This is a genomic window from Phycicoccus sp. CSK15P-2 (assembly GCF_016888005.1).
Taxonomy (GTDB): Bacteria; Actinomycetota; Actinomycetes; order Actinomycetales; family Dermatophilaceae; genus Phycicoccus.
This window is the reverse complement of record NZ_JAFDVE010000012.1, coordinates 56,130-149,229: the sequence shown is the minus strand read 5'-3', so window position 1 is coordinate 149,229 and position 93,100 is coordinate 56,130. Positions and strand designations below refer to the sequence as shown.

The 93,100-nt window shown below is 73.8% G+C and carries 77 protein-coding genes, 2 tRNA genes and 2 riboswitches (1 of these 81 running past the window's edge); of the genes, 43 read left to right on the top strand and 36 right to left on the bottom strand.

What is annotated here, in order from left to right; translation table 11 throughout:
• Positions 1 to 224: 224 nt before the first annotated feature.
• Together JQN72_RS08520 and JQN72_RS18355 are read right to left on the bottom strand one after the other, a co-directional pair.
• Entirely contained in the window at positions 225 to 869 is a 645-nt protein-coding gene (locus JQN72_RS08520) for a response regulator transcription factor (RefSeq protein WP_204134747.1), read from the bottom strand.
• A complete protein-coding gene (locus JQN72_RS18355) occupies positions 866 to 1,933 on the bottom strand; it encodes a sensor histidine kinase (protein ID WP_204134746.1) in 1,068 nt (355 codons plus the stop codon). Before JQN72_RS18355 ends, JQN72_RS08520 begins: the two co-directional genes overlap by 4 nt.
• A 125-nt stretch (positions 1,934 to 2,058) precedes the next feature.
• Here JQN72_RS18355 and JQN72_RS08510 point away from each other — a divergent pair, with 125 nt between their 5' ends.
• The 4 genes from JQN72_RS08510 (at position 2,059) to JQN72_RS08495 (ending at position 6,523) form a co-directional block, all read left to right on the top strand.
• Positions 2,059 to 2,670 carry a CDP-alcohol phosphatidyltransferase family protein gene (locus JQN72_RS08510; protein WP_204134745.1) on the top strand — a complete coding sequence of 204 codons (612 nt, stop codon included), beginning with the start codon at positions 2,059 to 2,061 and terminating at the stop codon, positions 2,668 to 2,670.
• Positions 2,671 to 2,672: 2 nt separating this feature from the next.
• Positions 2,673 to 3,113, top strand: a complete 441-nt coding sequence (locus tag JQN72_RS08505) for a hypothetical protein (protein WP_204134744.1) — start codon at positions 2,673 to 2,675, stop codon at positions 3,111 to 3,113.
• A gap of 92 nt (positions 3,114 to 3,205) precedes the next feature.
• A complete protein-coding gene (locus tag JQN72_RS08500; RefSeq protein WP_204134743.1) occupies positions 3,206 to 3,838 on the top strand; it encodes a LysE family translocator in 633 nt (210 codons plus the stop codon).
• A gap of 147 nt (positions 3,839 to 3,985) precedes the next feature.
• Complete coding sequence (locus JQN72_RS08495; RefSeq protein ID WP_307812536.1) at positions 3,986 to 6,523, top strand: carboxylate--amine ligase/circularly permuted type 2 ATP-grasp protein; 2,538 nt, start codon at positions 3,986 to 3,988, stop codon at positions 6,521 to 6,523.
• Here the strand turns inward: JQN72_RS08495 and thpR are convergent.
• Positions 6,520 to 7,071, bottom strand: coding sequence for an RNA 2',3'-cyclic phosphodiesterase (gene thpR / locus JQN72_RS08490; protein ID WP_204134741.1), 552 nt, complete (start codon positions 7,069 to 7,071; stop codon positions 6,520 to 6,522). The two genes, JQN72_RS08495 and thpR, sit on opposite strands and share 4 nt — an antisense overlap.
• Positions 7,072 to 7,137: 66 nt before the next feature.
• On the opposite strand from thpR, the gene JQN72_RS08485 reads away from it, so the two are divergent.
• From JQN72_RS08485 to JQN72_RS08460, 6 genes are all read left to right on the top strand, one after another.
• Positions 7,138 to 8,844, top strand: coding sequence for an ABC transporter (locus JQN72_RS08485; RefSeq protein WP_307812535.1), 1,707 nt, complete (start codon positions 7,138 to 7,140; stop codon positions 8,842 to 8,844).
• Positions 8,841 to 10,505 (top strand): YfjP family GTPase, encoded by a 1,665-nt coding sequence (locus JQN72_RS08480; protein ID WP_307812533.1) that lies wholly within the window; start codon positions 8,841 to 8,843, stop codon positions 10,503 to 10,505. Before JQN72_RS08485 ends, JQN72_RS08480 begins: the two co-directional genes overlap by 4 nt.
• Before the next feature lie 155 nt (positions 10,506 to 10,660).
• A complete protein-coding gene (locus tag JQN72_RS08475; protein WP_204134739.1) occupies positions 10,661 to 11,203 on the top strand; it encodes a single-stranded DNA-binding protein in 543 nt (180 codons plus the stop codon).
• 68 nt (positions 11,204 to 11,271) lie between these two features.
• A complete protein-coding gene (gene ettA, locus JQN72_RS08470; RefSeq protein ID WP_204134738.1) occupies positions 11,272 to 12,954 on the top strand; it encodes an energy-dependent translational throttle protein EttA in 1,683 nt (560 codons plus the stop codon).
• 26 nt (positions 12,955 to 12,980) lie between these two features.
• Positions 12,981 to 13,982 (top strand): glycosyltransferase family 2 protein, encoded by a 1,002-nt coding sequence (locus tag JQN72_RS08465; protein WP_307812531.1) that lies wholly within the window; start codon positions 12,981 to 12,983, stop codon positions 13,980 to 13,982.
• On the top strand, positions 13,979 to 14,935 hold the full coding sequence (locus tag JQN72_RS08460; protein ID WP_204134736.1) for an NAD(P)-dependent oxidoreductase: 957 nt from the start codon (positions 13,979 to 13,981) through the stop codon (positions 14,933 to 14,935). Before JQN72_RS08465 ends, JQN72_RS08460 begins: the two co-directional genes overlap by 4 nt.
• A 3-nt stretch (positions 14,936 to 14,938) precedes the next feature.
• Here the strand turns inward: JQN72_RS08460 and JQN72_RS08455 are convergent, their stop codons facing one another.
• From JQN72_RS08455 to JQN72_RS08440, 4 genes are all read right to left on the bottom strand, one after another.
• Positions 14,939 to 15,664 (bottom strand): class I SAM-dependent methyltransferase, encoded by a 726-nt coding sequence (locus JQN72_RS08455; protein WP_204134735.1) that lies wholly within the window; start codon positions 15,662 to 15,664, stop codon positions 14,939 to 14,941.
• Complete coding sequence (locus JQN72_RS08450; protein WP_204134734.1) at positions 15,661 to 16,752, bottom strand: acyltransferase; 1,092 nt, start codon at positions 16,750 to 16,752, stop codon at positions 15,661 to 15,663. Before JQN72_RS08450 ends, JQN72_RS08455 begins: the two co-directional genes overlap by 4 nt.
• Entirely contained in the window at positions 16,749 to 18,017 is a 1,269-nt protein-coding gene (locus JQN72_RS08445; RefSeq protein ID WP_204134733.1) for an ABC transporter permease, read from the bottom strand. The genes JQN72_RS08450 and JQN72_RS08445 overlap by 4 nt, the downstream gene beginning before the upstream one ends.
• Positions 18,018 to 18,107: 90 nt before the next feature.
• Entirely contained in the window at positions 18,108 to 18,743 is a 636-nt protein-coding gene (locus JQN72_RS08440; RefSeq protein WP_239100341.1) for a TetR/AcrR family transcriptional regulator, read from the bottom strand.
• 102 nt (positions 18,744 to 18,845) lie between these two features.
• Between JQN72_RS08440 and JQN72_RS08435 the strand changes: the two genes are divergently transcribed.
• Positions 18,846 to 19,991: an acyl-CoA dehydrogenase family protein gene (locus JQN72_RS08435; protein ID WP_204134732.1), complete on the top strand. Its 1,146-nt coding sequence runs from the start codon at positions 18,846 to 18,848 to the stop codon at positions 19,989 to 19,991.
• A gap of 72 nt (positions 19,992 to 20,063) precedes the next feature.
• On the opposite strand, the gene JQN72_RS08430 is transcribed toward JQN72_RS08435, so the two are convergent.
• Both JQN72_RS08430 and JQN72_RS08425 read right to left on the bottom strand, forming a co-directional pair.
• Complete coding sequence (locus JQN72_RS08430) at positions 20,064 to 21,164, bottom strand: hypothetical protein (protein WP_204134731.1); 1,101 nt, start codon at positions 21,162 to 21,164, stop codon at positions 20,064 to 20,066.
• 66 nt (positions 21,165 to 21,230) lie between these two features.
• Complete coding sequence (locus tag JQN72_RS08425; protein ID WP_204134730.1) at positions 21,231 to 22,184, bottom strand: pyridoxal-phosphate dependent enzyme; 954 nt, start codon at positions 22,182 to 22,184, stop codon at positions 21,231 to 21,233.
• 102 nt (positions 22,185 to 22,286) lie between these two features.
• Between JQN72_RS08425 and JQN72_RS08420 the strand changes: the two genes are divergently transcribed.
• From JQN72_RS08420 to treZ, 4 genes are all read left to right on the top strand, one after another.
• Positions 22,287 to 22,829: an XRE family transcriptional regulator gene (locus JQN72_RS08420; RefSeq protein WP_239100340.1), complete on the top strand. Its 543-nt coding sequence runs from the start codon at positions 22,287 to 22,289 to the stop codon at positions 22,827 to 22,829.
• Positions 22,830 to 22,966: 137 nt separating this feature from the next.
• Entirely contained in the window at positions 22,967 to 25,117 is a 2,151-nt protein-coding gene (glgX, locus tag JQN72_RS08415; protein ID WP_204134728.1) for a glycogen debranching protein GlgX, read from the top strand.
• A 5-nt stretch (positions 25,118 to 25,122) separates the two neighbouring features.
• Positions 25,123 to 27,615, top strand: coding sequence for a malto-oligosyltrehalose synthase (treY, locus tag JQN72_RS08410; protein ID WP_204134727.1), 2,493 nt, complete (start codon positions 25,123 to 25,125; stop codon positions 27,613 to 27,615).
• On the top strand, positions 27,612 to 29,453 hold the full coding sequence (treZ, locus tag JQN72_RS08405) for a malto-oligosyltrehalose trehalohydrolase (protein ID WP_204134726.1): 1,842 nt from the start codon (positions 27,612 to 27,614) through the stop codon (positions 29,451 to 29,453). Before treY ends, treZ begins: the two co-directional genes overlap by 4 nt.
• A gap of 37 nt (positions 29,454 to 29,490) precedes the next feature.
• Here the strand turns inward: treZ and JQN72_RS08400 are convergent, their stop codons facing one another.
• Together JQN72_RS08400 and JQN72_RS08395 are read right to left on the bottom strand one after the other, a co-directional pair.
• Positions 29,491 to 30,471: an acyl-CoA thioesterase II gene (locus JQN72_RS08400; protein WP_204134725.1), complete on the bottom strand. Its 981-nt coding sequence runs from the start codon at positions 30,469 to 30,471 to the stop codon at positions 29,491 to 29,493.
• Between the two features lie 21 nt (positions 30,472 to 30,492).
• Positions 30,493 to 31,965, bottom strand: a complete 1,473-nt coding sequence (locus JQN72_RS08395; RefSeq protein ID WP_204134724.1) for a PLP-dependent aminotransferase family protein — start codon at positions 31,963 to 31,965, stop codon at positions 30,493 to 30,495.
• A 61-nt stretch (positions 31,966 to 32,026) separates the two neighbouring features.
• Here JQN72_RS08395 and JQN72_RS08390 point away from each other — a divergent pair, with 61 nt between their 5' ends.
• Entirely contained in the window at positions 32,027 to 32,749 is a 723-nt protein-coding gene (locus JQN72_RS08390) for a YitT family protein (RefSeq protein ID WP_204134723.1), read from the top strand.
• Here the strand turns inward: JQN72_RS08390 and JQN72_RS08385 are convergent.
• Complete coding sequence (locus JQN72_RS08385; protein ID WP_307812529.1) at positions 32,727 to 34,193, bottom strand: MFS transporter; 1,467 nt, start codon at positions 34,191 to 34,193, stop codon at positions 32,727 to 32,729. The two genes, JQN72_RS08390 and JQN72_RS08385, sit on opposite strands and share 23 nt — an antisense overlap.
• A 271-nt stretch (positions 34,194 to 34,464) precedes the next feature.
• On the opposite strand from JQN72_RS08385, the gene JQN72_RS08380 reads away from it, so the two are divergent.
• Complete coding sequence (locus tag JQN72_RS08380; RefSeq protein ID WP_204134722.1) at positions 34,465 to 35,580, top strand: branched-chain amino acid ABC transporter substrate-binding protein; 1,116 nt, start codon at positions 34,465 to 34,467, stop codon at positions 35,578 to 35,580.
• Between the two features lie 17 nt (positions 35,581 to 35,597).
• On the opposite strand, the gene JQN72_RS08375 is transcribed toward JQN72_RS08380, so the two are convergent.
• Both JQN72_RS08375 and JQN72_RS08370 read right to left on the bottom strand, forming a co-directional pair.
• Complete coding sequence (locus JQN72_RS08375) at positions 35,598 to 37,730, bottom strand: ATP-dependent DNA helicase RecQ (RefSeq protein ID WP_204134721.1); 2,133 nt, start codon at positions 37,728 to 37,730, stop codon at positions 35,598 to 35,600.
• A 37-nt stretch (positions 37,731 to 37,767) separates the two neighbouring features.
• Positions 37,768 to 39,123, bottom strand: a complete 1,356-nt coding sequence (locus JQN72_RS08370; protein ID WP_204134720.1) for a serine hydrolase — start codon at positions 39,121 to 39,123, stop codon at positions 37,768 to 37,770.
• A gap of 49 nt (positions 39,124 to 39,172) precedes the next feature.
• On the opposite strand from JQN72_RS08370, the gene JQN72_RS08365 reads away from it, so the two are divergent.
• A complete protein-coding gene (locus JQN72_RS08365) occupies positions 39,173 to 39,619 on the top strand; it encodes a thioesterase family protein (RefSeq protein WP_204134719.1) in 447 nt (148 codons plus the stop codon).
• Complete coding sequence (locus JQN72_RS08360) at positions 39,616 to 40,236, top strand: hypothetical protein (protein ID WP_204134718.1); 621 nt, start codon at positions 39,616 to 39,618, stop codon at positions 40,234 to 40,236. The genes JQN72_RS08365 and JQN72_RS08360 overlap by 4 nt, the downstream gene beginning before the upstream one ends.
• Here the strand turns inward: JQN72_RS08360 and JQN72_RS08355 are convergent.
• The 3 genes from JQN72_RS08355 to JQN72_RS08345 are packed head-to-tail and all read right to left on the bottom strand — an operon-like array spanning position 40,218 to position 44,227.
• Positions 40,218 to 41,606 (bottom strand): MFS transporter, encoded by a 1,389-nt coding sequence (locus tag JQN72_RS08355; RefSeq protein ID WP_204134717.1) that lies wholly within the window; start codon positions 41,604 to 41,606, stop codon positions 40,218 to 40,220. The two genes, JQN72_RS08360 and JQN72_RS08355, sit on opposite strands and share 19 nt — an antisense overlap.
• A 10-nt stretch (positions 41,607 to 41,616) precedes the next feature.
• A complete protein-coding gene (locus JQN72_RS08350; RefSeq protein WP_204134716.1) occupies positions 41,617 to 42,435 on the bottom strand; it encodes a glycerophosphodiester phosphodiesterase family protein in 819 nt (272 codons plus the stop codon).
• 1 nt (position 42,436) lies between these two features.
• Positions 42,437 to 44,227, bottom strand: a complete 1,791-nt coding sequence (locus JQN72_RS08345) for a glycoside hydrolase family 13 protein (RefSeq protein WP_204134715.1) — start codon at positions 44,225 to 44,227, stop codon at positions 42,437 to 42,439.
• Positions 44,228 to 44,299: 72 nt separating this feature from the next.
• Between JQN72_RS08345 and JQN72_RS08340 the strand changes: the two genes are divergently transcribed.
• A complete protein-coding gene (locus JQN72_RS08340) occupies positions 44,300 to 44,665 on the top strand; it encodes a hypothetical protein (protein WP_204134714.1) in 366 nt (121 codons plus the stop codon).
• Positions 44,666 to 44,747: 82 nt separating this feature from the next.
• On the opposite strand, the gene JQN72_RS08335 is transcribed toward JQN72_RS08340, so the two are convergent.
• Genes JQN72_RS08335 through pepN form a run of 3 tightly spaced genes read right to left on the bottom strand, consistent with a single transcriptional unit; the run spans position 44,748 to position 48,647 of the window.
• Positions 44,748 to 45,146 (bottom strand): globin, encoded by a 399-nt coding sequence (locus JQN72_RS08335; protein WP_204134713.1) that lies wholly within the window; start codon positions 45,144 to 45,146, stop codon positions 44,748 to 44,750.
• Positions 45,143 to 46,108, bottom strand: coding sequence for a mechanosensitive ion channel family protein (locus tag JQN72_RS08330; RefSeq protein WP_204134712.1), 966 nt, complete (start codon positions 46,106 to 46,108; stop codon positions 45,143 to 45,145). The genes JQN72_RS08335 and JQN72_RS08330 overlap by 4 nt, the downstream gene beginning before the upstream one ends.
• Positions 46,095 to 48,647, bottom strand: coding sequence for an aminopeptidase N (gene pepN, locus JQN72_RS08325; RefSeq protein WP_204134711.1), 2,553 nt, complete (start codon positions 48,645 to 48,647; stop codon positions 46,095 to 46,097). Before pepN ends, JQN72_RS08330 begins: the two co-directional genes overlap by 14 nt.
• Positions 48,648 to 48,761: 114 nt before the next feature.
• On the opposite strand from pepN, the gene JQN72_RS08320 reads away from it, so the two are divergent.
• From JQN72_RS08320 to JQN72_RS08305, 4 genes are read left to right on the top strand one after another with little or no spacing between them, the layout of a single operon-like run.
• The gene (locus JQN72_RS08320) at positions 48,762 to 49,382 is read left to right on the top strand and encodes a DsbA family protein (protein WP_204134710.1); all 621 of its coding nucleotides are present in this window, start codon (positions 48,762 to 48,764) and stop codon (positions 49,380 to 49,382) included.
• Positions 49,383 to 49,389: 7 nt separating this feature from the next.
• Positions 49,390 to 49,860, top strand: coding sequence for a ribose-5-phosphate isomerase (locus JQN72_RS08315; RefSeq protein ID WP_204134709.1), 471 nt, complete (start codon positions 49,390 to 49,392; stop codon positions 49,858 to 49,860).
• A gap of 7 nt (positions 49,861 to 49,867) precedes the next feature.
• The gene (locus JQN72_RS08310) at positions 49,868 to 50,977 is read left to right on the top strand and encodes a PP2C family protein-serine/threonine phosphatase (RefSeq protein ID WP_204134708.1); all 1,110 of its coding nucleotides are present in this window, start codon (positions 49,868 to 49,870) and stop codon (positions 50,975 to 50,977) included.
• Between the two features lie 43 nt (positions 50,978 to 51,020).
• On the top strand, positions 51,021 to 51,704 hold the full coding sequence (locus JQN72_RS08305) for a tRNA (guanine(46)-N(7))-methyltransferase TrmB (RefSeq protein WP_307812526.1): 684 nt from the start codon (positions 51,021 to 51,023) through the stop codon (positions 51,702 to 51,704).
• 219 nt (positions 51,705 to 51,923) lie between these two features.
• On the opposite strand, the gene JQN72_RS08300 is transcribed toward JQN72_RS08305, so the two are convergent.
• Positions 51,924 to 51,997 (bottom strand) — tRNA-Pro (locus JQN72_RS08300).
• A gap of 95 nt (positions 51,998 to 52,092) precedes the next feature.
• On the opposite strand from JQN72_RS08300, the gene JQN72_RS08295 reads away from it, so the two are divergent.
• The 3 genes from JQN72_RS08295 to JQN72_RS08285 all read left to right on the top strand — a co-directional run bounded on the left by JQN72_RS08295 (position 52,093) and on the right by JQN72_RS08285 (position 55,286).
• Positions 52,093 to 52,166 (top strand) — tRNA-Gly (locus tag JQN72_RS08295).
• A 205-nt stretch (positions 52,167 to 52,371) separates the two neighbouring features.
• The gene (gene tig / locus JQN72_RS08290; protein ID WP_204134706.1) at positions 52,372 to 53,709 is read left to right on the top strand and encodes a trigger factor; all 1,338 of its coding nucleotides are present in this window, start codon (positions 52,372 to 52,374) and stop codon (positions 53,707 to 53,709) included.
• A gap of 188 nt (positions 53,710 to 53,897) precedes the next feature.
• Positions 53,898 to 55,286 (top strand): hypothetical protein, encoded by a 1,389-nt coding sequence (locus tag JQN72_RS08285; RefSeq protein WP_204134705.1) that lies wholly within the window; start codon positions 53,898 to 53,900, stop codon positions 55,284 to 55,286.
• 37 nt (positions 55,287 to 55,323) lie between these two features.
• Here JQN72_RS08285 and JQN72_RS08280 read toward each other — a convergent pair whose 3' ends face one another.
• A complete protein-coding gene (locus tag JQN72_RS08280; protein WP_204134704.1) occupies positions 55,324 to 56,388 on the bottom strand; it encodes a LacI family DNA-binding transcriptional regulator in 1,065 nt (354 codons plus the stop codon).
• Between the two features lie 90 nt (positions 56,389 to 56,478).
• Here JQN72_RS08280 and JQN72_RS08275 point away from each other — a divergent pair, with 90 nt between their 5' ends.
• From JQN72_RS08275 to JQN72_RS08255, 5 genes are all read left to right on the top strand, one after another.
• Positions 56,479 to 57,702, top strand: coding sequence for an MFS transporter (locus tag JQN72_RS08275; protein ID WP_239100339.1), 1,224 nt, complete (start codon positions 56,479 to 56,481; stop codon positions 57,700 to 57,702).
• A 124-nt stretch (positions 57,703 to 57,826) separates the two neighbouring features.
• The gene (locus tag JQN72_RS08270) at positions 57,827 to 58,453 is read left to right on the top strand and encodes an ATP-dependent Clp protease proteolytic subunit (protein ID WP_307812524.1); all 627 of its coding nucleotides are present in this window, start codon (positions 57,827 to 57,829) and stop codon (positions 58,451 to 58,453) included.
• Positions 58,454 to 58,482: 29 nt separating this feature from the next.
• Positions 58,483 to 59,127: an ATP-dependent Clp protease proteolytic subunit gene (locus JQN72_RS08265; protein WP_204134703.1), complete on the top strand. Its 645-nt coding sequence runs from the start codon at positions 58,483 to 58,485 to the stop codon at positions 59,125 to 59,127.
• A gap of 601 nt (positions 59,128 to 59,728) precedes the next feature.
• Entirely contained in the window at positions 59,729 to 61,015 is a 1,287-nt protein-coding gene (gene clpX / locus JQN72_RS08260; protein WP_204134702.1) for an ATP-dependent Clp protease ATP-binding subunit ClpX, read from the top strand.
• 134 nt (positions 61,016 to 61,149) lie between these two features.
• Positions 61,150 to 61,821 (top strand): hypothetical protein, encoded by a 672-nt coding sequence (locus JQN72_RS08255; protein WP_239100359.1) that lies wholly within the window; start codon positions 61,150 to 61,152, stop codon positions 61,819 to 61,821.
• An 80-nt stretch (positions 61,822 to 61,901) separates the two neighbouring features.
• Here JQN72_RS08255 and valS read toward each other — a convergent pair whose 3' ends face one another.
• Genes valS through JQN72_RS08235 form a run of 4 tightly spaced genes read right to left on the bottom strand, consistent with a single transcriptional unit; the run spans position 61,902 to position 68,523 of the window.
• Complete coding sequence (valS, locus tag JQN72_RS08250) at positions 61,902 to 64,577, bottom strand: valine--tRNA ligase (RefSeq protein ID WP_204134701.1); 2,676 nt, start codon at positions 64,575 to 64,577, stop codon at positions 61,902 to 61,904.
• A 43-nt stretch (positions 64,578 to 64,620) separates the two neighbouring features.
• On the bottom strand, positions 64,621 to 65,862 hold the full coding sequence (locus JQN72_RS08245) for a S8 family serine peptidase (RefSeq protein ID WP_204134700.1): 1,242 nt from the start codon (positions 65,860 to 65,862) through the stop codon (positions 64,621 to 64,623).
• On the bottom strand, positions 65,859 to 67,190 hold the full coding sequence (gene eccB, locus JQN72_RS08240; protein WP_204134699.1) for a type VII secretion protein EccB: 1,332 nt from the start codon (positions 67,188 to 67,190) through the stop codon (positions 65,859 to 65,861). Before eccB ends, JQN72_RS08245 begins: the two co-directional genes overlap by 4 nt.
• 1 nt (position 67,191) lies before the next feature.
• Entirely contained in the window at positions 67,192 to 68,523 is a 1,332-nt protein-coding gene (locus JQN72_RS08235; protein ID WP_204134698.1) for an EsaB/YukD family protein, read from the bottom strand.
• Positions 68,524 to 68,731: 208 nt separating this feature from the next.
• Between JQN72_RS08235 and JQN72_RS08230 the strand changes: the two genes are divergently transcribed.
• The 5 genes from JQN72_RS08230 (at position 68,732) to JQN72_RS08210 (ending at position 72,951) form a co-directional block, all read left to right on the top strand.
• Complete coding sequence (locus tag JQN72_RS08230; RefSeq protein ID WP_204134697.1) at positions 68,732 to 69,046, top strand: WXG100 family type VII secretion target; 315 nt, start codon at positions 68,732 to 68,734, stop codon at positions 69,044 to 69,046.
• Between the two features lie 21 nt (positions 69,047 to 69,067).
• Entirely contained in the window at positions 69,068 to 69,358 is a 291-nt protein-coding gene (locus JQN72_RS08225; protein WP_204134696.1) for a WXG100 family type VII secretion target, read from the top strand.
• Positions 69,359 to 69,472: 114 nt separating this feature from the next.
• Positions 69,473 to 70,009, top strand: coding sequence for a hypothetical protein (locus JQN72_RS08220; RefSeq protein ID WP_204134695.1), 537 nt, complete (start codon positions 69,473 to 69,475; stop codon positions 70,007 to 70,009).
• Positions 70,002 to 71,510 carry a S8 family serine peptidase gene (locus JQN72_RS08215; protein ID WP_204134694.1) on the top strand — a complete coding sequence of 503 codons (1,509 nt, stop codon included), beginning with the start codon at positions 70,002 to 70,004 and terminating at the stop codon, positions 71,508 to 71,510. The genes JQN72_RS08220 and JQN72_RS08215 overlap by 8 nt, the downstream gene beginning before the upstream one ends.
• Positions 71,497 to 72,951, top strand: a complete 1,455-nt coding sequence (locus tag JQN72_RS08210; protein WP_204134693.1) for a WXG100 family type VII secretion target — start codon at positions 71,497 to 71,499, stop codon at positions 72,949 to 72,951. The genes JQN72_RS08215 and JQN72_RS08210 overlap by 14 nt, the downstream gene beginning before the upstream one ends.
• 6 nt (positions 72,952 to 72,957) lie before the next feature.
• On the opposite strand, the gene JQN72_RS08205 is transcribed toward JQN72_RS08210, so the two are convergent.
• The gene (locus JQN72_RS08205) at positions 72,958 to 74,529 is read right to left on the bottom strand and encodes a hypothetical protein (protein ID WP_204134692.1); all 1,572 of its coding nucleotides are present in this window, start codon (positions 74,527 to 74,529) and stop codon (positions 72,958 to 72,960) included.
• Between the two features lie 110 nt (positions 74,530 to 74,639).
• Here JQN72_RS08205 and eccCa point away from each other — a divergent pair, with 110 nt between their 5' ends.
• On the top strand, positions 74,640 to 78,623 hold the full coding sequence (gene eccCa, locus JQN72_RS08200) for a type VII secretion protein EccCa (protein ID WP_204134691.1): 3,984 nt from the start codon (positions 74,640 to 74,642) through the stop codon (positions 78,621 to 78,623).
• A 47-nt stretch (positions 78,624 to 78,670) separates the two neighbouring features.
• A complete protein-coding gene (locus JQN72_RS08195) occupies positions 78,671 to 79,423 on the top strand; it encodes a 1-acyl-sn-glycerol-3-phosphate acyltransferase (protein WP_204134690.1) in 753 nt (250 codons plus the stop codon).
• Between the two features lie 31 nt (positions 79,424 to 79,454).
• Here JQN72_RS08195 and JQN72_RS08190 read toward each other — a convergent pair whose 3' ends face one another.
• Both JQN72_RS08190 and JQN72_RS08185 read right to left on the bottom strand, forming a co-directional pair.
• Complete coding sequence (locus JQN72_RS08190) at positions 79,455 to 80,507, bottom strand: Fic family protein (protein WP_204134689.1); 1,053 nt, start codon at positions 80,505 to 80,507, stop codon at positions 79,455 to 79,457.
• A gap of 394 nt (positions 80,508 to 80,901) precedes the next feature.
• Positions 80,902 to 81,441, bottom strand: a complete 540-nt coding sequence (locus JQN72_RS08185; protein WP_204134688.1) for an NUDIX hydrolase family protein — start codon at positions 81,439 to 81,441, stop codon at positions 80,902 to 80,904.
• Positions 81,442 to 81,485: 44 nt separating this feature from the next.
• Here JQN72_RS08185 and JQN72_RS08180 point away from each other — a divergent pair, with 44 nt between their 5' ends.
• Positions 81,486 to 82,238 carry a cobalt-precorrin-6A reductase gene (locus JQN72_RS08180; RefSeq protein ID WP_204134687.1) on the top strand — a complete coding sequence of 251 codons (753 nt, stop codon included), beginning with the start codon at positions 81,486 to 81,488 and terminating at the stop codon, positions 82,236 to 82,238.
• On the opposite strand, the gene cbiB is transcribed toward JQN72_RS08180, so the two are convergent.
• Genes cbiB through JQN72_RS08145 form a run of 7 tightly spaced genes read right to left on the bottom strand, consistent with a single transcriptional unit; the run spans position 82,228 to position 90,630 of the window.
• Positions 82,228 to 83,175, bottom strand: coding sequence for an adenosylcobinamide-phosphate synthase CbiB (cbiB, locus tag JQN72_RS08175; RefSeq protein WP_204134686.1), 948 nt, complete (start codon positions 83,173 to 83,175; stop codon positions 82,228 to 82,230). The genes JQN72_RS08180 and cbiB overlap by 11 nt on opposite strands.
• Entirely contained in the window at positions 83,172 to 83,702 is a 531-nt protein-coding gene (locus JQN72_RS08170) for a bifunctional adenosylcobinamide kinase/adenosylcobinamide-phosphate guanylyltransferase (protein ID WP_204134685.1), read from the bottom strand. Before JQN72_RS08170 ends, cbiB begins: the two co-directional genes overlap by 4 nt.
• On the bottom strand, positions 83,699 to 84,484 hold the full coding sequence (locus tag JQN72_RS08165; RefSeq protein ID WP_307812523.1) for an adenosylcobinamide-GDP ribazoletransferase: 786 nt from the start codon (positions 84,482 to 84,484) through the stop codon (positions 83,699 to 83,701). The genes JQN72_RS08170 and JQN72_RS08165 overlap by 4 nt, the downstream gene beginning before the upstream one ends.
• Positions 84,481 to 85,494 (bottom strand): uroporphyrinogen-III C-methyltransferase, encoded by a 1,014-nt coding sequence (cobA, locus tag JQN72_RS08160; protein ID WP_204134684.1) that lies wholly within the window; start codon positions 85,492 to 85,494, stop codon positions 84,481 to 84,483. Before cobA ends, JQN72_RS08165 begins: the two co-directional genes overlap by 4 nt.
• The gene (locus JQN72_RS18875; protein WP_307812521.1) at positions 85,491 to 87,950 is read right to left on the bottom strand and encodes a cobyrinate a,c-diamide synthase; all 2,460 of its coding nucleotides are present in this window, start codon (positions 87,948 to 87,950) and stop codon (positions 85,491 to 85,493) included. The genes cobA and JQN72_RS18875 overlap by 4 nt, the downstream gene beginning before the upstream one ends.
• Positions 87,947 to 88,561, bottom strand: a complete 615-nt coding sequence (gene cobO, locus JQN72_RS08150; RefSeq protein WP_204134682.1) for a cob(I)yrinic acid a,c-diamide adenosyltransferase — start codon at positions 88,559 to 88,561, stop codon at positions 87,947 to 87,949. Before cobO ends, JQN72_RS18875 begins: the two co-directional genes overlap by 4 nt.
• On the bottom strand, positions 88,561 to 90,630 hold the full coding sequence (locus JQN72_RS08145; RefSeq protein WP_204134681.1) for a VWA domain-containing protein: 2,070 nt from the start codon (positions 90,628 to 90,630) through the stop codon (positions 88,561 to 88,563). Before JQN72_RS08145 ends, cobO begins: the two co-directional genes overlap by 1 nt.
• Before the next feature lie 88 nt (positions 90,631 to 90,718).
• Positions 90,719 to 90,779: riboswitch (cobalamin riboswitch) on the bottom strand.
• A gap of 78 nt (positions 90,780 to 90,857) precedes the next feature.
• Here JQN72_RS08145 and cbiE point away from each other — a divergent pair.
• The 3 genes from cbiE to JQN72_RS08130 form a co-directional block, all read left to right on the top strand.
• Positions 90,858 to 92,060: a precorrin-6y C5,15-methyltransferase (decarboxylating) subunit CbiE gene (gene cbiE, locus JQN72_RS08140; protein WP_204134680.1), complete on the top strand. Its 1,203-nt coding sequence runs from the start codon at positions 90,858 to 90,860 to the stop codon at positions 92,058 to 92,060.
• Entirely contained in the window at positions 92,057 to 92,839 is a 783-nt protein-coding gene (locus tag JQN72_RS08135; RefSeq protein ID WP_204134679.1) for a cobalt-precorrin-4/precorrin-4 C(11)-methyltransferase, read from the top strand. Before cbiE ends, JQN72_RS08135 begins: the two co-directional genes overlap by 4 nt.
• 25 nt (positions 92,840 to 92,864) lie before the next feature.
• A riboswitch (cobalamin riboswitch) is annotated at positions 92,865 to 92,931 on the top strand.
• Positions 92,932 to 92,983: 52 nt separating this feature from the next.
• On the top strand, positions 92,984 to 93,100 hold the start of the coding sequence (locus tag JQN72_RS08130; RefSeq protein ID WP_204134678.1) for an energy-coupling factor ABC transporter permease. It continues 570 nt past the right edge of the window; only the first 117 of its 687 coding nucleotides appear in the window; it begins with the start codon at positions 92,984 to 92,986; its stop codon lies off the right edge, out of view.

Genomic DNA, 93,100 nt, shown 5'->3' with positions numbered 1-93,100 from the left:
CGTCCGGCCGGGGGCGCGCGCGCCCTGGCGCGCAGCGCATCGCGTGAGCGCCCCCGGCAGAAGTCACAGGTGCTCGAACGGAGTGAGAGCGCCGGCGGGGGCGCCGGACCGCGAGCCGCAGCGGAGCAAGGCTGCGGGCGAGCCCGGCAGAAGCAACAGGCGCTCGACCGGCGCACGCCTGTGGACCGACCTCGAGCTCCGGCGTCCGGGCAAGAACATGCGGCTTAACGAGAGGCGGAGCGCACGGCGAGCAGGACTGCCTGGACGCGGTCTCGGCTGCCGGTCTTGGCCAGGACGTTGCTGACGTGCGTCTTCACAGAGCTCATCGACAGGTGGAGTCGTCCTGCGATCTCTGCGTTGGTCAGCCCACGACCCACCAGGCGGAGAACCTCGGTCTCTCGCGGAGTCAGGCCGAAGGGGGAGAGGTCGACCGGTGTGGGGGTGCCCGTCGCGCGGATGCGGTCCAGGACGGCCGATGTCACCTCGGGGCTGAGGATCGACGCGCCGCTGGCGACCTGGCGTACCGCGTCGATGAGATCGGTGGCGGATACACGCTTGAGGAGGAATCCCTGTGCACCTGCTGCGACCGCGTCGAGGACGAGGGCGTCGTCGTCGAAGGTCGTCACGACGATGACGACGGGAGCGTGAGGGACGGCTTCCAGGGCCCTCGTCGCGGCGATGCCGTCGAGCACTGGCATTCGAATGTCGACGAGGGCGACGTCGATCCGGGGGTCGGAGCGTACGGCGTCGACGAAGGCCAGTCCGTCCGACACCGATACGGCGACCTCGATGTCGGGCTGAGATCCCAGGATGGTCGCGAAGCCGTCGCGGACGACCTCCTGGTCGTCGACGATCGCCACCCGGATCATCGCGGAAGAACCGGGATGGAGACGTCCAGCAGCGCTCCACCTCCGTGCCGTGCTGTCAGCTCGGCCCGGCCTCCGTGGGCGAGGGCCCTCTCGCGTATCCCCAGCAGTCCAGAACCACCCGAGACGGTGGACGGTGGTCCGAGCCCGTCGTCCCGGATCTCGAGGGCGACGTGGTCGCCGTGACGATCCAGCTCGACCCAGACGTGCCCGGCGCGCGCATGCCGAGCGACGTTGGTCAGTCCTTCCTGGGCGATCCGATAGAGGGTGCGCACGACGTCGTCACTCAACACCAGTCCCTCCGCGAGACGGACGTGGACCTGTGTCCCGCTGGCGCGGAGGGGGACCGCAAGCACGGTGTCGATGTCGGCGAGCCTCGGGAGAGGTCCGGACGGCGCGTCGTCACCAGGGCGCCTCAGGTGGACGACCAGGGAGTCCAGCTCGTGCAGAGCCGTGCGACCCGACTCGGCGATGCGGGCGAGTGCCACGTGCGGCGCGTCGCCCAGCCGGCCTGCCTCTGCCTGGACCACCATCGCCGTGACGTGATGGCCGACCACGTCGTGGAGCTCGCGGGCGAGAGCGGTGCGTGTCTCGAGCCAGGCGGTCTGCCCGCGTAGAACCTCGGTCTCCCTCCGCAGCTGCGTGCTGCGCTCCCACACTCGCAGCAGCACCGCGCCTCCACCCCCCAGAACGGTCACGACGAACGCCGCCTGGATGGCGTACGTGCTGCCGGTCATCAGCGTGCCGACCCCGCCCCCCAGGACGCCTCCGGCCACACCGACCCACGGCGGCCACCGTGGGTCCTCGGCGGTGGAGAGGAACACCAGGGCCAGCACCGTGGCACCGGCCCAGTCCGTCTGCACGACGAACGCCGCGGCAAGGGCGCCGCCGGCGGCCAGGACGACTGCCCGGTGCCGCGGAAGCCAGTACGCCAAAGGCAGGGTGAGCGCGCCGGCGAGCTGGACGTAGAAGCCGGCTCCGACGACAGGCGTCACCGCCGCACCCACGAGGACCAGCGCCACCGCGACGACATAAAGCAGCCGACGAGACGTCAAGGCACCGAACACGGTGTCAGTCTGGTGGATGCCCGACCCGCGAGCGCCACCCGCGTCCCGCAGTCGGTACCGGGGTACCGCACGCTCGGCACCGGCGACCGACGCAGGCCGTGGTGGGCGCCGACGAGGCTGGGTGCATGACGACAGCACTCCGTGACGCCGCCCCGTCCATCGCGCCACCGACTCCGATCGGCCCGGTGCGCACGGTCCCCAACGCGATCACGCTCGTGCGCACCGTCGCGGCCGTCCTCATCGGCGTCATCGCCGTGGCCGAGGACGACCTCGTCCTGCTCGTCACCGCGTACGCGGTCTACTGGGTGGGGGACGTGCTGGACGGGTGGTCCGCCCGCCGCCTCGGGCAGCAGACGCGGCTCGGTGCGGTCTTCGACATCGTCGGTGACCGCGCCTGCACGGCGGTCCTGTGCGTCGGGCTCGTCGCCCACGTGGGCCTCCTGCCGGGCCACGTCGCCGTGGGGGTGGTCTTCCTCCTGTCGTTCATGGTGCTCGACGGCATGCTGTCCCTGGCTTTCCTGTGCTGGCCGTTGATGAGCCCGAACGACTTCCATCTCGTCGACCGCCAGGTGTGGCGGATGAACTGGTCCACACCCGCCAAGGCGGTCAACACTGCCGGGCCGATCTGCGCACTCGAGCTCGGACACCCGTGGCTGGCTGTGGGAGTCGCCTCGGGCGTGGTCGCCGTCAAGGCGTGGTCCTCCGCGCGGGTGCTGCGTCGGCTGGGAGCGCTGTGAGCATGATCTCCACACTTCTGGCACTGCTGTTCGGCGCCGCGTCGGCCGTCGTCCCGTTCCTCAACTCCGAGCTCTACGCGGCAGCAGCCGCCCGCTCCCAGTCCACGGGGTCTGTGTTGGCGGTGGTCGCCGCCCTGGCCGTCGGTCAGACGGCGGGGAAACTCGTGCTGTTCGAGGCTGCCCGGCGCGGCTCGGAGCGCTTCGCCCGCAAGCGTGCGGCGCCGCGCTGGGCCGAGAGGCTGGCGTCGTGGATGACCCGCCGTCGCACGGCCGTGCCGCTCGTCCTCGTCTCCGCCGGTGTGGGGCTCCCGCCGCTCGCCGGGACCACGCTCGCCGCGGGTGCCGCCGGGCAGCGTCGGAAGGAGTTCGCGCTGCTGTGCCTCCTCGGTCGTACGGCGCGCTTCCTCGCGCTCGCGACGTCTGTCGGCTGGGTGTTGTCCTGACGTCGCACCACCGCGCCCGTGAAGCGGGCCGACCGGGTCTCGGCATCAGGTCCCTCGCCCGGCGTGACGGGCGTGAGCAGTAGGGTCTTCTGGTGCCCACCGCAGCCCAGTGGCTGGCGTTCTGCGCCGCCTCCTTGCTCTTCCTGCAGATCCCCGGTCCCAGCCTGATGTTCACGCTCGGGCGGGCGCTCACGGTCGACCGTCGCGACGCGCTGCTCTCCGTGGTCGGCGGCGAGCTCGGCGTCCTGGTCCAGGCCTTGTTCGTCGCGGTCGGCCTCGGCGCGCTCGTCGCCGCCAGCACGACGCTCTACGTCGGGGTCAAGCTCGTGGGCGCCGGGTACGTCGTGTGGCTCGGCCTGCAGGCCATCCGGCACCGGCGTGACGCACGGGAGGCTCTCGAGGCAGGCAGCCCGGCAGCCGCCGGGAGGCCGGGCTACGCGCTGCGCACCGGGTTCGTCGTGGGTCTGACCAACCCGAAGACGGTCGTGTTCTTCCTCGCCTTCCTGCCGCAGTTCGTCGACCACACGGCTCCTCCCGGCCCCCAGGTCGCCCTGCTCGGCCTCGCCTACTTCGCCCTGGCCCTGGTCTCCTCGAGCCTCTGGGTCGCCGCCGCCGGGCGGGTCCGGCAGTGGTTCCGCACGCGGCCCCGGCGCCTGGACTGGCTCGGTGCCGCCGGGGGCACCGTCATGGTCGGTGTGGGCGTGCGGATGGCGACGAGCGAGTAGCCGTGCTCACCCCGGGCCCTCGGAGCGAGGTCGTCGGCAGGCGCCCTCACGTGGCGCGTGGGTCGGCTGCGGCTGGTGCGGCGAACGGGAGGCGGGTGCCGAGAGGCGAGGGGCCTCCGACCTGCGCAGATGCCCTATGGTCGCCGGGTGACGGACCTGACGCTTGGCGTGGAAGAAGAGCTCCATCTCGTCGACCTGTCGAGCAGGAGGCTGACCTCACAGGCACCGGCCCTGCTCGAGAGGCTGCCCGCTGAGTCGTTCTCCTCGGAGCTGCAACGCACCACGGTCGAGACGAACACCGGGGTCGTCACGACGCTCGACGGGCTGCGCGACGAGGTGCTCGGGCTGCGTCGCCGGCTCGTCGAGGTCGCCGGCCCGCGCAACATCGGTATCGCGGCCGCGGCCACGCTGCCCATGACCGACCCGGGGGACTCGGGGCTGACGAGCTCGGGGCGCTTCGCCCGGATGCAGGATGACTACCGCCTGCTGGTCGACGAGCAGCTGATCTGCGGCACGCAGTTCCACGTCGGCGTCGAGGACCGTGACCTCGCCATCCGGGTCATCCACCGAGTCACGCCCGACATCCCGACCCTCCTGGCGCTGTCGGCCAGCTCCCCGATGTGGCGGGGCGCCGACACCGGGTACGCGAGCATCCGCACCCTCCTCTGGCAGCGCTGGCCCACGTCCGGCAGCTTCGGGCGGGTGTTCACGGCAGGGGAGTACGACGCGCTGCTCGAGGACCTCATCCGCTCCGGCGTGGTCAGCGACTCGGGGATGGCGTACTTCGACCTGCGACCGTCGAGCCACCTGCCGACCATCGAGCTGCGGATCTGCGACGCCCTCCCGCTCGTCGACGACGCGATGCTCGTCGCCGGGCTCTTCCGGGCCTCCGTCGCCGCGGCGCTCGAGGCCGAGGAGAACGGTGCGGAGCTCGTCCCGCGGCCGGTGCCCCTGCACCGGGCGGCGGTCTGGCGGGCCGCGCGGAGCGGCATGACGGGGTCGTTGCTCGACGGTCACCCGTCGCCGGAGCCGGCCCCGGCCCCGGACGTCGCTCGCGGTCTCCTGGCGCGGCTCCGCCCGCACCTGGAGGCGAGCGGCGACTGGGACACCGTCTCCGAGCTGCTGCACCAGCTCCTCTCCCGCGGCACGTCGTCGGAGCGGCAGCGGGTCGCCTTCGCCCGGCGCGGCCGCCTCGAGGACGTCGTCGAGCAGGTCGTGAAGGAGACCCAGCACGAGTGGACCGCACCCCAGCCGGCGCCGCACCCCGTGGGCTACCCCGAGTCCAACGCCGACGAGGCGTTCACCCCGAGCTCGGCGGTCCGCGAGGCGTACGAGGACGTCGTCGACCACGTCACCGGTCTCGACACCGCAGACCTCGCACAGCGGATGGAGCGCCGGGACGCCTGGCTCACCGACGTCGGCATGACGTTCGGCGTCGATGACGAGCAGCGTCCCTTCGAGGTCGACCTCCTCCCACGCCTCGTCCCGCCGCAGGAGTGGACGATGCTGTCCCGCGGCCTGGCCCAGCGGGCCCGTGCCATCGAGATGTTCCTCCAGGACGTGTACGGAGACGCCCGGGTCGTCAAGGACGGCGTCGTCCCCGAGTCGGTCGTCACCGGTTCACCGGGATGGCGGGACGTCGCGCGGAGGCTGCCGTACGGCGTCGTCCGTGCCGCGATCCAGGGCTTCGACCTCGTGCGGGACGACAACGTCGGCTGGCGGGTGCTCGAGGACAACGTCCGGATGCCGTCCGGGGCGGGCTACGCGCTCGCGGTCCGCCGCCTGATGGACGAGGTGATGGACGACCTGCCTCGGCCCGACGGTCTGCTGAGCCCCGAGTCCGGGCCCGGCGTGCTGCGCGACACGCTGCGCTCGCTGAGCGACGCCGACGACCCCTGCGTCGTCCTCCTCACCGACGGTCCGTCCAACTCCGCCTACTTCGAGCAGAAGCTGCTCGCCGACGAGGCAGGGCTGCGCCTGGCGGTGCCGGACGACATCGGCACCGACGACGGGCGGGTCACCGTCGACGGCGTGCCGGTCGATGTCGTCTACCTGCGTACCGACCTCGACGTCGCCGAGCTGCGGTCCTCCGACGACCGGCCCGTGGGGGAGTGGCTGCTCGACGCCGCGGTCGCCCGCACCATCGCCCTCGTCAACGCCCCCGGCAACGGGGTGGCCGACGACAAGGAGATGTACGTCCACGTCCCCGACCTCATCGCGTACTACCTCGACGAGCGCCCGATCATCGAGCCGGTGCCGACGTACCGCTGCGAGGACCCCGAGGAGCGTGCCGTCGTGCTCGAGCGGCTCGACCAGATCGTCACCAAGCCGGTCGACGGGCACGGCGGCGGCGGCGTGCTCGTCGGCCCGGATGCCGACGAGGAGGAGCTGCGCGCGCGGGCCGAGGAGATCCGCGCGGACCCGGAGCGGTACATCGCCCAGGAGACGGTCGTCCTCTCCACGCTGCCGACCCTCGACGGTGGCGGCCTCGCGCCGAGGCACGTCGACCTGCGGGCTTTCGTCTACCTCACCGGCACCGGGCCGCACGACGCGCGGGTCGCGGACCTCGCCCTGACCCGCACCGCCCCGGCGGGCAGCATGGTCGTCAACTCCTCGCAGGGCGGGGGTGCCAAGGACACCTGGATCCTCGGTGACGAGGGCGACGCGATGGGCCAGCGGCGCTAGCCGAGGGGCAGCCGGGCCAGCACCTCGTAGCGCGAGGGGTGTCCATGGTCGTGGGACAGGTGCGACTCGACGACGACGACCTCGGACGCCGTCCACGCGGGGCCGGCGTAGGTCTCGAGGACCCGCACCCATCGGGTGGCCTCGACGGGCTGGCTGAACCGTCCGATCGTCACGTGCGGGGTGAACCGGCCACCCTCGGGCGCCGCGCCCGCCACCGAGCACGCAGCCCGGACTCCGTGCGCGAGGGAGGACAGCGCCTCCGCACCGCGGACCCCTGTGTAGAGGACGCGTGCGCGGGTGACGTCCGGGAAGCACCCGCCACCGCCGAGCGCGAGCAGGACCGGCTGGGCCCTGGCCGTCACCTCCCCGACGGCTTCCACCAGCCGTTCCGCGACACGTTCGGGCGCGGCCCCGGCGAAGGCCAGCGTCACGTGCCACTGTTCCCGACGTGACCATCGGGGCCCTTCCGCGTCACGACGGGGCAGGAGGAACCTCTCGAGGTCGTCGAGTGCCTCCGACGACGGAACGACGGCGACGAAAAACCGCATGAGGACATCATGGGCCCCCGACGTGGCATGCGGCGAGGCGCAGCGCGTATGACTAGGCTCGGGACCGTGGGCGCGGCGAGGAACTCGGAGGCACTGGTCGCCGCTGTCGAGCGCCTGCGCCAGGAGGTCGGTGACGCCCGGCTCCCGCTCGACGTCCCGGGCCGGGACGACGCGGAGACCGCCCGCCGCCAGCTCATCGCCCAGCTCGACGACTACGTGCTGCCGCGCCTGCGCTCCATCGACGCGCCACTCCTCGCCGTCGTCGGCGGGTCCACCGGGGCCGGGAAGTCAACGCTCGTGAACTCGGTCGTGGGTGCCGCCGTCAGCCGCCCCGGCGTGCTGCGGCCGACGACCACCTCGCCGGTGCTCGTGCACCACCCCGACGACCTGCGCTGGTTCGAGGGTGACCGCATCCTCCCGGGCCTGGCCCGGGTGACCGGTCGCGACACGGGGGAGGAACAGCCGGGGACGGTCCGGCTCGCGGTGTCCACCGCCCTCCCCGCGGGGCTGGCGCTGCTCGACGCCCCGGACATCGACTCCGTCGTGTCCGCCAACCGCGAGCTCGCCGGGCAGCTGCTCTCGGCGGCCGACCTCTGGCTGTTCGTCACGACGGCGGCGCGCTACGCCGACGCCGTCCCGTGGGACCTGCTGCGCACCGCGGCCGAGCGGGGGACGGCCGTCGCCATCGTCCTGGACCGCGTGCCGAGGGAGGCGGTCGACGAGATCCGCCCGCACCTCGCGTCGATGCTGCGGGAGCAGGGCCTGCCCACGGCGCCGATCTTCACCGTCCCCGAGATCGACCTCGACGACGGGCGGCTGCCCGAGTGGACGATCGCGCGGCTGCGGTCCTGGCTCGAGGCGCTCGCCGGGGACGCCCGGGCCCGCGACATCGTCGTGTCCCAGACGCTGCGCGGCGCGGTGGGGTCGCTCTCCGAGCGCACCGCGCGGCTGGCCACGGCGAGCCGTGCGCAGCGTGACGCCGAGGAGGCGCTGACGGCGGCGGCCACGGAGTGCTTCGAGGTCGCCGAGCGGCGGGTCGCCGACGGCATGACCGACGGCACGCTCCTGCGGGGAGAGGTGCTCGCGCGGTGGCAGGAGTTCGTCGGCACCGGCGAGTTCTTCCGGCAGATGGAGTCGACGATCGCCCGGTGGCGCGACCGCATCACGGCGGCGATCAAGGGCACGCCCGCCCCCCAGGACAGCCTGGGCGAGGCGCTGCAGACGGGCGTGGCCGCGCTCGTCCTCGCCAACCTCGAGGCGGCGACGTCCGAGACCGTCCGCTCCTGGCGCCGACACTCCGGCGGTGCCGCGGTGCTCGGCAGCGAACCGGGGCTCGGCACCGTCCCCGAGGAGTCGACCACCGCGGTCGAGCGGCTCGTGCGCGCCTGGCAAGGAGAGGTGTTCGACCTCGTCCGCACCGAGGGACAGGGGCGCCGGACCAACGCCCGGATCGCCGCCTACGGCGTCAACGCCATCGGGCTCTTCCTCATGCTCGTCGCGTTCGCGCAGACCGGCGGCCTCGTCGGGGCCGAGGTGGGCATCGCGGGCGGCACGGCGGTGCTCGCCCAGCGGGTGCTCGAGGCCATCTTCGGTGACCAGGCCGTCCGCGACATGGCGGCCAAGGCCCGCGCCCGGCTGCTCGAGATGGTCGACGAGCTGTACGGGCAGGAGCGCGGGCGTTTCGTCCGGGCGCTCGCGGCCCAGGCCGCGCCCGTCGACCAGGCCGACCGGCTCGAGGACGCCGTCTCCCGCATCTCGGCGGTTCCGCGGTGAGCCCCCTGCGGATGGGGACGGCCCACGGCGCGGTCGTCTCCCCGGACGCTCTGACCGCAGCGGCGGAGTCCCTCGAGGCCGGGGTGCGGGCGGGCGGTACCCAGCTGCCCCCCGCCGGGCGGGAGCGGGCGTTGGAGATCGTCGAGAAGGTCGACCGGCGGACCTCCCTCGTGGGTGGTCACACCGTGGCTGCCCTGGCCGGGGCCACGGGCAGCGGAAAGTCCTCGCTGTTCAACGCGCTCGTCGGTGCCGATGTCGCGACCGTGGGTGTGCGCCGGCCCACGACCTCCACTCCGACCGCCGCGGTGTGGGGTGACGAGCCGTCCGGGGAGCTCCTCGACTGGCTCGGGGTCGGGGCCCGGCACCACGTCGACGAGGCCACGCCCGGCGAGCAGGTGGGCACCCTCGAGGGGCTGGTGCTCCTCGACCTGCCGGACGTCGACAGCCGCGAGGTCGCGAACCGCGTGGAGGCCGAGCGGGTGCTCGAGCTCGTCGACCTCTTCGTGTGGGTCGTCGACCCGCAGAAGTACGCGGACTCCCGGGTGCACGACGACCACGTGGCGCTGCTGTCGGCGCACGAGGCCGTGACGATGGCGCTGCTCAACCAGATCGACCGGCTGCGCCCGGACGACGTCGACACCTGTGTCACCGACCTCCGTCGCCTCATGGAGCGTGACGGCCTCCCGCACGCCACCGTCATCGCCACGTCGGCGCGCACCGGGGCGGGGGTGGACGAGCTGCGGCAGCGGCTCGCGAACGCCGTGGCGGGGCGCACCGCGGCCCGCGCCCGGCTGGCCGGTGACCTGCGGACGGTCGCCGGGGCGCTCTCGGAGCACGTCGCGGACGGCGAGCACGGCGTGGACGACGCGACGCGGGCCGACCTGCTCGACGCTCTGGCCCGCAGCGCGGGGGTCCCGATCGTCGTCGACGCCGTGGCCCGCGACTACCGCATGGAGGCGGGGACCCGCACGGGCTGGCCGTTCACCCGCTGGGTCGCAGGTCTCCGGTCGCGTCCGCTGCGCCGGCTGCGGCTGGACGGCCGCGACGTGCGGGTCACCGAGTCCGACGTCCGGTCGGTGCTGGGCCGTTCCTCCTTGCCACCGCCCTCACCCGCGGCCCGGGCGGCCGTCGAGCTCGCCACCCGGCGGGTCGCCGACCGCGCGGCGGCCGAGCTACCCGTGCCGTGGGCGGAGGCCGTGGAGCGTGCTGCCGCCCCACCCGGGCCCACCCTCGGGGACGCGCTCGACCAGGCCGTCGTGGGCACGTCGCTGCGCGCCAGGAAGCCGGTCTGGTGGGGGGTCGTGGGCGCGGTGCAGGTGCTGCTCGCGATCACCGCCGTGGTGGGCTTCCTGTGGCTCGCGGCGTACGCGGTGGCCTCCTGGCTGCAGCTCGACTCGCTGCTGCCGGGGCCTCCGAGGCTCGGGGTGCTCACCCTGCCGCTCGTCCTCCTGGTCGGCGGCCTGCTGCTCGGGCCGCTGCTCGCGGTTCTGTCCGCCTGGCTCGCGCGGTTCGGGGGACGGCGCCGGGCGGCCGTCATGGATGCCCGGCTGCGCGCCTCCATCACGACCGTCGCCGACATCGAGATCCTCGGGCCGGTGCGCCGCGTGCTCGACCGGCACGCCGCCACCCGCGAGGCGCTGTACCGCGCAGGCCATCTCTGAAGGCCCGGTCCGGGGTCGTCGGGTCCGGTCGTCCACAGGGCGGCCGGTCGGTGCGGTCGTCCACAGGTGGGGGTGGGTCGCTTCTCCCGGACCACGACGCCGGGGCAGCGTGGGGCACACCGGGCCGACGGTCGGCCTGCGGGAGGAGCAGCACGATGTACGAGACCTACACGACCGTCCAGGGCCGCCTCGTCGCGGACCCGGCCGTCAAGGAGGGCAGGTTCGGGTCGTTCACGACCTTCCGGGTCGCCCAGTCCGAGCGCCGGCCCGACCGGGGCGAACCGGGCCGCTGGGTCGAGTCCGAACCGAGCTTCTACGACGTCTCCGTCTCCAAGGCCTCGGGCGAGAACGCCGCACGGTGCCTGCGGAAGGGCCAGCCGGTCCTCGTGTACGGGAAGCTCAAGGTCCGCCAGTTCCGGCGTGACGACGGGTCCTACGGCGCGAGCACCGAGCTCGAGGCCTACGCGCTGGGGCACGACCTGCGCTGGGGTGTCACCGCGTTCACCCGCAACGCCGACCTCGAGCCCGGCACGGGAGGCGACGTGCGGGCGGGGGAGGGCCCTGGGCTCGGTGACCCGGAGCGCGACCCCTACGTCATGGCGGACGGTCCCGGTGCCGAGGTCACGGCGGCGGAGGCCGGTGCGCTCGGGGCGGAGGCGCATGACACCGGCCCGCTCGTCGCACCGGACGCCGCCTGAGCGGAGCGCTCGGAGGCCGAGACGCCGCGGATTCGGGCCGGGGCCCTGCCGTGGATACGCTGGGCCCCATGCCCGAGTTCATCTATGTCATGTCGCGTGCCCGCAAGGCACACGGGGACAAGGTCATCCTCGACGACGTCACCCTGTCGTTCCTCCCCGGCGCCAAGATCGGTGTCGTGGGCCCGAACGGCGCCGGCAAGTCCTCCGTCCTGAAGATCATGGCGGGCCTGGACCAGCCGTCCAACGGGGAGGCGCGGCTGACGCCTGGCTACTCGGTCGGCATCCTCATGCAAGAGCCCGAGCTCAACGACGACAAGACGGTCCTCGGGAACGTCGAGGAGGGCGCGGGGGAGATCAAGGCCAAGCTCGACCGCTACAACGAGATCTCCGCCGAGATGGCCGAGCCGGACGCCGACTTCGACGCGCTGATGGCCGAGATGGGCCGGCTCCAGGAGGCGATCGACGCCGCCGACGCCTGGGACCTCGACTCCCAGCTCGAGCAGGCGATGGACGCCCTGCGCTGCCCCCCGCCGGACGCCGACGTCACGGTGCTCTCCGGCGGTGAGCGACGCCGGGTCGCGCTGTGCAAGCTCCTGTTGCAGAAGCCGGACCTCCTGCTCCTCGACGAGCCGACCAACCACCTGGACGCCGAGTCCGTGCTGTGGCTCGAGCAGCACCTCGCGAGCTACCCCGGCGCCGTCGTCGCCGTCACGCACGACCGGTACTTCATGGACAACGTCGCCGGGTGGATCCTCGAGCTCGACCGCGGCCGGGCGTACCCCTACGAGGGCAACTACTCGACGTACCTCGAGAAGAAGCAGGCCCGTCTCGAGGTCCAGGGCAAGAAGGACGCCAAGCTCGCCAAGCGCCTCGCCGAGGAGCTCGAGTGGGTGCGCAGCAACGCGAAGGCCAAGCAGACCAAGTCCAAGGCCCGCCTCCAGCGGTACGAGGAGATGGCGGCGGAGGCCGAGCGCACGCGCAAGCTCGACTTCGAGGAGATCCAGATCCCGCCCGGCCCGCGCCTCGGCAGCAAGGTCATCGAGGTCAAGGACCTCACGAAGGGCTTCGGCGACCGGCTTCTCATCGACGGCCTGTCCTTCACGCTGCCGCGCAACGGCATCGTCGGGGTCATCGGTCCGAACGGGGTCGGCAAGACGACCCTGTTCAAGACGATCGTCGGGATCGAGGAGGCCGACGGCGGCACCGTCGACGTCGGCGAGACCGTGAAGATCTCGTACGTCGACCAGAGCCGTGGCGGGCTCGACCCGAACAAGAACCTCTGGGAGACCGTGTCCGGCGGACACGACTACATCCAGGTCGGCAGCGTCGAGATCCCGAGCCGCGCGTACGTCAGCCAGTTCGGCTTCAAGGGCCCGGACCAGCAGAAGAAGGCCGGCGTGCTCTCCGGCGGCGAGCGCAACCGGCTCAACCTCGCCCTGACCCTCAAGGAGGGCGGCAACCTGCTCCTGCTCGACGAGCCGACGAACGACCTCGACGTCGAGACCCTCGGGTCCCTCGAGAACGCGCTGCTCGACTTCCCGGGCTGCGCCGTGGTCATCAGCCACGACCGGTGGTTCCTCGACCGTGTCGCGACCCACATCCTCGCCTACGAGGGCACGGAGGATAGCCCGGCGGCCTGGTACTGGTTCGAGGGCAACTTCGAGGCCTACGAGAAGAACAAGGTCGAGCGGCTCGGCGAGGAGGCCGCCCGGCCGCACCGGGTCACCTACCGCAAGCTCACCCGTGACTGAGCCGCTCCGCCGCTAGGGTGGCCGCCGTGGATCCCACGACCGCCGGGCCGGCGCCGCATCTGGTCTCGGTGGTCATCCCCGTGTACCAGGGGTCGCGCACGCTGCCCGGTCTCGTCGCGGAGCTCGCGGAGTCCACGACGGTGCGGACCTCGCCCGGGGGCCGCCGCTACCGGGTCGAGGAGGTCCTGCTCGTCGACGACTGCGGGCCCGACGACTCCGACGAGGTCATCCGCCGGCTCGCCGCCGAGCACGACTGTGTCCGGGCGGTCTGGCTGAGCCGCAACTTCGGCCAGCACGCGGCGACGCTCGCCGGGATCTCCGCCTCCGGGGGCGAGTGGGTCGTGACGATGGACGAGGACGGCCAGCACGACCCCGAGCAGATCGGGGTGCTCGTCGACGCGGCGATGGACGAGCAGGCCGACGTCGTCTATGCCGCGCCGTCGAACGAGCCGCCGCACGGCGTCCTGCGCAACCTGGCCTCTCGGACCGCCAAGCGCCTCGTCATGGCGGTGTCCAAGGGCGCGAGCGCCGCGGACTTCAACAGCTTCCGCCTCGTCCTCGGTGAGGTCGCCCGGTCGGTGGCGGCGTACGCGGGTCCCGGCATCTATCTCGACGTCGCGATCTCCTGGGTCGCGCGCCGCGTCACGACCGCACCGGTCCCGATGCGCTCGGAGGGAGACCGGCCCTCCGGTTACGACCTGCGCCGCCTCGTCTCGCACTTCTGGCGTCTCGTGCTCTCGAGCGGCACCACACCGCTGCGGTGGGTCAGTGTCACGGGGGCGACCGCCGTCGTCCTCGCGCCGGTCGTGGCGGTCATCCTCGTCATCGGGCGCGCGTCGGGCCAATGGGAGGTCCCCGGCTGGACCTCGACGATGATCCTGCTCATGGTCGCCACCGGGGCCATCCTCTTCGCCCTGGGCGTCATCGCCGAGTACGTCGGGATGGCCGTCGACATGGCGATGGGCAAGCCGCTCTACCTGCCGGTGCGTGACCGCCGGGACGGCCCGCTGGGCCGGGACGACGGGTGAGCCCGGAACCGCGGCCCGTGGCCTGGGTCGTCGGCGCGGGTGGTCTCGTCGGCCGCCACGTGGCCGGCGAGCTCCGGCGCACCGGCTACGAGGTCATGACCCGGACGGTGCCCTGGACCGACGAGCAGGCCGCAGTCGACGCGCTGGTACGCGGAGCGGCCGACCTGCGCCGGCTCGCGGCGGGTCGGCCCTGGGCTCTCGCGTGGTGCGCCGGCGCCGGCGTGGTGGCCACCGGGGAGCAGGAGCTCTCCGCCGAGCTCCGGGTCTTCGCGCAGGTCCTCGGACTGCTGGAGACACGACTGCCCGACGCGAGCGCGGGTGTGGTGTTCCTCGCCTCGTCGGCGGGCGGGGTGTACGCGGGCTCGTCCGGTCCGCCCTTCACCGAGCTGTCCGAGCCGGTGGCCCTCGTCCCGTACGGCCGCACCAAGCTGGCCATGGAGCGGGCGGTCGAACGTCTCGGCCGGCGTGCCGGAGTGCGGGTCGTCGTGGGCCGGCTCGCCAACGTCTACGGCCCGGGGCAACGGCTCGGGAAGCCACAGGGGCTCCTGTCGCAGCTGTGCCTCGCGGACGCCACCCAGCGGCCGCTGCCGGTCTACGTCTCGCTCGACACGATCCGCGACTACCTCTACGTGGTCGACCTCGCGCGGATGGTGGTCAGGTGTCTCCGGCTGGCTCGTGCCGAGCCGCCGGGTGCCGTCGTCACGAAGGTGCTCGCCTCCGGGCGCCCGGTCACCGTGGGTCATCTGGTGGCCGAGGCGCGGCGGGTGTTCCACCGGCCGCTGCGCACCATGGACGTCCCGGGAGGGGCCGGCCAGGTGCTCGACCTGCGGCTCGCGTCCACCCGGTGGCCCGAGGTGGACACCGACGCGCGGACGCCGTTGGCCGCGGGGCTCGCGGCGACCGCGGCGGACGTGCGGGCCCGGGTGGTGCGCGGCGCGGCGCTGGACGGCTGACGCTCAGGGTCGGGTAGCGGCGAGGAACACCGACGAACCGAACGGCAGGTCGCCGCGTGAGAGCGCGAACCGGTCGGCGCGAGCCACCGCCGTGAGGGCCCGGTTGGCCAGCGGCGAGACCTGCGGCAGCTGCACGATGTCGACGGGCCCGTCGGCCCGGAGTCGACGCAGCTTGCGGAGGGCCCGCTCGGCGGCGAAGAGCGGGAACACGCTCGCGAAGGCGTAGGTGCACCGCTGGACCCGGAACCCGGCCCGCTCGACGGCGGTCACGGCCCGTGTCCGCGTGTACCGGCGGTGATGGCCGTTCGCGATGTCGAAGTCGGTCCAGGCCCAGGTGTACGCGGGGACCGACATGACGAAGGCGCCTCCCGGGCGCAGGACGCGGAAGACCTCCGCGAGCGCGTCGTGCTCGGGGTCGCAGTGCTCGATGACGTCGAACGCCGCGACGACGTCGAACGTCTCGTCCTCGAAGGGGAGGGCGAGCGCCGAGCCGCACACGCCGTCGGACCCGAGGCCGCGCGGGTCGACGTCGAGGGAGACCGTGCGGTGGACCGCATCACGCAGCCAGGATGCGCTCGGACCGTCGGCGCTGCCGAGGTCGAGCGCCAGAGCGGCTTCTTCGGTCCGGTCGCGCAGCGTGACCTCGAGGAGCTCGGCACGGGCGACGTACCACCAGTAGTTGGGTGCGCCGATGGACGCGGATCCGGCTCGGGGCGTGGTGGACGTCACGGGGTCAGGGTACGGGTGGGCCGACGAGCGACGACGGACCTGGTGGCGGACAGGCGGCGTCTCATCGCGCGAGTCCCGCGGACCTCGCCGAGCGAGTGGAGGAGCCGGGCGACCCCGAGGACGACGACGAGTGCCGCCACCATCGCCAGCTCCCGCCCGACAGGCCCGAGCAGTGTGGCGGTGACGAGGTCACCGAGTGCCGTGTGGCAGACGTAGAGCGAGTAGCTGACGAGCCCGAGCCACTGCAGCGGGCGCGCGGTGAGCAGCGGCGTGGACGGTCGTCGGGCCACGCCGAGGAACAGGGCACAGACCACGGCGACCGCGACGGCCGCCCCGCCGTCGCGCAGCATCGCCGCCATGAGGACCGCCAGCGCGGCGAACCCGACGGGCCAGCGCCAGCGCAGCTCACCGTGTCGCGCGAGGAAGGCGAGGCATCCGGCGCTGAAGAGGGGACCGAACTCCGCGAGGGTCAGGTTGAGGAGGACCTTGTACGGCGTCGCGACGAGCTGCGGGTCGATGCCGCGGCTGTGCGGCGCGGCGACGAGTCCCACGGCGAGCGACACCCCACCCCAGAGCAGGGCGGTCACGAGCACCACACGGGCACCCAGCCGATGCCGCGTCACGACGAGGAGACCGAGGACGAGCAGGTAGAACTGCATCTCGACGGCCAGCGTCCAGTACACGGGGTCGACGTTCTCGACGAGGAACCATCGCTGGACCATCGTGAGGTTGGCGAGCACGGTCGCCACGCTGGGTCGGGGCCATACGCTCCAAGTGAGCGCGACGACCGTCGTGACGGCCAGCGCCAGCCAGTACGCCGGGTACAGGCGGGACGCGCGGGCGATCACGAAGTCGCTCGGACGGGTGACCCGACGGGCCGTGAGCAGGATGACGAAGCCGCTGACGAGGAAGAAGAGCTGCACGCCGTACATCCCCCAGGGCACGCGGACGACGGACGCGGGGGCGGTCGGAACGACGTCGTCGAAGGCGACGGTGAGGTGGTAGACGACGACGCCGAGAGCCGCCAGTCCACGGAGGCCGTCGAGCTCGCGGAACCGCTGCGCGCCGCCGTCCGGGACAGCACTCATGCCTCGCCGTCCCGCAGGACGCGGGGCGACCACGTGCCCGGACGCTGCTCCCCGGCGGCCGAGGTGGCCAGGTGCGCCAGGACGCCGGTGGCGAGGACGATCGTCGCCGCGGTTGCGCCGAAGACCTCGCCGAGGCGCAGCGCGCAGATCAGGACGGCGACGTTCGCCGCCTCCGCCGCACCCACCCACGGGGCGTCGACCCGCGTGGTCCGGAGGAGGCCGACCCCCACCAGCACCGTGACCGCGATGTATGCCAGGGCGAGGGGCCAGCCGCCCTCCACGAGCGCTGCCCAGTAGGAGTTGTGGAAGAGGTACTGGCCCGTCTCCAGCTGGACCCACGACTCGCCCAGGCCTCGCCCGTACCAGGGGCTGGCGTCGAGCTTCACCTGCGAGGCCTCGTCGATCCTGGCCCTGAACCAGTCGGTGCCCTCGCGGTCGGCGAAGACGCCCACCCGGGCGAAGTCGGTCTCGAGGACGCGGACGACGACGGCCACCACGGTCGCCAGCAGGATGCGACCGGTCACCTCGAGCCTCGGGCGGAGGACGAACCAGGCCACCCCGCACGCGAAGGCCGCGAGCGAGGTCCGGGACCCGGTGAGCCAGACGAGCCCTCCGGCGACGGCGACCACGGCGACCTGTCGGGAACGCGACTCCGCCAGACCGATGGCGAGCAGGCCGATGACGGCGTAGGCCAGCCCCGCCTGGTTCTTGTCGAGCAGGAAGCCCGAGAGGAAGCTGCCGTAGTTCGCCGGCGCCACGCCGGCGTAGAACAGCACGGTGTTGGCCCCCAGGCCGGCGATGACGCCGCGCAGGAGGGAGGGGAGGTGGATCCGGCCGGATACGAGCGCGACGAAGAAGACCATGACGAGCACGAGCCGGACGGCCCGGCGGTCCCATCCGTACAGCGACTCGTCCGGGGTGATGATGCTGACGACGGCGAGGTACCCGACGAGGAGGACGAGGGTCGGCAGCAGCCACCCCAGGCGTGAGCGGACCTCGGTGGACCACCGCGGTCGCCGGAGCATCGCGAGGCCGGCGAGTGCGGCGACGGCAAGGAGGCCCACCGAGAACGACGGCGGTACCCCGGGGGGCGCCCAGGCGAAGAGCACGCCGAGGCCGAGGACGGCGTCCACGAAGCGGGTGGGCTCGCGGAAGTGAGCGGCCCAGTCGGTGCGGTCCTCGCGGCGGTCCCAGGGGGCGGCTCGTCCCGGCAGGTCCGGGGGTGCGGCCGGGACCCGGCGCACGGCACCGGCACGGGTGTCCATCGAGGTCCTCGCAGGGGGGTGGGAACGGCGAGCGCCATCGTATTCGCGGGCCCGCCTCGACGTCCGGGCCTCGCGGCCGGGATCGGCCGATCAGCCCCGTCGGACGAGGCGGACGGCCAGGTCGCCGTAGGACCGCTCGATGGACTCCGGCGTGCGCCGCAGCCCCGGCTGGTACCAGCGGGCGACGTCGATGGCCATGGAGAGGAGGGCGAGGGCCGTCGTGCGGACGTCGTCGACCTCGAACTCGCCGGCCTCGACGCCGGCGCGCAGGATGTCCGCGACGACGGTGTCGATCTCCTTGCGGAGGTCGAGCACCTCGGCCCGGTGCTCGGGGCTGAGGTGCCGGAACTCGAACTGGACGATGCGCCCGAGCTGGTGGTGGTCCGCGTGCCAGCGCGAGAAGCCGCCGATGATGTCGCGCAGCGCGTCGGTGGGGCTCGCGGCCTCGCGGGCGGAGGCGACGAGGGTGTCGCGGGCACGCATGTGGCCGCGGCGGCTCAGCTCGAAGAGGAGGACCTCCTTGGACGAGAAGTGCACGTAGACACCTGCGGGGGAGAGGCCGGCACGGGAGGCGATGTCGCGCGTCGTGGTGGCGCTGAAGCCGTGCTCGGCGAACGCGTCGGCCGCCGCGATCATGATCCGCACCGAGGTGTCGGCGACCTCGGGGGCGCCCATGGGCCGCCCTCCGACGGGCGCCAGGGCGTCGAGAACGGCGCTCTCGCTCATGGGTGGGGTGCTCGGCACGGTTGACAGCATGCCGCACGGAGGTCACACTAAGCAAGCGCTTAGTCATGATGGCGCGTCCGCCACCCAGAGCCGAGGAGCCCCATGCCCCGCAACCTGTACGAGGCCGAGCACGAGGACTTCCGCGCCTCGGTCCAGGAGTTCGTGTCGCGCACGCTCGAGCCCCGCGCCGAGCAGATGCTCGAGGTCAAGTCCGTCGAGCGGGACATCTGGAAGGAGGCCGGGGCGGTCGGCCTCTTCGGCCTCGACATCCCCGAGGAGTTCGGGGGGATGGGCGCCGAGGACTACCGGTTCAACGCGATCGCGGCCGAGGTCATCGCCGGGTTCAACTTCGCGGTGTCGTCCTGCTTCGGCATCCACTCCGACGTCTGCCCGCCGTACATCGTCGACCTCGGCACCCAGGAGCAGAAGGAGCGATGGCTGCCCGGGATGGCCAACGGCGAGCTCATCGCCGCCATCGGGATGACCGAGCCGTCGGGCGGCTCCGACCTCGCCGCGCTGAAGACGACCGCGGTCCGGGACGGGGACGACTGGGTGCTGAACGGCAGCAAGACCTTCATCACGAACGGCTACCAGGCCGACCTCGTGATCGTCGCTGCCCGCACCGACCCCTCGAAGGGGGCCAAGGGCATCACCCTGCTCGTCGTCGAGGAGGGGATGGAGGGCTTCACCCGCGGCGGCAAGCTCGACAAGGTCGGTCAGGAGGAGGCCGACACCTCCGAGCTGTTCTTCGAGGACGTGCGTGTGCCCGACGCCAACCGGCTGGGTGAGGAGGGCATGGGCTTCGTCGCGATGATGCAGCGCCTGCCCCAGGAGCGCATCGGCGCGGCCGTCGCGAACACCGCGCACGCCTTCCAGATCTTCCGGGAGACGGTCGAGTACACCAAGGAGCGCAAGGCGTTCGGCCAGCCGGTCGGCACCTTCCAGCACAACAAGTTCAAGATGGCCGAGCTGCTCACCGAGCTCGAGGTCATCCAGGCCTACGTCGACGACTGCGTCGCGGCGCACACCAAGGGCGAGCTCACGCCGGTGGACGCGGCCAAGGCGAAGTGGTTCAGCGCCCAGGTGCAGAACAAGGTCCTCGACGAGTGCGTCCAGCTGCACGGCGGGTACGGCTTCATGAACGAGTACCGCGTGGCGCGCGCCTGGCGGGACGCCCGGGTCTCGAAGATCTGGGCCGGCTCGAACGAGATCATGAAGGAGCTCATCGGCCGCGACCTCGGCCTCTGAAGCGGCTTCGCCGCGACGACGGCGCTCCCGGGACCCACGGTTCCGGGAGCGCCGTCGTCACGGGCGCGGGTGTCAGGCGTGGCGCACGGCCTCGGTGCCCGCCTGGACGAGCCCGGCGGCACAGGCGTCGGCCGGTACGACCAGCCGTGTCCACTCCCGGCCCAGGATGACGACCGCCGAGCCCAGAGCGCGCACGCTGCGACACTCACGCCACGGGATCTGCGTGCTGCGTCCGTGGCTCTCGAGGACGAAGCCGTCCGAGGCCGGCGTGAGGACGACGGGGTAGGGGTCCGCGCCGCGGGGGAGGAGCTCCTGCCGCACCCGTCGCCGCACGAGGAACGGTCCGGCCCAGCGGACGGCCACGGTGACGACGAAGGTCGCGCTCACGAGGTACGGCGCGGCGCGCTGGACGCCGGGCAGCGCGACGACGAGCAGGGCGAGCAGAGGTGCTGCGACGAAGAGCGGCCTGCGACGGCGCGAGATGAGGTGTGCGGCATCGGCGGACACGCGGTCCGCCAGGTCGGCGTCGACGAGCACGCGTCGTAGTAGCACGGGCTCTTCCGGAGGTGCGTCACGGGCTGGGACCTCGGTCGGGGCCGTCACGTGCTCGGTGACGCCGGCCGATGACGCGGGCGGGCGGGCGGCCTCCATCGACCCCTTCTCGCGTGGAGCGAGGACGGTGTCCGCGAGACGGGAGCGGACGAGGTCCAGGTCGCCGGGCTCCAGCAGGGCCGCCGGGATGCAGACCGGCTCGTCGCCCCCGTCGCTCATCGTGACGAGCAGGTGCCCGCTCGCGTCGTCCAGCCTACGCATCTGTTCGAAAAGGAGGGGGACCTCGCGGCCGGCCGGGCCGAAGCGCAGGCCGTCCTCCTCCAGCTGGAGCGTGACCCGGTCGCCGACGCGCAGGGCTCGCCCGGTGTCCCGTCCACGCAGCATCGTGAACACCAGGGCGACGAGAGGAGAGGCCAGCGCACCCACCAGGAACGCCAGGCGCGTCGGGAGGTCGAGCCCCACGGAGAGGAGGAGGCCGAGGAGCAGGGGTCCGATGACGACGGCGAACACGATGGCGGCCACGCGGCCCTGGCGACGGACCGCGCGCACGCACGACCGCCGGAGGGTGCCGTCCACGACGACCTCTCGGGCTGGTCTGTTCGTCGTCTCCCCCGATGTCACGCCGAGGAGTGTAGGCACATCCGCCGTCTCGTCGCAGGGAGTCGCGGTCGCGTGGCGCTACCGCCGCTACCGCTCGGGGCGGAGCCGCGGCGCGGTCGGGACGTTGGCCCCGGAGAGCACGACGACGGGGTCGGCAGGGGAGAGCCCCGCGACGACCGCGGCCAGCGCCGTCGCCCCACCCGGCTCCACGGCGAGGCGGAGCGTGCTCCACAGCCGGTTCTGCGCCTCGGCGATGTCGTCGTCCCCGACGAGCAGCGTGGTGGAGTCGAGCCGTCGGGCGACCTCGACCGCGATGCCCCCGGCGCGTCGCGCGCCGAGGCTGTCGACCGCGATGCCGCCGACCTCGACGTCCACGGCGCGCCCCGCGTCGAGCGCACGGGTCAGGCTGGGAGCGGTGGCCGGCTCGACCGCGACGACGGGGTTACGCCCCGCGAGCGCGAGGCTCACGCCCGAGAAGAGGCCGCCGCCGCCGCACCCGACGAGGACGGGCCTGCCGGGCTCCACCTGCTCGGCGAGCTCCCGCCCCAGGGTGCTCTGGCCGGCGACGACCGCCGGCGCGTCGTAGGCGTCCACGTGGTGGGCGCCGTGCCGGTCCGCGTGGGCCAGGCTGGCCGCCAGCGCGTCGGCGTAGAACCCGTCGACGCGGTGCAGCGTCGCCCCGTACTCCTCGACGAGCCGGGCCTTGGCCTCGGGGACGGACGCGGGGACGAACACATGCGCCGGGAGGCCCGCCTGCGCGGCCGCCCACGCCACGGCCGCGCCGTGGTTGCCCCCGGAGGCGGCGCTGACCGACGTGGTGCCGACCGGCGCCGTGAGCACGGCGTTCAGCGCACCACGCGCCTTGAACGACCCGGTGTGCTGGAGGGTCTCGACCTTGAGCGCCACTGCGGACTCGCAGAGCTCACCCCCGGGCAGCGCCAGGATCGGCGTCCACCGCACCCGGCCGGCCAGCCGTTCGGTGGCCGCGGTGAGCTCGGCGGGCTCCGGGACCACGGGGGCCGCGTCCGTCGTGGGCTTCATGGCATGTCCTTCCGGACCGGACTCGCATCGTCGGGGACGACAGTGGTTCGATATAGTGAACGAATGTTTGACATAGCAAACGATAGCCCGACGGGCGCCTCGTTGTCAGCCGCCATCGCCGCCCAGGTCCGGGTGCGGCGTACGCAGCGCGGGCTGAGCGCGGCCGAGCTCGCCCGTCAGGCAGGGCTCAGCAAGGCGACCGTCTCCGCCCTCGAGGCGGGGCGGGCCAACCCCACGGTGGACACCCTCGACGCCGTCGCGCTGGCGCTGCGCATCCCACTGACCGACCTCCTGACCCGCGGCACGGACCCCGGGCCGGTCCTGCTGCGGGGCACCGCCATGCCCGACGAAGGGCCGGCGCGCGAGATGCTGCGCCGCATCGGCGGTGGGCGCAGCGTCGAGCTCTGGCGGCTGCGGCTCCCGCCGCGCACGCAGGTGGACGGCGTCGCCCACTCGCCCGGGACCACGGAGATCCTCCTCGTCGCCGACGGCTCCGTGACGGCCGGCCCGGCGGCCGAGCCGGCCGAGCTCTCCGCCGGTGATCTCCTCGCCTTCGCGGGGGACCAGGCGCACCTCTACCGCAGCGGCGGTGACCCGGCGGAGGTCGCCATGCTCATCGCCTCCCCGGTGCCCGGCACGTCCTGACCGGCCGAACGGACCGACCCGCCGCCCGCGGGCAAGGTCGTGACACCCCGGGCGGGTAGGTTGGGGGCCGCGCGCGGCCATCCCCGCGCCGCCGGCAGCGTCGCTGGCCAGCAGCGATACCCCATGGAAGGCGAGCAGTGGAGATCTGGCCCGGCACGGCGTACCCCCTCGGTGCCACCTATGACGGCAGCGGCGTCAACTTCGCCCTGTTCAGCGAAGTCGCCGAGCGGGTCGAGCTGTGCCTCGTCGACGACGAGGGCGTCGAGACCCGGGTCGAGCTCCCCGAGGTCGACGGCTTCGTCTGGCACGGGTACGTCCCCGGGATGCAGCCCGGACAGCGGTACGGCTACCGCGTCCACGGGCCGTACGACCCGCGGAACGGGCACCGGTGCGACCCGAGCAAGCTCCTCCTCGACCCCTACGCCAAGGCGGTCGAGGGGCAGGTGAGCAACGACCAGGCCCTGTTCAGCTACCAGTTCTCCAACCCGAGGAAGCGCAACACCCAGGACAGCCTCGGGAAGACGATGCTCGGCGTCGTGACGAACCCGTACTTCGACTGGGGCCACGACCGCCCGCCGCGTCACGAGTACCACGAGAGCGTCATCTACGAGGCCCACGTCAAGGGGCTGACGATGACCCACCCGGAGATCCCGGAGGACATCCGCGGCACGTACGCGGCCATCGGCCACCCCGCGGTCATCGAGCACCTCGGCGAGCTCGGCGTCACGGCCCTCGAGCTCATGCCGGTGCACCAGTACGTCCAGGACACCTCGCTGCAGGCCAAGGGCCTGACCAACTACTGGGGCTACAACACGATCGGTTTCCTCGCCCCGCACAACGGCTACGCGCGCTCCGACGGCGGCGAGCAGGTCACCGAGTTCAAGGCGATGGTCAAGGCGCTGCACGAGGCGAACATCGAGGTCATCCTCGACGTCGTCTACAACCACACCGCCGAGGGCAACGAGCTCGGCCCCACCATCTGCTTCCGCGGCATCGACAACGCGGCGTACTACCGCCTCGTCGACGACGCCAAGGAGCACTACTACGACACGACGGGCACGGGCAACAGCCTCCTCATGCGCAACCCGCACGTCCTGCAGCTCATCATGGACTCGCTGCGCTACTGGGTCACCGAGATGCACGTCGACGGCTTCCGCTTCGACCTCGCGGCCACCCTGGCCCGCCAGTTCCACGAGGTCGACAAGCTCTCCGCCTTCTTCGACCTCATCCAGCAGGACCCCGTGATCTCGCAGGTCAAGCTCATCGCCGAGCCCTGGGACGTCGGCGACGGCGGCTACCAGGTCGGTGGCTTCCCCCCGCTGTGGACCGAGTGGAACGGCCAGTACCGCGACACCGTGCGCGACTTCTGGCGGGGCGAGCCGAGCACCCTCGGGGAGTTCGCCTCGCGGCTCACGGGGTCCAGCGACCTCTACGAGCACAGCGGGCGCAAGCCGATCGCCTCGATCAACTTCGTCACGGCCCACGACGGCTTCACACTGCGCGACCTGGTGTCGTACAACGAGAAGCACAACGAGGCCAACGGCGAGGACGGTCGGGACGGCGAGAGCCACAACCGCTCGTGGAACTGCGGGGTCGAGGGGGCCACCGACGACCTCGACGTCCTCGCGCTCCGCGCGCGCCAGCAGCGCAACTTCCTCACGACGCTCCTGCTCAGCCAGGGGGTGCCGATGCTCGCGCACGGCGACGAGATCGGCCGGAGCCAGGGCGGCAACAACAACGTCTACTGCCAGGACAACGAGACGGCGTGGATGGACTGGGACCTCACCGAGGAGCAGCGAGACCTCTACGCGTTCACCGCCGCGGTCGCGCGGCTGCGGCACGAGCACCCCGTCTTCCGTCGCCGACGGTTCTTCGCCGGGAGCGCCGACCACGGGGGCCAGTCCGACATGGGGGACATCGCCTGGCTCCACCCGAGCGGCGAGGCGATGACCGAGGAGGACTGGTCCGACGGAGCGGCCCGCGCGATGACCGTCTTCCTCAACGGCGAGGGCATCCCCGGCCCGGACACCCGCGGCCGGCGGGTCCTCGACGACGACTTCCTCGTCCTGTTCAACGCCGACCACGAGGAGCACCACTTCGTCCTGCCACCCGTCGAGTGGGGCGAGCGGTGGTGCACCGAGATCGACACCGCGGCCGCCACCGTCGGGCCCGAGTGGCACGAGGCCGGGAAGACCGTCCACGTGGCCGGTCGGTCGGTCATCGTCCTGCGTAACCCGCGGGAGATCCTGACCCCCGCGTCGGGAGCGGCCGGCGCGACCCGGAGCTGACGAGGATGGAGACCCACCGCCCCGACCCCGCCCGGGTCGTCCCGACGGCCACCTACCGCCTGCAGATCCACGGCGGCTTCGACTTCGACGCCGCGGCCGAGCAGGTGCCCTACCTCGCCGACCTCGGCGTCTCGCACGTCTACCTCTCGCCGGTGCTCCAGCCCGCCCCGGGCTCCACGCACGGCTACGACGTCCTCGACCACACCCGGATCAACGTCGAGGCCGGCGGTCGCGGCGCCTTCGAACGACTGGTCGAGGCCTGCCGCGAGCACGGCCTCGGCATCGTCGTGGACGTCGTCCCCAACCACATGGCGGTGCCGTCCCCCGAGCACCTCAACGCGCCCTTCTGGTCCCTGCTGCGCGAGGGCGCCCGCTCGCCGTACGCGGGCTGGTTCGACGTCGACTGGCTCGCCGAGGACGACCGCCTCCTCATGCCGGTGCTCGGCGGGACCGTCGAGCAGGTGCTCGGGCGGGGCGAGCTGACCCTCGCCGAGGACGGCGGCCCGAGCGGCACCGACGTCGTGCTGCGCTACTACGACCACGAGTTCCCCGTGGCGCCCGGCACCGAGGGGCTGCCGCTCCCCGAGCTCGTCGACGCCCAGGCGTACCGGCTGTCCAGCTGGCGCGAGGGCGACGCCCTCAACTACCGACGCTTCTTCGACGTCACCTCGCTCGTCGCGGTGCGGGTCGAGGACCCCGTCGTGTTCACGGCGACGCACGCGCTGCTGCTCGCCCTGCACGGGCACGGCGAGGTCGACGGCTTCCGCATCGACCACCCGGACGGCCTCGCCGACCCCGGCGGCTACCTCGAGCGGCTCGCCGACTCCACGGGCGACGCGTGGGTCGTCGTCGAGAAGATCCTCGAGGGCGAGGAGCGGCTGCCCGAGTCGTGGCGCTGCTCGGGCACGACCGGGTACGACGCGCTGCTGCGGGTCCAGCAGGTGCTCACCCCGCCGGACGCCACGGGGACGCTCGACCGGCTGTGGGCGGACGTCGCCCCGGGGATGACCGACCTCGGCACGGTCGTCACCGAGAGCAAGCGGCTCGTCGTCGACGACGTCCAGGCCGCCGAGGTCGACCGGCTCATGCGGCTGGCGCACCGGGTGCTACCGGGCGAGGACGCCGCGGCGCTGCGCCGTGGCCTTGAGGCGCTGCTCGTCTCGATGGACCGCTACCGGGCGTACGTCGTCCCGGGGCGTGGTGTCGACCCCGAGCAGGCCGAGGTCGTCGACGCCGCCGCGGAGCGGGCGCGCGGCATCCTCGCCCCGAGCGACCACGACGCGCTCGAGGTCGTCGTCCGGCTCGTCCTGGACCGTGAGCTCCCCGAGGCGGTCGTCGACTCCGGCCGAGTGGCGGACGAGCTCCGGGTCCGCTTCCAGCAGACGTGCGGCCCGGTCATGGCCAAGGGCATCGAGGACACCGCCTTCTACCGCTGGTTCCGGCTCGCCGGGGCGAACGAGGTCGGCGGGCACCCCGAGGACCTGTCGATCGACGCCGACGCCTTCCACGCGTGGTGCTCGCGCCAGCAGAGCGAGTGGCCGACGTCGATGACGACGCTCACGACGCACGACGCGAAGCGCTCGGAGGACACCCGGGCCCGGCTCATGGTGCTCGCCGAGGACGCACCCGGATGGGAGCGCTGGCTCGCCCGGGCGCGTGAGCTCGCCGACCCCTATCGCACCGCGCGCGTCGACGGCCCCACCGAGTACCTCGTGTGGCAGACGCTCGTCGGGACCTGGCCGGTGTCCGGCGCGCGGCTCGAGGAGTACCTGCTCAAGGCCGTGCGCGAGGCCAAGGTGCACACCGCATGGGTGGACGGCGACTCCGCCTACGAGGACGAGGTCGTCACGTTCGCCCGGTCGGTCGGTCGCGACCTCGCGGTGCACGAGCACCTCGACGCCTGGACCGAGCCGCACGAGCCGGCGGTGCGGGCGAACATCCTCGGGCAGAAGCTGCTCCAGCTGACGATGCCGGGGGTCCCGGACGTCTACCAGGGATGCGAGATCGGCCTCCTCGCCCTGGTCGACCCCGACAACCGTCGCCCCGTCGACTGGGCCGACCGTGCCGAGCGGCTCCACCGCGTGCTCGACGACGAGCCGTGCTTCGATCTCGACGACGACAAGATGCGGGTCACTGCGCTCGCCCTCCGGCTGCGGCGCGAGCACCCGGAGTGGTTCGTCGGTCCCGAGGCGGGCTACCTCCCGCTCGGGACGGACAGCCCGCACGCGCTCGCGTTCGCCCGCGGCGACGCGTCCGGCCCGGCGGTCGTCACGGTCGCCACCCGGGGGGCCGGTCGGCTCGCGCAGGCCGGTGGCTTCGGAGAGGCCCGGGTGGCCGTTCCCGAAGGCCGGTGGCTCGACCTCCTCGGCTCGCGCCCGGTGGCCTCGGGCGCGGACGGTGTCGCGTTGGCCGACCTCCTGGCCGACCGGCCCGTCGCGCTGCTCGTGCGGGCGGACAGCTCGGCGTCCGACGAGACGGGGCAGGGGCATCCGTCGTGAGCACACGGACGATCGAGGTCTGGGCGCCGATCCCGGAGCGGCTCGAGATCGAGTGGTCCCGGGTGCAGGGCCCGACGCCGTCGTCGGACGACGCCCGGCGCGAGCCGATGACACCGGTCGGGGACGGATGGTGGCGCTGGGACGTGCCGGACGGGGTCGACGAGGTCGACTACGCCTTCGTCCTCGACGGTGCCGACCCGCCCCTGCCGGACCCGCGCAGCGCGTGGCAGCCGGGCAGCGTGCACGGTCCCAGCCGCACCATCGACACCGACGCCTTCCGCTGGACCGACGACGCCTGGCGCGGGCCTCGTGACGGCGCGGGAGTGCTGGGCGCCTTGCTCTACGAGCTCCACGTCGGCACCTTCACCCCGGAGGGCACCTTCGACGCCGCGGCCGAGCGCCTCGACCACCTCGTCGACCTCGGCGTCGACGTCGTCGAGGTGATGCCGGTCGCCGCGTTCCCCACCGACCGCGGCTGGGGGTACGACGGCGTCGGCCTCTACGCCGTCCAGGACTCGTACGGCGGTCCGGCGGCGTTCGCGCGGTTCGTCGACGCCTGCCACGCGCGGGGCATCGGCGTCTGCCTCGACGTCGTGCACAACCACCTCGGGGCGAGCGGGAACTACCTGGCGCGCTACGGCCCGTACTTCACGCAGGCCCACGAGACGCCCTGGGGCGCGGCGGTCAACCTCGACCACGACGGCGCCGGGCCGGTTCGGGAGTTCCTCGTCGGGAACGTCCTGCGGTGGTTCCGGGACTTCCACGTCGACGCCCTGCGTCTCGACGCCGTGCACGAGCTCAAGGACGACTCGCCCCGGCACTACCTCGCCGAGCTCTCGGACGCCGTCGCCGACCTCGCCGAGGAGCTGGGCCGGCCGCTCGCGCTCGTCGCCGAGTCCGACCTCAACGACACCTCGATGGTGACGCCCACGGCGGAGGGCGGCCGGGGCATGACGGCGCAGTGGGACGACGACATCCACCACGCCCTGCACGTGACGCTCACCGGGGAGACCCAGGGCTACTACACGGACTTCGCCGGCACGGAGGGCACGCCCGAGTCCGGGCCGCTCGCCGTCCTCGCCAAGGTGCTGACGCACGGGTTCCTCCACGACGGCTCGTGGTCCAGCTTCCGCGACCGCACCTGGGGTGCCCCCGTCGACCGTCCTGGCCTCGACGCCCGCCGTCTCCTGGGGTACCTCCAGACCCACGACCAGGTGGGCAACCGCGCGACGGGAGAGCGCATCTCGGCGCTCGTCGCCGACCCCGCCCTCCAGGCCGCCGGCGCCGCGCTGTACCTCCTCGCCCCGACGACGCCGATGCTCTTCATGGGCGAGGAGTGGGCCGCCTCCACGCCGTGGCAGTTCTTCACGAGCTTCGCCGAGGACTGGCTCGCCGAGGCCGTCCGGGAGGGCCGCAGGGCCGAGTTCGGCTCGCACGGCTGGTCCGCCGAGGACGTCCCGGACCCCCAGGACCCGGAGACCCGCCACCGCTCCGTCCTCGACTGGGCCGAGCCGGACGTGCCGGCCCATGCACGGATGCTGGCCTGGTACCGCGACCTCGTCGCGCTGCGGCGCCGGCTCGTCGGCCCCGGCCCGACGCGGCTCACCGACGTCGACGTCCGCGTCGACGAGCACGCCCGGTGGGTCGTCGTCCGGCACACGCCCCGCGAGGGGACGCCGTTCGCGGTCGTCGCGACCCTGGACGCCGGAGCCGAGGTTCCCGTGGAGGGCGTCGGGGACCTCCTCCTCGCCTGGGACCCGGACGACACCCGGTCCGGCGACGGGGTCGTCGCACACCGTGACCGATCCGTGTCCGTCGTCACCCTGGTGCTCGACTGAACGACGGCGAGGTGGTCACGGCCGGCGCGGCGGGGGGTCAGTCCTGACGGACGGGGCCGCCGGAGACCTCGGGCGGGACCCGGACCATCCCCTCCTGGGCGACGGTCGCGAGCAGGACGCCGTCGGCGGAGAACATCCGGCCCAGGCCGAGGCCCCGTCCGCTCTGCCCCGACGGCGACTCCTGCGCGTAGAGCACCCACTCGTCCGCCCGCGCGGAGCGGTGGAACCACATCGCATGGTCGAGGCTGGCCATCTTCAGCCCCGGCGTGGTCCAGGGCAGGTCGTGCCGGCGGAGGATCGGCTCGAGCAGGCTGTAGTCGGACGCGTAGGCGAGGACGGCGTCGTGGACGAGCGGGTCGTCGGGGAGGCGCCCCACGGCGCGTAGCCACACGTGCTGGCGCGCGACTGCCTCGGCCGGAGGCCCGACGTAGAGGTTGCCCTCCACGTGGCGGAGCTCGATCGCGCGCCGTGACAGGTGCCGGGCCCGCGGGTCGTCGACCCCCTCGAACGCCTCGGCCAGGGACGGCACGGTCTCGGGCCCGGGGACCTCGGGTGCGGTGTCCTGGTGGTCGAGCCCGCCGTCCGGGACCTGGAACGAGGCACTCATCGACAGGATCGGCTTGCCGCGCTGGATGGCGTGGACCCGGCGGGTGGAGAACGAGCGCCCGTCGCGCATCCGCTCGACGCTGAAGGTGATGGGCTGGGTGTCGTCCCCGGGGCGCATGAAATACGCGTGGATCGAGTGCAGCCGCCGGCTGTCGTCGACGGTGCGCCCCGACGCGACGACGCCCTGGGCGAGCACCTGGCCGCCGAACACGCGCCCGTGTGGCTGCTTCTGGCTCTGGCCGCGGAAGAGCGTGATGTCCTCGGCGAAGGTCTCGGGCAGCGGGACGCCGGGTGCCTCCGCGCCGGCCCGCGGCTGGACGGTGACGTGCGCCGACCCGAGCTCCTCGAGGTCGAGCGTGTGCAGCAGGTCGTCCAGGGGGTCGGGTCGGTCGGCAGTCACGGGCGCAACCATAGTCACGGCCCGTGTGGGACCTCAGGCGACGATCGGACACCGCTCCGAAGCAGCCGCTCGTCCGGCGCGCGGGCCCGGCCGGTCGGTGCCGCGGACCCGCGCCGCCGCCCGGGCCAGGCGGACCACGGCCTCGGTCATCTCGGCGGGTGGGAGCACGTACGGCAGCCGGAGCCAGCCGTCGAGCCCGCCGTGCACCGCGAACCTCGGGCCGGCGGCGACGACCAGCCCTTCGTCCGCGGCCGCGTGGGCGAGCGCGGAGCCGCTGAGGTCGTCCGGGAGGCGGCACCAGAGTGTCAGGCCACCGCGCGGGACGCGGACCACCAGGTCGGGCAGGTGCGTGCCCAGCGCAGCGACGAGGGCGTCCCGTGACGCGCGCAGGTCGTCCCGGTGCTCGGGCGTGGGGCCCGGGGACACCCGCAGCAGCTCGGCGAGGACCAGCTGCTCGAGCACGGGGGCGCCGAGGTCGCTCAGCACCTTGGCGTCGACGAACCGTGCGCTCTCGCCCGGGGGGACGCGCAGCCACCCGACGCGCAGGCCGCCCCAGTGCGACTTGGAGGCGCCGCCGACCGTCACGGCCCGCGGGGCGTGGGCGGCGAACGGCAGAGGGAGCGCGCCCGGCCCGCCGAGGTCCATCTCGGCGATGGTCTCGTCGACGACCGTCACGGTCCCGCTCCGCACGAGCGCGGACGCCAGGCGGCGCCGCCCGTCGTCGTCGAGCAGCGCGCCCGTCGGGTTGTGGAAGTCCGGGATGAGGAACGCCGCGCGAGCCCCGGTCCGGGCGACCGTGGCCGTGGCCTCGTCGAGGTCCCACCCGTCGCGCGGGTCCACCGGCACCGTCGTGAGCCGGGCGCCGGCGTCGCGCAGCATCGTGACCGTGTTCGGGTACGAGGGCTCCTCGACGAGCACCCGGTCGCCGCGCCCCACGAGCGTCCGGACGGCGATGCCGAGCGCGGTGAGCGACCCCGAGGTGACGATGACCTGGTCGGGCGTCGTCGGCGCACCCCGCTCCGTGTAGCGACGGGCGACCAGCTCGCGCAGCTCGGGTACTCCCACGGTCAGGTACCCCGGCCCGGCCAGGTAGCCGGGTAGCCGTTCGAGGGCGCGCTCGTAGGCGTCGAGGGCGCCGGCCGGGGCACGGGTGGCGGCGCAGGTGAGGTCGATCGCGCCCTCGGGGACCATCGCGTGGAAGATCGGGCCGCCCGCCCGGTGGTGCGTTCCGTGGGGGAGGGCCGCCAGCGTTCCGCTACCGCGCCGTGAGTCGAGGTACCCGGCCTCACGCAGGACGTCGTAGGCGCGAGAGACGGTGGTCCGGCTCAGCCCGAGGGCGGTGGTGAGGTCCCGCTCGCTGGGGAGCCGGGCTCCGACGGGGACCCGACCGTCGGCGATGGCGCGCCGGAGCGAGTCGGCGAGCGTCCGGTAGGCGGGCCGCTCCTGCGAGAGGTCACCGACGAGACGGGCGAGCCGGGGGGCGCCGACCAGCTGGGTGGCGGACATGGGGCCACTGTCCCAGAAGTGGCCCTCGATTTCCAGACCACTTCTGTCGGACGATGAGGCCATGACACCGCTCGATCTCGTCCGGCGAGGCGCCGGACGTCGTGTGCCGCTCGTCCCGATGACCCCGCGCCAGCAGCTGCGCGCCGGCCGCCTGCCGCGCCGCGTCGGGCAGCTGCTCGTGGGGCTCGTGCTGTTCGGGGCGACGATGGCTCTCCTCGTCCGGGCGGTCCTCGGCCTCGAGCCCTGGGGCGTGCTCACCTACGGGCTGACCCTGCACATCCCCATGAGCTACGGGCAGATGGTCGTCGCGTCGTCGTTCGTCATCCTGCTCCTCTGGGTCCCGTTGCGGCAGTGGCCCGGGCTCGGGACGGTGCTCAACGCGGTCGTCGTCGGGCTCGCGACGGACGCGACCCTCGCGCTCGTCCCACCGGTCGACTCCCTCGGGTGGCGGGTCGGGCTGCTGGTCGTCGGGGTCGTCGGCAACGGGATCGCGGGGGCGCTGTACATCGGCGCGCAGCTCGGACCCGGTCCCCGGGATGGCCTCATGACCGGGCTGGCGCACCGCACGGGCCGCTCGATCCGGCTGGTGCGGACCTCGCTGGAGGTGACGGTCGTCGTGGTCGGCTGGACGATCGGTGGTGTCGTCGGTCTCGGCACGCTGGCGTACGCGCTGCTCATCGGCCCCGTGGTGCAGGCCTTCCTCCCCGTGCTCACCGTGCCCGTCGACCCGCCTGCCCGACCCGCCGGGCCGGCCGGCGCGGTCAGTGGGTGCCCGACGCCGTGAGGGTCTCGGGCTCGTGGCGCCAGGACCACACGGCGGCGCACAGAGCACTGCCCAGGAGGACGAGCGAGACCCCGAGCGCCCAGCGCAGCGCCGTCCCCGGGTCATCGGTGGCCGAGACCGCGACCTGGTAGGCCGTCATCAGGACAGCCGCCCCGATCGCTGCGCCGATCCGCTGGCCCATCTGCAGCGCGCCTCCGGCGGCCCCGCCCATCCGCGTCGGGACCTGGTCGAGGGACAACGTGATGTTGGGTGACACGACGGCACCGCCGCCGAGGCCGGCGACGAGAAGAGGGACGGACAGGAGGAGCCACAGGTGCGGGCTGCGCTCCGCGGCGGGGACGACGAGTGCGACGGCGAGCACGCCGAGCATCATCACGGCGAGGGAGGCCACCGTGAGCCGCCGGCCGACCCGGCTGACGAGCCGGCCGGCCAACGGGGACGCCACCGCGGACCCCACGGCGAACGGCGTGAGCAGCAGCCCCGCGACGAGGGGCGACCGGCCGATGCCGTCCTGGAGGTAGACGCTGAGCACGAGGAAGACGCCCGTGAAGCCGGTGAAGTAGAGGCTCCCCACGAGGATGCCGCTCGCGTACCCCGGAGTCCCGCGCAGGAGCCCGAGGTCGAGCAGTGGCGCGCCGTGGGAGCGCACGACGTGCCGTTCCCACCGGACGAACGCCAGGCCCAGCACCGGGACGAGGACGAGGAGTGCCAGCGGCAGGCGCTGACCCGACTCGAGCGCGACGACCGGGTAGAGGAGGGTGAGCACGGCCAGACCGAGCAGGACCGCGCCGACGAGGTCGAGCCGGCTGTCCGGTGGCCCGTCGGACGGCTGTCGGCCCGGGACGAGGCGCGCGATCGCCACGAGCAGCACCGCGCCGATGGGGACGTTGACGAGGAAGATCCAGCGCCAGCCGCGGTCCTCGCCGAACGCGGCGATGAGCGCTCCTCCCAGGACCGGCCCGATGGCCGACGACACCGAGACGGTGAGACCGAAGAGCCCGAACGCGACCCCGCGCTCCGGACCGCGGAACAGCGACTGGATGAGCCCGGAGCTCTGCGGGGTGAGCAGCCCGGCGGACAGCCCCTGCACGAGCCGGGCGGCGACGAGGACGACGACGCTCGGGGCGAGTCCGGCCGCGGCGGAGGACAGCACGAACCCCGCGAGGCCGATCAGCATCATCCGGCGCCGTCCGTGGGCGTCACCGAGCCGTCCACCCGTGACGAGCATGAGCCCGAGGGCGAGGGCGTAGCCCGAGACCACCCACTGGATGGCTCCGGCGCCGGTGCCGAGGCCCTCGCGCATCGAAGGGATGGCGACGTTGACGATGGTGACGTCGAGCAGCACCATGAAGCCGACCGTCAGGGTGACCCCGAGGACACGCCACCGGTCGGGGTCGGGGCGTTCCTCCTCACGCTCGGCGCGTTGCTCGGTCTCCTGGGTCACCCGGTCACGCTACGTGGTCCGTCGTGCCCGTTGACCTGCGGCTCCCCGCTGACGAGGCGCTCGTCCCGGGTGTGCGGGACGTCGCGGAACCGACGGATGGCGTCGGCGGGTCGTCATTCGGGTCGGTGATGTGCCAAATGGCCCTGGACGCGGCGGTCCATCGGTTAGGTTCCGGCCGACCCATCGGTGCGCGCGACGTCGCGCGACCGACCCGTCTCTCGCATCACTCGGAGGGCAGTTGAACCCCACCACTCGTACCCGTCGCCTCGCCATGACAACGTTGTCAGCCGGCCTCGTCCTCGCGGGATGTGGCACCGGCACCGACGACACGGTCGCCCCGGCCGCCACGGAGGTCGGCGTCTGCACCGAGCAGAACCTCGCCTTCCTCGGTGCCCTCTCGGGGGACGCCGGTGTGCTCGGCGACAACATGGCGAACGGTGTCCAGCTCGCGATCGACGAGTACAACGAGACCGCCACCTGCAAGGTCGGCCTCAAGAAGTTCGACAGCCAGGGCGACCCGGAGAAGGCCCCGGACCTCGCGGCCCAGATCGTCTTCGACTCGACGATCGTCGGCCTCGTCGGTCCCGGCTTCTCGGGTGAGTCGCTCGCGACCGGAGCGGTGCTGTTCGAGGCCGGCCTGCCGTCGATCTCACCCTCGGCGACCAACGTGACCATCACCCAGCAGGGCTGGACCACGTGGCACCGGGTCATCGGCAACGACTTCGCGCAGGGCAAGGCGGATGCCGTGTACCTCACGCAGATGGTCGGCGCCGAGCGGGTGTACATCGTCGACGACGGTCAGGACTACAGCAAGGGCCTGGCCACGGTGGTCGAGAACTCGGTCGGTAATGCCGGCGTCGGGCACGGCGAGATCGAGCCCGAGCAGAAGGACATGTCCGACGTCGTCGAGGCGGTCACGGATGCCGAGGCCGACGCCGTGTTCTACGGCGGGTACTACACCGAGGCCGGACGGCTCGTGAAGCAGCTGCGCGAGGCCGGATGGAAGGGCGCCTTCATGTCCGGTGACGGCGCCGAGGACCCCGCGTTCGTGGAGATCGCGGGCGAGGCCGGTGAGGGCGCCGTGCTCTCGGCCCCTGCGGCCCCCGCGCCGAAGCACTTCGCCGAGAAGTTCGAGCAGGCGACGGGCATCGAGGCGGGGCTTTACACGACCCAGGCGTACGACGCGGCGAACATCTTCCTCGCCGCGCTGGCGGCCGGGAAGAGCGAGCCCGCGGACATCAACATGTTCATCGGCGCGTACCAGGGTGATGGCGTGAGCGGCCCGATCTCCTTCGACGCGGCCGGTGACATCGCCTCGTCACTGATCTACGCGTACCACGTCAGGGACGGCGAGCTCGACACGGAGAACCCCGACCCCATCAAGTGACCGTCCTGCCCTTCGGACTAGCCGTCGACCGCGAGTCCGAAGGGCAGGACCGCCGGGGCCCCGGCCAGGCGCAGGGCGCGGCCGGCGACGGTCATCGTCCAGCGTGACGACACGACGTCGTCGACGAGCAGCACCGGGCCGGGGCAGCCGGCGAGCGCGGCTGCGAGGTCGGGGCCGACGACGAGGCGCTCCCACACGCCGGCGAGCCGGTAGGCGCTGTTGCCGCCCATGCCGCCGGAGGGACCGCCATGGGCGAGGTCGAGGGTGCCGAGGAACCGGAGCCGGCCGATCTCGGCCAAACCGGCGGCGAGGGACACGACGAGCTGCGGCCGGGCGCGCGACGGCATCCCGACGACGCCGACCGGGCGCTCGGCCCAGCCCCACTCCGCGAGGACCGGGACGCACGCCCGGAGCAGCTCGGACGAGGCTGGGGCGTCCTCGCGGAGCACCTCGCGCAGCCGCTGCCCCCACCCGAGGTCGGAGAGCCGGGCCAGGGCGCGCCCGGCCTGCACCTGCTCCTCGGCGGCGATCCGCCCCTTGACGGGAACGCCGACGCGGTCCATCCCGGTGGGCCACTGGGCACGCGGGTCGACGGCGACCCCCACCCGCTGCAGGCGCTCCCGGGCGGCGCCGACGACCTGGTCCGGGACGTCGGTGGGATACCACGGCCCCGCGCAGCCGTCGCAGCGTCCGCACGGAGCGGCGGTGTCGTCGTCGAGGCACTCCTGGAGGAAGGCCATCCGGCAGTCGTCGGTGCGCTCGTAGTCGACCATGAGCTGCTGCTCGGCGGTGCGGGCAGTGGCGACCCGGTCGTAGCGCTCGGCGTCGTACTCCCAGGGGACCCCCGTGGAGGTCCACCCGCCGGAGACGCGCCGGATCGCACCGTCGACGTCGAGGACCTTGAGAAGGAGCTCGAGGCGGGTGCGGCGGACGTCGACGGTGGTCTCCAGCGCGGCCGTGGAGAGGGGCCGGCCCGCCTCGGCGAGCGCGCGCAGCACGGCGTCCGCCTGCTCCTCCCGCGGCATGGAGACCGAGGCGAAGTACCGCCAGATGTCGCGGTCCTCCGGGCCGGGCAGGAGGAGGACGTCGGCCCGCTCGGTGGCGCGCCCGGCGCGCCCCACCTGCTGGTAGTACGCGACCGGACTGCTCGGTGCCCCGAGGTGGACGACGAACCCGAGGTCGGGCTTGTCGAAACCCATCCCGAGCGCCGAGGTGGCGACGAGCGCCTTGACCTCGTTGTCACGCAGCTGCTGCTCCAGCCGCTCGCGGTCGGCGGGGTCGGTGCGGCCGGTGTACGCGGCGACGGCATGGCCGGCCTCGGCGAGGCTCGCGGCGACGTCCTCGGCGGCCGAGACCGTCAGCGCGTAGACGATGCCCGAGCCGGGCAGCTCCCCGAGGTGCGCGAGCAGCCAGCCGAGCCGCTGCTCGGGCGACATCGAGCGGAGCACCCCGAGACGCAGCGAGTCACGGGCCAGGCCGCCACGCACGGTGAGGACCGGTCGGCCACCGGCCCCCAGCTGCTCCTCGACGTCGTGGACGACCCGGGCGTTGGCCGTGGCCGTCGTGGCGAGCACGGGCACGTCGGCCGGCAGGCCCACGAGGAGGTCGCGGATGCGACGGTAGTCGGGCCGGAAGTCGTGCCCCCAGTCGCTCACGCAGTGGGCCTCGTCGACGACGAGCAGCCCGCAGCGCCGCGCGAGGTCGGGCAGCTGCTCCTCCCGGAACCTCGGGTTGTTGAGCCGCTCCGGGCTGACGAGGAGGACGTCGACGGCGTCCTCGGCGAGCGCGGCGCGGACCTCGTCCCAGTCCTGGGCGTTGGCCGAGTTCATCGTGACCGCGCGGATGCCTGCCCGCCCGGCTGCGGCGATCTGGTCACGCATGAGGGCGAGCAAGGGACTGATGATGACGGTGGGGCCGGCGCCCTCGGCGCGACGCAGCGCGGTGGAGACGAAGTAGACCGCCGACTTGCCCCACCCGGTGCGTTGCACGACGAGGACCCGGGAGCGGTCGGCGACCAGCGCGGAGACGGCCTCGAGCTGCCCGTCGCGGAAGTCGGCGTCGTCGCGGCCGACGAGCCGGCGCAGCGTGGAGCGGGCGCGCTCGGTGAGCTCGAGGGACGGGGGAGTGGGGGCGTGGGGTGTCGTCGTCATCGCCACCCCACCGTAGGGCCCCGGGGCGACAGCGCCCTCAGTGCCAGCCGAGCTCGTCGACGCCTCCCGGGACGTCGGCCTCCGGGTCGTACGGCGTCCGGGCGAACCTGAAGGACGCGACGTCCAGGTGCGACACGCTGCCGTCCGTGCGGCGCACCACCGTCAGGGGCTCACCGGTGAGGTAGCCGTCGAGTCCCACCCAGGCGTCCTCGCCGGTCCTCGCGAAGCGGGAGGCCCGCGCGGTCCCGGGGTCGCCGAGGACCAGGTGCTCCCCCTTCGTCCGGGCGGTCGTCGTCCCGGCACCCCAGTGCCAGGTCCCGACGAGCTCGAGCAGCGCGGGGTCCCCGGAGGCCGACCACGGCGTCACCGGGCGCAGGACCTCGTCGTCGAGCACCTGGAGGAGGGCCTTGGCGAAGGGCTGCATCGCGGTGGACGACGTCGTGTTCGTCATCGTCACGACCCCGTCACCGTCTTCCAGCCGGACCCGGAGCCCCGCGAGGAACCCTGGCATGGAGCCTCCGTGGCCGGCCCACCGGACGCCCTCGAGGTTCCAGACCTGCCAGCCGAGGCCGTGCGCGCCGGTCCACGGCTGGCCGCGGTCGTCGACGACGTGGTGCGGCTCGCACATCTCGGCGAGGGTGTCGGGTGCGAGGAGGCCGGCGGTGTCGCCACCGAGGAACGTCGCCCATCGGGCGAGGTCGCGCACCGTGGTCCAGAGCTGGCCCGCGGGAGCCATCGCGCCGGCGTCGTGCTCGGGCTCGCGCAGCAGGACGTCGGCGAACGGGTGGACGGCCAGGCCCTGCGCCGCGCACCCTGCGGGCCGGGTGGTGGTCCGGGACATGCCGAGCGGCTCGAGCAGGTCGGTGCGCACGACCTCCGCCCACCCGGCGCCGTGGTGCACCTCGAGCAGCCGGCCGAGGGCCGCGTACCCCACGTTGGAGTAGTGGAAGCGTCGGCCGGAGCGGAAGCGCCGGTCCACCGGCGCACCGGCCAGCGCGTCCCAGTCGCCACCGGGGGTCCGCTCCCACCACGGGCCGTTCGTCTCGGCCTGGGCGCCGGAGGCGTGGGTGAGCAGCTGCTCGACGGTCGCCGCGCCGAGCCGGGACCCCGGCACATGGTCCTCGAGGCGGTCGGCGAGGTCGAGCCGGCCCGCGTCCCGCAGCCGCAGCACGCAGACGGCGACGAGGGTCTTGGTGATCGAGCCCATCCGGTACTGGGTGTCGTCGTCGGCCGGTCTGCCGTCCGCGCGTCCGTCGAGCGTCCCGGCCGCGCCGTGCCAGACCAGGGCGCCGTCCCGGACGACGCCGGCGACGACCGAGGGCAGCCGCGCGTCCCGCTGGGTCGTGGCGAGGACATGGTCGAGACGGGCGGTGGCGCGGGGGTGGAGAGGCACGCGCTCACCCTAGGTCGGGCCGCTGTGCGTGTGCTGCGAGGATGACCGCATGGCCGAGCCCTACGCCGCCCTGGTGCCTCTGCGCTGGTCCGACATGGACGCCTACGGGCACGTGAACAACGTCCAGTACCTCCGGCTCCTCGAGGACGCCCGCGTCATCGGGCTGCGCGAGTTCGTCCCGGACTGGTCGGCGATGCTCGACGAGGGCATCGTCGTCACCCGGCACGCCATCGAGTACCACCAGCCGCTGACGTACCGTCACGCGCCGGTGCAGGTCACGATGTGGGTCACCCGGGTGCACGGCGCCGGTTTCGACCTCGGCTACGTCGTCCGCGACCCGGCCGAGGTGGGTGACCGGGTGTACGCCCTCGCGGAGACCGGGCTGGCGCTCTACGACTTCGCCGCCGAGACACCACGGCGGTTGCCCCCGGACGCGAGGCGGGCCCTCGCCGAGTCCGTGGGCGACCCCGTGGCCTTCCGCCGGCCCGCCCGGTGAGCGCCGTCCTGCGTCTCGCCGACGCCGCCTCGGTCGGGGACCTCGGCCGCTTCGCCGCGCGGGCCCGGGCGGTCGACGACGAGGGCGCCATGCGCCTCCAGGCGGATGGCGAGGTGCTCGCGGCATGGGTCGGGGTGCTGCAGGGCAGCGGCATCCTCGCCGAGGGCACGGTGCTCGGGCTACGGACCTTCGCGCTCGCCGAGCCCGCGGAGTGCGACGCCGTCGTCCCGCTCGGCGCGGTCACCGACCGCACGGCCCGCGCCGACGGCAGCGGCTCCTTCGACCTCCCGCCGACCCGTGCGCTGGCCGCGTGGTCCGCGGTCACGCCACCGCGCTCCGGCTGGGAGCGCGCGGGCGAGGTCTCGGCGGACGTCCTCGCCGACGCGGCCCGCAGCGGCCTGGAACAGGTGTCCGCCGCCGTGCGCGAGAGGGGGGCCGCGGCCGGCTTCGTCCGCGACCGGGTCTGGGGCGAGGAGGCCGTCCCAGGGGTCCGGGCCGGCGGGGCCTTCGCGGCGTTCTCGCTCGGCTTCCTCCGGCCGGGCAGCGTCGTGTCGGTGTGGCGGTCGAACCGGTGGACCCGGGTCACCGCCACCGGAGGTCACGTCCTGATGCGCTGACCGGCGGGGACCACGACGGCAGCGACGGCCGCCAGGCCGAGGAAGATCGCGCCGAACAGCGGGTTGTCCCGGCCGGGGTCGTGCCCCGCCGCGAACGCCGCCGTGGCCCCGGCGATGCCGAGGACGCTGCCGAGGACGTCCGCGAGCTGCAGCGACGAGGACGTCTCGCCGTGCTCGTGCACGGGGCTGAGCTCGAGGGCCACGATCGTGGTCGTCGTGACCCCCGTGCCCATCGCGAGGCCCGCGAGCACCATGGCGACGACGGTCAGCCAGGCGGGCAGGTCGACCCACGCCACGAGCGAGAGCCATCCGAGGCCGGCGGCGAGGAGGACGCCCCCGAGCTCGATGAGCCGGTACCGGGGCAGGTGCAGGGCGTCGTGGCCCTGGTACCAGGCGCCGGCGGCCCACCCGACGGCTCCCACGGCGAGGGTGAGCCCGGCCATCTTCAGGGTCGCCCCGCGCTGGTCGACGAGGAACAGCGGGACGTACGTGATGCCTCCGTAGAAGGCGGCGCACAGCAGCGCCCGGGCGAGGACCACGCTCGGCAGCCCGTGGCCCATGACCCAGGTCGCGCGGGGGAGCAGGACCGGGGCGACGGCGGCGACACCGGCCAGCCCGAGGACGGCCACGACGGTCTTCGGTGACCACTCGAGGCTGAGCTCGTGGGTGCCGTACTGGATGGCGCCCGCGGCGGCCGCGACGGCCAGCCCGGCCCACGCGGTGCGCACGTGCGTGCGGTGGTCCCGGTTGCTCACGGCCTCGCGCAGGTGGGTGGTGTCGACCCGGGACTGGGCCCGCCACAGTGCTCCCATCGTCGCGACGACGGGTGCGACGACCCCGAGGAACACCCACCGCCACGAGAGGTGGTCGGTGACCCATGCCGCGACCGGAGGACCGGCGAGGGCCGGCAGCACCCATGCGGCGGAGATGTACGTGAAGAGCCGGGGACGGACCGCCTCGGGGTACACCCGGCCGGCGATGACGTAGAGCATGACGACGAGCAGTCCGCCACCCAGCCCGGTGAGCGCCCGCCCCGCGAGGAAGACGTCGAGCCGCGAGCTCAGGCCGCAGGTGGCGGCTCCGAGACCGACGAGCACCTGACCGGCGAACGCCCCCGGCAGCGGTCCGGACCGGTCCGTCCACACTCCGGCGAGCACGATCCCCAGAAGCTGCGCCGTGAGCATCACCGAGAACGCGAACCCGTAGGACCGCACCGCCTGCAGCTCCCGGGCCACGGCCGGCATCGCGGTGGACACCGCCATCGACTCGAACGCGACGATCGTCACGAGGGCGAGGACCGCCAGGGTGATCTCGAGGTAGGGGCGGCTCAGAGGTCCTCCGGGGGACTTCCCCGCTGCCGCGGCACGCATCCCGACCACCCTAGACGGGGAAGGGGGGCGTGAGGGGCAGGCCACGTTCCCGGAACACCTGCGCGAGCACGTCGATCCGGTCGGCGACGATGCCGTCCACGCCGAGGTCGAGCAGCCGGCGGTACTCCGCGGCGTCCTCCGTGGACCACGGGTGGAACCACACGTGGACGTGCTTGCCCGTGGCGTGCGCGCGGTGCAGGAGCCCGGGGGTGACGAGGGTGACGGTCCGTCCCGCGACGCGGTGCCTCGCCGGGATCTGCAGCACCGGGGCGGAGGTGTGCAGTACCCCGGAGACCACCCGGGGAGTGAAGCGCAGGAGCGCCGTGCCGAGCTCGCCGGCGGCCGTCGCGACGTGCGGGCCGAGGGCGCGCCGCAGGCGCCACAGGCGGCGCTGGTCGAACGAGCCGAGGCAGACGCGGTCGAGCGCGTCGTGGCGGCGCAGCACCTCGATGGTGGGGTCGAGCGCGGCGTCGGCCTTGACGTCGATGTTGACCCGGGCCGAGGGCAGCGCCCCGAGCAGCTCGGTGAGCAGCGGGACGGGTTCGGCGCCGCCGACCCGGGCCCGTCGGACCTCGGACCAGGGCAGCTCGGCGATGCGGCCCGCACCGTCGGTGACGCGGTCGAGCACGTCGTCGTGGAAGGCGACGACCTCGCCGTCAGCGGTGGCGTGGACGTCGGTCTCCAGGTACCCGTACCCGAGGTCGACCGCGCGGTGGAAGGCGGCCATCGTGTTCTCCAGCCCGACGTTCTCCGGCAGCTCGGCCCCGCCGCGGTGGGCGAGGGCGAGCGGCGTCCGGGCGGCGAGGTAGGAGAAGTCCGCCGCGCGCATCTCAGGCGTCCGTGGACCGCAGCCAGACCGTCGTGTCGGTGGGCAGCCGGCCGTCGTCGAGCGGTCCGGACGTGACGAGCACCTCGGCCGCGGGCAGGGTGAGCGCGTCGGGACCCAGGTTGGTCACGACGAGGACGGAGGAGCCGTCGTCGGCGGTGGCGCGGAACGCGACGACCGAGTCCGAGCAGCGCTCGTCCCAGGCCAGCACCGACCTGCCGAGACGATGCCGGCGGCGCAGCGCGAGCAGGCTCCGGTAGAGCTCGAGGGTCGACCCGGGGACGCCGTCCTGCTGGTCGACGGCGAGGTCGCCGTAGGCCTGCGGCTGTGGCAGCCAGGGCGTCCCGCCGGGGCCGAACCCGAAGGACGGGGAGTCCTTGGTCCACGGCATCGGGACCCGGCAGCCGTCCCGTCCGGCGACCTCGCCGTTCGTGTGGTGGAAGGTGGGGTCCTGGCGGAACTCGTCCGGCATCGTCGTGTGCTCCGGCAGGCCGAGCTCCTCACCCTGGTAGAGGTAGGCGCCACCGGGAAGCGCGAGCATGAGCGCGGTGGCGGCCCGGGCCCGGCGCAGACCGAGCCCGGCATCCGGCTGGGGGTCCTCGGCCGTGATGCCGTTGGGGCGGGGGAGGGACTGGTCCAGGCCGAGCCGGGAGGCGTGCCGGACGACGTCGTGGTTGGACAGCACCCACGTCGTCGGCGCGCCGACCCCGTCGTTGACCCGCACGGACGACTCGACGACGGCCCGCAGCGCGGCCGCGTCCCACGGGCTCTCGAGGAAGTCGAAGTTGAACGCCTGGTGCATCTCGTCGGGGCGGACGTAGAGGGCCAGGCGGCTCTCCGGCTTCACCCAGGCCTCGGCGCACAGGATGCGGTCGGGCTCGCCGTAGGAGTCCAGGACGGCGCGCCACTCCCGGTAGATCTGGTGGACGCCGTCCTGGTCCCACATCGGGGAGCTGGAGGTGGCCGTGTGGTCGAGCACGTCCGTGTCCGTGCCCGGTGCGTCCCCGTCCTCCGGGCCCTCCTCGGTGACGACCTCGTCGTACAGGCCGACTCGGCCGTGCCAGTCGGGGAGGCCCTCGCGCTTGACCAGACCGTGCGCGACGTCGACCCGGAAGCCGTCGACGCCGCGGTCGCACCAGAAGCGCAGGACGGACTCGAACTCCGCCCGAACCTCCGGGTTGTCCCAGTTGAGGTCCGGCTGGGTCACGTCGAAGAGGTGCAGGTACCACTGACCCGGTGTGCCGTCGGCCTCGGTGACCCGGCTCCAGCCCCGACCGCCGAACACCGACGGCCAGTTGTTCGGGGGCCGCTCGCCGTTCGGTCCCCGGCCCTCGCGGAAGAGGTAGCGGTCCCGCTCGGGGCTGCCGGGGGGCGACGCGAGGGCCTCGCGGAACCACGCGTGCTCGCTGCTCGTGTGGTTCGGCACGATGTCGACGAGGACCTTGAGGCCGAGCCCGTGGGCGGTCTCCACCATGGCGTCGGCGTCCGCCAGGGTGCCGAACCGGGGGTCGATGTCGCGGTAGTCGGCGACGTCGTAGCCCGCGTCGTTCATCGGGGACACGTAGAACGGGCTGAGCCAGATCGCGTCGACGCCGAGGTCGCGCAGGTAGGGCAGCCGGGCCGTGATGCCGGGCAGGTCACCCATCCCGTCCCCGTCGGCGTCCGCCCACGAGCGTGGGTACACCTGGTAGATGACGGCGTGACGCCACCACGGGGCATCGGGGGCGTCGGCCGGGTGGACGGTGCTGCCGGGGGCGGTCGGGGACTGCGTCGTCGCGTCGCTCACCCGCCCCATCGTTGCCTATCCACCGCGCCGTTCCCAACCCGGTCGCCGTCCTGCGGCCCCGCTCCGTGCGACCCTCGTCGCGTGCAGCACGAGGTCCGGAAGGCTCCCGCGCGGCCACGGCCGGCCGTGGCTGTCGCTCTCGTGCTCGCGGCGCTCGGCACAGGGGCGCTCGTCGTGCTGTCGGTGCCGGCCGCGCTCCTGCTGTGGGTCGGGGTCGCCGTCGCCGTCGGGCGTGGTGACCCCACGTGGAACGACGGCGAGGAGTGGTGGGGGACCGGCGTCGGGCTGGTGCTCGTCGTGCTCCTCGCCGCGGTCCATGGGGCGATGCTCGCCGCCGTCGCCGACCGGACCGGACGTCGCGTGGGCCGGGTCGTGGCCGGGCTCTCCGTGGCCGCGGTGCTCCTCGTGCACGCGCTCGCTGCAGCTGCGTTCGTCGGCGGCGTCTGACGGCCTTCCCGGTCGACGGGCCTCAGACGGCCTCGGCGGTCCGGAGGTCGGGGCGCACGGCGTCCTCCTCGGCAGTGGGACGTCAGGGCATGAGAGGCGGGTGTCCGTGCCCGTCGTCGGTGTTGACGAGCATGTGCGCGGCACGCAGGAAGTAGTCGCGCATCTGCTCGGCCTGCGGCTCGGGGATCTCGGCGGCCTCGACCGCGGCGAGCATGTGCCGCATCCACCGGTCGCGCATGTCGAGCGTCACCGGGAACGGGGCGTGGCGCATCCGCAGCCGGGGGTGGCCGCGCTCCTCGCTGTAGGTCGTCGGCCCACCGAAGTACTGGGTGAGGAACATCCGCAGCCGGCGCTCGGCCGGCGCGAGGTCCTCCTCGGGGTAGAGCGCCCGCAGCGGCGGGTCGGCGGCCACGCCCTCGTAGAACGCGTGGACGAGCCGTTCGAAGGTGGGTGCCCCGCCGACGTCCTCGTAGAGGCTCATCGGGGGCCGCCCGGGGAGAGCGGCATGAGCGGCGGTGCCTGGACCTCGTGGGCGTCGAACGCTGCCTTGATCCGGGCCCGTAGCTCGCGCTGCACCGGGAAGTTCTCGCCGGCGAGGGTCTTCGCGAGGACCTTGACGGTGACGGTCTGGCCGGAGATCGAGTCGACGCCGAGGACGGTGGGCGGCTCGATGAGCTTGGCCTCCCAGTCCGGGTCGGCGGCGAAGGTCTCGCAGACCTCGCGGACGATGCCGAGCACCTTGGTGACGTCCTCGCGGTACGAGAACGGCATGTCGACCCACGCGGCGCCGTTGCCCTGCGACCGGTTGCCGATCCGGACGATCTCGCCGTTGCGCACGTACCAGACGACCCCGTCGAAGTCGCGCAGCCGGGTGATCCGCAGCGAGACCTCCTCGATGGTCCCGATCGCCTCGCCGGTGTCGACGATGTCGCCGACGCCGTACTGGTCCTCGAAGATCATGAAGATCCCGGAGAGGAAGTCCTTGACCAGGCTCTGCGCGCCGAAGCCGATCGCGACACCGCCGACGCCCGCCGACGCCAGGAGCGGTCCGAGCGGAAGCCCGACGAGCGACATCACCGTGAGGGCCGCGACGAGGCCGACGACGAAGGTGGAGATGCTCCGCAGCAACGACCCGACGGTCGTGACCCGGGCCCGGTGGCGTTCGCCCGCGTGACCGGTGGTCGTCGCGAGCAGGCCACTGCGCGCGTCCCGCTCGCTGTTGCGCTCCGAGGAGCGGGCGGTCATCGAGGTGACGGTGCGGTCGATGAGGCGGTGCAGCGCCCAGCGGGCGACGACGGCGATGAGGACGGTCACGAGGACCCGGACCCCGCCGGTGAGCATCCAGTGCTGGGCGTCCTCGACGACGCCGACGACGGCCTGGGCGTCGAGGTCGGCGAGGTCGGGGAAGCGGGTGAGAGCGGTCACGGCGTCAGTCACGGGCATCACGCTCCTGGGCGGTGAGGGCGCGGGCCACGGCGTCCCGGTTCTCGGTGACGAGGCGGCGTAGCGCGGCGGGTAGGGACGGGTTCTCGTCGAGCCAACGCTGCGTGGCGTCGAACAGTGCCGCGTCGACGAGGGGTGCGGGGTAGAAGCCGAGGACGAGGGACTCGACGACGGCGTGCGAGCCGTGTGACTCCACGGCACCCAGCATCGCGTGGTAGCGGTCGACGAAGGGACGGAGCAGCTCGGACGGGGTCCCGGCGCGGGCGAAACCCAGCCCGGTGGCCTCGACGATGGCGTTGGGTCGGCCGGTCTCGTCGACGACCTCCCGCCAGGCGGTCTCCTTGGCCTCGGCGGTGGGGATCGCCGCGCGGGTGCGGGCGGCCCGCTCACGCGCGGTCGCGGTGTCCTCGCGGGCCAGCTCGGCCTCGATCTCCGCGCCGTCGACGTCCCCGGCGGCGGCGAGCGCCGTGAGCAGCGTCCACCGCATCTCGAAGTCGACCTCGAGCCCCGGGACGCGGTCGTCGCCGTCCAGGAGCCCTCGCGCCGCGCTGGGGTCGTCCCCGGCGCTCGTCAGCGCGGCGGCCGCGGTGACGAGCTGCAGCTGGGCGTCGCTGCCCGGCTCGGCCTGCGTGGCCATGGACCACAGGGCGTCCCGGGTCGTGGCGCGGGTGGCCTCCCGGTGCGCGGGTGCCGTGTACGAGTACACGGCGGTCCGCAGCTGGATGACGAGGGTGCGCAGGAGCGTGGAGTCGGTCTCGCCGGGGAGGCTCGCGAGGACGAGGTCGACGAACGCGCGCGCCCCCATCTCGCCGTCCCGGGTCATGTCCCACGCGGAGGCGAGGACGAGGGCGCGCGGCAGCGACTCGACGAACCCGCGCGGATGGGCCAGGGCGGTGGCGAGGGAGCGCTCGTCGAGCCGGATCTTCGCGTAGGCGAGGTCGTCGTCGTTCACGAGGAGCAGGTCGGGCTGCTGACGCCCCACGAGGGACGGGAGGTCGGTGCGCTCGCCCGCGACGTCGACGTCGAGCAGGTCGGTCCGCACGAGCGCGCCGTCGCGCACCTCGTACAGCCCGACGCCCAGCCGGTGCGGCCGCAGCGTCGGGAGGTCCGCCGGGGCCGTCTGCTCGATGGCCACCGAGACGTACCGGCCGGCGTCGTCGACCTCGACGAGTGGCCGGAGGGTGTTGACACCGGCGGTCTCGAGCCAGAGGTCCGACCAGCTCCGCAGGTCACGACCGGACGTGGCCTCGAGCTCGGAGAGGAGGTCGTCGAGGGTCGTGTTGCCCCACGCGTGCGTGCGGAAGTAGGTGCGCAGCCCGTCGCGGAAGTCCTCACGCCCGACGTAGGCGACCAGCTGCTTGAGGACGGAGGCCCCCTTGGCGTACGTGATGCCGTCGAAGTTGACCTCGACGTCCCGGAGGTCGCGGATCTCGGCGACGATCGGGTGGGTGGTCGAGAGCTGGTCCTGGTCGTAGGCCCAGTCCTTCTCGTAGGTGCCGAACGTCGTCCAGGCGTCGGTCCACCTCGTGGCCTCCGCCTGGCAGGTCGTGGAGGCCCACTCGGCGAAGGACTCGTTGAGCCAGAGGTCGTTCCACCAGCGCATCGTCACGAGGTCGCCGAACCACATGTGCGCGAGCTCGTGGAGGACGGTGAGGGCGCGCCGCTCGCGGATGGCCTCGGTGACCTTGGAGCGGAAGAGGTAGATCTCGCTGACGGTCACGCAACCCGCGTTCTCCATCGCCCCCATGTTGTACTCCGGCGCGAAGAGCTGGTCGTACTTCGCGAACGGGTACGCGCAGTCGAACTCGTCCTCGAAGAAGGCGAAGCCGCGCTTCGTGACGTCGAGGAGCTCGTCGGCGTCGAGGTAGGGGGTCAGGCTGCGGCGGCAGAAGATCCCGAGCGGGACCTCGCCGCCCCGGCCGGTGACGGAGTCCCGGACCACGTCGTAGGGCCCGGCGACGAGCGCGGTGACGTAGCTCGACATCCGAGGGGTGCGCTCGAAGCGCCAGGTGGCGACGCCGTCGCGGACCGGCTCGGCCTGCGGGGTGGGGGAGTTCGAGACGACCTGCCAGTGCGCCGGGGCGGTGACGGTGAACGCGAACTCCGCCTTGAGGTCGGGCTGCTCGAAGACGGGGTACATCCGGCGGCTGTCCGGGACCTCGAACTGGCTGTAGAGGTAGACCTCGTCGTCGACCGGGTCGACGAACCGGTGGAGACCCTCGCCGGTGTTCGTGTAGAGCCCGGTGGCCCGCACGACGAGCTCGTTCTCGGCCGCGAGCCCGGGGAGCCGCACCCTGCTGTCGGCGTAGTGCCGGGTGGGGTCGAGCGCCACGCCGTTGAGGAGGACCTCCTCGACCGACGCACCGACGAAGTCGACGAACGTCTCTGCGCCGGGCTCGGCGCACGTGAACCGGACGGTGCTCGTGGTCGAGAAGCGCTCGGGCCCGGTCGTGAGGTCCACCTCGACGTCGTGCGTCGAGACGGCCACGAGGGACGCGCGGGTGACGGCCTCCTCGCGGGTGAGGTTGGTGCCGGGCACGGGGTCTCCTAGCGGTGGTGGTGCGGGGTCGGCGCGGGTCGACAGCGCGTCCGCCAATCCTGTCACGCCGGACGGAGCCCGCCGATGTCCGGTGGCGGTGGCAGGATGACCGGCATGACGACTACCGCCCGCGCGGCTGCAGAGTTCTGGTTCGACCCCTTGTGCCCCTGGGCGTGGATGACGTCCCGCTGGATGGGTGAGGTACAGGAGGTCCGCGACGTTCACGTCACGTGGTCGGTCATGAGCCTCGCGGTGCTCAACGAGGGCCGAGACCTGCCGGAGGAGTACGCGGCCCTCATGGAGCAGGGGTGGGGGCCGGTCCGGGTGGTCGTGGCGGCCCGCCGCGAGCACGGCGACGACATCGTCAAGCCGCTCTACGACGCACTCGGGACGCGCATCCACCACGAGCAGCAGGAGTACCCGGCCGCCATCGCCGGCGCGCTCGAGGAGCTCGGCCTCCCGGCGGAGCTCGCCGACGCCGCCACGTCGGACACCTACGACGAGGAGCTGCGGGCCAGCCACCAGCGCGCCATCGACCTCGTCGGCGACGACGTCGGCACGCCGGTCGTCGCCGTCGACGGCGTCGCCTTCTTCGGCCCGGTCGTCACCCCCGCCCCGAAGGGTGAGGCGGCCGGGCTGCTGTGGGACGGCTGCGTCCTCGTGGCCCGCACCCCCGGGTTCTACGAGCTCAAGCGCTCCCGGACACAGGGTCCGATCTTCGACACGGAGGACTGACTCCACCATGACGCGCGTGCACATCGCAGGGGACCACGCCGCGTTCGAGATGCTCGGCGACCTCGTCTCGATGCTCGAGGCCGACGGGCACGACGTGACCCACCACGGCCCGCACGAGTACGACCCGCTCGACGACTACCCGGTCTTCGTACTGCGGGCGGCCGAGGCCGTGGCCGACGACCCCGACGCGCTCGGTGTCGTCCTCGGTGGGTCCGGCAACGGCGAACAGATCGCGGCGAACAAGGTGCGTGGTGTCCGGGCCGCGCTCTGCTCCGACGAGGAGCTCGCTCGCCTCGCGCGCGAGCACAACGACGCGCGGGTCATCTCCGTCGGTGCCCGGGTGACCGACCCGGAGACCGCCCGCGCCATGGTGCGTACGTTCCTGTCCACCCCGTTCTCCGGGGAGGAGCGGCACGCCCGGCGCATCGCGATGCTCGACACCTACGAGGCCGACGGCAGCATGCCGGAGCACGGCTGACGCCACCATGGCAGCACGATCCGAGCTCGGCGCAACGGGGCGCGAGACACCGGACGATCGGCGTCGGCGGGTCGTCGCGCCCCGGCTGGCCGCGCTCGACGACCGGTGGTACCCGGTCGCCATCGTCGTCGCGCTCGTCCTCATCGGGATCGGCATCGTGCTCGTGCCCGAGTACGTCCCCATCTCACTCGTGTTCCCGGTGCTCGTCGTCGCCGGCGTGCTCCTCGAGCCGCGTCGTCTCGGCCTGGTGCTGGCCGCCACCGGGCTGGTCGTCGCCTTCTGGGTGCCCCGTTCCCTGCTGTCGCCGGCGCGGGTCGTCGGCGTCATCGTCGCCGTCGCCGTCGTCATGGGGCTGGTCGTCGTCATCGCCCGCTCCCGGGACCGGGTCGGGGTCCGCGGCTTCAGCGGGGACCGGATGTTCGCCGACCTGCGGGACCGGATCGCGTCGGTCGGGCAGATCCCCGCGCTCCCCGACGGCTGGTCGGCCACGTCGTCCATCCTCTCGGCGCACGGCGACCGCTTCTCGGGGGACTTCGTCGTCGCCCACCTCGACGCCTCCGGGGACCGGCTCGAGCTCGCCCTGGTCGACGTGAGCGGCAAGGGGACGGGGGCAGGCACCCGCTCGCTGCTGCTGTCCGGAGCCCTCGGTGGCCTGCTCGGTGCCGTCCCCTCGACCGACTTCCTCAGTGCCGCCAACGACTACCTCGTGCGTCAGGGGTGGGAGGAGGGCTTCGCCACGGCCGTCCACGTCGAGCTCGACCTGCGCACGGGGGCGTACTCGATCGCCAACGCGGGGCATCCCTCACCGGCACGCTACGTCTCGGGGCGGGCCCGCTGGACGGTCCTCGACGCCGGCCGTGGCCCGCTGCTCGGCGTCATCCCCGGGATCGGCTTCCCGCGGCAGACCGGCACCCTCGACCGCGGTGACGGGCTGCTCATCTACTCCGACGGTGTGGTCGAGGCCCGCGACCGTGACCTCACCGACGGCATCGACCGCATGCTAGGCGTCGCGGCGATGTCGGTGCTCCGCGACGGTGACGTCGCCCGCGATGTGTGCGAGTCGGCGCGTTCGGGGGAGGATGACGACCGGGCGGCCCTCTCGGTGCGCCGCCTCTGACGTCCGCCGGCACCGTCGGTCCCCGTTCGAAAGGCACAGTCCCGTGGCGTCCCGCCCGGTCCTCGACCACACCCCGCGCGAGAGCGTTCGCACCTTCACGCCGCGTTGGCGCAACAGTCCGCTGACCGACGAGCGGATGGCCACGCTGCTGCCCGGGCGCGCGCTCCCCGAGGGGTCGCTCGTCCCGGCCGAGGCGTTCGGCCGCGGTGGGCCGGTCGTGCTCGAGATCGGGTCGGGACACGGGGCCGCCGCCATCGCGTACGCCGCGGCGCACCCGGGGGCCGACGTCATCGCCGTCGACGTGCACGTGCCCGGGGTGGCCCGGATGCTCGCCGCTGCCGACGACGCCGGGGTGCCCAACCTGTGGGCGCATGTCGGCGACGCGCTTCCACTGCTCACCGACCGGGTCGCACCCGGCACGCTCGCCGCCGTCCACCTGTTCTTCCCCGACCCCTGGCCGAAGAAGCGGCACGCCAAGCGCCGGTTCGTCCAGCAGTACTCGCTGACGCTCCTCGCGTCCCGCCTCGCGCCCGGTGGCGTGCTGCGCATCGCGACGGACATCGACTCCTATGCCGAGCACTGCCGCGAGCAGCTCGCCGCGCACGGCGGCTACGACGTCGTCGAGGGGGAGCGGCCGACGTGGCGCCCGGACGACGGGTTCGAGGCCAAGGGGCTACGGCACGGGCGCACTGTCTCGGAGTTCGCCTGCACCCTGCGCTCCACCTGACGATTTGGCGGATGTGTCATGTCGTCAGCGCGGGTCCGCTGTCGGGGTAGCCGGACGCCGCCGTCACACCGTCCGCTCCTGCACCGCGCGGCTCGCGGCACCCGGGGTAGCCGGACGCCGCGGGTCGAGCCACCTCCTCCGTCGGTGCCTCGACCTCGCTCCCGTCATCCCGCGACCCCGCCGGACACCGACGGCTCCTTCGTCGCCGTCCGGTGTCCGTCGGGGTAGCCGGATTTGAACCGGCGGCCTTCCGCTCCCAAAGCGGACGCGCTACCAACCTGCGCCATACCCCGTGATGCGCGCGGCCGCCGACACGTGGAGTGATTTCGGATCCCGCGAGCGCGGCCCTAGGCTAGCGCTGCCCTCGCGGTGCACGCCGACGAGGTGCGCGGGCGTAGCTCAATGGTAGAGCCCCAGTCTTCCAAACTGGCTACGCGGGTTCGATTCCCGTCGCCCGCTCCACACCGGCCCCGCCGTCGGCGCCACTCCGGACGAGAGCACCGGCCCCTCCTCGGTGCGCTGATTCGGTCCGCTCCGGCATCGCCGCTAGCATGGACCCTTGGCGTCGTCCCGGGCGTAGCGCCGCTGCGCGCACCCGGACGGTCCCGGCCACCGGTCGGCCCACGACGCGCGACCGAGACCCCGAACCCCCTGTGGAGTGCCCGAAGTGAAGAGTGCCGTCGAGACCCTGAGCCCGACCCGGGTCAAGCTGATCGTCGAGGTCCCCTTCGACGAGCTCAAGCCGATGCTCGACAAGGCCTACCAGACCATCGGGTCCCAGGTGCAGGTGCCCGGCTTCCGCAAGGGCAAGGTCCCGAGCCGGATCATCGACCAGCGCGTCGGCCGCGGTGCGGTCGTCCAGGAGGCCGTCAACGAGGCACTCCCGCAGTTCTACGCGCAGGCGGCCGAGCAGGCGGACGTCCGCGCCATCGGGCAGCCGGAGGTCGACGTCACGGCCGTGCCGCTCGAGGACGGCCAGGACCTCGAGTTCACCGTCGAGACCGACGTCCGCCCCTCGATCGAGCTGCCCGACCTCGCCGGCATCGCGGTGACCGTCGACGACGTCGAGATCACCGAGGCCGACACCGAGGAGCGGCTGACCTCCCTACGCGAGCGCTTCGGCACCCTCGTCGGCGTCGACCGCGTGGTCGAGACCGGCGACCACGTCTCCATCGACCTCTCCGCAGAGATCGGCGGCGATCAGGTCGACTCGGTCGAGGGCGTCTCGTACGAGGTCGGTTCGGGGAACATGCTCGAGGGCATGGACGACGCGCTCGTCGGCATGGCGGCGGGGGAGACCAAGACCTTCACCGCGCCGCTCGCCGGGGGCGACAACGAGGGCGAGGACGCCGAGTGCACGGTCACCGTGCAGTCGGTCAAGGTCCGCGAGCTGCCCGAGCTCGACGACGAGTTCGCCCAGCTGGCCTCCGAGTTCGACACGCTCGACGAGCTGCGCGCCGACGTCGAGAAGCAGGCCGAGCAGGGCAAGCGATACGAGCAGGGCATCCAGGCCCGCGACAAGGTGCTCGAGCACCTGCTCGAGACCGTCGAGGTCCCGGTGCCCGACGGCATCGTCGAGGCCGAGGTGAACCAGCACCTCGAGGGCGAGAACCGGCTCGACGACGACGAGCACCGCGCCGAGGTCGACGAGTCGACCCGCAAGGCGCTCAAGGCACAGTTCCTCCTCGACGCCGTCGCGGAGAAGCTCGAGGTCAAGGTCGAGCAGCCCGAGCTCATCGAGTATCTCGTGATGAGCGCCCAGCAGTACGGCATGGACCCCAACCAGTTCGCCCAGGCCGTCGACCAGCAGGGCCAGGTGCCCGCGATGGTCCAGGAGGTCGCCCGCCGCAAGGCGCTCGCGGCCGTCCTGGACGACGCGGTCGTCACCGACGCCTCCGGCAACGCCGTCGACCTCGACGCGCTCACCCCCGACGCCGAGGAGCCCGAGGCCGTGGAGGCCGAGACCACCGAGCAGGTGGAGGACACCGAGAACGCCCCTGCCTGAGCACTGCGTCGTCGGCGCCGTTCCCCCGCAGCGGGGGCGGCGCCCACGCACGTCCGCGCAGGTGGTCCGTCGGCCGGGATCGTCCGGATGGCCCTTTCCCGGCGTGTGGCTGGAAGCGGGCCAAATCAGCACCTGAGGTGAGCGCGGCCCCCGTGACCTGGGTCTACCTCTGGAAAGGCTCGATCTCGATGACGCGTTCCCTTCTCGCCGCCGTGCTCGTCGCACCGGCGCTGCTCCTCGCCGCCCCGGCGACGGCCGCCCCCTCGGCCGTCCCTGCAGCCCCCGTGGCCGCGGCGGAGGACGCGACCGGCACCTACTACAAGCTGGGCCAGCCGACGCGGTTCCTCGACACCCGGACGACCAACACGCCCGGGAAGGCCAGGACCCCGCTGAAGCGCAACTCGCCGACCGCGCTCAAGGTGACCGGCCGCGCCGGCGTCCCGACGAGCGGCGTCTCGGCCGTCGTCGTCAACCTCACCGCCGTGAACACGACCTCGCAGGGCTACTTCACGCTGTACCCCTCGGATATGAGCCGTCCCACCGCATCGACGATCAACTTCCCCAAGGGGTGGATCGGCGCGAACATGGCCACCGTGCCCGTCGGAACGGACGGGAAGATCAAGGTCTGGAACTACGGCGGGGACAGCCACGCGGTGCTCGACGTCCTCGGCTGGTACGCCGCCGACGACACCGGCCGGGACACCACCGAGGCGATGGGTGCACAGTTCTACCCGGTCGAACCGACCCGGCTCTACGACAGCCGGGCGGAGAACGACCCGTTCTACAGCGGTGACGCGGTGTCCATCGAGGTCGACTGGACCGACGATGAAACGCCTGGGGACGAGAACGACCAGGTGACGGCGTACGTCGTCAACATCACCGCCGTCGACGCCACGCGGGAGGGTGTCTTCACCGCGTGGAGCGGTGCGGGCAGCAAGCCCACCGCCTCGAACGTCAACTACGAGCCGGGCATCATCGCCCCGAACATGGCCGTCGTGCCGGTCCAGCGGACGGAGAACGGTGCCACCATCCGGGTCGACAACGTGTCGAGCGGGCGGGTCCACATGGTCGTCGACATCGTGGGTGTCTACGCGACGGACAGGGTGACCGGGATGCGCTACCGCAAGACCCCGGACGCCCCCGTCCGGATCCTCGACACCCGCTCGGGCAAGGGGCTGAACGGTGCCTTCGGGCACCGCGCCCAGCGGCTTCTCCAGGCGCCGGCGTCCGTCCTCGGCAGCGACTCGGCCTTGCTCGTCGCGAACATCACCGGGGTGGAGCCGACCAGGCGCACCTACCTCACGGTCTGGGACGGCGTCGAGACCCGCCCCTCGACGAGCAACCTCAACGTTCACCCGGGCCTCGTCCGGGCGGCGTCCACCTACGCCCCGCTCGACCTCTCCAACCGGACGAAGATCTACAACGACGCCGGTTCGATGCACGTCGTCATGGACGTCGTCGGCACCTTCGAGGTGTACGACGGCGGCACGGCGGCCCTCCGCGGCAGCTCCGAGAAGGCGGTCCAGCCGCAGCAGTTCGAGGCCGGCTCGACGGACGTCACCGCGACGCGCGACTGACGACTGTCCCACCGCCCCGGGGCCGAGCGGTCCTCGCTCAGCCCCGGGGCGGGGCGGTCGTGGTCCCCACCCGGAGCGACACCGGGAACGGCTCGTCGGCCACGACCTCGCCGTCGAGCCGGCGACGCACCATCCGGCCGAGCGCCCGGCCCTTGTCGACACCCGGCTGGAGCACGGTCGTCAGGGTGGCGTCCGACCACGGCAGGTCCACCCCGTCGAAGCCGGTGACCGACAGGTCACCGGGGACGTTCAGGCCGAGCGCCGCGGCGGCGCGGAGCACCCCGGCGGCGAGGAGGTCGGCCTGGCAGACGACCGCGGTCGGGCGCTCGGCCGCCGGGACGTCGAGGAGCATCCGGCCGGCCGCCTCGCCGGCGCCCACCGTGAGCTCGGCCGTCTGGACCACCGGGCTTCCGGGCGCGAGCTCGAGGAAGCCGCGCGCCCGGCCGCTGGCGTCCGGGTACATGCCGGCCGCGACGTCCTCCGGCGTGACCTGCGCCGTCCTCGCGCCGGGGCTCAGCTGCATCGAGACGTGCGCGAGCCGGGAGTGCCCGAGCCCGAGCACGTGCCGGGTGGTCAGGCCGATGGCCACCTCCTCGTCGGTGCGCACGTGGACGACCCCGGGGTCGAGCGGTGACCCGCTGCCCACCAGGGGCACGCCGCGGGCCGTGAGGTGCGCGACGAGAGGGTTGTCGCCGACGCCGCAGAGCGGGAAGACGGCGGCGTCCACGGCCTGGGTCGCCAGCTGGTCCACAGCGCGGGCGGGGTCCTCGGGCTGCTGGGCGACGAGGAGCATGCTCCGGCCGGTGGCGTCGAGCTCCTCGGACAGCCCGTCGAGGACGGCGAGGGCGAAGGGGTCGCGGAAGGCGGACCGCAACGGGGCCTCGACGACGACCGCGACGGTGCCGACGCGGCCGTGCCGCAAGGAGGAGGCGAGCGGGTCCGGCCCCGAGAAGCCGAGGTCGGTGGCGGCGGTGCGGACCCGCCGGGCGGTGGCCTCGGCCACCGGGCCCTTGCCGCTGAACACGAGCGACGCGGTGGAGGTCGAGACGCCGGCGCGCTCGGCGACGTCGCGCAGCGTGGCCCGTCGTACGGCCCGGGTCACGGGTCGACCGCCTCGGGGTCCGGGCCGGTTTGACGCACGCCGTTCACGGGAGCACAATATCGAATCGATTCGATCGAATCGATTCGACACGTGAAGGACACCGTGACGGCCCCTCCTGCAGCCCCGCCCGCCCCGCCGATCGCCGACGCCCGGCGCGCGCGCGTCGCCGTCCTCGTCGTGTTCGCCCTCGCCGGGGTCGCGTTCGCCTCGTGGGCCTCGCGGATCGCCGACCTCAAGACGACACTCGGCCTCACCGCCGGGCAGCTCGGTCTCGTCCTGCTGGCGGTGAGCCTCGGCTCGGTCACCGGGCTGCCCCTCGCCGGGCGGCTGAGCGACCGGGTGGGGGCAGACCGGGCGGTCGCGTCAGGGATGCTCGTCTCGCTCCTCGGGCTCGTCGGGGCCGGGGCCGCCGTGACGCTCGACGCGCACCGGCTCGTCCTCGCGCTCTTCCTCTACCCCGTGGGCCTCGGCATCGGCTTCTGGGACGTCGCGATGAACCTCGAGGGTGCGGGCGTCGAACGACGCCTCGGCCGCTCTGTCATGCCGCACTTCCACGCGGCCTTCTCGGGGGGCACCGTCGTCGCCGCGCTCGTGGGGGCGGGGATGTCCTGGGCGCAGGTCCCGCTCCTCGCGCACTTCCTCGGCGCCGCGCTGCTCATCGCCGGGGCGGCCGTCTGGTCCCTGCCGCGCTTCCTGCCGGAGTCGGCGGTGCCGTCCTCGGACGAGGGCGGGATGCCCGTGCGCGGCCGGCAGCGCTCGGCCTGGCTCGAGCCGCGCACGCTGCTCATCGGGGTCGTGGTCCTCGCCGCCGCGGCCACCGAGGGCACGGCCAACGACTGGCTCGCCGTCGCCCTCGTCGACGGCTACGACCAGCCCGAGTGGGTCGGAGTCCTCGGCTTCGCCGCCTTCCTCACCTTCATGACGCTCGGTCGCCTCGCGGGGACCCGCGCCCTGGACGCGTACGGCAGGCTCCCCGTGCTCCGGGTCAGCTTCGCGATGGCGGTCCTGGGTGCGCTGCTCGTGGTCCTCGGCGGGCCGTGGCTCGCGTTCGTCGGTGCCGCGGTCTGGGGCGCGGGCGCCGCGCTCGGGTTCCCCGTGGGGATGAGCGCGTCCGCCGACGACCCCGAGCGGGCCGCGGCCCGGATGTCCGTCGTCGCGACGATCGGCTACGTGGCGTTCCTCGCGGGCCCGCCCCTGCTCGGCTTCCTCGGCGACCACGTCGGGGTGCTGCGCGCGCTGCTCGTCGTCGGCGCGCTGGCCGTCCTCGCCCTGTCCGTCGTCACCGCGGTCCGCGAGCCCGACGACGCCCCGTAGGCCACGGTGCGCGCCCGCCTACGCTCACGGCGAACACGGGGCGGACGGGGGAGTGGAGCGTGGGAGGCGGGCGTTAGGGTCACTGAAAGGTACGAATCCGACGAACCGAGGGAGCGACCCCAGCGTGACCAGCAGCGAGATCGTCGCCCAGGGCGAGGGCCAGAAGGCCGGCCTCGACGACCACATCTACAACCGTCTCCTCAAGGAGCGGATCATCTTCCTCGGGTCCGACGTCCGCGACGACAACGCGAACGCGATCTGCGCCCAGATGCTGCTCCTCGCCGCGGAGGACCCCACGAAGGACATCTGGCTCTACATCAACAGCCCGGGTGGCTCGGTCACCGCGGGCATGGCGATCTTCGACACCATGCAGTGGGTCCCCAACGACGTCGCCACGGTGGCGATGGGGATGGCCGCCTCGATGGGGCAGTTCCTGCTCTCCGCCGGCACGCCGGGCAAGCGCTACGCCACGCCGCACGCCCGCGTGATGATGCACCAGCCCTCGGGCGGCATCGGTGGAACGGCCTCGGACATCAAGATCCAGGCGGAGCAGCTCATCCACATCAAGAGGCAGATGGCCCAGCTCATCGCCGAGCACACCGGCCAGACGGAGGAGCAGATCGAGGCCGACTCCGACCGCGACCGCTGGTTCACCGCGGCCGAGGCCAAGGAGTACGGCTTCGTCGACCACGTCATCACCAAGGCAGACATGGCGGGCCGGCACAGCGACAACCCGGTGACCTCCGACTGAGCCCGGCCGAGACGACGCGAGAGAGAGACATGAACCCAGACATCACCGGCCGCCTCCACGTGCCGGCTCCGAGCAGCCGCTACATCATGCCGCAGTTCGAGGAGCGCACCTCGTACGGCATGAAGCGCCTCGACCCGTACACGAAGCTCTTCGAGGACCGCATCATCTTCCTCGGCGTGCAGGTCGACGACGCGTCCGCCGACGACGTCATCGCCCAGCTCATCGTGCTCGAGTCGCAGGACCCGGACCGCGACATCCTCATGTACATCAACAGCCCCGGTGGCTCGTTCACGGCGATGACCGCCATCTACGACACCATGCAGTACGTACGTCCGGACATCCAGACGTACTGCATCGGGCAGGCCGCCTCGGCCGCTGCCGTCCTGCTCGGCGCCGGCGCTGCGGGCAAGCGGTTCGCGCTGCCGAACGCGCGGGTGCTCATCCACCAGCCGGCCATCGAGGGCACCGGAGGGATGGCCTCCGACCTCGAGATCCACGCCAACGAGATCATCCGGATGCGGGAGTGGCTCGAGGAGACCATCGCCAAGCACTCGAACAAGCCGGTCGACGAGGTGCGCAAGGACATCGAGCGCGACAAGATCCTCTCGGCCGAGGGTGCCAAGGAGTACGGCCTCGTCGACGAGGTCCTCGCCTCCCGCAAGGCCAACGCCTGAGGGGCGCCTTTCCCCACGCAGCGCGAGGACGCCGCCCGGTCACGACGACCGGGCGGCGTCCGTATGACGTCACGTCCGGCGGCGTCCGTATGACGTCACGTCCGGCGGCGTCCGTATGACGTCACGTCCGGAGGTGGGCTCCCCTGCCGGCTGGCGATCGATGAAGCCCGGCCTCCGCACGTAGTGACACACGGAACCCGGGCTTCACGGCTCGTGTCATCCGGAACGCGGGCGCATCGGGCGTCATCGATGGAGCCGCGTCCGTCGGCCACCGAACGCGGTGACGTCGCGACCCGCGCCGGTCGCCTCGTCCTGGCCTTGGAGCTCTGGTCGGTGGACACGCGGGTGGAGCCGGCCGAAGCCGCCGACCCAGGTGGCGCCGTCGAGCTCGACGCGGCCGAGGTCCGGCTCGCCGACCGGTGGCGCGGGCGGCGTCCGGGCCGGCGGACGGTCCCGACCGCCAGGACCCGCTCGGGTGGGGTTGCGCTGACAGCGAACCCGCGCGACTCGCCGGGGTGCGCGACGGTTCAATGGGTGCACCGGCGCGCCGTGACGGGGTAGCGTCGGGGCCGTTGTCGGAGCCGAGGGAAGGACGCCTTACGTGGCACGCGTCGGAGAGACCAGCGACCTGCTGAAGTGCTCCTTCTGTGGCAAGTCGCAGAAGCAGGTCAAGAAGCTCATCGCCGGTCCCGGCGTGTACATCTGCGACGAGTGCATCGACCTCTGCAACGAGATCATCGAGGAGGAGCTCGCCGAGTCGGGTGAGCTGAGCCTCGACGAGCTGCCCAAGCCGCGCGAGATCTTCGAGTTCCTCCAGAACTACGTCGTCGGCCAGGACGTCGCGAAGAAGGCCCTCGCCGTCGCCGTCTACAACCACTACAAGCGGATCCAGGCGGGCGAGTCCTCGAGCGGCAAGAAGGACGCCGAGCACGTCGACATCGCGAAGTCGAACATCCTGCTCATCGGGCCCACGGGCTGTGGCAAGACCTACCTGGCGCAGACTCTCGCGAAGATGCTCAACGTCCCGTTCGCCATCGCGGACGCCACGGCGCTCACCGAGGCCGGCTACGTCGGCGAGGACGTCGAGAACATCCTCCTCAAGCTCATCCAGGCCGCCGACTACGACGTCAAGAAGGCCGAGACGGGCATCATCTACATCGACGAGGTCGACAAGATCGCCCGTAAGAGCGAGAACCCGTCGATCACCCGCGACGTCTCCGGCGAGGGCGTCCAGCAGGCGCTGCTCAAGATCCTCGAGGGCACGACCGCCTCGGTCCCGCCGCAGGGCGGCCGCAAGCACCCCCACCAGGAGTTCATCCAGATCGACACGACGAACGTGCTGTTCATCGTCGGTGGGGCGTTCGCCGGGCTCGAGAAGCTCATCGAGGCGCGCAACGGCAAGAAGGGCCTCGGCTTCGGCTCCGAGCTGCACACCCCCAAGGACCTCGCCGAGAGCATTCACGAGGTACTGCCCGAGGACCTCATGAAGTTCGGCCTCATCCCCGAGTTCATCGGCCGCCTGCCGGTCATCACCACGGTCTCGCCGCTCGACGTCGCCGCCCTCGTGCGCATCCTCACCGAGCCGCGCAACGCGCTCGTCAAGCAGTACCAGAAGATGTTCGAGATCGACGGCGTCACCCTCGAGTTCAGCGACGACGCGATCGAGGCCGTCGCCGAGCAGGCCCTCGCCCGCGGGACCGGCGCGCGCGGTCTGCGCGCCATCATGGAGGAGGTCCTTCTCCCCGTGATGTTCGACGTCCCGAGCGACGACGAGATCGCCAAGGTCGTCGTGACCCGCGAGGTCGTCCTCGAGAACGTCAACCCGACGATCGTCCGGCACGACGCCGAGGGCGGGCGCAAGCGCACGCAGCGCAAGCGCTCGGCCTGACCCGGGCCGAGCGGGGCCACGACGGTCCTCCCGTGCAGCCGGGCACTCCCGGCAGTCCGACCTGGCGCAGGACACACCCGACCACGGAGATGCTGGCGCGCGACCCGCGAGGCGGCGACGATTGGCCCGTGGCGATGACCTACCGACTGCGCGCGGGTGACACCGGGCCGGTCCAGCAGTCCCCGCGCACCTGTGGCTCGGCCTGCCTCACGGTGGCCCGCATGCTCGTCGACCCCGTCTTCGCGTCATGGGTCCGCACCGGTGAGCCCCAGCCGCCCGGGTCACCGACCGGCGCCACCGAGGCGGAGCGGTTCGCCGCCTACGAACGGATCGTCATGCGCCGCACGAACGGCGTCGTCGCCGGCGGCGGACGTCTCAACGGGCCGTGGCCGCGGGCGCTCGGCACGCCGCCGTGGGGTGCGCTGCGCGAGCTCGAGTACGGGGCCTCCCGACTCGGGACGCAGTACACGGTCGATGTGCTGCGCGGCCAGGACGAGTACGCGCTCGTCGACTCCTTCGACCATCTCGTCGACGTCGTCGGCGACGGCGAGCCCGGGCTGCTCTACATCGGCAACGCCCTGCTGCCGCGGCACGTCGTCCTCATCCTCCCCGGGGACGGCGACCGGATGCTCGACGTCTACGACCCGGGCACCGGACGGGTCGACCACCTGCGCCGGGACACCGTCGTCCAGCACCGGCTACGGCTCTCCGGATGGGACGTGCCGTGGCTGGCCGTGCGGCCCACCGGGCTGCGCCAGGTCAAGGACCGGGCCTACGTCCCGGCCCCCGGGACCGCCCCCGCCTGAGCCGCGAGCTTCGGGTCGAGGTGGAACCCGACCTCGAGATGGTCGAACATCACCTCAACCGAGCGGGCGGCGACGGACGCTCAGCGGGCGAGCTTGGCCACGGGGACGAGCTCGACGTCGCGGGTCGCGACCTCCTCGCCCTCGGCGTACTCGAGCGACCCGGTGAGCCGGCCGGCGGCCCGCAGGTCGGCCTCGCCCGTGCGGACGTGCTCGAGCGCTGCGCCCGGCCCGACGAGCGTCACCGTCGGCACCTCGGCGCGCATCCCGACCTTGGCCTCCGACTTGGCCTTCCGGATGACCGCGAGCGCGGAGCCCACCGCGGCGAGCACCGCCGGGTCACCGCCCTCGGGCAGCTCGCCGGCGGACGGCCAGGCGGCGCGGTGCACCGAGCCCTCGGCGTGCGTCCAGCTCCAGACCTCCTCGGTCACGTAGGGGAGCACCGGCGCGAAGAGCCGTAGGACGACGTCGAGAGCGAGCCGCAGGGTCGCTCGCGCGGACACGGCACCGGCGTCACCGCGGGTGCCGTACGCGCGGTCCTTGACGAGCTCGAGGTAGTCGTCGCAGAACGTCCAGAAGAAGGACTCGGTGGCCTCGAGCGCCCGGGTGTAGTCCCAGGCCTCGAAGCCCGCGGTGGCCTTCTCGACGACCTCGCGGAGCATCGCGAGCACCGAGCGGTCGAGCGGGTCGGTGACCTGCGCGGCGAGCTCGCCCGCCCCGGTGACCGGCCGGCTCGCCGCACCGTCACCAGAGGTCCGGACGTCGCCGAAGGACAGCGCGAACTTGCTCGCGTTGAGGATCTTGATGGCCAGCCGCCGGCCGACCTTGATCTGCCCGACGTCGTACGCGGCGTCGGTGCCGAGCCGGCCGCTGCCGGCCCAGTAGCGCACGGCGTCCGCGGAGTGCTCGCGCAGGAGGTCCTCCGGGGTGACGACGTTCCCGCGGGACTTGCTCATCTTCTTGCGGTCGGGGTCGAGGATCCACCCGGAGATCGCGGCGTTGGTCCACGGCACCGTGTCGTGCTCGAAGTGCGCGCGCACGACCGTGGCGAACAGCCAGGTGCGGATGATGTCGTGCCCCTGCGGGCGGACGTCCATCGGGAAGACCTTCTCGAACAGCGGGTCCGGCTCGGGGCCGTCCGTGCCGCGCCATCCGCCGGCGATCTGCGGGGAGAGCGACGACGTCGCCCAGGTGTCGAGGATGTCGGGGTCGCCGACGAAGCCTCCCGGCACGCCGCGCTGGTCCTCGGTGTAGCCCGCGGGCGGGTTGGCCGCGGGGTCGACCGGCAGCTCGGACTCGTCGGGGAGGATCGGGTGGTCGTGGTCCGGCTCTCCGTCGGCGTCCACCGGGTACCAGACCGGGATCGGCACCCCGAAGAAGCGCTGCCGCGAGATGAGCCAGTCGCCGTTGAGGCCCCGCACCCAGTTGGCGTACCGCGAGCGCATGAACGCCGGGTGGAAGTCGACCTCCTCGCCGCGGGCGATGAGCGCCGCGTTGAGGTCGGACTCGCGGCCGCCGTTGCGGATGTACCACTGCCGCGTGGTCACGATCTCGAGGGGCTTCTCACCACGCTCGTAGAAGTTGGCCTTGCGCTGGGTGGGGGTCGGCTCGCCGTCGAGGTCGCCGGAGTCACGCAGTGCGCCGACGACTGCCTCGCGGGCTCCGAAGGCGGTCTTCCCGCCGAGCTGCTCGGCGTAGAAGGACTCCCCGGGGGAGCCCTGCAGCCACTCCGGGGTCTCGGTCTGGAGGCGGCCGCTGCGGGTGACCACCGAACGCGTCGGCAGCTGCAGCTCGCGCCACCACGTGACGTCGGTGAGGTCGCCGAAGGTGCAGCACATGGCGATGCCGGCACCCTTGTCCGTCTCCGCGGCCGGGTGGGCGAGGACGGGGACCTCGACGTCGAAGAGCGGTGTGCGCACGGTGCGGCCGAACAGCGGCTGGTACCGCTCGTCGTCCGGGTGCGCGATGAGGGCCACGCAGCTCGGGATGAGCTCGGGGCGGGTGGTCTCGATGAACACGGGCCCGTCGGTGCCGTGGAACGCGACGCGGTGGTAGGCCCCGGGGTAGTCGCGGGCCTCGAGCTCGGCCTGGGCGACGGCGGTCTGGAACGTCACGTCCCACAGACCCGGCGCCTCGGACTGGTAGGCCTCGCCACGGCGCACGTTGCGCAGGAAGGCCTGCTGCGAGGTGGCGCGGGAGTGGTCGTCGATCGTCCGGTAGCCGATCGACCAGTCGTAGCTGTGCCCGATCCGGCGGAAGAGCGACTCGAAGGCCTCTTCGTCCTTGACGGTGAGCTCGTCGCAGAGCTCGATGAAGTTCTGCCGCGAGATGGGGGTCTCGTCGGCGGCCTTCGTGCTCTTGGCGTTGCCCCGGAACGGCGGCTCGAAGTCGGGGTCGTGGTGCAGGGAGGCGTCACCGCGCACGCCGTAGTAGTTCTGCACGCGCTTCTCGGTGGGCAGGCCGTTGTCGTCCCAGCCGATCGGGTAGAAGACGTTGAACCCCCGCATCCGCTTGTACCGGGCCATGCAGTCGGTGTGCGTGTAGCTGAAGACGTGACCCATGTGCAGCGACCCGCTGGCCGTCGGCGGGGGCGTGTCGACGGAGAACACCTGGCTGCGGTCGCCGGCGAGGGCGGCCTCGCGGTCGAAGGCGTACGTGCCCTGCTCCTGCCATACCGCGCCCCACTTCTCCTCCAGGCCGTCCAGGGAGGGCCGGTCCGGGATGGAGGCAGCGTCGGATGGGGAGAGGTGCTCGGTCATGGGTGTCATCATCCCAGAACGACGCGGCCGGGATCACCCGGGTTCAGGCGCCGGCCCGCCTCCGCCCGACGCGGCGCAGCGCGAGTCCGAGCAGGAGGCTCGTGCCCGCGACGACGAGCCACAGCACGGTGCGCCGGTCGCCGGCCAGGGGGTCGGCGACCGGTTCGACGGTGAGCCGCCGTACGGGCGCGGCCTCGGTCTCCCGGGGTGCGGCCCCGGGCAGGAGCGGGCCGGCCACGGAGTCGTCGAGCACGGCGGTGAGCGCCTCGACGGGCTGGACGACGCCCCAGCCGACGGCGTCGTCGCGCGCGTCGCGCCGGTCCCGCGCGGCCGTGGCGGTGAGCCGGTGCGCCCAGGCCTCGGGCCCGGACCGCGGGAAGCGCTGTGCGACGAGCGCGGCGGCGGCGGAGACGTACGCCGCCGCGTAGCTCGTCGCGCCCTCCGCGCCGAGGTAGCAGTCGCCCCACGCCCCGTAGGTCGTCAGGACGTCGACCCCCGGGGCCGCGAGGTCGACGTGCTCGCCCCTGAGCGACACGTCCGAGACGCGGTCGTCGCCGTCGGTCGCTGCCACTCCCAGGACGCCGGGGTAGGCGGCGGGGTAGCGCACGCCGCCCTCGGGGTCGTCGTCGGAGGCGCGGTTCCCGGCCGCGGCGACGACGAGCGAGCCCTTGCCCAGGGCGTACTCGGTGGCCTTGCGCAGCCGGGCGTCGTCGCGGGGCGTGCTGAGCGAGACGTTGACGACGAGGGCCCCTTCGTCGGCGGCCCAGCGGATGCCCTCCGCGAGCACCCCGGGGTCGGCGTCACCCGTCCCCTCCTCACGGCTCTCGTCCGGGACCACCTTGACCGGCAGGATCCGCGCTCCCCTGGCGAGGCCCTGGACGCCGGAGCGCGACCCGAGCGGTCGCGCCGCGATGATGCCGGCGACGGCGGTCCCGTGCAGGCGGCGGTCGGCCCGGGCGGACCCGCCGACCAGGCTGCGCCCCTCGAGGACGGTGCCCCCGGGGAAGTGGTCGTTGCGGGCGTCGACGCCGCTGTCGACGACCGCGACGGTGACGCCCGCACCTGTGGCGAGCGGCCAGGCGCGGGTGGCCCCGAGGCGGAGCAGCCCCGGCGGGGTGTCCGGCACGTACTGGGTGCGGCCCTCCTCGCAGCTGCCGGCTGCCATGGGTGTGGTGGTGCCCACGGCCGGGGGAGGGGTGGCGGCCACGGGCGCGGCGACGAGCGGGCCGGTGAGGAACGCCGCCGGCACCGTGGCCGCGACGAGGCGGACGAGCACCGGCCTCATGACGTGCCGGAGACCACCGTGCGGGCGGCCTCGACGCCGAGCGAGGGACCGGACCGGAAGAGCTCGGTCCATGCCTGGGGTACCGGGACGACGTCCTCGGGTGTGTAGCCGAGGCGTGCGAGGACCTCCTGGTCGACGCCGTCGACGGCGTAGGCGGTCCCCGTCTGGTCGACCGCGAGGACCGGCCCCTTGCCGAGAACCTGCCCGCTCACGGCCCGCACGAGGGCGCCGTCGCCGGTGTCGACGGTGGTGCGTCCACGCTCGGCCGTGGGCGGGTCCTCGGTGACGGTCGTGAGCCGGACCTCGGGCGGCGAGCCGGTGGCGGCCGTCAGCGTGGCGCAGGGGGTGGTCTCGAGCCCTGTCGGGAGGTCTCGCGGCCAGTCGCTCGGCGCGAGGCGCGGCTGCTGGACCGTGAGCCGCGCGATCTGCGCGGCCTGCACGGGCACCTCCTTGGCCGAGGCGCCCGACCCGAGGCGGTACATGGCGAGCGCGACGTCCGGGAGCAGCTCGAGGGTGCCCTGGGGCGTGACGACGTAGTGCCGGCCGTCGGAGTCGAGCCGGAGCACCGAGCCGACCGTCGACCCGGCCGGGAGGCCGGGCAGGGGCTTGCCGAGGTCGTCGACGGTCAGCGGGCCGAGCGCCGGGCCCTGGGGGAAGAGGTTCAGCCAGGCGGCGGGGGCGGCGATCGGCGGCCGCCCGTCGAGGCGCAGGGCGACCGACACCGCGGAGACGTCGCGGTCCGCGACCGGGTAGCGCATCCCGCCGTCCAGGACGAAGGTTCGGTCCGAGGAGCGGGCGAGGACGGCGGACCCGTCGGCCGACCCCGCGCGGCGCTGCGAGCCGATGACGGTCGTCACCTGCTCGCCTGCCCCGAGGCAGGAGACCCATCCGGTGTTGACGAGGCGGTCGGACGGGGCGAGGGAGTCCGGGGCACCCTGGATGCCGAGGGTCGGCCCCCGCCTGATGTCGGCGAGCTCGTCGTCGGGCACGGCGACGACCGTGAACCGGTCCGCGGGGATGAGCAGCCGGGCGCTCGTCGTGTTGACGACGGGGTGCAGCGTGCTCTGGATCGAGACGTACCGCGCGCCGCTGTCCTCGGCGATGACGAGGCGGTCGTTCTTCCAGTCGTCCGGGAGGGCCGAGCGCAGCCAGCCGAAGGCCATGCTGCCCAGCACGAGCACGACGGTGAGCGCGACGCCGCCGACGACGGCCCGCAGCGGACGGTCGGGCTCGACCTCCCGGCCTCCTGGAGCGCCACTGACGAACGCGGTGGTGAGGCGCCGCTTGCTGAACGACTGGGCCTCGACGAGGTCCTTCTTCGTCGCCACGTCAGACCAGCCCGGCGGTCGCCGCCGCGAGGGGGACGAGCGCCACGAGCGCGACGCCGTCGAGGGCGTCCGCGACCCGGCCGAGCCGTACGCGGGTCCGGGGGGCCAGGACGGCGAGCGCGACGACGACGGCGCCGACCGTCCCGAGCACCACCGCGAGGGCCGGCCGCCACGCCGGGTGGGCGACCGCGGCCACGACCGCGGTCAGCGCCAGCCCGAGGACACCGGTGCCCATCGCGAGGACGACCGCGGTGCGCGTCCGGCTGTGCCGGGTGCGCAGGAGGGTGGCGACACAGCCCGCGACGACGAGCGCGGTCCCGGCCTTGCCCGCCGTGACGAGCTGCGGGGTGGCGAGCAGGGCCACCCCACCGGTGGCGACGGAGGTGGCGACCATGACGTCGTGGCCGCGCAGGACCTGCTCGTGCACCCGGCCACGGTCGACCTCGGGGACATCGGCCTCGATCTCGGCCTCGGTGCGCGGTGCGCGCGACGACAGGCGGCTCGACGACAGGCCGACCCACGGGAGGACGTTGCCGAGGACGATGGCGACGACGAACACGACGGCGCAGGCCGTCGTGGGTTCGACGCCGGCCATGCCTGCCGCGACCCCGATGGCGGTGGCCGCGAGACCGACGACGGACCCGGCGGCGAGGACGAGCCGGTGGGTCGCCACGGCGAGCGCGCCGAGCAGGCCGGCTAGCGCGACGGCGATCCCGACCCAGGTGAGGCCGCGGCCCCACAGCGGGTCGCTCGGGGCGACGGCCGCACCGGAGGTCGCGGCGAAGGCGAGCGAGGTCAGGGCGAGGGCGAGGGCACCGCTCGGCTGGTTCCGCGCGTGCAGCACGGCGGCGGAGCCGACGAGGAGGACGGAGACCGCGCCGGCGACGGCGGTCACGAGCAGCCCGGACTCCCGGGCGGTGAAGAGGGCCCATGCGGCGCAGAGGAAGAAGACGGTGGCGGCCCCGACGGCGGTGCCGGCGCTGTGCCGTGCGCTCCAGGGGGCGAACTGGGTCTCGACGACGTCGGCGACGGCCTCGACGACGTCGTCGTAGACCTTGTCGGTGCTCGGGTCGACGACCTCGAGGGAGAGCATCGTGCCGTCCGCGATGCCCTGCGCGGCGAGGCTGCGGTCGGGGTCGACCACCGTGCCGCCGCCGGCGACGAGCCGGAAACCGTGCGAGGCGTGCTCGGTGTCGAGGACCCCGAGCTCGCGGGCGAGCTCGGGCACGATCTCGACGACGGGGATGCCCCCGGGCACGCCGAGGTCCGCGCGCCGCGTCCCCGACGACACCGAGACACGGACGAGCGAGGCGGCGGCACCGGCCTGGCTCACGGCTGCTCCCCTCCGACGGACTGACGCATCGGCCACCGAGCATAGACGGGGCAGTACCGGGGAGTTCTCCCCATTGGCCGGACCGACGTGGCACCGTAGTGTCGAGGGCAGGACAAGGGGCCTCCGTCCCCGGGTCGGACACCAGCCCTCCAGGGGGTCAGTGCACAACGAGCGCGACGCACAGCGTCGTCCACAGGAAGGATCGGTCATGGCACAGGACTTCAGCGCCGGTGCAGGCGTCGTCCAGGAGAGCGCCCGCATCGTCGAGCAGGCGCGGGGCGACCTGCGCACCCGCGTCACGCAGCTCTGCGACAAGATGGAGCAGGTCAAGGCGCACTGGCACGGCCAGGGAGCCACGAGCTTCCACCAGGTGAGCAACGCCTGGCGGACCCAGACCCAGGACATCGTCGACGTCCTGGAGGCCTTCGAGGCGAACCTCACCGGCACACAGCGGCAGTACGACGCCGACGACGCGGCTGCGGCAGCGAGCCTCAGCAAGTACAACTCGATGTTCGGCAACTGAGCGCGGAAGGACTGATCTGACATGCAGGACGGAATCAAGGTCGGCGGAGCCGGCATCGACGCGCTGGTGGCCGACATGCAGCAGGGCCTCGACGGCATCAACACGCGGCTCGAGGACATGAAGAGCGACCTCGACAAGTACGTCTCCCAGTGGGACGGCTCGGCCCGCGAGGCCTACTCGCAGGCGCAGCGCGACTGGGAGAAGCAGATCCAGGAGTGCCGTCAGCTGCTCAACGACGTGCGCACCGCGGTCATCTCCTCCAAGGAGGACTACATGGCCGGCGAGCAGCGCAACACGCAGCGCTGGGGCTGACCCGGCACCACATCGCAGGACGCGACGTGCCGGTACCCCACGCGGGTACCGGCACGTCGGCCGTGGCGACGACGCGGGGGAGGACCCTGTCGACCATCGAGAAGGGATACGCCGATGCCGGACCCCGACCGTGAGATCAGCTACCCGCCGGTCCTCACGACGCTCGGCGCGGACTACGAGCAGCAGTGGGGCGAGTCGGCCCATACGGAGGTCAAGCGGGTCAGCACGTCGGTGGCGTCCCGCTCGACCTTCGGGGACATCCCCGCAGCCCGGGACTTCGCGGCCGTGTACCAGGCGGCGCAGCACGTGTACGAGGCCACCCTGCGGGGGATCAAGCAGGACCTCGAGCATGCCGGCCAGGCGCTCCGGGAGGCCGGGCGCGAGATGGAGGCCCGGGACGAGGCGTCGTCCGACGCGTTCGCGGCCATCCGGGCTCCATGGGTCCAGCGGCCGGAGGACCTCGACAGCACCCGGGCGCACGACGAGGCCACCCGGGACGACAGCGTCCGGGAGGGCGTCGACGCCCAGAGCCGCCTCGGCGACGGCGTCCCGGGCGACGGGGGTGACGCCCCGGCGGGCCAGGGCGCCCCGGCCGCTGCCGGGGACGACACGACGATGGACGTGCCGGGAGGTCCTCCGTCCGATGGCTGACCCCCGGCGCGGGCGTCTCGCCTCGGCGGTCCTCGTGACCGCGGTCGGCGGGCTCGTCGTCGCGCCCTCGGGTGCGCTGGGGCGGCCCCCGGCCACGGCCGTCACGGCGGACCGCCCGGGGGAGTGGTGGCGCTCGGCGATGGGCGTCGACGAGCTCGCGGAGGCCGGTACGGGCGGGGGGAAGACGGTCGCGGTCATCGACGGCCCGATCGACCCGGACGTCCCCGAGCTGCGCGGCAAGGTCGACTCCACCGAGAGCCTGTGCCTCGACCTCGACGGCGACGGCCTGAGCGAGAAGAAGCGCTCGTCGGTGGTGAAGGGCCCGGAGGCCGAGCACGCGACTAGCATGGCGGCGATGATCGTCGGCGCCGGGCGGGGCACCGGCCCGGGTGGGACCGGCATCCGCGGGATCGCCCCCGACGCCCGGATCCGGCACTACGCGGTCATCTACGACGACGACACGAAGACCGACGGCACGTCCTGCGGGGTCACCTTCCCCCGGGAGGACGAGGTCCGCAAGGCGGTCGGCCAGGCCATCTCCAAGGCCGCCCTGGACGGTGCCGACGTCATCAGCGTCAGCCTGACCAGCGGGTACAGCCAGCAGACCGTCGACGGCCTGCTCACCGCCTACCGCCAGGGTGCGGTCGTCGTCGCGTCCACGGGCAACGAGCGCGGCAAGATCACGTGGCCGGGCGTCGGAAACGGTGTCGTGCTCGTCAACCCGGTCGGCGAGAACGGCAGGCTGCCCGACTTCGCGGCCGGTGCCGGCCGGTCGGTCGGTACGGCGGCGCCGGGTGAGGACATCATGGCCGGCGTCTACGACTCCTCCGGGTGGCACAGCGAGAGGCTGGGCTCCGGGTCGTCCATCTCGACGGCGATCGTCAGCGGTGGCATCGCCGCGATGTGGTCGGCGCACCCCGACGCCACGGCCGGCCAGGTGCTCCAGGCCGTCCGGCAGGCCCCGGGGCTGCGCGAGAAGACCGCCGGCTCGGGGTACGAGACCTGGTTCCGGCGTGAGGGCGAGGACCTCCCGCAGGTGCGCACCAGGAACGCGTCCTACGGCTGGGGCATCTTCGACCCCGCGGACGCGGTGCGTCTCGACCTCGGGACGCTGCCCCGAGACAACCCCTTCGTCCGGACCGACAACCCGACGGACGAGCCCGCGGCCGACGACATCGCGCAGGCCATGGGGCTGGCCGCGTCCGCGAGCACGTCCGGCGACGCCACGGCGTCCCCGGGCCCGACCACGGCCCGCGGCCCGGAGGACACGGCGGCCGCGTCATCCGACGAGAGCGGTCCCCGGGCCCTGCCGTGGGTCCTCGGGACGCTCGTGCTCGTCGTCCTCGCCGCCGGTGGCGGGCTCGCGCTGCGCTCCCGCCGCCACCTCCCGGAGACCGCCCCACCCGTGCCGTCCGGCTCCGCGCAGACCCGCACCGACCCAGTACCGACCAGCCACGGCGCCTCCAGCGCCGAGGGGAGGAACGACGATGCCCATCCCTGACGACGCGCCCTACACACCGGCACTGCCCGACGACGCCGGTCCGCACGAGCGCACACTGCACGACATCTACGGCTTCTCCACCGTTCTCGTGCGGATGACCGCCGAGGACTGGGGCAAGACGGCCGACCAGGTCGAGACCCTCGCCGCCGACGTGCGCTCGGTGGTCGGTGCGCTGCGCGGCGCCGACGTGCCGTGGGAGGGCGCCGCCGCGGACAGCGCCTACAGCAGCCTCGACGTGCTCGCCAAGGCGCTGGACGCCCGTGCGTCGGAGATCACCGACATCCGCAAGGGCCTCGAGTCGGCGGCCGACGCGGCCGACGTCGCCCGCACCTCGTACGCGAGCCAGGTGCGCTCGATCTCGACCTCCGTCGACAGGTCGGACTACGAGACCGACGGCTCGACCTTCAACATCACCGGCTACGAGGCCGCGCTCGCGGGCCGCCGCGAGGAGCGTGACGCCGCCGCCAAGCAGGTCCTCGACCGGTTCAACGCCTCGATGAGCGGTGCCGCCGGCCAGATGCCGGTCGACGCCCCCGACGACCGGGAGCGCGTCCCGTCCTCCCCGGGCGCGCCCGGGAGCAGCAACCCGTCGAGCTACCCGACGAGCAGCGGTCCGAGCGGGGGCTCCACGACGTCGAGCCAGGGCCAGGTGCAGTCGACCGGGGTGAGGCAGCCTCCGACGACCGTGGTCGTCGAGCCGCCGCAGACGTTCCCCCCGACCACGCAGCCTCCTCAGTACCCGCCGGGTACGACGACACCGCCGCCGGTCATGACCCCGCCGGAGAGCTCGCAGCCGGGGTGGACCCCGGGTCCGACGCTCGACGGTCCGACCGACGGCTCGACGAACCCGGGCGGTGTCGGGAGCACGACGTGGTCCGGCACCGGTTCCGGGTCTTCCGGGCCGGGAGGCTCCGGCGGCGGGCTCGGGTCGGCCGCAGGTGTCGGCGGCCTCGTCGCCGGCGGGGCCGGGATGCTCGGCCGCGCCCGCGGGAGTGCCTTCGGGCTCGGCAGCTCGGGCCGTCCGGTCGTCGCGGCCGGCGGCAGCGGTTCCACGACGGGTCGGGCCGGGTCCACGGCCCGTGGTGGTGTCACGGGCCGCACCGGCGCCACCGGTGGTGGAGCCGGCGCGGCAGGGTCGCGGGGTGCTGCCGGTGCGGGAGGAGGGCGTCCGGTCGTGGCGGCCGGTGGCCAGGGAGCCGCACGCGGTGCCGGTGGGACCGGCGCCCGCGGTGGCCGCGGCGCCGGGCGGACGGTGGCCACGCGGCTCGGTGAGACCCGTGGCCGTGGGGGCGGTGTCGTCGCCTCCGGCCAGGGTGCGGGTGGCCGCGGCCGGAGCGGCAGGTCCGAGCGTGACGAGGTCGACGTCGAGTCGCTGACCCACGAGGACGAGGAGACCTGGTACGAGGGCGAGGACGACGCATCGCCGCCGGTCTGGCGTTGACCGGGCTCAGCCGGAGGTGACGCTGCGGAGCGTCTCGACCACACCCGCGGCCACGGCTCCCACCGGCAGGACCGTGACGACCGCGAACGACTCGAGGCGGTCCGCCATCCGCGACATCCGTGGCGAGGCCCAGCCCCCGGCGAGCGCCACCGCGGCGAGGACGGCGACGACGCCCAGGGCGAGCGCCGCGCCGACGAGCGGCCAGCGCCATCCGGCGTCCCACCCGACGACGGCCACGCTCGCCGCCACGGCGAGCGACGCGGCGGCGGCCAGCATCGCGAAGCGCGCCAGCCGGTCGCGGACCGAACGCGCCTGGTAGCCGAACGCGAGCGTGGCGAGCAGGAGGACGAGCCAGCGGGACCAGGGGGCGAGCGTGGAGCGGGCCGGCTCGAGGGCCACCACCCATCCGGACCCGGCCCCGATGACGGCGAGGTACGCCGTCCCCGCCGAGACGACCGAGCGGGCTCGCGCGACGCGGTCACGCACGTCCAGGCCGGTGACCCGGCGCCGACGGGCACCGTGCCGCTCACGGACCGCCCAGACGGTCGTCGAGAGCCGGTCGGTGTCGACGAGCTGGGTGGGGTCGACGTCGAGGCTCGCCGTGGGGAGGGCCCGGACGAGGACGGGGGCCAGGCCCACGGCCACCGCGGCCGCGGCGACGAGCGGCTGTCCGGCGAGCACGGTGAGGGCCACGAGCGTGGCCACGCCACCGAGGCAGGCCGTGGCGGTGCGCTCCGCGCGGTCGGCCGGTGAGCCGTCGGAGGACGCGAGGGCGGTGACCACCGCGCCGAGAGCACCGGCGAGGGCGACCGACACCGACGTCCGCGACGGTGACGCCCCGAGCGGGACGACGAGGCCGGCGGTGACGGCGAGCGCAGGTGCGCCGGCCAGTCGCACGACGGTGGCCCCGGCCCGGTGGCGGGGCGTGAGCAGAGTGACCCCGACGGCACCGGCGAGGGCCACGCCCGCCGCCACCCACCGGGCGGGCACGGACCCGAGGACGCCCGCGGAGGCGTCCGCGGGGGTGAGGACGGCGAGCAGGCCGGCGAGCAGGCTGACCACGGCGACGCCGAGCACCACCGCGACCGCGACCTCCGGTGAGCCGGCGCCGCGGCGCGCCCGGGAGCGGCGGGGACGCCGGTCGTCGCGGTGCAGCGACGCCCGGCTCACCGTGGCGTCGGCGTCCTCGACGGACTCCCGGCGCCGGGTGGAGTCGTCCACGGCGCTGACGCCCGGCTCGTCGAGGGCGCTGGGCGAGCGGGAGCCACCCGCCCAGGAGGGGGCGGACGCACGCGCGCCGGGTGCGGACGAGGAGCGGTCGAGGCTGACGACGTCGCGGTGCACGCGGTGCGTGGTGGTCCGGACCACCGTGAGCACGGTCCCGGTGGGGAGGGCGTCGTCGATCCGGTCCTGCGGCCCGTAGACGTGCCCGGCCGCCGTGGCGACCGAGCTGGGGGTGGCGCTCGAGCTGATGCCGAGCACCGAGAGCACGTCCGTGACCCGGACGCCGACCGGCACGACGAGGTCGTAGCGACGCTCGTCGGCGACGAGGGTGAGCTGCTGTGTCGGCTCCTCCACCGGCTCTCCCCTCCTCCTGGCGTACGAACCTCCGGGCACTGCCCGCGAGGGTCCAGTATCCACGGGTACCGTTGGTCCGTCCGTCAGGTGCGCGAGGGGAGGGAGAGCGGATGTCCGTGGCCGCGCGGGCCGGAGGCCGGGAGCAGGCGCCGGAGGTGCCGTCCGGTCGGCTCACGCTCCAGCCGCCCCCGGAGATCACCCCGTCCGAGGGGGCCAGCGGCCTGCTCATGCAGGCCGTGCCGATGCTCGGCTCGCTCGGCTCCATCGGCTTCGTCGCCCTGTCCCAGACCGGGCCCCGGGCCTGGTTCACGGCCGGCATGTTCCTCGTCGCGAGCGTCGGGTTCGTCCTCGCCAGCGGCGTGCGGCAGCGCCAGCAGCACGCCGCGCAGACGATCGCCGCACGGCGCGAGTACCTCGCCTACCTCGCCGAGACGCGCGAGACGGTCCGGGAGGCCGCGAGCCGTCAGCGGGCCGCGGCGCTCTGGGACTACCCGGACCCGGCCGCGCTGCCCGTCATCGCCGCCGAGGGCACCCGGGTGTGGGAACGCAGCACGGCCGACGCCGACTTCCTCCAGGTCCGGATGGGCACCACGTCCCAGCCGCTCTGCCTCGAGCTCGAGGCGCCCGAGACCGCGCCGCTCGCCCAGCTCGACCCCGTGGCGGCGTCCGCGCTGCACCGTTTCCTCGCGACCCACCGGGTCCAGCCGGGTCTCCCGGCGTCCGCGGCCCTGCGTTCCTGGCCGCACGTCGAGGTCACCGGGGACGCCGACCCGGCGCGCTCGCTGGCGCGGTCCGTCGTGCTGTCCGCGGCGATGCAGCATGCGCCGGAGGACCTCGTCGTCGCCGCCCTGGTCTCCCGCGAGGCGCGCGCCGAGTGGGAGTGGCTCAAGTGGCTGCCGCATGCCCTGAGCCCCCGCGAGCGGGACGCCGTCGGGCCGGTCCGGCTCGTCGGCGAGTCCGTCCACGACCTGCTCGCGCTCCTGCCGCAGGAGATCGTCGAGCGGCCGCGGTTCGGGCCCTCGGACCGTCCGTCCCTGCCGCACGTCCTTCTCGTCGTCGACGGCGGCCACGCCCCGCCCGGCAACCCCGTCATCACGCCCGAGGGAGTCCTGGGCGTCACGGTCCTGGACCTGCCCGAGTCCTGGGGAGAGCTCGCGGACCCCACCACGCTGCGCCTCGCGGTCGGCCCGCAGACGACCACCGGCCCGCACGCCGGCACCGCACCGCTCGAGATCATCAGCATGGCCCGCGGCGTCGCCCACGGGGTCGCCGACCAGCTGTCGACCACGCGGGCGGAGGCGGCCGCCCGGCGCCTCGCCCCCCGCTACACGGCCGACGAGCCGGAGGCGCGCGACGCGCTCACCGCCTCCACCGAGCTCGTCGACCTGCTCGGCACCGGCGACGTGCGGGACCTCGACGTCGAGACCGCCTGGCGGCCGCGCCTGCAGCGGGACCGGCTACGGGTGCCCATCGGGGTCGACGAGACGGGCCAGCCCGTCGCACTCGACATCAAGGAGTCCGCCCAGCAGGGCATGGGCCCGCACGGGCTCGTCATCGGTGCCACCGGCTCGGGCAAGTCCGAGCTCCTGCGCACCCTCGTGCTCGCCCTCGCCATGACGCACAGCTCCGAGGCGCTGAACTTCGTGCTCGTCGACTTCAAGGGCGGTGCCACGTTCGCCGGGATGGCGGACCTGCCGCACGTCTCGGCCGTCATCACCAACCTCGGCCAGGAGCTGAGCCTCGTCGAGCGCATGCAGGACGCCCTCCAGGGCGAGATGACCCGGCGTCAGGAGCTGCTGCGCTCCGCCGGCAACTTCGCGAACGTCACCGACTACGAGAGGGCCCGGGCCCAGGGAGCCGACCTCGAGCCGCTGCCGGCCCTCCTCATCGTCGCCGACGAGTTCTCCGAGCTGCTCTCCGCCAAGCCCGAGTTCGCCGACCTCTTCGTCGCGATCGGGCGGCTCGGCCGGTCGCTGTCGATGCACCTCCTGCTCTCCTCGCAGCGGCTCGAGGAGGGGCGGCTGCGCGGACTGGAGTCGCACCTGTCGTATCGGATCGGTCTGCGCACCTTCTCGGCCGGCGAGTCCCGGACGGTCATCGGCGTCCCCGACGCCTACGAGCTGCCGCCGGTGCCGGGTCTCGGCTACCTCAAGCCGGACCAGACGACGCTGACCAAGTTCAAGGCGGCGTACGTGTCCGGGCCGCCGAAGGGCCGTCGCCGCCGGGCGGCCGCCGCCGACGGCGGTCCCGCCGGCAGCTCGGACATCCTGCCGTTCACCCTGGCGCCGGTCACCGCCGGGCGTCGGGCCGTCGAGCCCGCCCCGCAGGCGGGGACGTCCGAGCCCGTCGAGGAGCGTGCGGTGTTCGACATCGCCGTGTCCCGGATGAAGGGGCGCGGCCGGCCCGCACACCAGGTGTGGCTCCCGCCGCTCGACGTGCCCAGCTCGCTCGACCAGCTGATGCGCGACCTCGCCCCGGACCCCGAGCTCGGCCTCGTGAGCAGGACCTGGCGGGAGCGGGGCGACTACGTCCTCCCGGTCGGGATCGTCGACCGGCCTCTGGAGCAGCGCCGCGAGCTCCATGTCCTCTCGCTCGGCGGCGCGGCCGGGCACGTGGCGGTCGTCGGCGGGCCGCGCTCGGGGCGCAGCACCTTCGCCCGGACGGTCGTCGGGGCCATCGCGCTCACGACGACTCCCGTCGAGAGCCAGGTCTACGTTCTCGACTTCGGCGGCGGCACCTTCACGCCGTTCACCAAGCTCGCGCACGTCGCGGGGGTCGCGAACCGGAGCGAGCCAGAGGTCGTCCGGCGTCTCGTCTCGGAGATCAAGGGCATCGTGGACGCCCGAGAGACCTACTTCCGCGACCACGGCGTCGACTCCATCGAGACGTACCGGCGGTGGCGGGCCGCGGGCCGGGTCGACGACGGCTACGGCGACGTGTTCCTCGTCGTCGACGGCTGGCCCACCGTCCGTTCCGACTTCGACGAGCTCGAGCCGGTCATCACCGAGCTCGCCGGGCGCGGCCTGACGTTCGGGGTGCACGTCGTCATCACGACCTCGCGGTGGATGGACTTCCGCAACCAGATCCGTGACGTCCTCGGCACTCGCGTCGAGCTCCGGCTCGGTGACCCCACCGACTCCGAGGTCGACCGTCGCGTGGCCGCCAACGTCCCGAAGGGCCGTCCCGGCCGTGGTCTCACCGCCGGCAAGCACCACTTCCTCGGGGCGGTGCCGCGGGTCGACGACAGCGGTGGGGTCGACGACCTCGGCGACGGCGTCGAGGACCTCGTCGCGAAGGTCAACGCCGCCTGGACGGGCCCGCGCGGGCCGAAGCTGCGGCTGCTGCCAGAGAAGATCACGTTGGACGCGGTCCGCGAGCTCGCGGGGCCGGACGACCGCCGGCTGCTCCTCGGCGTCGACGAGGCCAACCTCGCTCCCATCGGCCTGGACCTCGAGGAGGACCCGCACCTGTACCTCCTCGGGGACGGCGACAGCGGCAAGACGGCGTTCCTGCGCGGCGTGGCCCACGAGGTCGCGCGGCTCCACACCCCGCAGCAGGCGAAGCTCGTCGTCGTCGACTACCGGCGCGGCCTGCTCGGCGAGCTGCCCGAGGACCACCTCGCCCAGTACCTGACCACCGAGGAGCAGACGGTCGAGGAGGTCGAGGGGATCGCCGGCTTCCTCAAGTCCCGTCTGCCGGGGCCGGACGTCACCGCGGAGCAGCTGCGGGCCCGGTCGTGGTGGTCCGGTGCCGAGATCTTCTTCCTCGTCGACGACTACGACCTCGTCGTCACCTCGGCCGGGTCGCCGCTGCGCCCGCTCGTGCCGCTGCTCGCGCAGGCCGGGGACGTCGGGCTGCACCTGTTCGTCACGCGCCGCAGCGGTGGGGCGTCGCGGGCGCTGTTCGAGCCGGTGCTGCAGACCGTGCGGGACCTCGGTGCTCCGGGTGTGCTGCTGTCCGGGAGCCCGGACGAGGGCATGCTCATCGGCCGGGTCAAGCCGTCGGTGCAGCCGCCCGGGCGGGCGCGGATCATCTCCCGCGACCTCGGGGACCAGGTGTTCCAGAGCGCCTGGCACCCGCCGGTGCATCCCTGACGCGCGGACCGTCCGAGGCGGGACGCGAGGACGACTAGGGTGGGTCCATGGAGCCGCTGTACCGGTCAGTCGTGGGGGCCGCCCGCACGGTGTTCTTCCTCCAGGGCACGCGGTTCACCATCCTGGGGCGTGCGAACGTGCCCCGCGTCGGCGGCGCGGTCATGGCGATCAACCACACGTCGTACCTCGACTTCACGTACGCCGGGCTCCCCGCCCGGCGGCACGGCCGGTACGTCCGGTTCATGGCGAAGCAGTCGATCTTCGGCCACCCCGTCGCCGGGCCGCTGATGCGGGGGATGAAGCACATCCCGGTCGACCGGCAGTCCGGGGGCGACGCCTTCCGCCAGGCGCTGGGGGCTCTGAAGGACGGCGAGATCGTCGGCGTCTTCCCGGAGGCGACCATGTCGCGCTCCTTCGAGCTCAAGCCGTTCAAGCCGGGCGCGGTGAAGATGGCGCAGGCCGCCGGGGTGCCGCTCCTGCCGACGACCATCTGGGGCGGGCATCGGGTGTGGACCAAGGAGCTGCCGAAGAAGCGCGGGTTCGCGCGCATCCCGATCCACATCACGGTGGGGGAGCCGCTGCACGTCGAGCGCCGTGAGGACGTCGCGGCCGCGACCGAGCGGCTGCGCGCCGCGATGCAGGCTCAGCTCGACGCCCAGCAGGCGGCCTACCCGAGGCTCAGCGGGGACGACCTGCGCTGGGTGCCGGCCCGGCTCGGTGGCACGGCCCCGACGCCCGAGGAGGCGCACGAGCGGGACGCGGCGGACATGCGCCGCACCCGCGACGAGTTCACCGGCTGACCTGGGGCGGCGCGACGCGTCGCCGAGAGGCTCAGGTGGTGACCCGCAACCAGACGGCCGAGCGCCCTGTGCCCTGCGGTTTGAGCAGCCCTTCATCCTTCAGATCGTTGAGGACGAGTCGGATGGTGGGATCGCTGATTCCGGGGAGCGCTGCTCTGACATCGGAGATCGCGAAGACGGGCGCACCGTGCCTCAGGACGTGCTCCCGGACGCGTTCCGATTTCGTGCCTCCAGACCTGTCGGCGGCGACACCTTCAGCAAGCCGGGCATAACCGCGGGCGAGGAGTTGGCTGAAGTATTTCAACCAGGGCCATGGGTCGTTGGCGTGGTCGTTCCAGTCGTGGGTCGAGTCGAGCAACGCCTGGTAGTAGTCGTCGGCAGACTCGGCGATGAGCTGTTCGAGCGACACGTAGCGACCGACCCCATAGCCGGCCTCGGCGAGTAGGGCGTTCGTGAGCGCGCGTGCCACTCGGCCATTGCCGTCGTCGAACGGGTGGATGATGAGCAGGTCTAGGACGAACAAGCCGACGAGGAGCACTGGGTGGTGTTGGTCTGCCCTGACTGCATCGACATAGCGGTCGATCAGGTCGGCGGCGTAGTACTCGGTGCGAGCGGCAGGAACGGGCTTGAAGCGAACGGTCTGGACCCCGTCGGGGGACCGGTCGACGACAAGGTTGTCGCTCTGCTTGAAGGCCCCACCGGTGACCTTGGTATCCGCGAAAAGCAGTCGGTGCAGGTGGAGGAGCAGGCCGACGTTCAAGGGGCGCCAGTCGTCGGCGAAGAGGTAGTCGAGAGCAGCGCGGTAGCCGGCGAGCTCTTGTTCGCTGCGGGTGCGCAGCTCGATGGGCTTGTTGGCGATGATGGCGGCCGCACGGCTGCGGTTCTTGACGACGACGCCCTCGAGGGCGGACGACGCAGTGATGCTTGCGACTCGAGCGCGGTTGGCCAGCTCAGTCAGCAGATCGGGAACCTGGTTGAGGTACAGCCCCTCGCTGCCCTGTCCGCGGTCGATGTCGCGCAACGTCATCACCAAGGGCGCCGGCACAGCGCCGAGGACTCGGTCGAGGTCGACGAAAGAGTGCACCAGAAAGCCCTCACAGACGGTCTAAACTAAATAATACAGAGATCACTTATGTAGTTTAGACCCTTGTGAGCGCTTCGGCCCAACGCCGTGCCGTCGCGGCATGCCGTCGCGCTCGGCCTCCATCTTCGGACCGCGCTGGTCCGGGAGCGCCCTCGAGCGAGCTGCCAAGGGCCCGCCAGCGGCGAGCGTCTCAGACGCTGCCCTCCCGGTCCTCTTCCCGTTCATCTTCGTCATCGTGTTGGTCATCTTCACCTCGGCTCGAAAGCCGCACTGGCGGCAACGAGCCGTCTGCAGACGGCTCGGGACCTGACAGAAGGCTTCCAGTCCGCGAGCACGACCGCGCGCCGGGCCTGTAGCCCGATCTGGGCGGCGGGACGCGGGCGGGGTACGGCGCTCAGACGGAGTGACCGAGGTAGGCCAGCGCCTGCCGGAGCAGCACGCCGTGGCCGCGGTCCATCTCGGCCTGGATGCCGGGGTCGAGGGCCTGTTCGGGGGTCAGCCAGGTGAGGTCGAGCGCGTCGTTCTGCGGCGAGCAGTCGCCGGCCACCGGGACGACGAACGCCAGGGACACCGCGTGCTGGCGCGGGTCGTGGAACGGCGTGACGCCAGGTGTGGGGAAGTACTCGGCGACGGTGAACGGCTGCGGCGCCACGGGGACGCGCGGCAGGGCCACGGGACCGAGGTCCTTCTCGATGTGCCGGAGCAGCGCGTCACGCACCCGTTCGTGGTGCAGGACCCGGCCCGACACGAGCTCGCGGCACACCTTGCCCTCGGCGTCGAGGCGGAGGAGCACACCGACCTCGCCGACCTCGCCGCGCTCGTCGACCCGCACCGGCACGGCGTCGACGTAGAGGATGGGGAGCTTCTCGCGTGCGGCGTCGAGGTCCTCGCGGCTCAGCCAGGCGGGGTCGTGGTCAAGCTCGAGGTTGCTCATGCCGGAGATTCTGCCAACCGACGGCCCGGGCTAGGGTGCCGGGCGTGCCGCACGTCCCCGACCACCTCCGGATCCTCGTCGTCGGCGGGACCGCCGAGGCCCGCGACCTCGCGTCCCGGCTCGTCGCGGTGGGCATCGACGTCACGTCCTCGCTCGCCGGCCGGGTCTCCCGACCCCGGATGCCCGAGGGGCGGGTCCGGGTCGGCGGCTTCGGCGGCGTGGACGGTCTGCGCGGCGCCATCCGGGAGCACGGCTGGACCCACGTCGTCGACGCCACGCACCCGTTCGCCGCGACGATGACCGAGCACGCCGTGGCCGCGGCCTCCGCGGAAGGCGTGCCGCTGCTGCGGCTGGCGCGCCCCGGTTGGGGCGGCCACCCGGATGCGGGGGAGTGGCACTGGGTGGACGGCCACGACGCCGCACGTGACACCGCGAGCGCGCTCGGCGAGCGGCCCGCTCTCACCACCGGCCGGCAGACGCTGCCGCACTACCGGTCATGGCGCGACCGCGCCGTGCTCGTCCGCCTCGTCGAGCCGACGGAGGAGCCGCTGCCGGACGCGTGGACGGTCGTCCTCGACCGCGGCCCCTACGACGAGGCCGGCGAGACCGCGCTGTTCCGGGGGCACCGGGCCGACGTCCTCGTGACGAAGGACTCCGGCGGCGCGTACACCGCGGCCAAGCTCGACGCCGCGCGCGCCCTCGGGATGCCGGTGGTCGTCGTCCGCCGCCCACCGGTCCCGCCCGGCGTCGAGGTCGTGGACGACGTCGACGCCGTGCTGCGCCGGCTCAGCGGCTGAGCGCCCGTCGGGCGAGACGGAGGCCGACGGCCGTCCCGAGCGCCGCCCACGTGACCCGTCGGAGCAGGGCGGTCGCTCGCGGCACGTCACGCACGGTGGGCGCCGGACCGTCCCCGAGGACCCCGCGGTCCTCGACGACCTCGCCGTAGGTGTTGCTGCCGCCGAGGCGGATGCCGAGGGCCGCGGCCCAGGCGGCCTCGACCGGGCCGGCGTTCGGGCTCGGATGGCGCGGGCCGTCCCGGCGCGCCGTGCGCACGACGATCGCTCCCCGGCCGGAGCGCAGCTGGGCGTCAGCGGCGGTGAGCAGCACGGTGACCCGGGACGGCACCCACGCGGCGACGTCGTCGACTCGCGCGGCGGCCCATCCGTACCGCTCGTAGCGTGTCGAGCGGTGGCCGACCATCGCGTCGAGGGTGTTGACGGCCCGGTGCCCGAGCAGTCCGGGCAGCCCGGCGACGGCTCCCCAGAGCAGCGGGGCGACGACGGCGTCGACGGTGTTCTCGGCGAGGCTCTCGGTGCAGGCCCGCGCCAGCCCGTCGGCGTCCAGCGTGCTCGGGTCCCGCCCCACGAGCGAGCGCACCCGCTGCCGCGCGCCGTCGAGGTCGCCCCCGCCCGCGGCCGCGGCCACGGCGGTCGCCTCGCGCTCGAGGGACCGCCCGCCGAGCACCGCCCAGGTGGCGGCCGCCACGGCGAGCGCGCGCGGACCCGGGGGCAGCCGGGAGCCGGCGGCGCCGAGCAGCACCGCCCCACCGACGAGGACGCCCTCGGCGACCGCTCCCCGCCTCCGGCTCGGTGCGTAGAGCGCGCGCTCGACCCGCAGGGCGAGCGTCCCGAAGCCCGCGACGGGGTGGAGGCGGCGGGGGTCGCCGAGCATCCGGTCGAGGACGACGCCGGCGACGAGCCCGACGGCCACCGGGTCGGCGACGTAGCGGCTCACGGGCCGGGGAGCGGCAGCACCCGCCCGGCCACGACGAGGAGGACGGTGTCGCTCACGGCCGCGAGGTCCTGGTTGAGCCGGCCGAGCTCGTCGGCGAAGACCCGCCCGGAGCGGTGCGCCGGGACGACGCCCCAGCCGACCTCGTTCGTCACGAGCACGACGTCGTGCGGGCAGCCGGCCCACGCGGCGACGACCGCGTCGGTCCGCTCGTGCAGGGCGTCCACCCAGTCGGCACGGGGGGCGTCCCAGGCTCCGAGGTCGTCGAGCACGGAGGTGAGCCAGGTGCCGGCGCAGTCGACGAGCGCGGGGCCGGTGAGCCCGGCCAGCGCGCCCGCGAGGTCGCTCGTCTCGAGGGTCGACCACGAGGCGGGCCGGCGGGCCCGGTGCGCCGCGACGCGGTCGGCCCAGTCGGGGTCGTCGGCGCGCGGCCCGGTGGCGACGTACGTGACGCCCTCGCGCGCGTCGAACAGCCCCTCGGCGACATGTGACTTGCCGGAGCGTACCCCTCCCGTGACGAGCGTCCTCACGCCTGCGCCCCGGTGGCGATGGCGGCGAGCAGGACGGTGGTGGCGACCTCGACGGCAGCGCCGACGGTGTCGCCGGTGACGCCGCCGACGGTCCGGACGACGCGCCGGACGAGCCAGGCCACCGCGAGGACGGCGACGAGCACACCGACCGGGCCGGCGGCCCATCCGGCCCCGGCTGCCGCGCCCAGCCCAGCCAGCGCGGCAGCGGCCAGGACGACCCAGCCGAGGACGACTGGCCCGGGGACGGTCGACGCGACGAGCGCCCCGAGCCCGTCCGGACGGGCGGCGGGCACGCCACGGACGCAGACCCCGGTGCAGGCGACCCGGCCGAGCGCGACGGCCACCCCGGCCACGAGCGCCCCCGAGGCCCCCGAGGCGAGTGCGCCGACCGCCGCGGCCTGGGCCATGAGGACGACGACCAGCGCGACCACGCCCATCGGGCCGACGTCCCCCGAGCGCATCACGGCGAGCGCGCGCTCGCGGTCCCAGCCCGCGCCGAGGCCGTCGACGGTGTCGGCGAGGCCGTCGAGGTGCATCGCGCGGGTCGCGAGCGCGCCGGCGCCGACGGCGAACGCGCCGGTGACGATCGAGGGGGCGCCGAGCACATGCCCGGCGAGGGTGACGGCACCGACGGCCACGCCGACCGGCAACGCGGCGACGGGCGCGAGCGCCATCGCCCAGCGCGCGTGCGCCGGCGTGACCTCGCCGATGTCGCCGCTGGGCACGACGGTCAGCGTGCCGACTGCGAGCCGCAGCCCGGGCGCGGCGTCGGCGGCGCTCACGTCGGCTGCTCGAGGGCGTCGACGACCGCACCGACGACGGCGACGGACGGCGGCCCCACCCCCGCGGCAGCCGTGGCGTCGGCGAGGCCGGCCAGGGGGGCCCGGACGGTCTGCTGGCCGGGCAGCGACCCTTCGGCGACGCAGGCCGACGGGGTGTCCGCAGGCATCCCGTGCCGGACGAGCTCATCGGCGATCTCGCCGAACGTGGCGTTGCCCATGAGGACGACGAGGGTGAGCCCGCACCGGGCGATGGCACCCCAGTCGACCTCGCTGCGCGGGTCGTCAGGCCCGACGTGGCCGGAGACGACGACGAAGCCCTGGGTCAGGGCCCGGTGGGTGACGGGGATGCCGGCGAGCGCCGGCGCCGCGACCGCCGAGGAGACGCCCGGGACGACGGTGACCGGGATGCCGTGGCGGACACAGGCGTTCCACTCCTCGCCGCCGCGTCCGAAGACGAAGCCGTCGCCGCCCTTGAGCCGGACGACGTCGAGCCCCCGCGAGGCACGCTCGACGAGCAGGGCGTCGATGGCCTCCTGCGGCGTGAACGCCCCGCGCGGGATCTTGCCGACGTGGACGACCTCGGCGTCGGGTCTGGCCCGGGAGAGCACCGCGAGCGGGGCGAGCCGGTCGCAGACGAGGACGTCGGCGCGCTCGACCGCCGCGAGCCCCGCGGTCGTGAGGAGACCGGGGTCGCCGGGGCCGCCGCCGACGAGGGTCACCCGTCCGATGCCGTCCGAGCCCTGCGGTCGGTCTGCCTCCGGGGCCGGTGTGTGCGGGTCGCGGAGCACGACGTCCGCACCGTCGGCCTCTGCCTCCGGGTCGACGCGCAGCAGCCCGCGCCCGGCGAGGTCGTGCAGCTGGGCCAGGACGTCGTCCGGGGTCGTCGCGTCGGGCCGGACCACGGGGTGCACGCCCTGGGCTGCGAGGGCGTGCACCGTCTCGGCCACGCGGGCGCCGGGGCGGGTCACGAGCACGCTCGAGCCGGCGGCGACGGGCAGGGCGAGGCTCACGCGGACCGCTCCGACCGCGAGGCGAGCGCCCGGCCGAGCTCGCGCAGCAGGCCGTCGCTGGTCAGCGGGTCGCGCACGGCGATGCGCACCCACTGCGGCCCGAGGCCGGGGAAGGTGTCGCCGCGCCGTACGGCGTACCCGCGGTCGCGCAGCGCCTCGCGCACACCGCCGCCGACCTCGACGAGGACGAAGCTCGTCGCGGACGGGACGGGGCGCAGCCCGAGGTCGGTGAGCCCGCGCAGCAGGTGGCGGCGCCACCCGGCGGTCTCCTCGGCCGCCCGGGCGGCCTCCGCGCGGGCCAGCGGGCTCGCGGTCTCGACCATGACCCGCGCGGCGAGGGTGCCGACCGACCACGGCGGCTGGTGCCGGGCGAGCCGGGCGACGAGCGCGGGGTCGCCGACGACGTACCCGGCGCGCAGCCCCGCCAGCGCCCAGGTCTTCGTGAGCGACCGGACGACGAGCACGCCGGTGAGGTCGGCGCCGACGAGCGAGGCGTCCTCGTGCGGGTCGGTGTCGATGAACGCCTCGTCGACGACGAGCACCCGGCCGGGGGCGCGGAGTGCCTCGAGGGCTGCGCGTGGGTGCACCACCCCCGTGGGGTTGGTGGGGTTGCCGACGACGACGAGGTCGGTGTCGCGCGGGACGGCCTCCGGGTGCAGGGCGAAGCCGTCGTGCGCCGAGAGGACGACGTGCTCGGGCACGGTGCCCGCGAGGCGCAGGGCCGCCTCGGGCTCGGTGAACTGCGGATGGACGACGACCGCGCGCCGGGCCGGGAGGGCGCGGGCGAGGAGGGTGAACGCCTCGGCGGCGCCGGCGGTGGGGAGGACGGCGGCCTCTGAGACGCCGTGCCGGCGGGCCAGGGCGGAGCGGGCGGTGTCCGCGCTGGGGTAGGCCGCGAGGTCGTCGACGGCCCGGCGCAGGTGCTCGGCCAGCCACGGGGGTGGCGCGCTCCCGCGGACGTTGACCGCGAGGTCGATGAGCCCGGGTGTCGCCTCGGCGTCGCCGTGGTGGCGGAGCGGGTCGGCCGGGGCGTCACCCGGCGCGCCGGACCCGATCGGCACAGCGGGCTCGGGCACCGGCAGGGCGACCCGGGTCGGTGCGGCGTGCACGGCGTCGGCGAAGCGGGCCGCGACCTCGGGGTGGCCCGCCCAGTGGACGTGGAGGTAGGACGCGTGCAGCGTCGGGGAGCCGGTGCCGGCGGGGTCGAGGGACCATCCTTCGGCGTCGCCGTCGAGGAGCCAGCCCGGCTGCTCTCCGTGGCCCGGTGCCGTGCGGGTGCGGTGGAACTCGTGGCCGCGCACCGTCGTGCCAGCGGGGCCGAGCAGCGTCTCGTGCGCCGTGGTGGCCGTCCGGTAGCGCAGGGTGAGCCGGGGATGCATCGCGGCGTCGGTGGGCACCGCCCCGACCATGCGGTGGCCGTCGACCGCCCGGGCGAGGTAGAGCAGCCCGGCGCACTCGGCGACCGTCGGGATGCCGGAGCGCACGGCGTCGGCGACGTCGGCGAGCAGCGAGGTGTTGCCGGCGAGGGTCGCGGCATGCATCTCGGGGAAGCCGCCGCCGAGGTAGATGCCGCTCGTGCCGGCGGGCAGGACGGGGTCGAGCGCGGGGTCGAAGACGACCGGCTCGCACCCCTGGGCGCGGAGCAGCTCGTCGACCTCGGCATAGCGGAAGGTGAAGGCCCGCCCACCCGCCACCGCGACCCGGCGTGCCGGGCGCTGCCGCCCGACCGGGGGCGTCCACGAGGCGGCATCGAGGTCCGGTGCGGTGCGGGCGAGCGCGACGACGGCGTCGAGGTCGACGAGCCGTGCGGTCTGCTCGGCGAGGCGGTCCAGCGCGGCGACGGCGTCGTCGCGCTCGGCCACGGGGACGAGCCCGAGGTGGCGGGAGGGTGCGGAGACCCCGGCGTCGCGAGGGAGCACACCGAGAACGGGGACGCCGAGGGCCTCGACCGCGCGGCGGACCTCGGTGGCGTGCCGCTCGGACCCGGCCTTGTTGAGGACGACCCCGCCCACCTGCACGCTCGGGTCGAAGGTGCGCAGGCCGTGCACCGTGGCGGCGACCGTCCGGGCCGCCGACGAGATGTCGAGGACGAGGAGGACGGGGGAGCGGGTGAGTGCGGCGACGTGGCCGGTGGAGGCCCAGCCGTCGGTGCCGAGCCGGCCGTCGAAGAGCCCCATGACGCCCTCGACGACCGTGACATCCGCCGGCTCGGGGGTCGCTGCAGCGTGCAGCAGGAGGGGCAGGACGCGCTCCTCGCCCTGCAGCCAGGGGTCGAGGTTGCGGCCGGGCCGTCCGGTGGCGAGGGCGTGGTAGCCGGGGTCGATGTAGTCGGGCCCGACCTTGGCGCCCGCGACGACGTGCCCGGCACGGCTGAGCGCGGCCATGAGCCCGACGGCGACCGTCGTCTTGCCCTGGCCGGAGGCGGCCGCCGCGACGACGACCCGCGGGACGCTCACCACTCGATGCCCCTCTGGCCCTTCTGCCCCTGGTCGAAGGGGTGCTTGACCTTCGTCATCTCGGTGAACACGTCGGCGACCTCGAGGAGCCGGGGGTCGGGGTCGCGCCCGGTGATGACGACGTGCTGGTAGCCGGGCCGCTCACGCAGCACCCGGACGACCTCGTCGACGTCGACCCAGCCCCACTTGAGGACGTAGGTGAACTCGTCGAGCACGTAGAGCGTGTGGGTCTCCTCGGCGAGCCGGCGGGCGATCTCGGCCCAGCCCTCGCGAGCGGCGGCGGCGTGGTCCTCCTCGGTGCCCTCCTTGCGCGACCACGACCAGCCCGAGCCCATCTTGTGCCACTCGACCGGCCCACCCTCGCCGGTCTGCTCGTGGAGGCGGCCGAGGGCCTCCAGCGCGGCCTGCTCGCCGATCCGCCACTTGGCGCTCTTGACGAACTGGAACACCCCGATCGACCAGCCCTGGTTCCAGCCGCGCAGCGCGAGCCCGAACGCGGCGGTCGACTTGCCCTTCCCCGGACCGCCGTGGACGACGACGAGTGGCCGGTTGCGGCGCTGGCGCGTCGTCAGGCCGTCGTCGGCGGTGACCGGCACCTGTCCCTTCGGCATCAGGCGACCCTCCCTCGTGACGGCGTCCGGGGGTCGGCCGCGGCCTGCGCGGACGCGACGGTGGCGACGAGCGCGTCGGCGGCGACCTCGCCGAGGGGGACGTGGGTGGCGCCCATCCGGGCGGCGAGGTCGGCGGCCAGGCCGAGCCGGAAGCGGCCCGTCTCGCAGTCGACGACGACGCTCTGGACGCCGGTGGCCGGCCAGGCGTCGGCGACCCGGCGCGCGCGGTCGAGCGCGTCCGGGCCGGACGTGGCCCGCCCGTCGGTGACGAGGACGAGGAGCGGACGGCGGCGCGGGTCGCGGATGCGCTCGACCTCGAGGGTGCGGGCCGCGAGGGCCATCCCTTCGGCGAGCGGGGTGCGGCCGCCGTGCGGCACGGTCTCGAGGCAGCGCGCCGCGGCCTCGACCGACGAGGTGGGCGAGAGGTCGAGGCTCGCCGACGTGCCGCGGAAGCTGACCAGACCGACCCGGTCGCGGCGCTGGTAGGCGTCGAGAAGGAGTGAGAGGACCGCGGTCTTGACCTCCTCCATGCGCCGGCGTGCGCCCATCGATCCGGACGCGTCGACGGCGAGGAGGACGAGGTTGGACTCGCGTCCCTGGAGCACGGCCGTGCGCAGGTGGTCGGGGGCGACCCGCAGCCGCCCCTGCTCACCGGCGGCCCGGGCGCGCGCCGCCGCCGTGACGGTGGCCGGGAGGTGCAGGCGCCCGGTGGACCCGGTGCGCCAGCCGACGGTGCGTCCGGAGGTCGTCAGCGCGCGGCTGCGCTTGCCGGGGTCGCCGAGGCCGACACCGGTGAGCCGGAGGACCTTCGGGCGGAACGCCTGCCCCGACCGCGCCAGACCGGTCGGTGCGGCGCCGTGGCCCTCCGGCCCCTCCTGCGGCGCCTCGCCCCGGGCGTCGGCGGGCTCCGGCTCGGCCGGCTCCGCGGGCTCGGACGGGCCGGGGTCCGCGGCGTCCGAGGGGGTGTCGACCGCGTCGGGGGACGGGTCGCGGTCCTCGGGAGAGGCGCCACCCTCCGGGCTGTCGTCGCCGGGACCGGGCGGCTCGGGCTCCGGGTCGTCCTCGAGGCCGTCGAGCAGCTGGTCGAGGAGGTCCTCGTCCAGTCCCGGGGCGTCGAACGGGTTGCGGCGGCGCCGGTGGGGGAGCGAGAGCCGGGCCGCGGCCCGGACGTCCGCGCGGGTGACCCTGGTGCGGCCGTGCCACGCGGCGTGCGCCTTCGCGGCGCGGGCGGTGACGATGTCTGCCCGCATGCCGTCGACGTCGAAGCCCGCGCACACCCGGGCGATCGCCCCGAGCGCGGCGTCGGTGAGCTCGACGTCGTCGACGCCGTCCCGGGCGGCGGCGATCCGCTGGACGAGGTCGGCCTGGGCCTCGGAGTAGCGGGCCGCGAAGGCCCCGGGATCGGCGTCGAAGGCGAGCCGGCGCCGAACGACCTCGGCGCGCTCGTCCGGCTCGCGGGAGGCGGCCACCTCGACGGTGAGGCCGAACCGGTCGAGCAGCTGCGGGCGGAGCTCGCCCTCCTCGGGGTTCATCGTGCCGACGAGCACGAGCTCGGCGGCGTGGCTCACCGAGACCCCGTCCCGCTCGACGCTCGTGCGGCCCATCGCCGCGGCGTCGAGGAGGAGGTCGACGAGGTGGTCGTGGAGGAGGTTGACCTCGTCGACGTAGAGCAGTCCGCGGTGGGCGGCGGCGAGCAGGCCGGGCTGGAACGTCGCGTGGCCCTCGCCGAGCGCGCGGCCGAGGTCGAGCGAGCCGATGACGCGGTCCTCGGTGGCGCCGACCGGTAGCTCGACGAGCCGCGCCGGGCGGCGCTCGGAGGGGGCGTCCGCGGGGTGCGGGCCGTCCGGGCAGCGCGGGTCGGGGGCGTCCGGGTCGCACGAGAAGCGGCATCCGGAGACGACCTGCTGGGCGGGGAGGAGGTCGACGAGCGCCCGGACGATCGTCGACTTCGCCGTGCCCTTCTCGCCGCGGACGAGGACCCCGCCGACGGACGGCGAGACGGTCGTGAGGACGAGGGCGAGGGCGAGGTCGTCGGACCCCACGACGGCCGAGAACGGGTAGTGGACCACGAGGTTGCGGACTCCTCCTGCGGCGAGTGACCACGCTCGCCCGAGTGACGGACGCCGCCGGTGTCGCGCGGCGGCGGGCCCCTGCGACGTCCTGGCTCTCCCTCGCGGGATGACAGTGGCGGGACCGCTCCGGACTCTCACCGGATTCCTCGCCGAGGCCGGGGCCATCATGGCACGCGCGCCGCCCGGCCGCCCCGCGCCGTCCGGACCCGCCTACGCTGAGCGCCGTGATCGACGTCGTCGGCGTCCCCGCCGAGGGGCCGGACGCCCTGGCCCCCGCCGCTCGGGCGCTGCTGCGGGACGCCCGTGTCGTGCTCGGCTCGCCCCGGCTCCTCGGGCTCCTCGGGCCGCAGGACGCCGCCGACCGCCGTCCGTGGCCCTCACCCCTCTCCGCCGGGCTGCCCGAGCTGCTCGCCGACCTCGGGGAGGACGGCGTCGTCGCGCTGGCCAGCGGCGACCCGCTCGTCTCCGGGATCGGGACGACCCTCGTGCGTCTGCTCGGCGCGGACGCCGTGCGCGTGCATCCCGCGGTGTCGTCGGTGGCCCTCGCGCAGGCCCGGATGCGGTGGTCGGCGGAGGAGAGCGTCGTCGTGGGGCTCGTCTCGGCTCGGCCCGCCGCGCTCGTCCCGCATCTCGCGCCGGGTGCGCGGCTCGTCGTCCTCTCGGCCACCGAGGAGACACCTACCGCGGTCGCCCGCGTGCTCGTCGAGCACGGCTGCGGTCAGGCCCGGATGACGGTGCTGGGCGACCTCGGCGCCGGCTCCGAGAGCCGCCACGACACGACGGCCGAGGCGCTCGCGGGCGGTTCACCCGGGCTGCCGCGGCTCAATGTCGTGGCGGTCGAGGTGCCGCGCTCGGCCGTCCTGCCGGGCACCGCCCCGGGACTCCCGGACGACGCCTTCGACTCCGACGGCCAGCTGACGAAGGCCGAGCTCCGGGCGCTCGCGGTCTGCGCGCTGCGTCCGCTGCCCGGCCAGCTGCTGTGGGACCTCGGGGCCGGCGCCGGGTCGGTGTCGGTCGAGTGGTGCCGTGCAGCCGCCCGGGCCCGGGCCGTGGCGGTCGAGCGCCAGCCGGAGCGCGCCGCGCGCATCCGCCACAACGCGGCGGCCCACGGCGTCGCCATGGAGGTCGTCGAGGGCTACTCCGCCGACCACATGGCCGACCTCCCCGCCCCGGACGCCGTGTTCGTCGGCGGTGGAGCCGACGAACAGACCCTCGACGCCGCGCTGTCGGCGCTGCGCCCCGGCGGGCGGCTCGTCGTGCACGCCGTGACCCTCGGCACCGAGGCCGTCGTCGTCGCCGCGCAGGCCCGGCACGGTGGGTCGCTGCGCCGCTTCACGGTCGAGCGGGCCGAGCCCCTCGGCCGGCACCTGTCCTGGACCCCGGCCCGCCCGGTCGTCCAGTGGTCCGTGACGAAGAAGGCGTCGTGACCGTCCACTTCGTCGGTGCGGGCCCCGGCGCCGCCGACCTCCTCACGCTGCGGGCCGTGCGCATCCTGCGGGAGAGCCCGGTGTGCCTCTACGCCGGGACCTACCTCGACGCCGCCGTGCTCGAGCACTGCCCCGAGGGGGCCGAGCTGGTCGACACCCAGCACCTCGACCTCGACACCATCACCCGGCACCTCGTCGGGGCGCACGCCCGCGGCCTCGACGTCGCGCGGCTGTGCTCGGGCGACCCGTCGGTGTACTCCGCCGTGGCCGAGCAGGCCCGTCGCCTCGACGCCGCCGGGGTCCCCTGGGACGTCACACCGGGTGTGCCCGCCTACGCCGCCACCGCCGCGCTCGTCGGCCGCGAGCTCACCGTCCCCGAGGTCGCCCAGACCGTCGTCCTCACCCGCGCCCAGCGCGACTCCACCGCCATGCCGCCGGGCGAGGACCTCGCGACCTACGCCGCCACCGGGGCCACGCTCGTCCTGCACCTCGCGATCCGGCACACCCGGCGGCTCGCCGAGACGCTGACCGAGCACTACGGGGGGGACTGCCCGGTCGTCGTCGGGGCCGCCGTGAGCACGCCGCGTGAGCTCGTCATCCGGACGACGCTCGCCGACGTCGCGGACCGCGTCGAGGAGGCCGGGCTGCGCCAGGCGTCGGTCATCCTCGTCGGGCCGGCGCTCGCCGCGGAGGGGTTCGTCGAGAGCCATCTCTACGGCTCCCGGGAGCGGCCGACCCGCGAGCGCGGACCCGGCGCCGACCCCACCGGTATCGGGTAGCCTCGCCCCCACCAGCGCCTGCGTCGAGGAACCCGGTGGGAGTCCGGGGCGGTCGCGCCACTGTGAGCGGGTCTTCCGCGAGCCAGGAACTCGGGGCGCCGGGACGTCATCCGGGACGCGTCATCCCGGGGAAGGGTGCAGCGCATGCACATCGCCGAAGGGTTCCTCCCACCACTCCATGCCGCCGGATGGACGGTCGTCGCGGCCCCGTTCGTCGTCCACGGGGCGCGGGAGGTACGCCGCCTGGTCCGTGAACGGCCG

Coding starts and splice junctions, on each gene's coding strand:
- eccCa (WP_204134691.1), top strand. CDS start 74,640: ATGTCCGTGGCCGCGCGGGCCGGAGGCCGGGAGCAGGCGCCGGAGGTG.
- JQN72_RS08510 (WP_204134745.1), top strand. CDS start 2,059: ATGACGACAGCACTCCGTGACGCCGCCCCGTCCATCGCGCCACCGACT.
- JQN72_RS08350 (WP_204134716.1), bottom strand. CDS start 42,435: ATGCGCGCGGCGGACTTCTCCTACCTCGCCGCCCGGACGCCGCTCGCC.
- JQN72_RS08520 (WP_204134747.1), bottom strand. CDS start 869: ATGATCCGGGTGGCGATCGTCGACGACCAGGAGGTCGTCCGCGACGGC.
- JQN72_RS08230 (WP_204134697.1), top strand. CDS start 68,732: ATGGCACAGGACTTCAGCGCCGGTGCAGGCGTCGTCCAGGAGAGCGCC.
- JQN72_RS08355 (WP_204134717.1), bottom strand. CDS start 41,606: ATGCGTGCCGCGGCAGCGGGGAAGTCCCCCGGAGGACCTCTGAGCCGC.
- cobO (WP_204134682.1), bottom strand. CDS start 88,561: ATGCCGAAGGGACAGGTGCCGGTCACCGCCGACGACGGCCTGACGACG.
- JQN72_RS08365 (WP_204134719.1), top strand. CDS start 39,173: ATGGCCGAGCCCTACGCCGCCCTGGTGCCTCTGCGCTGGTCCGACATG.
- JQN72_RS08245 (WP_204134700.1), bottom strand. CDS start 65,862: ATGAGGCCGGTGCTCGTCCGCCTCGTCGCGGCCACGGTGCCGGCGGCG.
- thpR (WP_204134741.1), bottom strand. CDS start 7,071: ATGCGGTTTTTCGTCGCCGTCGTTCCGTCGTCGGAGGCACTCGACGAC.
- JQN72_RS08380 (WP_204134722.1), top strand. CDS start 34,465: ATGACAACGTTGTCAGCCGGCCTCGTCCTCGCGGGATGTGGCACCGGC.
- JQN72_RS08425 (WP_204134730.1), bottom strand. CDS start 22,184: ATGAAGCCCACGACGGACGCGGCCCCCGTGGTCCCGGAGCCCGCCGAG.
- JQN72_RS08345 (WP_204134715.1), bottom strand. CDS start 44,227: ATGGGGCGGGTGAGCGACGCGACGACGCAGTCCCCGACCGCCCCCGGC.
- JQN72_RS08400 (WP_204134725.1), bottom strand. CDS start 30,471: ATGGTTGCGCCCGTGACTGCCGACCGACCCGACCCCCTGGACGACCTG.
- valS (WP_204134701.1), bottom strand. CDS start 64,577: ATGACCGAGCACCTCTCCCCATCCGACGCTGCCTCCATCCCGGACCGG.
- JQN72_RS08185 (WP_204134688.1), bottom strand. CDS start 81,441: ATGAGCAACCTCGAGCTTGACCACGACCCCGCCTGGCTGAGCCGCGAG.
- JQN72_RS08375 (WP_204134721.1), bottom strand. CDS start 37,730: ATGACGACGACACCCCACGCCCCCACTCCCCCGTCCCTCGAGCTCACC.
- JQN72_RS08330 (WP_204134712.1), bottom strand. CDS start 46,108: ATGCCCGTGACTGACGCCGTGACCGCTCTCACCCGCTTCCCCGACCTC.
- JQN72_RS08335 (WP_204134713.1), bottom strand. CDS start 45,146: ATGAGCCTCTACGAGGACGTCGGCGGGGCACCCACCTTCGAACGGCTC.
- JQN72_RS08220 (WP_204134695.1), top strand. CDS start 69,473: ATGCCGGACCCCGACCGTGAGATCAGCTACCCGCCGGTCCTCACGACG.
- JQN72_RS08475 (WP_204134739.1), top strand. CDS start 10,661: ATGTACGAGACCTACACGACCGTCCAGGGCCGCCTCGTCGCGGACCCG.
- JQN72_RS08285 (WP_204134705.1), top strand. CDS start 53,898: ATGACGCGTTCCCTTCTCGCCGCCGTGCTCGTCGCACCGGCGCTGCTC.
- JQN72_RS08255 (WP_239100359.1), top strand. CDS start 61,150: ATGACCTACCGACTGCGCGCGGGTGACACCGGGCCGGTCCAGCAGTCC.
- JQN72_RS08265 (WP_204134703.1), top strand. CDS start 58,483: ATGAACCCAGACATCACCGGCCGCCTCCACGTGCCGGCTCCGAGCAGC.
- JQN72_RS08215 (WP_204134694.1), top strand. CDS start 70,002: ATGGCTGACCCCCGGCGCGGGCGTCTCGCCTCGGCGGTCCTCGTGACC.
- JQN72_RS08210 (WP_204134693.1), top strand. CDS start 71,497: ATGCCCATCCCTGACGACGCGCCCTACACACCGGCACTGCCCGACGAC.
- JQN72_RS08315 (WP_204134709.1), top strand. CDS start 49,390: ATGACGCGCGTGCACATCGCAGGGGACCACGCCGCGTTCGAGATGCTC.
- JQN72_RS08445 (WP_204134733.1), bottom strand. CDS start 18,017: ATGGACACCCGTGCCGGTGCCGTGCGCCGGGTCCCGGCCGCACCCCCG.
- JQN72_RS08450 (WP_204134734.1), bottom strand. CDS start 16,752: ATGAGTGCTGTCCCGGACGGCGGCGCGCAGCGGTTCCGCGAGCTCGAC.
- JQN72_RS08435 (WP_204134732.1), top strand. CDS start 18,846: ATGCCCCGCAACCTGTACGAGGCCGAGCACGAGGACTTCCGCGCCTCG.
- JQN72_RS08225 (WP_204134696.1), top strand. CDS start 69,068: ATGCAGGACGGAATCAAGGTCGGCGGAGCCGGCATCGACGCGCTGGTG.
- JQN72_RS08505 (WP_204134744.1), top strand. CDS start 2,673: ATGATCTCCACACTTCTGGCACTGCTGTTCGGCGCCGCGTCGGCCGTC.
- JQN72_RS08195 (WP_204134690.1), top strand. CDS start 78,671: ATGGAGCCGCTGTACCGGTCAGTCGTGGGGGCCGCCCGCACGGTGTTC.
- ettA (WP_204134738.1), top strand. CDS start 11,272: ATGCCCGAGTTCATCTATGTCATGTCGCGTGCCCGCAAGGCACACGGG.
- treY (WP_204134727.1), top strand. CDS start 25,123: ATGGAGACCCACCGCCCCGACCCCGCCCGGGTCGTCCCGACGGCCACC.
- JQN72_RS08395 (WP_204134724.1), bottom strand. CDS start 31,965: ATGTCCGCCACCCAGCTGGTCGGCGCCCCCCGGCTCGCCCGTCTCGTC.
- JQN72_RS08310 (WP_204134708.1), top strand. CDS start 49,868: ATGGCAGCACGATCCGAGCTCGGCGCAACGGGGCGCGAGACACCGGAC.
- JQN72_RS08320 (WP_204134710.1), top strand. CDS start 48,762: ATGACGACTACCGCCCGCGCGGCTGCAGAGTTCTGGTTCGACCCCTTG.
- JQN72_RS08390 (WP_204134723.1), top strand. CDS start 32,027: ATGACACCGCTCGATCTCGTCCGGCGAGGCGCCGGACGTCGTGTGCCG.
- JQN72_RS08440 (WP_239100341.1), bottom strand. CDS start 18,743: ATGAGCGAGAGCGCCGTTCTCGACGCCCTGGCGCCCGTCGGAGGGCGG.